This is a genomic window from Anaerocolumna jejuensis DSM 15929 (assembly GCF_900142215.1).
Classification (GTDB): Bacteria; Bacillota; Clostridia; order Lachnospirales; family Lachnospiraceae; genus Anaerocolumna; species Anaerocolumna jejuensis.
In genome coordinates this window covers 173,015-288,357 of the sequence record NZ_FRAC01000010.1, presented here as the reverse complement: position 1 = coordinate 288,357, position 115,343 = coordinate 173,015, and the positions used below count along the sequence as shown (strand labels likewise).

The window sequence follows — 115,343 nt, the reverse complement described above, 5'->3', positions numbered from 1 at the left end:
GGCGCACAGAGGCCACCCATAATATTACCGCAGTTTATGCATATCCAGAGCATTTCCGTATTCTTGCAAAACACCTGGTTATTTTGAATATCCTCTGCAAAGTTCTGAAAAATCACATCATGATTCAATTCAATATTGGCAACTCCGTCAAACAAGGCTGCTATCTCATTATACCCTTCTTCCCTTGCAACCTCTGCAAATGCTCTGTAGGTCCCATTTCCTTTCGCATCCTCTGCCGCGGATGCCTGGATGAGATTTTCAAGGGTATTCGGCAGAGTTCCTTCATTGAGAAGCCGAAGCCAAATGGTAGCATGTTCTCTTTCAAATCCTGAAATAATCTCAAAAACATTTCCTATCTGAATATAACCCTCCTGCTTCGCCCTGATACCATTAATCTGATATCTGGTGCCGCTCATCAGTTCGCCGTCAAAAGCCACCTGCAAATTTTGATAAGTCCTGCTATTTTTAAAGTCCATTCATGCTCCTTTGTTTCAAGTAAACTACTAAATAGTATGAAATCATAACAGCATTTATGTAAAAGGATAATTATTATTAATAAGAGAATATTTTTTTCTTAATAGGGAACAATGACTTTGAATATAAAAGAGGAAACAATCCAGAAAAGAGGTACTTATGTCACATATAGCCCCAGCGATAAAAAATAAATTTGAATCACTGCCGATCGAATTAAAGGATGCCATCCTGCGGCGCAATGTCACACTGAATAATATGCAGGACTTAATTAAAGTTTTGGAACAAATCGTAGCAGAAGGAGAAGGGGCCTGAACACCCTCTCCTTCTTCCATTTAGTTCACCTGTTCTCCCAAACCTATTAACATTTCAAGAGCCTCTTTTGCGTTATCGGTAATGTCTCTCTGATAGGCAATTTCATGCTCTACACTTCTGGAAACATCATTGGAAATATAGGCTGCTTCCAGTATTTTTTGGAATACTGTCTTAACATCACTGACCATATCATTTTGATTTTTTACAATTTCATAAATACTGTCCATTGCCTTGACTGTCTCTGTTACAAAGGTCTGTATGGAGGTAATGGTTTCTGATATTTCCTTGGAGGATTTTGCAGACTGTGCAGCAAGATTCCTGACTTCTCCCGCTACCACCGCAAAGCCCTTTCCCTGCTCCCCTGCTCTGGCAGCTTCAATGGAAGCATTCAGAGAGAGCATATTCGTCTTGTTTGAAATGCCTCCTATTACTTCTGCAAATCCCATAATCATATTTGAGAGGCTTTTCATCTGGTTGATATTGTTGGATGAATTCTCAACCACTTCATTAAGGGAATTTATTCTGCCTAACATGTCATCCACACATGTTATTCCTTCTTTTACAAGATTTAAAGAAGTATCAGAGCTGTTAATAGCATCAAAAGCATTTTTCTCAACCTTAAGCTGGGAAGTATCGAGATTTTCTACTATCTCACCTATACTTCTAATAAACTCCTCCTGCTTTGTCAGTAATTTTCCTATTTCCGTGCAATCCTTTGTACAATCCATGTTGTTTACCTCCATCCCTGTGTATGCTTTTGTGCCATTAACCAGACCCATGATCTTCACAGGCTTAAAATTTTTATTCCTTCTTGATTTGGATATCATAAGTCAATTCATGGCTTTTGAGATTAACTTTTGACACCCAAATCAACATTTCTTTAATTAAATAATCTGTTTAATTCCTTGATATTCTTGACACCAATCAGTTTCATACCTGATTTTTTGATATTGTCTGCGTTTGTCTTCGGCAGGATACAGGTATGAAATCCCATCTTCTCGGCTTCCATTACACGCTGTTCTGCCATGCCGACTCCGCGGATTTCCCCTGTTAGTCCTATCTCTCCGAAGCAGATAGTATGCTCATCCAGAGCCAGATTACGGTAGCTGGATAAAAGTGCCAGTACAATGGCCAAATCCAGAGCCGGCTCATTTATCTTCATACCTCCTGCCACATTAACATAGGCATCCATGCCGGACATCTGTATTCCAACCCTCTTTTCCAAAACAGCCATAAGGAGGTTTACCCTATTGTAATCCGTTCCCGCCGCTGTCCGTCTTGGCATATTAAAATTCGTCTGGCAGACAAGTGCCTGCACCTCCACCAGAATCGGCCTGGTACCTTCCATGGAGGCTGCAACCACTGAACCCGGCTCACCCTCCGGTTTGCCCTGAAGCATGAATTCAGAAGGATTTAAAACCTCCCTTAAGCCCTGGTCCTGCATTTCAAATACTCCAATTTCATTGGTAGAGCCAAAACGGTTCTTTACCGCCCGCAATATCCGGTAGGACGCCTTATCCTCCCCTTCAAAATAAAGTACCGTATCCACCATATGCTCCAGCACCCTGGGGCCTGCCACAACTCCTTCTTTTGTAACGTGGCCCACAATAAAGATTGATATATCCAGTCCCTTGGCCAAATGCATCAATACGCCGGTAGTCTCCCTTACCTGGCTTACACTTCCCGGTGCTGCTCCAATATCTTCTTTATACATTGTCTGGATGGAATCAATGACAACAATCTCCGGCTTGTTTTTACGGATAATTTCTTCAATATTATCCAGATTTGTCTCACTAAGCAGCAATAGATCTCCTCGAAAGACGCCAAGCCTGTCGGCACGCATTTTAATCTGCTGTAAGGATTCTTCTCCTGATATGTATAAGACTCTATGCATTTTATCGGTTAGTTCCCTGCATATCTGAAGTAACAGGGTCGATTTTCCTATTCCCGGATCACCGCCCACCAAAACCAGAGAGCCGATTACAATCCCTCCGCCTAATACTCTGTCCATTTCCTGCAGTCCGGTGGTAATCCTGTTGTTTTCGGTCGTATTTATCTTTGCCAAAGACTCTGGTTCCGTTAAAAAGGCCGTTCCTCTTCTCTTTTCCGATGCCTTCAAGGGCTTTTCTTCTACAAAAGTGTCCCAGGACTTACAGGCAGGACACTGCCCCATCCACTTTGAGGCTTCATATCCGCACTCTTTGCAGAAAAATACATTCTTTTGCTTTGCCATATTTTCCTCATTATGTTAATTTTATTCTTTTATAATTGTAATAAAGGAGAGGTATCCGCCTCTCCTTTTGTCTCTTCCGTATGCATTAGGTTCTGTGGAAGGTTGTTCCACAGTTTTGCTGTACTTTGTTTTTATAGCTTCATTATTTTGACCTCAGCCTGCTCACTGTTACCGAGTTCAACGCTGAAATTAAGCTTTCCGCCTAGATTTGTCTTCATCTTTCCCAAATTTGTATCGTCAATGAATATCTTATACTCTTTTTCAGCTTCCAATTCCAGTGTTATCTGAGAATCCTCAAAGCCTTCCACCTTAAAGCTGATTTCTCTTTCCGATATATCCAAGTCCGTTACAGAGGTTCCCGGCACTGATTCATAAACAATCATGCCATTCTTCTCAAGCTTTGTTATCTCCCTGAATGTCTTTACCTTATACAAATCTCCGTTGTGCTCGAAATCATTTACTTTCGATTTCTCACTTAATTCATAATTGCCGAAACTGATTGTCCCATTGCTTTCTTTTCGAATTAATTCTTTTACAACTGACATGTAAAATCCTCCCAATTGATAAATGATTGCTTTGTAATATAAAGACATATATGCTAATCATCTGGAAAAGGAGGGTAAGTGAAAATCAAAAAACAATTTTCACTTATGCTTTCAGCAGTATCACAAGCAATTCTGCCTGCGAAATGCATTAGGTGCCCTCCCTCGCCGTTCCATGAATCATCTTATGATTATGTCTCACATTATACTATATTTTCGTAGCAATTTCTACAGGATTATGCATAAGTTTTGAATTATTTTCTGGAAATTTTAATTTCTTTGTCGATTAATTCAATAAGTGCCGTATCTCCGCTTTTAATATTTCCATCCAGAATTTCTTCCGCCAGCTTATCTTCAATATTGCTTTGAATTGCCCTTCTTAGAGGTCTTGCTCCATAATTCTGGTCAAAGCCTTTATCTGCTATGTGTCCTATAATATCCTCCTTTATTTCAAGGGAAATATTCATCTGCTGCTTTGCCCTTTTCGTAATGGAGGAAAGCATAATGCTTACGATACTCTTGATATCTTCCTTGGTAAGTGAATGGAATACGATCATTTCATCTATTCTGTTGATGAACTCAGGCTTAAAGATTCGTTTTACCTCTTCCAGGACGCCATCCCTCATCTTCTTATAGTCTTCCTTCTCGTCACTTACGGAAGCAAAACCAAGCCTCTTGGGAGCTATAATGTTCTGAGCACCTGCATTGGAGGTCATTATGATAATAGTATTCTTAAAGCTTACCTTTCTGCCCTGAGCATCCGTAATGTGCCCGTCATCCAATACCTGCAACAGGATATTAAAGACATCCGGATGTGCTTTCTCCACCTCATCAAAAAGGATTACGGAATAGGGGTTCTGCCTTACCTTTTCACTGAGCTGGCCGCCTTCATCATAGCCTACATATCCCGGAGGGGAACCGATAAGCTTTGATACGCTGTGCTTCTCCATGTATTCGGACATATCTACTCTTATCATGGAGTTTTCACTGCCGAACATAGCTTCAGCCAAAGCCTTTGAAAGCTCTGTCTTACCTACGCCGGTAGGTCCCAGGAACAGGAAAGAACCAATTGGCCTTCCGGGGTCCTTTAGTCCCACACGTCCACGCCTGATAGCCTTTGACACGGCAGATACGGCATCTTCCTGACCGATTACACGCTCATGGAGTATCTTCTCCAGGTTTCTTAGACGCTCGGACTCTTCCTCTGCCAGCTTCTTAACAGGAATCTTGGTCCAGCTTGATATAATATCGGCAATTTCATTTTCTCCTACTACAAGAAGATTATCCTGCTTCTCTTTTTCGGATTTTACCTGAAGAGCATTCATTTTAAGGCTCATTTCTTCCTGCTGCCTCTTTAATTCGCCTGCCCTTTCATACTCTTCCTGTTTGATTGCCTGTTCTTTTTCCTCTTCCAGAGCCTGTATCTGTGCTTCCAGCTCTTTAATCTCCGGTGAAGTAATGTAAGTACTCAGTCTCACCTTGGAAGCAGCCTCATCCATCAGATCGATAGCCTTATCAGGAAGGTATCGGTCGTTGATGTAACGGCTCGACATCTTAACGGCAGCCTCCAGGGCATCATCGGTTATCTTAACCTTGTGATGTGCTTCGTAGCTGTCCCTTAAGCCCTTTAATATCAGAATGGCCTCTTCTTCGGAGGGCTCTTCTACCACTACCGGCTGGAATCTTCTCTCCAGAGCAGCATCCTTTTCAATATATTTGCGGTATTCTTCTCTGGTTGTTGCACCGATTAGCTGCAGTTCACCTCTTGCAAGGGAAGGCTTTAAAATATTGGAAGCATCAATGGCTCCCTCTGCTCCTCCGGCACCGATGATGGTATGAATTTCATCTATAAACAACAGCACATTGCCGTCATTCATTACCTCACTGATTACCTTCTTAATACGCTCTTCAAATTCACCTCTGTATTTGGAGCCTGCCACCATACCGGATAAATCCAGGGTCAATACTCTTTTATCCTTTATGACCTCCGGTATGTTGCCTTCCACGATCTTACTTGCAAGGCCTTCGGCAATAGCAGTCTTACCAACGCCGGGTTCACCTACAAGACAGGGGTTGTTTTTCGTTCTTCTGCTGAGTATCTGGATTACTCGCTGGATTTCCGATTCTCTTCCGATGACCGGGTCCAGCTTGCCCTCTTTTGCGTACTCTGTTAAATCCCTGCTGTACTGGTCCAGAGTGGGCGTATTGGATTTTGCTTTTGCTTTGCTTTTATTTGCTGAATATTCGTTTCTTGCAGTATTCATATCTGCACCGATTGCGGTAAGCAGATCCACATATAATTTCTGCAGGTTAATGCCTAAGGTATTTAATAATCTTACAGCAATACAATCGGATTCCTTAATCAGCGCAATCAAAATGTGCTCGGTACCTACTGCCTGGCTTTTTAACCTGACAGCCTCCTTAAAGCTCTGGTCCAGAATCCTCTTGGATCTTGGCGTGAATCCATCTACTTCTACTGCTTCCATGGTGGAGCTGGGAGCAATAAGCTGATTTACCAATTCCAATACTTTGTTGACATCTACGCCGTTCTTTTCCAAAACCCTGGCGGCAACTCCATCGGATTGTAAAAGGCCGATGAGAAGATGTTCTGTCCCCACATAGTTATGGGATAATTTATAAGCAACTTCCGTAGCATAATTTATTGCCCGTTTTGCTTCCTCTGTATATCTATCGTTCATACTGGCTCCTTTCGTGAATATCATATTTGATTCGGGTGTCATAAGTTAACCTCAATAAACATGATATTGACTTATGACACCCGAATCATATTTTCAATTTAAAACTAAAGAGAGCTGTTATGCCATATCAGGAAGCTTCTCCCTGATATAGTCTGCCCGGAACCTATCCCTTTGTGCACTGCCCATATTTTTATCCAGTATGCATTGCAAATTGCCGGGCTGGATTTCCATCATCAGCTCATGGACATTACATTCTTCTTTTAAGCTTAACAGCTCCAGATCAATTCCCAGCTTGACCTGTGACAGCAGGGTCATGGCATCCCCTGAGGACAACTGCTTCGCATATTTTAATACACCGAAGGAACGGTAGACCTTATCTTCGAACTCATCGTAGTTATGGGTCAGAATATACTCTCTGTACCTTCGTTCCTGCTTCATTACCTGTTCCACAATCCGGTTAAGGCTTTCTATTATTTCCCTCTCGGTACTGCCAAGGGTCTTCTGATTGGATATTTGATATAGATTTCCAACGCTTTTTGAAGCTTCTCCGTAAGTTCCTCTAAGTGCAATTCCATACTGGGACAGTTCTTCCGCCAGCTTTATGATCTTACCCGTTGCATTAAGTGCCGGTAAAAACATCATATAGGAAGCTCTGAGCCCCGTTCCTACATTGGTAGGGCAGGAGGTTAAGTAACCGTACTTTTCGTGAAAGGCATAATCAAAGAGCCCGCTTGCAATATCATCTGCCGCATTCGCCTCTGTAAAAGCCCCCATAATATTCATCCCGCCTGTAATGGATTGTATTCGAAGATGATCCTCTTCATTCAGCATAACACTGATTCTTTCATCTTCCGATAATATCAGTCCGGTGCTTTGCTCTCTGGCCAGCAAAAGAGGACTTATGATATGCCTCTCCACCATTGCCGTTTTTTCAGAATCCGAAAGAATATCCACATTACAGCTATAGTATTTCTTTTCCTTCCCGGCCTCCAAAGCAGGGGCTGCCGTCTTTAATTTCTCAACCAGCTCCACTGCCTGCTCCTTGCCAAGCTTTGCGGAAAAGGGAAAGGACTTTAAATTTCTTGCCAGCCGTATACGGCTGGAAATCACTACATCACTGTTTTTACCTGTCTCTTTATACCATTTAAGCATTACCGACTTCCTCCTTTTTCAGCTGGCGGATTCGATCCCTTAATCTGGCTGCTTCCTCGAATTCTTCTTTTTCAATGGCATCCTGTAATTTTATTGAAAGTTTATCTATTTCTGAAAGCTCTTTCACAAGCTTTTCTGTTCCTGTTTCAAAACCCTTTGGCTTTTTACCGGTATGGGTATCGGAACCCTGAATATTTCTCAGGCTCTTTTCCAAACCCTTTTGAAAACTTCCATAGCACTCTGCGCATCCAAAACGGCCTTCCTTTAAGAACTCCGAATAGGTCATCCCGCAATTTTTGCAAACAGGTTCCGTTTCAGCCTCTTCCGTCCCATGAATATTTCCTGCGGAGGCATAATTTCCAAGTATGGAAGACAACAGGCTTCCAAGTGTCATTTCCTGATTTAAAATACCTGAACCCATGGAAAAAGAGGTGTATTCCAATGCACATTCTTCGCAAAGATGCTGTTCTTTTTTCTCTCCGTTTATAATTTCCGTATAATAAACTTTGGCTTCATTTTTTTTGCACTTATCACACAACATAGCTACATCCTCCTGTCCGGATGTGATTTCGGTTACGGTTCTTACTTCTCTCTGTCAGCGGAACAGAAATCACAGAATATTTGATCTACAATTTCGTGGACTTCTTCACTGCTGATGTTCTTGCAAACTGCCTTGGCAAGAAGCACCCTCATCTCACCTGCCAGTTCTTCCATGGCTTTATATTTATCGGCACTTACCGCGATTACTGCACCCTTTCTGCGGTCCAGCTTTACATATCCCTGCTGTCTCAAAATAGTATATGCCTTATTTACAGTATGCATGTTAATGCCAATATCTTCTGCCAAATCACGAACAGAAGGCAGGTTATCTCCTTCCCTGAACTCAGCGTTGGCTATACCAAATATAATCTGATTACATAGCTGGACATAGAAAGCTTCATCACTATTAAAATCAATAGTCACTATCAAATTAACCACCTCCTGAAATGTTCGTTATATTTGTTATACGGTCAGTATAACAAATATTTATTGAAAGTCAAGTTTTTTTATTCGTCTTCCGAATTTTTATTTTTTAATACCATTCTGATTATTCCAATTGCCAGGGCGCTGCAGATTCCTGTTAAGACTGCTGCTGCTATCCCCAGGATCACTATCTGATTCTGATAGTGCTCTATATTTCTGGCATTCTTAGGAATTACTAATTTTTCACCTTCCTTTACTGATACCGGATTAAAGCGCTGAATGGTATTCTCTCTTCTGTCCAATTGGTAAAAGCCTTTCAGGCCACTCTTGTTTTCACCGTACAATAAAAGAAAATCACTGTCTAAATCCGAGGTATTTGTATATACTGTTATGGATGTACCATCCACTACCAAAGAGGTCTTTTCATAACCTTCCGGTACTGTGACATCCTCTCCCGGTGTAAGAAGCTGTAGATAGAAGCCTCCGGTAAGATAGTTATTCTCCGCTTCCTTTTTAAGCTGTAATTTACCGATTGCCGTTTTATCAAGGTTCTCACCTTCATCCTGTCCCGTGGTTTCATTTCCCGGTACTTCGCCTGCTTCTTCCTTCAATACGTCCAGCGTATAGGTCTTTGTCTTTCCTGACTGCGCCTCTACACTGATTTCTACTGTATTATGCCCTGTTTTGAAATCTTTATTTCCTGTTATGGAAACAGTAGCCTTAGCATCCTCCGGCAGAGCACTGATTACTAACTGGCTTACGTCGGAGCCTACGGTTACGGAGTAGCTCGCAGTTTTCTTGGCAAATTCCCTGGAAAGTGTTCCGGGATTCAGCTTAAGTTCTTTTAAATAGGCATTATCCGATGCGGATTTGTCTGATACCACTTCTATTTTTAATTGATTAAGGGAGACTGACATATTATCCCCAGTGTCAAAGGAATATACACTTGTCTCATCTGTAAGGGAAAGAGCTGTTTTCCCATAATTCAAGGCATGAAATTTTAACGCATATTTTCTTTGTTTGTCCCCCTGGGGTACACCAGTATCCGTTATCTTCACCAGACCTTCGCCTCCGGCTGCAACTTCACCGCTGTTTTCAAATTCCAGTACATCAGCATTATATGACAGATACCCTTCAAAATCTCCTATGAGGTCCTCGGAAGTCAAATAGATACTTACAATTACCGTATCTCCTTTTTCTACTGTTTTATTTTCTGATGTTATATCAATGTTGGCACTGGCGGCCTGGCATATTTTGCCTGGTAAGAAAAGGAAAGCAATAAGCAGTAACAGCTTTAGTGTAAATCTATACTTATTTTTCATGCATTCATCCGTTGAATATCCCAAGTTGTCCGGCTGGCTGGTCCGGGATACTGCCACTAATAAAAAATAAGTGAAAGAATCTGTTTGTGGCATCCTTCCATTTTAATATTTTCTTTCACTCTTCTCAAAATGATGCCGCTTTTTGGCATCACAAACAAGGATGGAAAAAGTCTGGAATGAGTACCCTCTGTGCTCATTTCAGAGTTCTTCTGTGTGAAGATTCTTTTCTTCACACATACTCCCATTGAATACCACAGACTGGTCTGCGGTACTTCCATAAACAAAAAAGTGTGAAAGTGCCTTACTTTCACACTTCCTGTCTCTATCAAGGTGTCACCATAGCCTCGCGAAAGACATTAATGACATAATTTCTGATATTTCCATTTTCCGCCATAACTGAGACAGTTACAGTATTTGCTCCTTCATTTAACATTATGCTTCCGGCGCCCGAAACAGTTGCTTTGGAACTGACGGCTGCAGCGGATACATTGATGGAGGACGCTGAATTCGGTACGATCAGGGAATACTGCTGGTCGGTCTTTAAGTCAAAAGTAGGTGATAAGGTATATCCATTTACGGCCAGTGATTTAAGCCAGTTATTAGGATTATAAGCCTTTGCTGGTACAGAGCAGGTTGAATCCGGCATGTTTGAATATACCGGTATTGAAAATACCAAGGGCATGGAATTCATACTGCTGTAGGCGGAATAGGTTTTTGCCGCTTCCGCATTCGGAGCTTCTATATTTGACATGTATTGATGGGAAAAGGTAGACGTGGAGCTCATATTAAATTTTTGTAAATAAAGTGTATCCTGTCCTCTCTTAATGTAGGTACTGCCGATGATGTACGCACCGCCGACAATAGCATCATAAGGACTGTCCCAGGGTATGCGGTACTGGCTGTTCAAGCTGCTTGAGGTTCCGCTCTTGGCATATTTCAGGCCATTAAGGACAGCTCCGCCGGAAGAGGTACTGTTATAAGCTCCGATATTAAAAAAGTTATACAAGCCTTCGTAGCCTGATACTTTGCCGCTTACGCTGTTGCTTAAGGAGGTCGTGCCCGTTACTACCTCCTGTTTGGAGCGGCTGGCAAGATGGTAAGGGCTTACGCCGGAATACTGTGCCGCATCCATAAAGGTCTCAGAATAGGACTTTGTCATAACGGTACCGTTATCATCGCTAAAGGTATAGCTGGTATTGTAAAGGGAAGTATTATAAAGGATGTTTTCCACTCCCGCCGCATTCTGGTATTGTCCGTTAAAGGCAAGGGTCTCAAACTGGAAAATACCCTTTTCTGTTAAAAAGTTTCTGGGGTCCATGTAATATTTCAGACCATCTGTAGATGGAGTGACCCAAGTAGAGCCATCAAAGGCCACAAAGGAATCTGATTCCCATTTGTAAGCACCGGTTCCAAAGGATAACCATTCAACACCTTTTCCTTTTGTAATCAGATTAACACCCAGGGAACTCTCTTTTGTAACTGCTGTCTGCCAGTCAATTCCTGTCCGGTATGCATTAAACACCCAGGTGGGATGTAACTGGTGAAGCTGCCTGAGTCCTGACTTGTAGCTTTCCGGAAATCCCTGGGCATTCATATAATTTTCGAAATCCGCATCACTCATGGCGGTTCCCTGCGTAGGCGTCGGTGTAACAGTACCTAAAAAATCCATCGGTGTATTATCCACGAAGCCACCGGTTCCCTTTGAAATATAGGCAGCCTGCACATATCCTCTTCCTTCCTTTCCTCCCTTTGTAAAGCTTACATAATACCAGGAGACAGAATTCTGAACTGCCGAATTCAGTATTATAACCTTTTCGTTCATAGCAAGGGTAACTGGTGTATAGGCAGTGGTGAGCAGCAGGTCCTGGCTGCCGGTTATGTTATTATATACATACACGGAACCTGTAAATTGTACGATTCCTTCGGCTGTTGTCCCTGTTGTGGGAGTAGGGGTGGGTGTAGCCGTAGGTTTAAAGGTTGGTGTAGGCGTTTGCGTTGGAGCCTTGGTTGGCGTCGGCGTGGGAGTTGACGTGGGTTTTTTGGTCGGTGTCGGCGTTGGGGTCTGCGTTGGTGTTGGTGTGGGTTTCTTGGTCGGCGTAGGTGTTGGGGTCTGAGTCGGTTTCTTAGTCGGGGTCGGGGTGGGAGTTTGAGTCGGTTTCTTGGTTGGAGTCGGGGTGGGTGCAACGGTCTTTGCAAACACTACCTGGTCAGCCGGAATATAACCGGTGTATTTAATACTTCCCTTTTTATAAGTTACCTTAAACCATTTTTTTCCTGTTTTGTCCGTAGCTTCTGAAATGATAGAAACTCCTGCTTTAGATGCTGCTGATATTACCTTGTTTTTACTATCCTTTATGTATGCACTGCTGTCTGAAGGCAGTTTTCTTAACTTTACCGCTGAGGATGCCGTACCGTTCACATAAGAAGATGCAAGCTTTACATAATCACTGATAACATAACCGGTACTCGTTTTTTTATTTACAGTACAGGTTATCCTGTACCATTTCTGTGAAGCCTTCATTACTTCATTGATTATGGTAACTTTTTGATTCTTATTTAGAGTAAGAAGCTTTTTAGCAGTTGTTCCCGCTGTACTTCTTACATTGACATTGGATGCGGTTATAATGGCGCTGATTTTATAGGAAGAGGTATTAGAGGATTGACTGCTGTCTGTTGAAGGTGTTGGTGTTGGCTCAGTCGTAGGTGTTGGCGTTGATTTTGGTGTTGGTGTAGCTTTTGGTGTCGGTGTAGCTTTTGGTGTTGGCGTAGCTTTTGGTGTTGATGTAGCTTTTGGTGTTGGCGTAGCTTTTGGTGTCGGTGTAGCTTTTGGTGTTGGTGTTGGCGTTGGTGTAGGTGTAGAAGAATCCGTATCCTTCTTGACAAAGGTACCTAATATATATCCTTTTTCTTTTACACCGCCAAAGGTAAAGGAAATAAGATACCAGTCACCTACCTTCTTTAACAGAGTTACGGTTTCGCCCTGCTTCAGATAGGCATTGCTTTCCTTGACCTTTACCAAAGCATAGCTTGTACCCGGACCGGAGCGGATATTTAAGCTAGTGGCAGTAATGGTTCCTTTTGACTCGGCATAAACATTTAAATTATAGACCGGCGATAGCTGTATCATAAGGACTGCAAGGCATAACAACAGTCCCAGAAATCTTTTGTGATTATACTTTTTCATCATAGTTCCCTTTCTTTTTCCTCCATCAGCATTTTCCACATTCTCCCTAATTGTCCATAATTGTACATAATACTTATGGCACTTCTGTGACATTGTCAAAATACTCTTCTTTTAAATGAATATCGACATAAAAAAAGAAAAGGATTATTAGAGAACTTCATCCTTTTCTTTTATCAAAGCATCATTATAAGCAAAACGCTGCCTCTGTTTTATACTTCGTCAATTGCTTTTCCAATATCACTTCTTCTATACTTATTGGGGAATTTTACCCTTTCAACCGCCTCATAGGCATTTGCTCTGGCTTCCTTTAAATTATTGCCGATTGCTGTGATACCCAGAACACGCCCTCCGGCTGTTACAATTTTACCGTTTTCCTTATCGGTACCTGCATGAAATGCAAAGACACCTTCCTCTCCCTTCAGCTCTTCCAGTCCCTCAATGATAAATCCCTTTTCATAGGAAAGAGGATATCCTTCCGAAGCCAGTACGACACAGACTGCCGCATTATCTTCGAATTCCAGTTTGCTATCAGTAAGGTGCCCGTCAATACAGCTTTCAAAGACCTCAATAATATCATTTTTTAATCTTGGCAATACCACCTGTGCTTCCGGGTCTCCAAACCTGGCATTGTATTCAACGACTTTAGGGCCGTCCTTCGTCAGCATTAATCCGGTGAAGAGGATACCGGTAAAGCTCCTGCCCTCTTCTTTCATAGCTGCCATGGTAGGCTTATAAATATGTTCCATGCAGTAGCTGTTGATTTCTTCCGTATAAAAGGGACTGGGAGAAAAGGTTCCCATACCGCCCGTATTAAGGCCCTGGTCTCCGTCAAGAGCCCGCTTATGGTCCTGGGCACTTGTCATAACAGCAATGTCCGTTCCGTCACAAAAGGCAAGTATGGATACTTCCCTTCCCGTCATGAACTCTTCTATGACCAGCACATCACCGGAATGCCCAAACTGCTTGTCTTCCATGATAAGCTTAACTCCGTCTGCCGCTTCTTCCTTTGTATTGCAGATTAAAACACCTTTTCCAAAGGCCAGTCCATCGGCCTTTAACACCACGGGATAGGAGCAGGTCTCAAGATAAGTATACGCAGCTTCTGCTGAGCGAAAGGTCTCAAAGGCCGCCGTGGGAATATGGTATTTCTTCATTAAATCTTTGGAAAAGGCCTTGGAACCTTCTATTATTGCCGCATTCTTCTTAGGGCCGAATACTCTTAACCCTCTCTCAAGAAATACGTCTGTGATTCCCCCCACCAGGGGATCATCCGGTCCTACAACGGTCAAATCAATGCTTTCCTTCACTGCAAAATCCGCAAGCTTTTCAAATTCCATCACTCCGATGGGGACACAGACTGCATACTCTTCAATGCCGGCATTTCCCGGTGCACAGTAAAGAGCCGTTACTTTTTTGCTTTGTGCAATTTTATAAGCCAGAGCGTGTTCCCTGCCGCCGCCGCCAATTAACAATACTTTCATTTCCCGCACCTTAAGTCCTTTCTTTCACAGCCGTCCACTTTATATAATTCTGACACAGCCATTTTTTAAAACCACCTGGCTGTTGGCAATCAGATTAATGGCCTTAGGAAGAATATCCCACTCTGCTTCTTCCATCACCCTTTTTTGCAGTACTTCCGGCGTATCACCCTCAAGAACCTCTACTGCCTTTTGCAGTATGATTGGTCCCGTATCGGTTCCTTCATCCACAAAATGCACCGTCGCTCCGGTAAGCTTAACTCCCCGGTTCAGGGCCGCTTCGTGGACCTTTAGTCCGTAATAACCGCTGCCGCAAAAAGAAGGTATCAAGGAAGGGTGGACATTGATGATTCTTCCGGCATAGTGCTTTATAATCAATTCCGGTATTACAACAAGATATCCTGCCAGTACGATAAAATTCACTCCATACTCCTGGAGCTTTTCAAGGAGCGCCTGATGAAAGGCTTGCTTATCCTCATATTTCTTAGGTGATACAACCTCTGCATGTATATGGTTCTCTCTGGCCCGGGTCAAGGCATATACTCCGTCCTTATTGCTGATTACAACATTTATCCTGGCATTGGTTATTCTGCCGTCCCCTATACTGTCAATAATCGCCTGGAGATTGGTACCTCCGCCGGAAACCAGTATCCCTAAATTCAGCATACGGTTACTCCTTTATCCCCTTCTCTGACCTCACCAACGATATAGGGTGTCTCCCCAGCCTCTTTTAACAGGCTGAGAGCCTTATCGGTATCCTCTTTATCAACTGCTAGCAGCATTCCAATTCCCATGTTGTAGGTATTATACATTACCTTTTCTTCTATGGAACCATCCTTTGCAAGCATGGAGAAAATCGGAGGAATAGGATAACTGTCCTTCTTTATAAATGCATGTACCCCTGTCCTCAGCATTCTGGGAATATTCTCATAGAAACCACCGCCGGTTATGTGGGAGCAGGCTTTCACTTTAACATTGCCGTTCTTTAAAGCTGCCATTGCTTTCACATAGATGCGGGTAGGGGTCAAAAGAGCCTCGCCCAAGGTAGTACCAAGGCTGTCAAAATGGGTATTCAAAGCCTCCGTATTCATATTAAACACCCTTCTGACCAGAGAGTAGCCGTTACTGTGAATGCCGGAGGATGCAAGGCCAATCAGCACATCCCCTGCCTTTAACTCTTTACCGTCAATCATATTTTTACGGTCTACGATACCAACGGCAAAGCCTGCCAGGTCGTATTCATCCACGGGGTAAAAGCCTGGCATTTCCGCTGTCTCACCGCCGATTAAGGCAGCATTTGCTTCCTGACAGCCCTTTGCCACACCGCTTACTATGGAGGCAATTTTCTCCGGGTCATTTTTACCGCAGGCAATGTAATCCAGGAAAAATAAAGGCTCTCCGCCGGCACAGGCAATATCGTTCACACACATGGCAACACAGTCAATACCGATGGTATCATGCTTGTCCAGCAAAAAAGCAAGCTTTAATTTGGTTCCTACTCCGTCGGTACCGGATACCAAAGTAGGCTCTTCCATATTCATAAAGCTCTTTAAGGAAAATGCACCGGAAAAACCGCCTATTCCAGTTAATACTTCCTTTCTCATAGTTTTATCGATGTGCTCTTTCATCAGTTCCACTGCCTTATATCCAGCTTCAATGTCCACTCCGGCATTTTTATAATCCATAATTACCCTCCGTTCATACCTATAAGCTACTTATGGAGACCTTGCATCAGTCCCTTTTCAACTTCTGTTTCCTATTTCTTACTCTCTTTTAAATATTCCTGATATCCGATTTTGGCAAGCTTTTCGGATTTCGCTGCTACGGTTTCCTTTAAACCTGCCGCATAATCCTTGATACGGCCAAGGAGTTCCTCATCGGAGGCTGCCAGTATCTTGGCTGCCAGAATACCTGCATTTTGTGCCCCGTTTATGGCAACAGTCGCAACAGGGATACCTGCAGGCATCTGTACGATGGAGTAAAGAGAATCCACACCGCCAAGTGATTTTGTCATAATAGGCACACCGATAACGGGAAGGGAGAATATTGCTGCTGTCATACCTGGAAGATGTGCTGCTCCGCCGGCACCTGCTATGATAACCTTATATCCCTTCTCTTCCGCAGACTTGGCATAGTCATAAAATACATCCGGCATTCTGTGGGCAGATATTACCGTAATGTCATATTCTACCTTCAATACATCAAGTACCTCTGCTGCCTTGCTCATTACCTCCAAATCCGAATCACTTCCCATAACAATACCAACTTTTGCTGCCATGTTAAATCCTCTCTTTCTTGTTTTACTTATATTAACTAAGTTTCGTAGATCGCTGACTGGTTTATCTTTATTTTCTTTCTATATTTTATCATAGCCATTGGCTTTTGTCTTATGGTTTCCTGTTATTAATTTCTTATTGTATTTATTAACACAATTAATAGAAGAGTTTTATTATGAAGAAATATATATAAATAAAAAAACAAAACAGGTGCAAATAAATTCTGTTCACACCTGCTCTGCTTTTTTATTTATACTTATGCAATGGAAGCTGCCAAGGCACAATACTCATACTTATTAAATAGATAAACCTGCCTGTAATTTGAAATCAGCCTCTCATCTCTAATAATTTCTTCTTTAATTCCCCTTCTATACGGTTCAATTCCACTTCCGCCTCTTTTCTCTTCTGACGGCCTTCTGTCTGGATACGCATTACTTCATCCAGAGTAGAGATTAAAGACTCATTGGTATTACGAAGGGTTTCGATATCAACAATGCCTCTTTCCGATTCCTTGGCAGTCTCAATAGTAGCCATTTTAAGAGTCTCTGCATTTTTCCGAAGGAGCTCGTTTGTCATATCGGTTACTTCCCTTTGGGCTCTGGCAGCCTGTCCGGAATGAGCCACGCCCAGGGCAAGTACCATCTGGCCCTTCCACAGGGGAATGGTATTTACAAGGGTGGACTGTATCTTTTCCGTCATCAGGGTATCACTTCCCTGGACAAGACGAATCTGGGGTGCCATCTGGATAGAAATCATCCTGGTTAATTCCAGGTCATGAATCTTCTTTTCAAACCGGTTGATAATAGCAACAAGGTCATTGACAGCCTGTGCATCCTCTGGGAATCCGCTTTTATTGGATTTCTCAATTAATTTGGGTAATTCTTCGTTCTGTGCCTGTTCCAGCTTCCTTTTACCTGCCAGAATGTACATGGACAGCTCTTTAAAGTAGTTCTTATTCAGATCATACATTTTGTCCAGCATTGAGATATCCTTTAGCAGCTGAATCTGATGCTCCTCCAGTACTTTGCAGATTTTATTAATATTTACCTCGGCTTTATCATATTTAGCCTTCATGGCATTAATTTTATTGGAGCCTTTTTTAAAGAGTCCTAAAAAGCCTTTTTCTTCATTATCCGTGTCAAAGTTCTTTAATTCCAGTACCACGCCTGAAAGCATCTCTCCGATTTCTCCCAGGTCCTTGGTCTTTACATTATTCAATGCTGATTCCGAAAAGTCAGCAATCTTTTTCTGTGCTCCGGCGCCATATTGAAGTACCAGGCTTGATTTATTCAAATCAATCTTACTGGCGAAATCCTCTACCAGCTTTTTTTCATCCTGTGTAAGAGTGCTCTCATCAAACACCGCTGCTTCCTGCTTTTCTTCTGCCGCCTGCGGAAATGACTTTTCTGCGGCTGCCTCTTCAAAAGGCTCAAAGGTTAAGGTTGGTACTTCCTGATTCATCTGTTTTTCCTCCATTTATTCATTTGATGTAAAGTCCTTCTGTGTCAGGCCTTCCTGGGCAAGCAGGGTTTCCAGGACGGATATATCGCTGGATACGTCCATTGCCGTATCCACAAAAAGGCTGTCCAATAAATTCTCAAAGGCAAGATTGATGGTATTCAGCGTTTCTTCTATCTCCTTCTTTGCCGATGTAATATTATCACCCTGTATGGACTGCTTATCAAATTCCTTATATGCATTTACTAATTTTAATGTGGTAGGAAGGTAATATTCCATAAACTTCTGAATATCGTCAAGCTGGTCCGGATGCTGTTCTATATAGTTGAAAATCTTTCCGATCACATCCTCCAGCCTGTCTAATTTCTTGGATATCTCTTCACCGGGTATGGCATCGTTGGCTTCTCTTATCTGCCTTATGCAATTCCTTCCGGCTTCTATGGCTTGTCTTACTTCAGCAGAATTTGCAGCATTCTTCGGAGCCTCCTGCTGCTCTGTCTTTCCGGCGGTTTCAGCCGCTGCCTGCATCCGGGCATTCTTCTGCAGCTCCAGATATTGATTGTAGCTTTCCCTGTTAAGTATCAAACAGGTTTCCTGTTCGTCGATATGCCCTTCGGGAAACATACCAATGGAAATCATTTTTCGCAAATCCTTTAACACATATTTGGGGCTTTGTCCTACTCCCGAGGAAAGCTCCTTTATGGAAGAATAGGTCCGTCCTTGAATTAACCCGATATAACGGTTAAATCTCTGCAGACGCTTTCTTATATTGCTGCCCCTTGCTGCTAAATATCCGCTGAGTGCAAAGAAGGGTACCAGGCCAATGGCAATGGTTCCAAATAATCCCCATTTTCCCAGCAGCTGGCCAAGCATTGCTAAGGCTAAGGCTCCGACTCCAAATACGCCCATGCCGATGCTTCCGAATACCGTATACAGGATTCCGGATACCCTTCCCACCGGTTCACTGGGAAATGCATATTTCCGGATTACAGCATTTTTAACGGCAGATGCCTGTGTCTGATTACTTCTCTGCTGGTTATACGGCTGGGAAGAACCGCTGTTATACTGTCCTTCTCTTCCAAAGCTGCGGTTATTTTGAAAGTCTCTGTTTCCTGACTGGCTTCCATCTCTTTGATAGCTTCCATCTCTTTGATAGCTTCCATCTCTTTGATAGCTCCTGTCTCTCTGATAGCTCCTGTCTCTCTGATAGCTCCTGTCTCTTTGATGACTCCTGTCTCTCTGATAGCTCCTATCCCTTTGAGCTTCACCGCCGCTTTGATAGCCGCTGCCGCTTCTGTCATTATTCTGATTCCAGTTTTCGTTGGGACCGCCGGGATTATTCTGCCGGTATCTGCCATACCCGTTCCCCAGGGAACGGCGTACTTCATCCAGGGCTCCTCCTACCGTATTACTGATATCTCTATTCAATTGATGAAAGTCCATTGTATTTACCGCGCTTTGAACTATATCCCTGATTTCTTCACCCAAATCTGAGTAATTCCTTCTATCCATGGTAACCTCCGATGCAAATCCAATATGCTGCAAAAAAACCAGCACCGACTAAATTGGTACTATACTAGCCCTATTATATCGTATTCCTTTTAAATTAACAATTTAAATTATCATTAAAAACTACTATAAAAATATACATAAAATCTTATAAATAATGTAATTTCTTTTTTTTCATCAATAACAGTTATAATTATAAGCATATTTAAGCAAAAGAAAAGCCCTTGCCAGAAAGCCTATACAGGCCTTTGACAAGAGCTTACTTTGATTTAAATTAACAGTTTGGCATTAATTAAATGGATTTTCTGTTTTATACAGCATTGACTTTGGCTGGTTAAAGCCAATTTCTTCTACCTCTACACCCACATATTTAAATACTTCATACAAGGCCTTTCCAAAATGTCCGAAAGCTACGGCACCATGATGGGGATAATTTCCCTCGACTAATACATGGCGATAGAATCTTGCCATTTCCGGTATTGCAAAAATACCGATTCCACCAAAGGAACGAGTCGCAACCGGCAATACCTCTCCGTGTGCTATGTATCCACGAAGCTTTGCATCTGCCGTACTTTGAAGTCTAAAGAAAGTAATATCTCCCGGGACGATATCTCCCTCCAAAGTTCCCTGTGTAACTTCTTCCGGTAAATTTCTAGCCATAATCAGCTGATATTTCATGGAGCAGAAAGATAATTTTCCGGCTGCCGTATTTCCGCAATGAAATCCCATAAAAGTATCATTTAGCTTATAGTTGTAGCTGCCTTTGATTTCAGACTCATACATATCCTTTGGAACTGTGTTGTTTATATCAAGTAAGGTTACAGTATCTTCGGATACAACAGTACCTATGAATTCACTTAAGGCACCATAAATATCAACCTCACAGGATACCGGAATCCCCATTGCAGTCAATCGGCTGTTTACATAACAGGGTACAAATCCAAACTGTGTCTGGAAGGCCGGCCAGCATTTACCTGCGATTGCAACATATTCCCTGGAACCTTTATGTCCTTCTACCCAATCCAGTAATGTAAGTTCATATTGTGCAAGCTTGTGAAGAATCTCCGGCTTTTTATTTCCAGCTCCAAGCTCTTCCTCCATGCTCTTTACAACCTCCGGAATTCTTTTATCCTTTGCATGCTTATTAAATGCTTCAAATAAATCAAGCTCTGAATTTTCTTCAATTTCCACGCCAAGATTGTATAATTGTTTAATTGGTGCATTGCAGGCAAGAAAATCCTGGGGACGAGGTCCAAAGCTGATGATTTTCAAATTATTTAATCCGATGATTGCTCTTGCAATCGGAATAAATTCTTCCATCATCTCTGCCACATCTTTTGCATCGCCCACCGGATATTCCGGTATATAGGCCTTAATATTCCTGAGCTTCAGATTATAGCTTGCATTTAACATTCCGCAATAAGCATCACCACGGCCCTGTATTAAATTATCTCCTGTTTCTTCAGCGGCTGCAACGATCATAACCGGGCCATCAAAATATTTTGCCAGCAAGGTCTCCGGTGTTTCCGGTCCAAAGTTACCTAAATAAACCACCAATGCATTACAGGAAGCTTCTTTTAAATCAGCAAGGGCTTTTTTCATATCCACTTCGCTTTCTACTACGACCGGACATTCATAGATAACATTCTTCTTACTGAATTCTTCTACTACCGCTTTTCTTCTTCCCTCTGATAATGACATCGGAAAGCAATCACGGCTTACCGCTACAATCCCCAATTTTAATTCCGGCATATTCATCCTTTTTTCTCCTTTTCTGCTATAAAATCATTTAGTTTTTTCATTAAACTAATATACTTCTATTATAATTCGAAAGCCTATATTGGTCAAGATATATTCGTTTTAGTCCACAATAAATGCATGGAGGAAGGCTATGGAAACGGACGATGACCAAGGGGGTTGTTTGGGCGTTTTGTTACGCGAGAACCCTTATTCCACTAAAGCGGCAGAAAACGTGACTGGCAGGCAAAGCAATGCCAAACTCGCTGTAACAAATATGGCTGTGTTAGTTATCGAGCTCAAACAGTGGCATTGCTTTACCTAGTCATGTTTCCTGCCGCTTAAGTGTCATAAGGAACCTCTTGAGACAAAATGCCCAAACAACCCCCTTGGTCATCTGTGTATATCCATAATTGGGTCTTATATGTTTTCCGTGCCCAAAACCCTATAAGACCAAAACAATACAACAACCGTCCGAGGGTTTATTGCCAACCCCCAGATGGTTTCGGCTTACCTTTCATAATTTTCTATTGAGGAGTTCCCTAATGACACTTAAATGGCGGCAGCTGTTCCTAGGTAAAATTATACCACTGTCTGAGCTCACAGCTCCACAACGAAACAACCTTCCAGCGAGTTTGGTATAATTTCACCTGCCAGGAACAGCTGCCGGCATTTTAGTGGAATTCGGAACCCCGAACGAGAAAATTACGAAAAGTAAGCCAAAATCATCGTCCGTTCCCAATCCCCCCTTCCCCATTAGGCACTGTTTTCCACAACCATACAAAGGGAAACCTCCCTGATACCGTCGTATCCGTGTAAGTTGTCATAGATTTTTGTAAACGCAAAGAAACGGCGGCTCTGAAAATCAAAGCCGCCGTTTCTTTGGCACATGAAGATATGTCTGCTGTACGACGGCTTTTTTTCTTTTGCCGCTGTCCGGCAGACAGTAGAGTATTCAGTCTTACAGTTCATTAATTACATCAGTTACCGCCATATTATGAATCCGTTTTGAAGGAGCATAGATTGCAGCGATAGCCGTAATCGAAACAACCAAAAGCACAATAATGATATGCATAATAGGAATACTCCAAGTAGCGTAGTTAAAATAAGCAGTAATAAGATTGTCGTATAGTAACTTGTTAATGAACAGACCAACTACAACTCCGACAATACAACCTGATATAGAATAGGTAAACGCTTCAGCGGCTATCATTTTGGTAATCTGATGTTCATTCATACCAACCGCGCGCATGACTCCATATTGCTTTATTTTTGCGGATACGCTCATAGAAATACTGTTCATAATATTTAATACAGAAACCAAAGTTATAATTGTCAAAAATCCATATACAAAAAACGTAAATGCACTATATGTGTTCGTAGTCCGTTGGTCCCGTTTGTCAGTAAACTTGTACTTTTCACCTACGACATTATGGATGGCTTCAACATTTTTGTCCGTCGCATCTTTTGTCGTCTGTATAAGAATAATTGAATAGTCGGTTACGCCGGTAAGGCGAGTAAAAGTTTTCCCAGAAGTAATGAGTGTTATTTTCCCATTTGGAGCACCGTTATCACTAAATGGGTTACATTTTAACAGCCCTGCGATTTCTACTTCCTTATTGCCTACTTGTATTTTATCGCCTATTGCTAAAGGATTATCCTTGTCCCAGATTGTAAGTACGTAATTACTGTCCCCATACACTTTTGAAATATCGCTGCCTTTTCTCAGTTGCTTATCTTTTGTAAGACAGTCCAAATCATAATCATCGTAGGAAATCATATCAATCGTGTTTGTTTGAGAATTTACTTCTGCCGGAATATCAAAGCAGCTCCTTCGGCCAAAAACATGTTTTACACCTGACATACCACTTATTTTATCAAGCAGTACACTGTCTATGGAATTTGAACTGTTATTACTATCAATGTTGATATCAGGAGTATCCGAAAACTGGGGCATAATATAGCCGATAAACTCAATGAAGACTGAAAAGCTCAAAAACAGGATGATGCTAAGAGCAAATGAGCTTGTCATAAGTATTAAATTTTTCTTTGCCGATACTGCATGATGAATACCGAGGGCAGTTTCAATTTTTGAAAAACAGATATTCAACGCATGGGTTGCATTTTTTGTGTTTTCCGAATTGCCCGATATTGCCGTTACAGGCGATACCTTTGCAGCTCGTTTTGCCGGAGACCTGGCGGCAATGAGTACTGTAACAACTCCCACAATTATTCCGCTGATAATGCCAGTTGGACTGACTCCCCAAAGTGGTATACCGGAGAACCCTTCACTGACAAGAAGCCGTAGCACAGCACATAATCCCCATGTGACTACAATCCCAAGTATCACACCTATTGGAACCGCAAGTTTGCACCAATTAAGGGCTTCCAGTTTGACAAAACGGATAATCTGTTGTTTGCTCATTCCAATGCAGCGCATCATTCCGAAAAACTTTGTCCTTTGGGCAACATTACTGTTTATACTGCTTGAAATCATCAGCACCCCTGCAATCATGATAAGCACAAACAGCACAGCTGCTGTAGAATATAGAGTTCGCATCGATCTTCCACTAAGGTCCTGCTGCTTATTCAGTAATCTTGATGTCTCCATTCTAACACCCATATCTGCCATACTAAAAACGGCAGTTACCAAAAATACGGCAAATATAATACACAGAAGCGTCTTGTGGTTCTGCCGTCTGTGTACTTTTGCAGAAATCGGAATTAGGCTAAGATAGCTTTTCATTCACGGCACCTCCCTAAATCGGTCAGTATGCCATCGGACACTTGCAGTATCCGGTCTGCGGTCTGTGCGATACTTCGATTATGGGTAATCATAACAATGGTCTGCTGATACTTTCTTGCAGCTTCTTTTAGCAAAGTAATCACTTCACTGCTGTTTTGCGTGTCCAGATTACCTGTCGGCTCGTCGGCAAGAATAAGCGCCGGCCGCGTAATCAGCGCACGTCCGATTGCTACACGCTGTTGCTGTCCACCTGATAATTGACTGGGTAAATGGTGGCGGCGTTCTTTCAAATTAAGCACCGTAAGTAGTTCCTCTAGATACTTTTTATCGGGCTTTTGATAATCAAGCAATATGGGAAATATGATGTTTTGCTCAACATTCAATTCTGGAATCAGATTAAAACTCTGAAAAATAAATCCAACATTTCTGCGCCGAAAAATTGTCAGGCTGCTATCTTTCATGGAAAAAATATCTTTACCATCAATAAAAACCTTACCAGCAGTGGGCGTATCAAGCGCACCTACCATATTTAGGAGCGTACTCTTGCCGGAACCGGATTCTCCTACAATTGCGACAAAGTCACCTTTCGGAACGGAAAAGCTAACGTCTTTTAATGCGTGTACAGCAGCTTCACCGCTGCCATAGATTTTTGAAATTGATTTAACTTCCAATAAATTCATAGGTTATACACCTCTTTCTGTCTTGCTATTGAAAGGTTATCACGTAAATCCTACTGTTATATGACACTTACCCTACAATTTTGTAGGAATTAAAAAATTGATTATAAAAGTAGTGCCAAAACCTAATTCGCTGTCAACCTCGATTGTCCCGCTGTGTGCTTCAACAATTGCTTTTGCAAGCGGCAGCCCAAGTCCAATCCCTTGTATGTCTTTAGAAAAACGACTGCGATAAAATCTTTTGAAAATATGGTGTAAATCGTCTGGGTGAATACCGCTCCCGTTGTCTTTTATGATGACTTGAACTACAGACGCAAATTGTTTCCATTCAATATGAATTGCATTTCCTTTATGCGTATGTTCAAAGGCGTTTTTAACAATATTACTGATTGCTTCAATCAGCCAATTGCGGTCACACAATAAAGTAACATTTTCATCACCGGATAGAATTATCTTCTTTTCCTCTTGTTTGGCATGAAATGAAAAGTGTCTTTCTATACAGCCCATCATTTCAGATACATTTTCTTCGGCTTTCTCGATTACGATTGTTCCAGCGTCGAGTTTTGTAATTTTCAAGAGGTTTTGCACCAGTATTTCTATTCTGTCAAGTTCCTGCTCTGAAAGAACAGTAAACTCATTGAAGGTCGGTAAATTCTTTGCTTCTTCTTGGACAATACCATTATAGACATTAAGGGCAGCAAGCGGAGTTTTTAACTGGTGAGAAATATCGGAAATGGTATCTTTCAAAAATTTCTTTGCTTTCCCTTCATTTTCAGCGTGGGCGTTCAAAATAGAAACTAAGGAATTTACTTCATGAAAAAGTCTGTATAGCTCGCCCTCATCATCACATTCAATACGTGCATTTTGATTTCCGGAAATATATCCTTTAATTTGTGTTACTGCATTTTCCATGATTGCATTTTGTTCCTTGAAATATCTATAACCTATTGCCAATATGGAGATACTCATGCACAAGGAACATACCAATATACACAATGCTGAATTTTCAAATTTCAAACCTATAAAAGCAGTAGAAATCAAAGTAAATGCTACTATTAGCAGCACTACCAAACAAAAAAGTTTTTTGATTTTACTGTTTACCAGTATTTTCATCGTACACCCCAATCAACAGTATTCCATTTGTACCCCATACGCCGAACCGTCACTATTTTTTGAGGGTCGCCCGGATCGTCCTCGATTTTTGTACGCAGTCTGCGTATATATACGGTAAGTGTATTATTGTCTATATAGTTTTCATCGCAGTCCCATAGCTTGCTTAAAATCTGTTCTGCTGAAAGAACAATATCGGAATTTTCCATAAGTAGACGTAACAATTTATACTCACTTGCTGTTAAGTCAAGTTGTTCTCCATTTTTATATACCTCTCCTTTTAGCAGTTGTACTTTTATACCATTAGAATTTAATTCGGTATCAGCATGATTAAAGTTGTCACTTCTGCGAAGCAGCGCATTTATTCTTGATAGAAACACCGCCAGTTTGAACGGCTTTGTTATGTAATCGTCGCCGCCAATATCAAGTCCCATTATGATATCCGTTTCTTCATCAGCAGCAGTAAGAAAAATAATCGGTATCTTTGATGTTTTACGAATTTTTTTGCATAAATCATAACCGGAGCCATCGGGAAGCGACACGTCTAAAATCACCAAATCATACTTCTCATTTGTCCATAGTGCTTTTGCTTCAAGACTTGTACGAGCAACATCTATTTCATATCCTTGCTTTTTGATAGCAAAAGATAAACCACTAATTAAACTCAAATCATCTTCAACAAAAAAAATATGTTTCAATTTTCTCACCGTCCTTCATTTTTCTGCGTGTATGTCGTCTGTCAACGGGCTTCACCTTTCGTTTGCAAACAAAATCACCATAAATTATATACGGACAACCGAATAATATCAATATGCAGACACAATAAATATGATTTATATAACCATTTCTATTGCTTCTATCTCCCATATAAACTTATCACTTATAGTGATCATCCTTTTGCTAAGCTGGCAAATGCAGATAATTGAGAAGAAATACTGGAGTTATATTATTTTTCCAACTAAAACAAAGCCTGTAAGTCATGAAATCTCAGACTTACAGGCTTTCTCCCTGAATCCGGCTATTATTACAAGCACCGCTCTTCGCATTACTTGAATCTTATCGTTTTAAATATAAATTACTATATATTATGAAAAGGCCTCATTCAGCTTTTCTGTTCCCGCAAGAACAAATCTGCCATCTTTAATGATTACTGTCTCTTTGCCGTTCTTTTCAACTACCGTTATCTCAGCCAGTTCATCATAAGGAATCGTGATATCCGTATGGCAGTTAAAATAAGCCTTTTCAATCTCGGTCTTTCGAAGGATGGACACTTCATTATCCTTGGCTATAATCTTCTTGCCGTCCGGATTGAACAGCTCAAGCTCCTCACTCATCTTATAGCAGGTATCCCCTACTGCAAAGTGGGGTCCGGTCTTTTCCGCTATCAGGATGGGAAGCTTATCCCAGATACCGTATTTACCGGCCATGACATAGGCTGTGGTATTTGTGCCGATTGCAAATTCCCCGATAGGCAGCGTTTCCTGATTGTACAGGATATTTTCCTTCATATAGCTCTTATTCTCTTCTTCCCTGGAGAAATTGCCGCAGTTATACCCGGCAATCATACCATCCTTAAAGGTGATAGAAAGGTCTATATACTCCAATCCATTTAAAAATATCCTCGATACATGTAAGGTACCTTCCGTGCCGGTTAACCTGGGTGAAGTAAATACTTCACCTACGGGTATATTAACATCGGCCGTACAGTTCTCAAAAATGGTCTCTTTCTCCGGATTCTGTAATTCAGGGAGCATGACCTTTAAATCCGTGCGGTTCTTTCCGGTGCCTTTTACCCTGACATATTCTCCCCTGTCCAGGCAATCGATGATATTTTGCTGGATAGCCTTATAGGTGTCGTTATCCAGGGTATTGACCTTCACGGTTTCCCGGAAGATTTCCTCAAATCTGCTGCCTATCTCCGGAACAGGATATGCAATAATGGTAAAGCTGGTCTCATCCCCTTTGATATACTGATAATATACCATGTTGGAGTCCCGCTGAAAGGCTACCAAAAGCTTCTGCTGCCTCTTATCAAGCTTGACAGCTTCTGCCTTTACCCTGGGTATGAAGTTCTTTTCACCAAATATCTGTATGAGAGAAGGCCCTGCGTAGAGAGCAGCCTTGTCCCTGTATTTTTCAAAGGCACCTTTGTAGGACTGCAGCCTGCGTTCATGAAAAGCTTTATCCATATAAAGACCGATATCAAAGCGGTGGTCATAGTCATACTGGTAATTCGGCCCGCAGGAGTGGTAGCCAAGCCTTAATTGCTGTCTTTTATTATTGCTGTCTACCGCCATACGGTAGATTACCGGCTTAAGGCCCATTTGGGCGAAATTCCGGATGGCATATTTTACCATACGCTCAAAGCCGATATGATAGCGGATGTTTACAGTCTTTTTCCTTGTCAAATCTATATTTGCTGCCAGAAACCCTCTGCGGTAGCCATCCGTATAGGTAAATGCCATGGCCTTAATTTCTTCTTCCGGCAAATTATTTAAAAATTCAGCAATCCTTCTTTCATTTTCCCCGATGTATTCACCAAACTGGTAAAGGTATCTTAAATCCTTTAAGTCCCAGCCTTCTATGATATCTGCGGCAAAGGAAAGATCCTCATCAAGCAGCTCCCTGGTACGGTATTCTATGATATCACTGCAGTAATCCATATTGAAATCATAGATTGCCCTCTTTACATCCTTATAGGAATACTCGTCTTCCTCTTCCAGGTAATTATAAACCTCGATAAAGAGTTCTGCATAAATTGTTATGGAAAACAGCCTGTTTTCTGCCGCATATACTATCATTCCCCTGATTTCACTGTAAAGATAGCTTAAGAGTCTGCCGGTTTTCCCAAGCTTTTGTACCGCATAGGCTGGATTGGCATAGGACTCTTCGTAATTATCCGGTAATATATCCTCATAAAGCTCCCGGTTTAGAGCCGACAGCTCTTCCAAGGTCAAATCCTTTAACCTGTCTTCCTCTGCAAGAGCAAGAAAAGCTGCTGCTTTCTCAATAAAGGCAGCCGTTCTTATAAAATAATCCCTGTATACTTCCTTTACGGCGGCTTCCACTTTGATGCCCTTTATGCGCTCCAACGCCAATTCGTAACGTTCTCTGACGGAGTCATTTTCTTCCTTCATAAGTTCCCTGTACTTCATTTCTTAACCCCCTTCATCTTTTTGATAAAATATCAGATAAACAGTCCCATGATATAGAGTATAAATAAAATAATCGATAATATCCCATTTGCCACCATACCCGTAATGGGCGCGGTATAGTAAATTTCCTTTTCGGTACAGGCTTTCACACCCAGAATAAATCCCGTTACCGTAAGGGCAAAGAGAAGCATTCCTCCAGCCCCAAAAAGGATGGAGCCATTTCCTCTGTAGACCCCCGAAAGAATAAAAAGCACAAGAATACTTACAATACCGACACCACCTGTCACTGCCGATACTATGCCCTTTAAGGAATGGCTTCTTCCTGTAAATTTGTAGGTTTCTTTCCTTATCTTAAACATAATTCACCCCGTCAATTCCTTATCTTTTCCCTCGTCTAATTGATCTTAACAGCTTTCTGGCTAAAATGAAGCATACCCCGCCCAGGAAGCCTCCCAATGTATTCATCATAAGATCGTCCACATCAAATATTCCCACCTTAAAGATAAGCTGCAGCAGTTCAATGGTCAAGCTGAATTCAAGGCTTAAAAGGGTTATATTCAAAAGCTTTCTGTTATCCGGGCTAATAATAGGAAGCACAAAGCCAAAAGGTGCAAAAGCAAATATATTTCCAAAAATATTTACAATAAAGCCTTCCGGCCCAATGATATTTCTATATTCTATAAAACGCTTTACCTCTTTAAATGGCGTTAAATTATATCTATACTCACCGGAAATAATTGTTCTTCCGTAATGTTCACTAAAAAACAAGAAATATGCCAATAAAATCAGATATAACGCAAACAGTAAGCGGCTGACTGACATAATAAGTTTATTGCTGACATTTTTCACTAGCAAAGTCCTCCACTGCAGGTTTTTATACCTCAACTATTATAAAACAAAACCATAGGCTCGTAAAGGGGCTATGTAAAAAGAAAGCATGCCAGTTTGTAAAAAGGAAGTATGCTGCTTTATAAAAAGGAGGATTGAAATTACAAAAACCTCCGCAGTTACATGCGGAGGCTTTGTAATTATATTATTTTTGTCAGAAATGAATTTCAGTCCCTGACTCCTGTTTAATAATTAGGTGTTACTGACAAGGTATTCGGCACGTTGGATGCATTGCCTGAGCCGTCCGTAATGGAATTATTTGTTGTGGTAGTTAGTATAATTGGTACTCCCTTAATCGGCGTTGCATTTAAGAGAATAATAACCTTGTTATCTGTTATGGAGCAGCTGTAAACCATGTTTGAAGTATTGGTACCGCTCTGAATTGCCTGAAAGCTTGGATTGCCCTTAATATTTTCACTGAAGGTCAACGTAATCGTGTAGGGATAGCTATAGGATATTCCTGTGAAATTAGGTCCTGCATTCTCCATCAGGTATATCGTATTATTGTATTCCTTCATAGCAGTATAAGTATTATTATAACCTAAAATATTTCGAATGGTTATCGGGTAAATCGTAGAATAAGAAATACTTCCCTGTGCCAGAGTTAAGGTAATCGTAGCTCCTGCATTGCTGTTGTCCGATACTTCCGCCTTTATAACCGAAACACCCGGTATATAATAATTGCTTACATTCTGTGCCGATGCCATATCTACCTTATCAGCAAAGGTTACATACATAATACTTGGATTAACCGGTGACTGTGAAACTGCCTTCGGCGGTGCAAGAACGGAAGAAGCAGTAGCAGTCTTAGCTATCTGCACACTCTCATCTGCATTGGTATTATAATACTCATCCTTAACAAAAGCAGCAGGTATTGTTATGGTATACTGTCCTGCTTCACTAAACTGAGCGGAATTCAGAATAACCGTTACAAGATTGCCCTGGGCGGATGCCGTGTAGCCAATATTTCTGTTGCTGATAGTATCATTATTGGAAGTAAAAATCCTTGTTGCAACAAGATTTCCGGCCTGGGATACAAGGCTTACATCCTTGTTATAGGTCAGGTACAACAGGTAAGTATCCACACCATTATTGGTTTCCATCCTAAGCTCAGATTTATTGATGCTTGGTCTTGCACTGGAAATCGCAAAATCTACACTATAGCTTATTAAGTTGCGTGCGCTGGTATCGGAAGGATTTACATTATAAGCATCCCACATACCGATACTAACCTTCTGTATGCCGCTGAGAAGTGCTGCATTAGAGGACATGGTATAGTTAACCTTCGTCGGATCCTTTGCATCCACTGAACCGTTGGTAATGGTTTCTCCATTGCTTAGAATTACTGTTCCAGGCATACGGATATTCCTGCTGAAGGTAGCTGTTAAAGTATTGTAGCCTGTTCTCTGAAGATTTACCAAAGATGCCTGAGGTTTATAGGAAGTGTCTGTTCCTACTGTGACAGAAACATTGTAGCTTGTAGGATAATTGCCTGACATATCCTTGACACCCGACATAACTACGGTAAACTGCTTGTTCTTATCATAGTCAGAGATGGTGGACAAATCAATAATAAGTGACTTATAGTCCGTACTTGGCTTGTAGTTGGCTTTTCCTCTTAAAAGAGCAAGAGTTGCAGGAAGTGCCTGGGTTGACGTTGAGGTCGTATTCAGTCTGACATCCACAATATTTAAACCGGAGAAATCCATTGCTTCTGAGAAGTTAATGGAAGCCTTTAAGCCCGAATCATCTACGGTAAATCCGGTATAATAAGGTGCTCCTGAGTCTTTATAATTGATATCGGTATAATAGTTCTGAACTGCTATTCCGGTTGTGGAGGTAATTGCGGAAGATACATGGATATTATAAATTCCATTAAATACCTTCGTTGTATTTACCGTTAAGACCGTAGCATCTGAGGATAAGGTTCCTTTAAGGGTTCCCACAGCACTTGCAATATTGCCGCTGCTATCAGCCTTAGGTGTTATCTCCACTACATTGAGAAGCTTTTTATCCTTGTCAAATACCGTAGCAGCATCAACAGGACCGTCAAAGGTAATCGTAAGCGTAGTACTGTCTGTTACTACCGCAGTCTTTACTCTGGCTGACTTTGCTGCCACCTCTATATTGATATTGTCATAAACAGAACTGGCAGCTGCTCCTGCTGCCGTACGGGATGCTTTAGCGGTCAAAATAGCAAAGCCGGGCTTCAGACCGGTTACAACTCCATTCTCGTCCACTGTTGCAATCTCCGGACGGTTAATGCTGAAGGTAACTATATCACTGGTGTTGGCCGGTGTCAGGTCCACATTAAAGTCAAATTTTTCACCAACCTGCAATAAATGCCTGAAGTTATTGTCAGAGGTATCCGTTGCGTTATTAATCTCAATCTTCGTTGCAGGTATCTTAACCGTAACACTGCACGTTAAGGTTGTGGTCTTTTTGTTCTTATAGGTTATCTTAAGGTTTATTTTGGTTGTTCCCTTAGCTGCTGCTGTTACATAGCCTGCTGAATTCACAGTAGCAATCTTGCTATTGGACGAATACCATTTTTTTGTTTTCACTGTTGAATTATTCAGATTCTTAACAGTTAAGGTAAAGCCGGAACCAATTCCTACCAGAGATCTCTGCTTGGTAGACAAAGTCGGCGCAGCTGCTGCCTTTACCGTTATGGAACCCACCGAGGTAAGTAATGGCAATAGCAGTGCGGTCATTAAAAATACTGCCAGTACTTTTCTCATCCCATTTTTCATATCTAATCCTCCTGTTCTTGTTATAAACTGACTGCTTTTATTGTACATCATAATGGCTTATTTTGTCAAAACAATGTCAGAAAAATATTAGCTGTAATGCCCAAAAACAGGGCTGTCGTATTACAGGGAGGAGGATAATATTTCCTCCTCTCACTGCAAGGTACAACAGCCCCTTAAAAAGGAATTCCTATTGTCTTAATTCTATTCCCATATTGCTTAAATTCTTTAGTATTTTATTCATTACTTCCGTAATATCCTTTTCTTCCAGGGTTCTGTCCTTTGCCCGGAAGGTAATGGAGTATGCCATGGACTTATGTCCTTCTCTGATCTGGGCTCCTTCATAGATGTCGAAAAGCTCGCAGTTCTCTAAGATATTTCCGCTGCTCTTTCTGATGACAGCCTCTACTTCTCCTGCCAGGATTTCCTTGCTGACCAGCATGCTTAAGTCTCTGGTCACCGCAGGATATTTTGCAATACCTTCATACTTGGTATCAAAGGAAGCACGGGCTACGATTTCCGGCATATCAAGAACTCCTACATAGGCCTTTTCTCCGATATCATAGCCTTCCAATACATCCGGGTGAACCTCACCGAGATGGCCGATGATCTTTCCGCCGTAAACCATTTCCGCCTGCCTGCCGGGATGCAGGTAAGGCTTTAAATTATTCGGGTCATAGGTGACCCTGTCCTTTAAGCCTGCCTTTGCAAGAATTTCTTCCAGTACTCCCTTCAGTTCAAAGAAATCTCCGTCTCCGTAAAAGCCTAACACAAGCTGCACCCTTTCATCGGGAAGCTCTGTTAAAGGCAATGCCTTTGGCAGATAGGTGTTGCAGAGCTCATAAAGGCGTACATTCCTGTTTCTGCGGTTAAAATTCGTAGAAAGGGAAAGAAGCATACCATTTAAAGGCAGGGTTCTCATAATACTGTAGTCCTCACCGAGAGGATTGGCAATAACGATTGCCTGGCGTTTTTCATCCTCTTTGGAAAGCAGCAGCTTATCAAATACCTTGGGGCTTTCAAAGGAATAGCTCATAGCCTCTGAGAAGCCGCACTGCTCTGCCACATTTCTTGCCACATTTTCAATCCGAAGCTTAAAGGGAAGCTTTCCTGTGGTCGCTTCACCGTTGGGAAGGGTTGTGGGGATATTGTCATAGCCAAAAAATCTGGCAACCTCCTCATCCAGGTCTGCCTGTAAATTTACGTCCTGCCTCCAGCTTGGAACAATGACTTCATTGCTGGTTTCATCATAACCCAGATCAATCTTCCGGAAATAGGATAACATGGTTTCCTTTGAAATGTCCGTTCCAAGCACCTTATTGGTCCTGTTATAATCAAAGGGCACCCTGGTTTCCTTCCTGGTCACGGGATAAACGTCTACGGCTCCTCCTACCACTTCACCGGCTCCCAGCTCTTCTATGAGCTGGCAGGCCCTGTTAATGGCTTCCATAGCCGTATTTGGGTCCAGACCCTTCTCGAACTTGGCTGCCGCATCGGTACGAAGTCCAAGCTTTTTGCCGGATAAACGGATATTGGTGCCGTTAAAGCAGGCTGCTTCAAGGAGAAGTGTTGCTGCCTCATCGGTAATCTTGGAATTTTCACCGCCCATAATACCGGCAATTCCAACAGGCTTTTCACCGTCGCAGATCATAAGAATGGAGGAGTCAATCTTTCTTACCTGTCCGTCCAGGGTTGTAAATTCTTCTCCGTCCTTTCCTCTGCGGACTATAATCTCCCTGCCTGCAATCTGCCCCAAATCATAGGCATGCATGGGCTGAGCATATTCTTCCATAACATAGTTGGTTATATCCACAATATTATTGATAGGGCGGATACCGCAGGCGGCAAGCCTTCTTTGCATCCACTGGGGCGAGGGAGCAATCCTGATATTTTTTACTACTCTTGCCACGTATCTGGAGCAAAGGTCACTGTCTTCTATTGCTGCCTTGATATAATCGGAAGTCTTCTCACTGTTACCGGCTGCAGCAATCACAGGTGGTACAAATTCCTTATGAAAGGTAGCGGCTGCTTCTCTTGCAATTCCTAAAACACCAAAGCAGTCCACACGGTTGGAGGTTATTTCATATTCAAATACCACATCCCTAAGACCCAGGGCTTCTATGGCAGAAGAACCGATCCTGATGTCCTTGTAAGCTTCGCTGCTGCTGAAAATATAGATGCCGTTATCGGGAGCATCAGGGTACATTTCCTTACTGGAGCCCAATTCTTCGATAGAGCACATCATTCCGCAGGACTCCACTCCCCTTAGCTTTCCTTTCTTAATCTTAATGCCTCCGGGAGTTTTATTTCCGTCATGTCCTCCGGCAACCCTTCCGCCGTCCAGTACGACAGGAACAATATCACCTTCGGATACATTAGGAGCACCTGTTACGATCTGTACCATTTCTCCTTCTTCCGTAATCTGTACCTGGCATATGATTAATTTATCCGCATCGGGATGTTTTTCTATTTTTACTATTTTTCCCACTACAATTTTTTCCAGGTCCTTATCAAGCTCTTCATAGCCCTCTACCTTGGTACCGGTTAAGGTCATTCTATCGGTATATTCCTGGGGCATGACATCAAGCTCAGGGACATATGCTTTAATCCATGACAATGGCGTATTCACTCTAATTTCCTCCTATTAATCAAATTTTATTATTTACAGGACTAATGCTTCCTCTGCTGTCTTTTTCTTAAAACTGCTTTAAGAAACGGATATCATTTTCATACAAGAGTCTCATGTCATCTATCTCATATTTTAAAAGTGTAATACGCTCTAGCCCCACACCAAAGGCAAAGCCTGTGTATTCATTGGGATCAATTCCGCTCATTCTGAGAACATTCGGATGAACCATGCCACAGCCTAAGATTTCAATCCAGCCGCTGCCTTTGCAGAAACGGCAGCCCTTACCGCCGCATTTAAAGCAGGTAACATCCACCTCCGCACTGGGCTCTGTAAAAGGGAAATGATGGGGCCTGAATTTTACCTTTGTTCCTTCTCCAAAGAGCTGTTTTGCAAATTCAGCAAGGGTTCCCTTCAAATCTGCAAAGGTAATATTCTTATCTATTACAAGACCCTCTATCTGGTTAAAGCAGGGTGAATGGGTCGCATCCACCTCATCGGAGCGGAATACTCTTCCCGGCGCAATCATACGGATGGGAAGCTTTCCCTCTTCCATCATTCTTACCTGTACGGGGGAGGTCTGGGTTCTGAGAAGGATATTGCTGTTTACATAGAAGGTATCCTGTTCATCCTTGGCCGGGTGGTTGGCAGGAATATTTAAGGCTTCAAAGTTATAGTAATCATACTCTACTTCCGGCCCTTCCACTACCTCATAGCCCATACCAACAAAGATTCTCTCCACCTCTTCCAGCGCAATGCTATTTGGATGGCGGTGTCCCATAAGGGGTCTTTTGGCAGGAAGAGTAACGTCTATGGTCTCTCTCTTTATCTGCTCTTCCTTTAATTTCTTTACAAAGCCCTGCATTGCTTCCTCTAATTTTTCTTCTATTACCGTTCTTGCATCATTGACCATCTGACCAACCTTAGGTCTGTCTTCGGGAGCTACCTCCTTCATGGACTTTAAAATTTCTGTCAGCTCTCCCTTTTTGCCAAGGTAAGCTACCTTGATATCATTCAGGCTGTCAAGCTGCTCTGCCGACTTCATTTTCTCCAGTGCATCATTTACGATTGCCTTTAATTTCTCCTGCATATCTGTCTCCTTTCCTGCTTCCTTTTCTTTACACGGACGCAAAAAAACTCCGTCCCACAAGGGACGGAGTTATATCTTAATTTTAAGCTTCACTTAAAATAGGAACCTTCCGCGGTACCACCCTAATTCCGTTGTAAAATTACGAAGTAATGCAGTATCTGTAATTTACTTCACGGCTCTTAAGCGATGCGTAACGTGCATAAAACGTCATCCCCTACTAATGTTCAAGGACGCGGCTCCGGTGTGAATATCAATAATTATCTGAACTTAAGGAAGCTTTCAGCCGGTGACTTCCTCTCTCTGAAAGAAAATAACTATCTGGTCAGGACAGGCAAATATCATTATTTTCCTGCTATCCTGTCACCTTCATAGCCTTTGCGTATATGTATAAACATTTTAGCACAATTATTTTTCTTGTCAAGGCCGATTCTAAATATTACCGCGGTAAACGTTATTATTCAACATTTCTTACTTTAAGTCTTTGGAAACGGACGATTGTTTCTGGTTCCGTTCAGGCATTTTCTCGTTCGGAGCCGCTAGCTCCTGTTCCAATTCCACTAAAATGCCAACCGTTATTCCTGGAAGGTTAAATTACACCAAACTCGCTTCACATTTACTGGTTATATTAATACTGTGCGCTCAAACACTGGTGTAATTTAACCTAGTCATAACGGCTGCCATTTAAGTGTCATATGGAACCCCTCAATAGAAAATGCCTGAACAGAACCAGAAACCATCTGTGTTTTGCCTAAAATTTCAGTGAACAGATGTGTAAGGATGAACTTATCCGGCAAACACATGAAACTAAATTTGGATATACACAGATGACCAAGGAGGTTGTTTTGGTGTTTTGTCTCAAGAGGTTCCTTATGACACTTAAGCGACAGGAAACGTGACTAGGTAAAGCAATGCCACTGTTTGAGCTTGATAACTAACACAGCCCTATTTGTTACAGCGAGTTTGGCATTACTTTGCCTGCCAGTCACGTTTTCTGCCGCTTTAGTGTCATAAGGGTTCTCGCGCAACAAAACACCAAAACAACCTCCTTGGTCATCGTCCGTTTCCATAAACTTCCTTCAAGCGTTAACAGTATGCATTTTACCTTCTCTAAATAGTTTTCCAGTATTACATATTTTAGCTGTTCAGCTCAAACTTTTCACCTGAGATTTCCAGATCCTTTTCCGCCTCATTTGGTATATAGTGCCGGAACACCTGAATAAATATGGTGGAAGTCAGGAAGCCGGTCAGACCGCCGCCGCATATCAGCAGAAGTCCAATCATAGGCGGAAAGAAAAAGCTAAGAATTACAATACTTCCTACAATAAATAATAAAATCATTGTCATAATAAAATGACGGTAGGACATTAAAAATGCATTCTTAAAATTATTCTTAATTGAGTTCTTAAATTTTGCCTGAACGGGGAATATATATAATGCTATAAACAGGCAGGGAACCAAAAAAATAATGCAGCCGCCCAGCATGATTTTCCCCATATATCCTTCTACGGATGAGGCAATCTGAAAATCAAGATAAAACAGGTAGCCGATTATTAAAAGTATCAGCCAGATGACAGTCGATTGCTTTAGATTCATTTTGAAGGAATGAAAAAAATTTCTGGTGATATAACCTTCTTTGGTACGGATGCGCTTCATGCAGGTGTAGTAAAGGGCAGTGGTAGAGGCACCCATGGTTATGACCGGCAGGCTGCACAGGAGCCATAAAAAATGCAGCAGCACCATGTCGGCAACAAAATTTAAAAAACGCATTAAGATACTGTCATATGAAAAAATACTCATGGCCAACTGCCCTCTTCCTGAAATGCCGGCTTATTTTAAGCTACCAAACGCCTTAAGACCGCTTCCCCACACGGCTTCTCCTGTTTCCTGGCACAGTGCGGTAAAGGTCATAACGTATTTCTTGCCGTCATCATCATACTGCATACATACTACGCCTTCATAGGTCTTGTCTTCTATCTGAAGGGTTATAGTATTATCTCCCGAGAACTCCCAGGTTCCTGTCGCTTCTCCGGTTATCTTCCCGTTACTCTTTAAGTTAATAAGAACAGATTCCTGCATTTCTTCCGAAATACTGCGGCCATGGTTAATAAATTTATATTCTCCTGCAACACTTTTTTCGGTATAGGCACCGATTGTTTCCCCCGTATATCGGTATGGTGTTATAACCGGCCAGCCGTCTTTATTGTAGAACATCTGATGGACTCTTACCTGATGCTGCTCTCCGCTGTTTTCAAAGCGGGTATGGTATATTATAAAATACTTTCCGGTTTCCTCCTGGTACAGGCAGGAATTATGCCCAGGGGACAGATATCCTTTTCGTTCCTCGCCCTCTTCCCCTTCCTTCCAGAGAAATTTATAATTGCCCATAAGCTTGGTTCCGTATTTCATGGCTGTAATATCGCTGAAGGTGGTGTTGTCAGGTCCTTTGCAGTCTACCATATCCTGTCCCATGGAATCCTTATAAGGACCATCGGGGTTTTTCGAACGGCTTACCCGTATATTATAGCCGCCGTCTGAATCCAGCCCTCCAAAGGATAAGAACAGATAATAGTAGTCCGTGTCTTTATTATATAGAATATAAGGGGCTTCAATTCTCAGATGATTGCCGCCCAGTAATTTCTTTCCATATCCGCTCTCTAAGGGCAGCCCTGTTACCGCTTCCATCTCCTTACTAAAAATCCCACCGGAGTAGGAGCCGTAAACCATCCACAACCGTCCATCCTTATCGTAAAAAACATTGGGATCTACGGTATTGGGGTCTATTGCCGGCTGGTATAAATTTCCGTCCTCATCCGGCTCTTTGCTGTCCATTCCTGATTTTAGAAGAATACCCACATTCTTATACGGCCCCGCCACCTTATCCGAAACAGCCATTCCGAGAGCCGACAAGGGCTTGCTTCCCTGGCAGTTACAATAATACATATGGTATTTTCCGTCCTGCAAACGAATTACATCCGGTGCCCAGAAGGTGGAGGTCTGTGCCCATTCAAAGGCTTCCTTCATTTCCGTAAATACATTGGGAATGACAGGATTGTTGTTCTTAACACCTGCATTTACCTGAACCCAGTTAATGAGATTCTTTGTTTCAGCCACTGCCAAGTGAGAGCCAAAGATATCATATTTGCCATCTTCGCCCTTTACAATTGCCGGATCATGCACCGACACTTCATTGAAAGTTATCTCTACCGGATTCGCCAGAGAGAGCTTACTATTTTCGCCGCACCCTGTAAGACTGCAGATTCCACCTATCCCCAATATAAAAAATAATACTCTTTTCCTCTTTTCCTTCACCTGTCCTCCTTTGCTGCCAGCAGGCAGCATTACATAGGAGAGTACTTGATGCGGACCTGAATATCCTGATTATAATTACCGAAGCTGCTTCCAAATATGGTCAGTCCGCCTACATTCTTAGCATCCTCTTTGACCATCAGTTTAAACCGTATAGTGCTGCTGTAATTGAATTCAAACTGATTAATATCCATTTCGGATATTTTCAGCCCGTCCATAAAGGTCCCTTTTTTGTTAATTTCAATCATTTTCAGCAGGCCATACTGGTTCCAGTTAGGGAACCACCAGTCAGGTGTAAAAATCCCCCTCACATCTCCATAATCTCCAGGACTTGTCCATGTTCCGATTTCAACATCATTCAGCAGAAAAGTGATATCCGAAGGCCAGTCGTTATTAATCCCCGGTGCTTCGCTGCTAAGTTCCATGGATAAGTTTATACGGTCGACCTTCTGTCCAACCGGCAGAAGGTTTGGTATGATATATTCAATATATCCTTTGGTAAACCATAAAATTTCCGCATTCACCCTGTCCGGATGAGCAAAATATCTCGAATCATCCTCTACTCCGATAAGGGCCTTACTGGTGGCTATTCCGCAGGTAGGGTAAATATTATAAATAGAATAATGCCCTATGGGTACATCCACCTTATAGACATTCTGATCCTTCTCCGAATCTTCCAGCTCCATTTCAATTAATATCTTATCAGCATCCACACGGCATATCTTTTGATTGCCATGTCCGCTGTGCTCTATCAGTACATTGACAACTCCGCTTTCTTCCAGCATTTTTATATGACTGGTCAAGGCGCCGCTGGTAATACCCAGACTGGAAGCCAATTCCTTCATATTCATTTCTTTATTTTCCAGGAGCAGTTTCACTATATTGATTCTTAATTCCGAGCCCAGTGCTTTAAATATGTTCAATCCGGCATCCAAATTTTTAATATGTATCATTGGCAGAACTCCTTTAACAATTTCAAAATTGGTTTAGATATTACTATATATTACATAACAATGCAGTAATATGCAATAGTATCTTTAGGTTTTCCTGAAATTGATATAGTATACTACCGGCATTAGCTTTCTTTCACTCCTTCAGGCCTGAAACCGCTAACGATTCAATAATATATCTCTGAAAAAAGAAAAACAGCAGAAGTGTCGGGATGATGGATATTACGGAAGCTGCCATAATAAGAGGGTAATCGCTTTGTACTGCATAGTAGGAATTAAAGGAACGGATAACTACCTGCAGTGTGAACCACTCATCATTCTGGATAAATATTGTGGGTGCCAGGAAATCGTTCCATATTCCCATAAACCATAAAATCAGCTGGGTCATTAAAGGACCCTTCATCAAAGGCAAAAATATGCTGTAGTACATTTTAAAATATCCGCATCCGTCAATCTTTGCGGCCTCAGCAATAGAAGTGGGGATACTGGTCAAATTCTGCCTCAGGAAAAAGATGATGCTTATATTTCCGAAAAGGCCGGGGATTATAAGCGGCAGCAGACTATTGGTCCACCCCATTCTTGTAAACATTACATACTGGGGAATCATGACTGCCGCAAAGGGAATCATCATGGTAGAAAGCAGTGCCAGAAAGGCAATATTTTTCCCCTTGAACTGCAGCTTGCTGAAAGAAAAAGCAGCCAGAGAGGAAGTAAATCCGCCAATCAGCAATACCGGCGCCTCTATGAGCATTGTGTTTCTCACGCCTCGAAAGAATGCGCCCTTTTGAAGCACCTGAGCATACTTGCCAAACTTCCAGGGCTTTGGGATAACAGAAAAATTTGCCGAAAGTATTTGGTTTTTTGTCATGAAGGAGCTTAATACCATATAAATCAACGGAAATACCATTGCAACCGCTCCAAACAGGAGTACAGCAAAAATAATGACATTAATAATCCTGCTTTTTTTTGATGTAATTGATGAACCGACATCATCTTTATTCGCCATTTATCTTTTCCTCCTTAATCAATGGTCTTTACCCATTTCTCCTGACCATTGAAATTAATTGCCGTCACAATAAATATCAGTAAGCACAGCAGCATTGCAATCGCAGAGCCATAACCCATCTGCCTTCCTTCAAAGGCTTTATCATAAAGATAATAAACTACCGTTGCAGCACTATAGTTCGTTCCGCCTTTGCTTACCATTACCACAACCTCGACGAACACCTGGAACCCGCCAATCAACCCCATTATGAGAAGGTAAAAGGTAACAGGAGATACCAGGGGTATGGTGATATGCCGGAACAGCTGGAAGCCGCTTCCTCCGTCAATCTTTGCCGCTTCATAGTAGGAGCCGGGAATGGACTGAAGGCCGGACAGATAAAGTATAATGGAGGTTCCTAATCCCTTCCAGACCATGAAAATGATCATAGCCACCTTGACCCAGCCTTCATCCCCCAGCCAGTTAGGACCATGCTTACCTGAAATTGCTTTAATTATGATATTCAAAAGGCCATAATCGTAATTAAAGACCCAAGCCCATAAAATAGCTACCGCAACCATAGAGGAAACAACCGGTACGTAATACATGGTTCGCAGAACTTTAATTCCAGGAATCTTACGATTCATACCTACCGCACAAATCAAAGAAAGCACCATCCCTATGGGAATACCCAGCATATAAATTACCGTATTAAGCAGGGACTTCCAGAATTTCGCATCGTGGAACAGGTCTATGTAATTTTGAAATCCAACAAAATTATCAAGCATATTGTTGGTCCCCGTCCAGGTCGTCAGGCTGGCAACAAACGCAAAACCAATCGGAAATGCCATAAAAATCAAGAATCCAATAAAAGGTGGTGCAATAAAAAGTCTCCCATACCTCTGTTCCTTCAGAGTGGCTGCCGTCATTTTTTTTCTGGCTTCTTTTCTTCTTCCGAACATCTTTACCTCCATTTAAAGAAATGGCTGACTGCCCGCAGCCAGCCATTCCTAATAAAGCGCAAGCTATCTGAACCTTATTTTACATTTGCCCATGCCTTGTCTAAGGATTCCTGCATTTTTGGCTGAACCTCAGCAAGATAATCCGCCACGCTTACACTGCCGTTTTTCACATTGGGAAAGCCTTCAAAGAACAAGCTCGACCACTCTGAATTTGGTGTATAGGTTGTTTCCATCATCTTACCTTTATAAGTATCTGTTCCGTTTAAGTAATTGAAGAAAACATTTATATTGGAAGGATATTTTACTGTACCGTCTTTTACCGCGCTGATAAAATCTTTTTGTGCATAGCTCTGAATATTGGGAAGCTGGATGGATTCTCCTCCTGTTGCTCCTGATAATTCCTTTTGTCCTTCAAGATTGGTCGTCAGGTAGGAAATCAATTTCAAGGCTGCCTCTTTATTCTTGCTCTTATCGGAAATGCAGAATCCTACCGTTCCGTTCCACGTTGTAGATACTCCTGTTGAAAGAGTAGGATATGCACAAAGGTCCCAGTTATAAGGGAAGGTTTCCTTATCCATAAAAGCTCCTACATCCCAGGTGCCGCAGGCATAAAATGCTTCCTGCCCTGCCAGCCACCTCTGGTATACTCCCAAAGAGGAATCCTGCTCTACCGTAGGTGTTACCTTATATTTTAATGTCAGATCCACATATTTCTGTACAGCATCTATGAACTCCGGCGTATTTACGGTCACCGTTTTGTAATCATCGCTAAGGAAACTTGCACCATTGGACCAGATAAACTGATGGAGCATGAAGCCATCCGCAAAGCCCGCACCCCATTGGTCCGTTTCTCCGTCTCCGTCCTTATCCTTTGTCAGTGCCTGACACACCTTGACAAATTCATCATATGTATAGGGCTTGTCAGGATTCGGATACTCTACCCCAGCTTCATCAAACAAATCCTTATTGTAAGCATAAGCAAAGGTCGATCCGTCCTTCGGAAGAGCATACAGACTTCCGCTTCCGGTAGTGGTGCCGTCATATTTATAAACATTCAGAACATTCTGATACATATCATCTGTTGAGATATTGTTATCCTTTAACATCTGATCCAGGGAAGCAACATATCCATTTTTCACGTAATCGACCACAGATTCCGGTCCTACATAAAAGACATCCGGCATATCTCCTGAAGCCATCATACCGGTCAGGGTAGTTGCATATTCATCCTGGGTAGTTACCTGAAAATCCACGTCCTTAACAGTATCTTTATTGGCCTCTTTGAATTCGTCAATCATCTTCTTATATACTGCTTTTTCATGATCCTGCATGTAGACAAAAACTGTCAGTTTTGCTTTGCCTCCTGCTGATTTGTCCCCATTAGATGAACAGCCTGTCATGGCAATGGAAGCCGTCATTATGATTGCCAGTCCCATAGCAATTACTTTTTTCAATCTCATTTTTCTCCTCCTTAAAAACCTTAATATCAACCCTTTTTACTATTATAGAATTAAGAACAATTCAACTATACCACCATCATTTACTATTTGCAATATTATTTTAGCTTTTTCTAATGTTTGCAGTCAATTTTATGCATTTTATTCAAATTCAAAGTTACTTCATTGTAAATATTGCACATATATTTTATAAGTAATTGTATTTGTTTACATTTTTCTAAACTCCAAAACATAGTTCTCCTGCTATTTGCTGCCAGCCGCATATTCAAAGCATGGAAAACCATTCTCATTCCATTTTACAGGCATTATCATCGTATGCCTGTTGGGATCATATAAAGGATTCCCCTCTATTTCCTCATATTGCCTGGCATGATAGATACAAAGGTCCATACTTCCGTCCTCTCCTTTAACAAAGGAATTATGTCCCGGTCCGTAAATTCCCTTATCTCTATTCGTCTGCAGAACCGGATAAGAAAGCTTTCTCCAATTGTTAGGGTCCAGTATTTCCCTTTCTTCATCAATGTACAGCATGCCCATGCAATAACAGGCACCGGTGGCGCTGGCAGAAAAGGTGAGAAAAAGCTTTCCGTCCTTCCGAATAACGGCAGGCCCCTCGTTCACCCAGTATTCAACCCTTTCCCATGGATAATCCGGCGTCGTAAGCAATACCTGAACGGTAGCAAGACGATTTGGAGAAGCCATTTTTGCAATATACAAATTGGATATCTGTTTGCCTACCCCCGTTTTCTCCGCCCATACATAATACCATTCCCCTCTGTGTTCAAATACCGTAGCATCCAGAGAAAATGCCTGAAAGGAAAACTCATCCTCCTCTGCCGCCTGCATCCTGCCAAGCTCTCTCCAGGGCCCTTTCATAGGATCTTCGCTGTCACAGACCAAAACATAGGGCCGGATTTTCCAGATATTCTCCGCTTCCCCAGCCGCATAATAAATATGCCATTTTCCCATAACATAATGCAATTCGGGCGCCCATATATGAACAGCCTGCGGCCCCTTATCATGCCTTCTCCACAGCACCTCTTCCTTTGCCTCTTTTAATCCCTCTATCGTATTGGAGCTGCGCAGAACAATTCTATCATATTCAGGAACAGAGCCTGTAAAATAATAGGTTCCTTCTCTGCTGCGGCAAATAAACGGGTCCGCCCTTTGCTCAATAAATGGTTTATTGTACTTTGTAATATTTACTTTTCTGTTCTCCATAATAACCTCCATGCTGCCAACGTGTATGAATTCTGCTTTTCAATAATTCATAGTAATCTCATTCCTGAATATCCAGTCCTTATTGGCTATCCGTAAATTCCCAGTAAAAAATCTCTTTGGTACCTAAGGAGGTATCACAAAAAACCACTCCCTTATTACACAATAGCATCCCGAATAATAAAATTCAATACATACTTTACATTTTCATTGATTAATATTGTTTTTTCTAAACATCATTAACTATTTCATTAGCGTTAATAACTACGAATGATTAAGCAAGAAAGCAAAATGGTACTATATAAGTTTTTAATATAATTTTTTAATATAAATTTGGAAAAATCTAATTGGAAAGTTTGGAGAGTGATTATTTGATAAAAAGAATACCTTAAATTAGATAATTTTAATATATTTTCAAATAGTAAACGCATTCATGTACAGTTCAGCCTTGCCCATCTATTCACGTAAATTTCAATCCAAAGCACAGATGGTTTCTGGTTCCGTTCAGGCATTTTCTATTGAAGGGTTCCTTATGACACTTAAATGGCAGCCGTTATGACTAGGCTAAATTACACCAGTGTCTGAGCTCACAGTGTTAATATAACCAATAATTGTGAAGCGAGTTTGGTGCAATTTAACCTTCCAGGAATAACAGCTGGCATTTTAGTGGAATTGGAACCGTGAATAGAAAATGCCTGAACGGAACCAGAAACCATCGTCCGTTTCCCAAGAACTAACTACAAAGAAGTCTGAATAGTAACGTATCGATAGATTACTCTACTTTCCTTTCCCGCCAAAAAGTGGTATAATATGTATCATTATTAAAAAAGCGTACTATTTCCTCCGGAATAGACATATAATAAAATGTATAGATAGCACCTTCTTTTGGGCAGCTAAACACGAGGTAACTGATGAATATTATAATATCCATTTATAAAATAATACGTGCTTTCGGACGGAAGGTGAAGGAGGATAATATAGCCGCTTTCTCAGCTCAGGCTGCTTTTTTTGTCATTATCTCTTTCTTTCCCTTCTTTATGTTATTTTTGACTTTGATACAGTATTTATCCATAGATCAGAAGGTATTCATCCATGCTATTGACCAGCTGTTTCCTGACAGCATCGATGAGATGGTGATTGGTGTGGTAAATGAAATATATACCGGGAATTCCGGTACAATTATCTCCGTAACGGCTGCTGTTTCCGCTCTTTGGGCAGCTTCCAAAGGAATTCTTGGTATCGTTAAGGGTCTCAATGCCGTTTATGGAATCAGAGAAAGCAGAAATAACTTCCTGCTCCGTATTATTTCCGCTTTTTATACATTGGCATTTTCCATTATCCTGATTGTCAGTCTTTTTATACTGGTATTCGGTAATCAGCTCTATAGCTGGATAATCATGAAGCTCCCCGTGCTTTCACATCTGGCCCTGGTCATTATCAGTATCCGCACGATAGCGGGTCTTTTAATCCTGACCTCGTTTTTCCTTATGGTTTACATGGTCATTCCCAACCGCACCACAAAATTATACAGGGAATTTCCCGGCGCTCTGATTGCTGCCGTAGGCTGGATGGGCTTTTCCTATCTGTATTCCTTTTATATTGACAATATGAGCAACTACTCCAGAACCTACGGAAGCCTTACCGCTATTGTACTGTTTATGCTGTGGTTTTACTTTATCATGCATATCCTCTTTATCGGAGGCGAAATCAATGTGGTATTATCCTCCGGTGATTTGGTCTATTATATGCGGTATCTCTTCCAGCACCGAAAAGAATTGGAAGAGAAAAAGAAGGCCACCGATCATATCTATATGCAGGAGCACCCAAAGAAAGAGGGTACCTCTGATAAGCTTATGAAAAAATAGCCTTCCTTCCCTTCTGCAGCTTAATAGATAAATCCAATATCCACATCGGTGTAGTAGTGTTTTAGAATGATGTCAAAGGTTTTTCCGGAGTCCGCCATTGCCTTCGCTCCGTTCTGGCTCATTCCTACTCCGTGGCCATAGCCTCCGCCCTTGACGGTAATACGATTTTCTCCCTTGTTAAAATAGATATAGGCACTGGGAAGCAGCTTCAATCCCGATACAGGGCTGCCATCCGCTCTTTTAATTTCTGAGGACAAGGGAGCTAAAAGGCTTCGTATATTGTATTCATTCTGCACGGATACGGTTGCTTTCGTGCCGATAAGGTACAGCTTTGAAACAATGCCGCTCTTTTCCCTGGCGGCTACTATTATATTCTTTAACTCTCCGATGGAATTAATAGCCTTACTCTCAAAAACCGGCTTATTCTCAACACTTCCCCCTGTTAAGGTAAGAATAAAGGATGGGTTTGCCGCATAACGGCTTCCTAAGCTTTGATTGATTGCCTGGGTAAGCTCCTTCTTTGTCATGGTCACACTCCAGCGGTACCAGGGGAATTCACTGTCATAGGTGCTGTAATCCGGTTTATCAAAAAAGCTTCTGAAAGCTGTTTCCGTGGAATAATCAACGGTATCGGGATGAAAGGAAGAAGCATAAACAGCCTTTTGGTCCACCAGGTCATACACTGCCTGGGCTTTTCCTGCGAGATAAGGAGCTGATGCATCTCCCGCCCATACGTCATTTATGGAAGCAGTATAGCCCCAGGAGGTGGAGAAATAATAGGCATTTATTACTTTACCCTGATATTTTAAGACTTTTCCGTAGGTGTCTTTTACTGCCAGAATCGACTGCTCGTTCTCCGGCAGATTATTATATACCTGATAGCTGACGCTGTCATCCACATGGGCTCCATATTCGCTTAAGCCGCTTGCCATCAGCTGGTTGTAGGCATAGCTTCTGGCACAGACAGCCTGTGCTTTTAAAGCTTCCATGTTATAAGAAGTGGGCATTTCACTTGGAACTACCGCATAGAGATATTCCTCCAAGGACAGCTCATTGACTATGGTAAGTCCTTCGTCTTCCCTGGCAACCTCTATTGCCCCCCGGTATTTCGGATTTGCTCCTGAACGATTTACGGAAAGAAGAGTTATCTTTCCGCTTCCTCCCTTGGTTTCTAACCGGATTCTGCCCTTCTTAAATAAGCTGTTATTGGGATTTATGGTGACTTTATCTCCCGCCTTATGCTCCTTCACTTTTTTACCTGCCGTTACGGTAAAAGCCTTATTGGCTGTCAATACCACCTTATCGTGAAAGAGGCCCCTGTAATTATCCGTCTTGATCAGCACCCTTATATTTTCCGCCTTGATAGGTGCTTTTATCAGAGCTGCCGCAATCTTACCCTTTGCCACCACAAAATCCGTGGTGCTGTAACCCACCAGAATACTGTTGGTCACTTCCATGGAAAGCTCGTCATATACCTTATAAATACGGTAATTATCCTCTAAGGTCACTTTTCCGTAGCCCTGTATCTCAATGGTATTTTTCCCGGCAGAGAGCACCTTCCCGCTGATAGTATCAGGCTTCATGATAATCTTTATAATCTTTTTATCCTTCACGGTTATATCGCAGACCGTTTTTCCTATCGCCTGGGACAAGGGGTACTCTGTTTTAAATTCCTTGGTTATGCCATTTATAAAGGCCTTCACGGAGGAACCCTTTCCCTGTATGATCCAAAGATTTGAAAGAAGTGTTTCCCCGGCGGAAGCCTCCTTGATATAGACAATTTCCTTTCCCTTAACCAGGGCGGTAACACTGGTATCGGTATAGGCATCTGCCTTAAAAGGATGGGGTTCTGCTTTTTCCTTAGCCTCTAATTTGCCGTCCTTGTAAAATTCCTCATAGCTGTTGGTATCCTTATAGGAAAAATCCCCCTGGTCAGTAACCGCAATGCCTTTTCCCTCTTCTTCTCTGCTTGTCAATATGTACAAATCCTGTTCGGTAACAGGCCGGGAATCCTTTGGCAGACTATTTACCAAGGCATTGTAGAAATCCAGGAATAATGCCGTAGGCATACCTTTGTCCTCTTCTTCCGTAAGCAGGGAAAAGGAAAGCTTATCCGTTATGTCCTTCTCTTTTAAATCCAATGCCTTAGCAATAAGTTCAAGATAGGAACGTGCCTTTCCATAGGTGAGTTTATCTGCCGCCTTCTTCCCGCCGGTAAGCTTATCCCCGTCAATTCCAAGATAGGAGAGAAGCCTTACCGCCTCTTCGCCCTTCATGGTCTCTCCCTTTCCTGCCGGCTCATCTATCTGAATCCGTTTATCATCTGAATCCCGGAATCCATCTCCTGATTTCTTGATTACACTGACTGCAAATATAATAATCAAGGCTGTTACACATATGCCTAACAGCCACAGCTTTTTTTTCATGTCTTACCCCATTCCTGTGTTGGTATTGCTTGTCTCGCTCCAGGCAAGCTTGTATTACATTATATACAGGTTGGACAGGATTATGTCAAACTCTTGCCGGATTTTAAGCAGCAGTAACATTGTATATCAGGATTACCTGCTTAACAATAGTACATTCGGGAACTTAATAATTACAGCTATATTGGGTAAAAATAATTTGATAAAGTTATTCGGCAAAGAGTCTAAGAAATAAAAAGGAAGCTTAACGACTGGCATATTTGTGGCTCTGTGCCCGCAGATTGCAGACGCGGGCATGTCTATACAATCAGGAGGATTTAAATGAAAGATACTGCTTACACTAAAAATGACATCGTCCATGTAAGCTTTGAAATTGGGCTTTTTCTAAAGGGTATTTATGGGTTTCTGGAAATCCTTGGCGGAGTCCTGCTGCTATTCTTAAACCCACACAGGCTGAATCTGTTAACGCATTTTTTAACGAAGCATGAGCTGTCGGAAGACCCCAGGGATATTGTGGCAACCTATCTGATATCCTTAAGCAGCAGCTTTTCCATCAGCACTCAGCATTTTGCCGTATTTTACTTGATATCACATGGGGTTATAAAATGTTTCCTGATTTTCCTGTTATGGCGCAGAAAACTATTTGCATACCCGCTGACTATTATTTCCCTCCTTCTGTTTATTGCTTACCAGATATACCGTTATACCCTGACCCGTTCCGGTTTCCTGATATTCCTTACTCTTTTTGATATTATCATGATCGTATTAACCTTTTTGGAATATAAAAGGATAAATAGTGCCTCTAATGCACAATAAAAAGAAAGGCCCCGATATTACTGCGAACCACCTCATTATCAGTGTGCAGTAATATCAGAGCCTTTTTATCCTTTCCAGCCTTCTTTATTCGCCGAAAACTGCCCGGTAATCCTTCTGGAATTTCTCAATTCCCTGGTCTGTTAAGGGATGCTTTGTGCAGACTTCGATGACACTGTAAGGAACCGTAGCAATGTCGGCACCTGCCAGGGCACAATCGGTAATATGAATGGGATTTCTTACGCTTGCAGCAATAATTTCTGTCTTTATTTCATAAATACAGAATATCTCCGCTATTGTTTTAATCAGGTCTATACCTGGGGTCGAGATATCATCCAGTCTGCCAAGAAAAGGCGAAACATAGGTGGCTCCCGCTCTTGCAGCCAGTAAAGCCTGATTTGCTGAAAAGATAAGCGTAACATTTGTCTTAATGCCTTCGGCGGAAAGAACCTTTACAGCCTTTAAGCCTTCCACCGTCATAGGAATTTTTACAATCATGTTAGGATGGATTTTAGCAATTTCTCTTCCTTCTGCTATCATACCCTTGGCATCAACGGTAGTAGCCTTTACTTCCCCGCTGATAGGTCCGTCTACGATAGAAGCAATTTCTTTAATTACTTCCACAAAGTCTCTGCCTTCTTTGGCAATGAGGGAGGGATTTGTAGTTACACCACAGATAACTCCCATTTCCTCTGCTTTCCTGACCTCATCCACATTTGCCGTATCGATAAAAAATTTCATTTTTGACTCCTATCTGCGTGCTTTGGCACGCGTGCAAAATCAGGGGAAGTAAAATGTAGATTTTACTCCTCTCTGCTATAAATAATCTGCAGCAGCTCTCTCAAGGGCAAGTCCCCTGACATAGCGCTTCATGAATTCTTCAAAGCCGGCCACATCCTTCTCCTCCGGCGCAATCGTTGTGCCGCTCATTCCCGCAAATACCCTGTCTGAAAGGTATTCCTCCAGGCTCTCACCAGCACCCCGGCGAAGCATAAAAGAAGCTAAAAGAGCAATTCCCCAGGCACCGCCTTCACCGGCCGTTTCTTCCATAACAGATACCGGCACATTGATGGCGGCGGCCATGATGCTCTGGCCCACATCCTTTGTCTTAAAGAGACCTCCGTGGCCCAGCATTTTGTCCAGCCGGACACCTTCCTGTTTCAGCAGGATATCCAGGCCAATCTTAAGTGCTCCAAGGGCCGTGTAGAGATTGACTCTCATGAAATTGGCAAGATTAAAGCTACTTTCAGGTGTACGAACAAAAAGGGGCCGTCCTTCTTCCACATGGGTAATGTGCTCACTTGACAGACAGCCGTAGGCCAGCAGTCCGCCGCAATCCGCATCTCCCTTCAGTGCCTGCCGGTAAAGGGTTCCGTAAAGCTTATCCGTATCCACCCCGGCTCCGATGATTCGTGCAAATTCATCAAAGAGGCCGACCCAGGCATTCAGGTCCGATGTGCAGTTATTGGAATGTGCCATGGCAACCAGGCTGCCCGTCGGTGTGGTAACAATATCCAGCTCAGGGTAGACCTTGGATAATTTCTTCTCAAGCACTATCATTGCAAATACGGAGGTTCCTGCGGACACATTGCCGGTACGCTGTGCCACACTGTTCGTAGCAGCCATGCCGGTGCCTGCGTCCCCTTCCGGCGGGCAGAAAGGAATTCCTTCCATAAGCTCTCCGCTTACGTCTAAAAGCCTTGCCCCTTCCTTTGTCAATGTCCCGGCCCTTTCACCGGCTACCATGACCCTTGGAAGGATGTCCTTCAGCTTCCAGGAAAATTCCTTTTCGGAAACCAGGCCGTCAAACTGTTCCACCATGGTCTGGTTATAATTTTTGATATCGGCATCAATGGGGAACATACCGGAGGCTTCCCCGATACCGACAACTTTCTCTCCTGTCAGCTTCCAATGAATATAACCTGCCAGGGTCGTCATGTAAGAGATATCTGCCACATGGTCCTCTCCCTTTAAGATTGCCTGATAAAGATGGGCAATGCTCCACCTCTGGGGAACCGGATACTGGAAGACCTCTGTCAGCTTCCTGGACGCTTCTTCCGTAATAGTGTTCCGCCAGGTACGGAAGGGTACCAAAAGCTTTTCATCCCTGTCAAAAACCATATAGCCATGCATCATGGCACTAAAGCCGATTGCTCCGACTCTTTTTAACGCCACACCGTATTTTTCCTTCACATCCCGAGCCATTTTCTGATAGCTGTCCTGAAGGCCCTTCCAGACCTCCTCCAGACTGTAGGTCCAGATATGATTCACATAGCTGTTCTCCCATTCATGGCTCCCGGAAGCAATTGCCAGGTGATCCTCACTGATTAAAACCGCTTTGATTCTGGTAGATCCAAGTTCAATACCTAGGACTGTATTTCCCTTTTCAACAGCCTCTCTTATATCCTTCTCGCTGAGACTCATTTCCCTGCCTCCCTTTCATTTTGCTTAAGGTATGCCTGATAACTGCTTGTGCCGGGCGGTCAGAACGGTACAAGGAATTTCAGACACGCCCAGGCCAAACCCCATGGCATGTATTATTTTTCGTTTTCGCTTTGACCATAGTACGCATTGGCACCATGCTTGCGCAGATAATGCTTATCTGCAATTTCCTGGGGCGCCGGTTTCACCTGTACATTAATCAGCTCCGTATAGCAAGCCATCTTAGCGACTTCCTCCAGCACCACGGCATTATGAACTGCCTCGAAAGCATCCTTGCCCCAGGTAAAAGGTCCATGATTCGTACAGAGAATTCCCGGCATGCTCAACGGGCCGATATTTCCCTCCGTCAGGGTCTCAATGATTACCAGGCCGGTATTCCTTTCATACTCCTCTTTAATTTCCTGTTCCGTCAGCCTTCTTGCACAGGGGATAGGTCCATAGAAGTAATCCGCATGAGTCGTGCCATAAAGGGGGATACTTCTTCCGGCCTGTGCCCAGGAGGTCGCCCAGGTGGAATGGGTATGGACAATACCTCCAAGCTCCGGATACTTCCTGTATAATTCAATATGGGTAGCCGTATCGGAAGAGGGCTTGTATCTGCCCTCCACACGATTTCCTTCCAAATCCACAACTACCATATCTTCCGCTTTCATCGTTTCGTAATCCACGCCGCTGGGCTTGATCACCATATGTCCGCTTGCACGGTCAATGGCACTTACATTGCCCCAGGTATAGGTTACAAGGCCTCTCTTTGGCAACTCCATATTGGCCTGATATACTATTTCTTTTAATTGTTCCAGCATTTGGCTCCTCCGTATAATGTCTGACACTTTTAGCGGTATACCACAGAATTCCACTTTAATTCATTTTTGAAATTCCGGATGGTAGTATCCCTGTCAATAAATACAGTTTCAATTCCCATTGCGGCAGCCCAATCCCCCAGCTGCTCCGAAGTCAGGTCATAGGAAAATGCCGTATGATGAGCACCACCTGCCAATATCCAGGCTTCTGCACCGGTTGCCAGGCTCGGCTCCGGTCTCCAGAAAGCGGAGGCTACCGGAAGCTTCGGCATAGGGGTATCCTGGGGCAGGCATTCCACATCATTTACAATGAGACGGAATCTGTTACCCAGATCAATTAAGGAAGCAGCAACTCCCTTGCCCGGTTTCGAGGTAAATACCAGACGGGCCGGGTCCTCCCTGTTGCCCATGGAAAGGGGATTCACCTTGATGCCGATTCTTCCGCTTGCAATGGAGGGGCAGACCTCGAGCATATGGGCCTGAAGGATGCCTTCCTTACCCGGTGCCAGATTATAGGTATAGTCCTCCATAAAGGAAGTACCCTTCGCTCCTTTGACATCCTGTGTCATCAGCTTCATGAGGCGTACCATGGCAGCAGTCTTCCAGTCACCTTCTCCGCCAAAACCATAGCCCTTTGCCATCAGCCTCTGAATAGCCAGTCCCGGCAATTGCTTTAAGCCTGACAGCATTTCAAAGTTTGTTACGATTGCCTGATAATTTTTTTCTTCCAGAAATCTTTCAAAGCCAATCTCGATTCCTGCCTGAACAGCCACATGTTCCCTGAATTCCTTTTCATCCCTGCCATCCGTAATAATGTCATAGGCAGCATAATATTCCTCTACCAGGGCGTTGATATCACCGGCTGAAACCTGCTGGACATATTCCGCAATGTCCGTAATATTATAGGAGTCAATTTCCCATCCGAATTTAATGTGGGCTTCTACCTTGTCACCCTCGGTAACTGCCACATTTCTCATATTGTCGCCCACGCGCAGTACCCTCAGATGACTGCTTTCAATAACACCGATTGCCGTAAGCATCCACCCTGCAATACGTTCCTGGACTGCCTTATCCTCCCAGAAGCCAACAATTACCTTGCGTTCGATTCCCATACGGCTTACGATATGACCGAATTCCCTGTCACCATGAGCCGACTGGTTGGTATTCATAAAATCCATGTCAATGGTATTATAGGGTATGTCACGGTTAAACTGGGTATGGAGATGGAGCAGCGGCTTTCTGTACTCCTGCAGCCCCAATATCCATGACTTTGCCGGTGAAAAGGTATGCATCCAGGTAATAACACCGGCACAGTTCTCATCCGCATTGGCATCATTGAATAATTTTCTTATGGATGCATTGTCAATTAAAGTAGGCTTTAGAACCACCTCAAAGGGCAGATTCCCGGACTTGTTCAGTCCTTCTACGATAATTTGGGTATGTTCCGCTACTACTGCCAGGCATTCGTCACCGTACAGTGCCTGTGAACCCGTTGCAAACCAGAATTGATATTTCTTTTTCTCCAACATATAGTAAACCTCCTTTAATCAGCTGTCTTGCTCTGTTTTTATATATTCCTATTATAAAAAAACAGCAGGCTTCAAACAATTGCGCAATCCTACCGTTTCCATTTAAAAGTTACCTATTCCGACCGGCATTCCTGCTGCCGGAGGCAGACACGGCAAACGCATGAGACCAACTAATTGATATGCACAGACAACCTCCTTGGTCATCGTCTGCTTCCATAAACTTCCTTCATGCATTTACCGTGCAGAGTCAGACTGCTGCTCCTGCATCCTTTGATAACTTTAGTATGCTGTTTTTTTTATGATTTTATAATTGATTCGGGTGTCATAAGTCAAACTCAGCTTTCATTATGTATATTGGGGGTATAAAAATGCAGCGAAGCGACTTTCACGGAGCTGAGCGTATTTTTATACCCCAAATATAATTCCTTAAATATAACCTTGACTTAGGACACCCGAGTCATAATTTTCTTGTCTTTGCCGGAGTCATTTTGTACTTCTCTACAAAAATCTTATAGAAATATCCTTTATTTTGGTACCCTACCTGTTCCGCTACCTCTTCCACACTGATGTCGGTCGACCTTAAGAGCCGGTATGCCTGTTTCAGCCTGACCTCCTGAAGGTATTCCAGGTATGTCCCGCCGGTTTTTTCCTTAAACAGCCGGTTGAAATAATCCTCATTAAAATGAAACCTGTCCGCCAGATCCTTTACGGTAATCTGCCGGTAATTTACACTGATATAGTCGGTGACCTCCTCGAAAATCAGCCATTTCATTTTTTTCCGCTCATCATTAGAAAGATTAAATTCATATTTGCTGCTGATGTGATGCATGATACGCATAATGACCCCCTTGCAGATATAGGCGGCTGCCACATCGTTCGTACTTAATTCCGTCACCAGCTGAAGGAGATGGGGCTCCAGCGCTTCATCCTCCTGGCTCTTGGGCTTAAAGTGGAGGTACTGCTGAATATCCTTCTGTTTCATCAGAGAGGTCTGAAGAAAGTTAAGGATTCTCTCTTCGCCGATGTTTCGCACCATGACCTCGTCAAATATCTCATTTGCCAGCCCGATGAACAGGATAATGCTCTCATCCTCCTCCAGAAAATCCTGGTGGGGGCAGTTCTTATCAATCAGGCAGAGCTCCCCCTTCTTAAAGCAAATATCCTTTCCCATAATCCGCTGGTGGAATCTACCCTCTACGATATAGGCTAATTCAATGTAATCATGAGTGTGCAGCTGGGTCCTGACCTGGGGAGTGAAATCACACTGATAGACAAACTCCTGCCTGTAAGGCTTCATGGTCGCAGACAAATGCCCTCCCTTTTCTATATGCCATAGCAGGACAAAGGCTTTTCCCCTTTCCTCCTCCGGAAAGCTCTTCACATCAATCTGATTGATGGAATATTCCGGGCACATGACACGGCGGCCCATATTCATATCAAGGCCAGGGTACTCTCCTGCTTTTCTGGTTATATCGATACAATATTCCTTTAATAGCATAATCCCCTCCCTTTCTACATCCTGCCGTCAGCAGCAGCTTCCTTCTGGGTCCGTTTTTTTCTGTATTCCCTGGGCTGGCAGCCGCACAGTGCCTTAAATTCCCGGTTAAAGGTCCGTGGATTGTCATATCCGCACATAAGGCCGATCGTCAGGATATCGTGGTCGCTTCCCTGAAGCAGCAGCTTAGCGTTATCTATTCTGAGAGTATTGATATAATCACTGAAGCTTGTATGGAGCTTTTCGCTGAATACCCGTGATATGCTGTACCGGCTCACTCCCAGCTGCCTTGACAGGGTATCAAGGCTTACCTGTTCCGTGTAATTTTCGGACAGGTAGGTAACAAGCTGGGCGGTAAGCCCCGGAGAACTGCTGTCCCTGTTCTTTACCAGCTCCATTTCCGGAAGGGTCCTGGAAAGGATAAGCTGAATAAAGGCACTGACCACCGGTATATCCTCCTGCTGGTCCGGCCTGGTCATGAGCAGAGAATTGACTGCATAGCTGACATCCGGATGCACCCTGTCTCCTGTCAGAAATGGCACCGCTGGATGATTGGCCATAATGGCAGGCAGAAAGTCTCCTCCCATCCTTGCAGGGCAAAGTATGAGGATTCCCCTGCTGCTCCCTGTTTCCTTCCCCGTATCGTAGCTGTGGATTCTGTTTGGAAAGGCAATGCTGATGTCTCCTGCTGTCAGGACCCTGCTGTCATTTCCTACGGTCACCCGTATTGCTCCCTTCTGCACTAGAAATAATTCCAGTCCCGTATGCAGATGGGCCGGAAAAGAAAAATCATCCATCACATTGAACAGAAACCTTTCCGAATTGTTTTCATATATAATCTTCATCTTACCCCCATAGTTTCCGCCAGACTACTTGCTACATTGCCCAAATAGTGAGTTTAATATCCAACATATTTTCAAACTAACCGCCATGCCTTCCCTACACACCGCAAAATTCCTTGCGATACTTCTTAAAGAGAAATTTGAAAAATACTTTGCATTTTTCAATTAATTCCCCCCCTGCTGGCAACCCACCGGAAATAAATTTGAGACATCTTTTATCCCATATCATTCTCTTCTGATACCTTACAGGAGGACCCGCAATAATTGTCTTATATTATCCCTCCGTTGGCAAGTATTATATCATATCGGATGCTATAATACTATTAGTTTCAAGCAGAGAATTTATTATTTATTTCTGAAAGGAAGGTTATTTATGAAATACACAATGGCCATAATCGGCTTTGGCGGTATGGGAAGCTGGCATGCAGAAAATGTCCTATCCCATATAGACGGCATCACTGTAAAAGGCGTCTATGACATTCAAAAAAGTGCACAGGATAAAGCCCTGTCACATGGACTTTATGTTTACGGCAGTCTGGAAGAGCTTCTTGAGGACAGGGAAATAGACCTGGTCACCATTGCAACTCCCAATGATTCTCATAAGGACTATGCAATCGCTCTTTTAAAAGCCGGAAAAAATGTTATCTGTGAAAAACCTGTAACGATGAATGTCTCCCAGCTGGAGGAAATCATGGAGACTGCTGAAAAAAGCGGAAAAATCTTCTCAATTCACCAGAACCGCAGATGGGATAAGGATTTTGTCATAATCAAAACTCTTTTAGACCAGGGGGAGCTTGGCAGGCCTTATTTCATTGAAAGCCGTGTCCAGGGCTCCAGGCGGGCAATGTATGGCTGGCGCGGGCATAAGACCAACGGCGGCGGCATGGTATTGGACTGGGGTGTCCATTTACTGGACCAGCTTCTAAACCTTATAGATTCACCGGTGGTATCCGTTGATGCCCACCTTTTCAGCCTATATTCCGACGAGGTGGATGATAATATCAAGATATTCCTCCGCTTTGAAAACAAGGTCTCCGCACTATGTGAGATGTCCACCAACTGCCTGATCAATCATCCCCGCTGGCATATATCCTGTACCGACGGCACCGCCGTTATCGAGGATTGGAGCTGCAAGGGCAAGATCGTTAAGCTGAAGGCCGATTCCCAGATGTCCTGGTCGGAAGATATCGTATATACGGAAGCCGGCCCTACCCGTACCATGGCACCAAGGCCGGAATATACCACAAATATCCTCGAATTGCCCGAGGTGCAGACGGACTGGAGCGATTATTACAAGAACATTGTCAATGTCATGGAAGGAAAAGCAGAATTAATCGTAAAACCTCAGCAGGCACTGAGAGTCATGAAGGTCATAGAGAAGGTATTTGAATCCGAGGAAACCGGAGCAGGCGTAAGCTGCCATATCTGAAATAAAAATTATATGCCGCAGGAAGCGGCGGAAGGAGAGGAAATCATGAAAAAAGCGCTGATATTTCAGGGAGGCTGGGACGGACATGAGCCCGTACAGACCTCCAGACGGTTCGCAGGCCTCCTGCAGAAACATGATTATGAGGTCCGCATTGAAGACAATCTGGATTGCCTTGCCGATGCAGATAAGTTAAAGGAGCTGGATTTGATAGTATCCTGCTGGACTATGGGGGAAATCGACCATCAATATGTAGTAAATCTGTCCGAGGCCCTTGGTATCGGAGTAGGGCTTGCAGGCTGCCACGGCGGCATGTGCGATTCCTTCCGTCAAAATACGGAGTGGCAGTTCATAACCGGCGGCCAGTGGATCAGCCACCCGGGAGGTGACGGCATTGAATATACCGTAAACATCTGCCACGGCTCCAGCCCCATCACCGAAGGGATTGCAGATTTTCCCGTATGCAGCGAGCACTATTACCTCCATGTGGACCCGGCTATCGAAGTTCTGGCAACCACACGATTTCCATCCGTTAACTATTATCACATCTCCAACAAGCCGGTGGATATGCCGGTGGCCTGGACGAAATACTGGGGGAACGGAAGGGTATTTTATACCTCCCTCGGACACCATGATGATGTATTTGACCGTTCACCGGAAGCCCAGCTCATTATGGAGCGCGGCATGCTCTGGGCCGGAGAGGGCAAGCAATATGCCCTGGACCACAAGCTTACAACAGAACGTTTTATCAATTCCGCAAAAATGTATTAGAGGAGGAACCTGTTATGATAAAAATCGGAATGGTAGGAGTCGGCGATATCAGCGGCATCTACTTAAAAAACCTTACTCAGCTGTTTAAAGAGGTTGAGCTTGTTGCCCTTTGCGACCTGGTGAAGGAAAAAGCGGAAAAGGCAAGTGCTGAATACCACATCCCCAAAATCTATGATACCATGCACGAATTATTTGCCGATGAGGAGATTGATATCGTGCTGAACCTGACCCGCCCTTATGAGCATTTTCTTGTTTCCAGTGAAGCGCTAAAGGCCGGCAAGCATGTCTATTCTGAAAAACCACTGGCTGCCACTCTTGAAGAAGGCCTTGAGCTGGTAAAGCTGGCGAAGGAAAACAACCTCTTTTTGGGAGGAGCACCGGATACTTTTCTGGGAGCCGGAATCCAGACCTGCAGAAGGCTTATTGACAGCGGCTTTATCGGAAGGCCCATCGGCGCGGCCGCCTTTATGATATGCCGCGGCCATGAAAGCTGGCATCCGGATCCTGAATTCTATTACAAACACGGCGGCGGACCTATGATGGACATGGGACCTTATTATCTGACAGCATTGACAAACCTTCTGGGCGGAATCCATTCCGTAACCGGCGTTGCAAGAACCTCCTTTGAACAGCGCGTTATAACCAGCAAGCCAAAGGCGGGAGAAGTCATTCAGGTCGAGGTTCCTACCTATACTACCGGCATCCTGGAATTTGACAGCGGTGCAGTCGGAACCCTCTTTACTACCTTTGATGTCCATTCAAACAGCCAGGCCAGATTCGAAATATACGGCTCTGAAGGAACTCTTCTGGTACCGGACCCCAATACCTTCGGAGGCCCCATTTATCTTCTGCGACAGGAAGAAAAGGAATACAGGGAGCTCCCTCTTATGTTTGACTATGGGGAAAACAGCCGGGGCCTGGGTCTTGCCGACATGGCAAAGGCCATTGAAACCGGCCGTACTCCAAGAGCCGGTTACCCTCAGACACTTCATGTACTGGAGGCCATGTCAGCCTTTGAAACCAGCAGCAGGAACCGTGCCGCAGTGAATCTGGTTTCAAAATTCGAAAGGGAAAAGCCTATGGAAGCCTATCCTGTGACAGGCATGCTTCTCTGATTAAAACAACGGGCTGCTGTCTTTCCCTATCGGTTCGTTAATTCGTTAATTAAAGTCTATGGCATAATAAAAAACAGAATATAAATAATTAAAAACCATGCATAAGTGAACTGTCTACTTGACGGGAAGCAGTTCAAGCTTTGGATGTGAATCCCTGACATGCATGGTTTTTATTTATTAAAATTTATTCATGTTTCGAAATATCATGTTTTTTGTACTTTTGTATATTTCATTTTGGTTACTTCAGCATCTTGACCCATCTTATGCATGCATTCTATTTATTTCTTCATCTCAAATTCTGCATAAAAGGTCTGTCCGTTGATATTTTTAACCAGGCGGTAGCTGCCTGCCTTCAGGGAAGGCTTAAGACGGCTTAAATCCACTGTAAATTCCTGCTCCGTTCCTGGTGCTGCCGAATAGGCGATTTCAATAAATGCCATATCGGCGATACCCGGTACCACCTTCCAGTCCCCTCCCTTTAATTTTTCAATGCTGTAATCGGCGCCATAGAAGATATCCTCGCTGCCGTTGTTTTTAATCAATGCCTTCAGCTCTTTGGTCCCCACCGGCAGGGAGGCTTTTGTTAAGGTAAAATCCAGCGAAGCACTTACTCCGGTATCTTCATTGGAACCGGCTCCGGCAGAGGGCTCTGTTACCGGCATGGTATCCCAGAAGTTTTGAAAAGCCTGGTCATCCACTTTAAAGAAGCCGGCCTGAGAATCGTACACATAACCGCCTTTAAACAAACGCAGGGTCGTTATCAGCTTATCTTTTGTTTTGATATCCACAAATTTCTGGCTGTCAAATTCCGTATTTTCCGTCATCATATCCGTGTTGTCCCCAATGGGAACAGCTGTGTACAGGCTGTCTAAGAAAGCCTCCAGGGCATCTCCGGCCTTTCCGTCCTGCACTTCCTTCATGCCGTTATTCCAGCTGGTGTAGCTCTCCCACTGATAAGAAGCAACATTGCCCTTTAAGTTCAACAGCTTAAAATAATCTTCACCGCTCATTATTGTCATACCTCCGAAACTGTCATACAGCTCACAGCTGACTCCGCCGTCCTGGTACTCATTATAGACCATTAATCTGTGGCTGCTGTCATATCCCTTTATAGTATATACCTTTCCTTCCCCAATGGTTGATGCAAATTCCTTTTCATAATCCTTCTGGCTGCTCCATTCATCGATACTGCCTTTGGTTTTTCCCAGATAATCACCTCTTAAGGCTAAAACCTCATCATTCTTCAAAGCCCCGCTCTCCGAAGCTTCAAAGGCTGTACTGCTTTGTATATATATATGTCCCTTGTAAACAAAGAGGGGACGCATCCTGACGGCGGCACCGGAATTATTGGCTTCCGGAATTTCAACAGTTGGAATAGTAATTCCTTTTGCCTCCTTTACTCCCGTATCCAGACTGCCTTCCACCTTAAAAGTATTGTTCCCTTTTTCCGGGAGCTCGTTTCCCGGCAATTGAAGAACCATGGCACCTGCTGTAACAAGAATAACCAAACCGGCGGCAGTTACTGCCAGTCTTCTGTAAACAGCGGTGTTCTTTCCTGTACTCCCCATTCTTGCTTCTTTCATTTTCATAGCTGTTCTATCCTTAAAATCTTCTGATATTTTCAGTTCATTCATTGCTTTCACATAATCATCTTTATTCATATTCAAAACCTCCGGTCAATTCCGATTTCAGCAGGTTACGTCCTCTTGACAGCCAGGTTCCTATGGTTGCCGGCTTTTTATGCAATATTTCCGCTATTTCATTGATAGAGTACTCCTCGTAATAATATAAATGAATGACATTCCGGTATTTGGGAGGCAGCTTTAGAACAGTGATAAGTACTTCACTTTCCTCTTCCTGCATATAGCTGATATCCTCTTCCAGGGGAACCCTCCGTTTACTCCAGGAGGATTTTAAATGATTTTTACAGTTATTTATGGTAACCCGTATAAGCCAGGCTTTCTCATGCTCTTCACTGTCAAAGCCGCTGCCCTTCCGAATCAGGCTCACAAAGGCATCCTGTGCTATATCTTCCGCATCTGCCATATTTTTCACATAGGTAAAGGCAATCTTAATTAACATTTTTGAGTATTTATCTAAAACATGCTGTATAAATTCATCGGTACCAAATGAATTCTCCATCCCTTCAACTCCTTTCACTTATAATACAATTGACGGCTTCAATATTTTTCATATAATTAAAATTTATTTATTATTTTAATTCGGGTGTCAGTAGGTCATGTTTATTGAATGTATATTTGGGGTATAAAAATACACTCAGCTCCGTGAAAGTCGCTTCGTTGCATTTTTATACCCCAAATATACATCGGAAAGCTGAGATTAGCTTTTGAACCCAAGTTAAGTATACATAGATAAAAGCTGGCTGAGATTATCCTGTACCTCATATTGTTATCCTGAGAGATACAAGAATAATCTTATTCTATTTTTCCACTGCAAGCAATGGCACTATACAGTAAAACTCACTAATTTAAAATAATTAAGAACACTGACAGGTATATGTCAGCTTTCCTGCTTTACAATGGTATCAAAACAAATGGAGGTTTTACATGACTATCAGACATATATACGGAAACCTGTATGAAGCGGATTACGAAAGCAGTACCCACTCGAAACAGGTAATCTATTTCATTACGGAGAATAACCGGGTTTTATTGATTGATACAGGCTATGAAGCGGAAATGGAACAATTGAAGGCTTATTTTTATGAAAAATCCTTGATTATTGATAAAGTTATTATTACCCATTATCATGAAGACCATTTTTCAGGGCTTAAAGCTTTAAAAAAATCTGTAAATAACATTACTGTGCTTGGTTCAAGTGAATTTAAAAGAACACTTGCGATTGAATATCCCGATGATTTTCTTCATGACAGTGATATTTACCCTTCGGTATTTTGTGACAACTATGAATTTCGTTATGGCGGACATAACATCCGGTTTGAGAAAGCACCTGGGCATTCCTATTGCAGCGTACATACAATAATTGATGACAGCTACGTGCATGTAGGCGACAATTTACTCTTTGATACGATGAATAAGGCAATGCTGCCCTTACCCTACATGAGCATCAATGAACACATAAGAACCCTTGAGCAGCTAAAAGGGCATTTGGACAAGTATTTTCTGGGGTCTCATTTTTCTTTTGAAATAAATAAACTAAAAAATAGGGAGACAGAAATAGACGGAAGGATTGCTTACCTTAAATTAATACCTGAATGCAATAGCAATGTGGAATATGACAGCATTAAGGACCTTTTCCCCATCGAATTTAATCCACGCTGGCATAATCTGATACTGGGTTTTTGTGAGGAGCAGAGGGCACAGATGTAACAGCGTCTATTTCATTAGATGGATATACCGGAACCTATAGGGATAAAAGGGTTCGTACAGGCGTAACAGAGCCTGTTTCATTCGTACAGGACATACCAGAATAAATTAGGGAGAATACGAAATGCAAATAAGAAAAGTTAAAAACAGAGGTATTTTATTTACCTTCTCTGATACAGGGTGGGATTTCAATATTTACTTCATAAAAGGAAGACGCTATAATTACATTATTGATACCGGATTAGGCTCCGATACCATAAAGCCTGTTATGGAATATGTGAAAGAAACAGGTAAAGAGACGATTGTAATAATCACCCATCATCACTGGGACCATATTTGGGGCAATTCCGCATTTAACGGTTGTTTGCTGATATCCCATAAATTATGCCGGGAACAGATTATAGCAAATTGGGATAGTATGCTTGCAAAAAATCATTCTTATTGCCGCGGCGAAGTTAAAATGCATCTTCCTGATCTGGTATTTGAGAATGAACTGTATTTTGCGGAAGACAAAATCAAATTATTCCATTCACCTGGTCATACACCAGATTCTATCAGTATTATGGATGAAGAGGATGCTGTATTAATGCTTGGTGACAATATAGGTGATACTGTGGAGGACATTATTCCAAGTATTTATTGTGAAAAAGATATTTATATAGATACCATTAAAAGTTATCTTAAACTGGATTTCGATACCTGCATTTCCGGGCATAATACCGTATTGGCAAAAGACGCCCTGGAAACTGTATTACACAGGATGCAGACTGACAACTCCCATCCTTCTTAAACTGAGAGGTCATAAACACGTGAAGAAGTTAGAACGCATGACTGCCATAATATATCTGCTCCATGAAAAGGGTAAACTTACTGCCAGGGATATTGCCGGGCATCTGGAGGTAAGTGAACGAACCGTCTACAGAGATATTGATGCCCTCAGCCAGATAAAAGTTCCTGTCATGGCCTGTGAAGGGCGGCAGGGAGGCTACGAAATAGACCCGGGATATTTTCTGCCTTCCATCCGGTTGTCCGAGGATGAAATAATAAATTTCATGCTATTGCTAAAACTGGGTAAGGAAATAAAAATCCCCCAGCTCTATGGGAGCTATGACATGCTGCGAATGAAACTGTTAAATGCCGTTACAAAAGACAGCAGGCTAAAAATAAAAAGATTTCTGGATAAATTTGAGGTTTGTATTAACCGGATTAATCCGGAAGGATATATTGGAAATATTCTGGAAACCCTTATACAAAGTCTGGAGGAGGAGAAACGGATAAAAATCTGGTACTATACTCCCCTTAAAAATACGGTTACGGAAAGAACCGTATCACCTTACCGTTTTATCTTTGATGAAGGCGGCTGGTATGTGACCGGCTACTGTCATCTTCGGGAAGGTAAGAGGACCTTTCGGCTTGACCGGATTCAAAGGATAGAACTCCTTGAGAATACCTGCAGTTATCCGGCTGACTGGGAAGCAGATGAAAATACAAATCGAGCTGCTCAGCACTATCAACTGCAGGTTGACCGATGCTTCTATGAGGTCATAAAACATAATGATTATATGGAGAACCGGCAGATTCTAAAGGACGGTGATTTACTGCTGGTCGATATATACACGGAATCCGAAGATTCCATCCTGGAACTTGCACTGAAAAATCCCACGACAGTTAAAATTATAGAGCCTGAAAGCTTATATGAACGTATAAAAGAAATAGTTGAAAGCTTAGGACAGCTTTACAATTAAATTTCAACTCTTCTGTAAGGCCTGTACCTTACAGATAGCGGCCTCTTTTTGAAAGATAACTCTCAACCTCATTGTATATACCGGTCTGGTTGGAGTATTTAACAAAATTTTTAATAGTTTTAAGCCATTCTATGGTTGAAGGTCTGGTAGAGTCCACTGCTTTTAATAAATCTTTGGTACTGACAGGTCTTTCTACCCCCGTTTTCAAGATTTCGGACAAAACATTTTCAGTTGCTGTTTCAACAACATTTTCCAAATCGGCGCCTGAATACAGCTCCGTCTTCTCCGCAATGGAATTGTAATCTATCTGCTTTTCCTGAGGCCGGTCTGCCATTTTCAATTCCAGAATTGCAATCCTTGCCTTTTTATCCGGCGGCGGAACAAATATCACCTTGTCGAATCTTCCCGGACGTTTAAAGGCGGGGTCCACATCCCAGGGCATATTCGTTGCCCCGATTATCAGCATATTCCGGGTATCGGAATCAATTCCTTCAATCTCGGTCAGCAGCTGATCAATGATTGGGCGCATATGCTCCGATGCCAGTTTCGACCGGTTAAAACCAATGGTATCTATCTCATCAAAGAACAGAACACAAGGTCTCATCGTTCGGGCTTTGGCAAATATATCTTTTACATTCTGGGAACTCACACCCAGGTAAGGATCCAGAATATCCGTAATATGAACTGCCAGAAAACCGGCTTGACATTCACCCGCCGTGGCTTTGGCTATGTAAGTCTTCCCGCAGCCCGGAGGTCCAAACATAAGAATTCCTCCGCCGCTTTTTTTCTTATATCTGCTGAACAATCCCTGACTGCTAAAGGGTTTAATAATCTTCATCCGAATAACGTCTTTCAGGTCTTCATAACCACCTACGTTATCAAAAGTGACAGGGCTCCTCTTTTGTGCAGCTGCAAAACTGTCTTCTCTGCTTTTGCCGCCTTCGACCACACTCAGCCTTATGATCTTATCGTCTCCGGTGCCATAGTTAACACCGGAATCATCCGATTCATAGTCTTCATCCGAATCATAATCTTCATTCAAATCATCTGATTCGCAGCCTTCATCCGAATTATCCGATTCGTAATCTTCTTCCAAATCATCATACTCCTCAGAAGCGTCCTCTAAAATACTTTCGTATTCTCCCTGGTTCCCTGTATTTTTTTCTACTGCCCTATTTTCAGTATTTTTTTCATTGCCAGGGATTTTATCGTGACTTCCATTATTCAAGCTCTCTTTGCTTATTGCTTCTTTCTTATCTGTAAGTCTTGCAAGCTGTTCATAGATCTGCGTCTTAAATTCCTGACCGCAATAATTCAGTGCCTGGGAAAATGCATATAAGGCTTCGCTCTCATTACCTGTTTCCACATATTCTGCTCCCAGCAGGTACCAGGCAAGCCCGTTTTCCGGATTATTTTCAAGCATGCTCCGCATGATTTCAATTTTTTCCATCGTGATACCCCATTAAAGTAATATAATCAATGCAACTACAATAACTGCTAACAATACCACAGGCACCACAACAAATATTTCGGTATCCTTTGTAATCCCGGAGTATTTAAATATTATCCATTTTGCCTTCAAAGTAACCTTAAATATGGCAATCTGTTTTGATATACTTCGTTTTATTTTTCTTTTCCAATAATAAAAAAAACGAGGTTTACGGGTAATCGTATCTAGCATTTTCAAAATAAATTTATTGGTAGGATCCAGCTGGAAAGCCTGCCTGAAATTCTCTTCTGCCGCTTTATAATCATGTTTATGGTAATCCAGTAAGCCTGCTTTCAAAAATCGGTCACTTTCATCCGTAGAAACAGAAAAATAATCTTCGATGACCTTGGATTTTATTCCATAACTGTCATCCATATCCAGATAATAATAAAATTTATACTGCAGGGCTCCTAAATTAACCGGGTCAATTTCCAGCGCTTTGTTTATTAACGGAAGAGCCTCACTGCTCTTACCGGTAAGCATCTTCAAATAGCCATAGAAAGCAATGTAATCCGGATTCTGAGGCTCCAGCTCCAAGGCTGCCAGGAGAAGTCTTTCAGCTTCCTTATACTCATCCTTCTGCACTAAAATCATACTTAGCAGATGATAACATTCTGCTCTGTTAAAACCATTGTCAACAGCGGATTTACAGCAAGCAATTGCATTGTCATACTCCTCTGATTTATAAAGACAATAAGCCGTCAGGTATAACAGATAGGCATCATTAGGCAGCTCCTGCATAGCTTCTGACAGTCTGTCAAGGGCCTGGCTGTACCGGCCCATTTCGATATAATTTCGGATTATCAGCAAAGCTTTATCATAAGTAAAAAAATCCATGGATTATGATATCAGTTTATTTGCTTTTTTTATGTATCGGCCCGCGGGATACAGGCTCAGATATTGCTCTACGGCTTTACTGCTTCCGCTCTTTTTATGCAGAAGTTCACACACTTCCCATATATTGTCCTCAGTCATATTATTGTCTTCACCATTGTTTTTGGCTTCGATATAATTCTCTAAGGCTTTCTCATAATTACCCAGGAAGAACTCAGCAACACCTATCTGTCCTATACATTCACCTTTGCTCTGGGGATATTTTATTATGATGCTTTCATAAGCTCTTTTACTGCCTTCATAATCCTGATTCAGCATCAATCCCGCAGCTGCATTAATCTCTAGAGATACATCATCCTGTTTCACATTCTTAAGCATTTCTTCTCTGATTTTTTTAGCCTGTTCAAAATCAGGCTTTCCTTCACTGCCAACGAAGGAATGTGCACTGTTTTCATCTACATTAAGAGTTTTTTTCTCATCTTCCTTCTCATCATCCGAACTGCCGAGAACATATAACCCTGCTAAAATTAAAACCACTAAACTTACTATTCCTGTTACCATATTCCCATTAAAAAAAGAATAGGCAGCAAATGCACCTATAGCCAATAAAATCACTACTGACACCGTTTTTTTCATTTCACTTTCATCCTCCGTAAGGTTGTTAATGTTTTAACACCATATTATAGTAATCCTATTATATCTAATTATTCACCAAATTCAAACTATTTTTTTATTACTTAATAGGTTGCATTTTCATTACTTTATTGGTTATGCTTTCTTTACTTTAATGGTTATGTTTTATTGCTTTATCGGTTACATTCTATTACTTTATCGGCTATATTCCATTGCTTTATCAGTTACGTTCTATTACTTTATTGGTTACATTTCATTACTTTATTTATTACATCTTATTACTCTCATGCTATACCTTATTACTTCATAGGCTGTGTTCTGATTATCCTTCTTCCACTTTAAACTTCTTAACTTCTATGACCAGGGTCTGCGTATTCCGATTCAGCTCTTCTGCCGCTGTGTTCAGGGTCTCTACCGAAGCCTGCTGTTCATTTGACGTCAAGTTGACCGTATTAACAGACGCCGCTATTTCTTCCAATACAGCTGATATGCTTTCAATGGCTCCCAGTGCACTCTGCTTTGCCTCTCCCATATTTTCCACATTCCGGGTAATAGCGCTTAAATATACCATCAGGCTTTCCACACTATTGTTTATATTTTCATAGGAATTTATTGTGTTCTTTACGGCATCCCCCTGCAGCTTTACTACATTCTCTGCTTTTCTCGCTGTTTTAGCCGCTTTTCTGGTATCTTTCTGTATATTTTCAATGATTCGATTTATCTCATTTACGGATTCCTGAGATTGTTCTGCCAGATTTCTGATTTCACTGGCTACAACAGCAAAGCCTTTTCCGTATTCACCTGCTCTTGCTGCTTCAATCGACGCATTCAGAGAAAGCAGGTTTGTCTGGCTGGCTATCTCATGGATGACGTTTATTATCCTGCTGATAGATAATGATTTTTGCTCCAGCGCTTCTATCTCATGGATGATATCCGTCGTAGTCTCTATCGTAGTCTGTGTCTGACTGTTCAGATTCGCAGTAACTATGGAGCCTTCCCGGATGCTCTGCTTGGTCTGATCAGCTATCTGCCCTATTTCTCTGGTATTATCACTTACCAGAATAATTTTTTGCGACAGATTATCCATTTGCACCAGGCACTCCTGTGCATCCTTTGCCTGCTGTGAGATGCCCTGGTCAATCTCATCCATTGCAGCAGTAATATTCGTTGTGGATTTTAAGAACGCCTCCGAGGTTGCAGATATATTTTCCGCAGAACGAAAGACTTCCCTGCTCATACCCTTTACGTGACGGATTAGATTTTTCATATTTGAAAATGTATTTTGCGTTTCCTCAATCAATGTATGGAATTCATCTCTGCGCCGGGATTGGAATTGAACCGTCAAATCACCTTTTGCAGCTTCCTTCAGCCTTACAATTATATCTTTGATTGTCGTATCTATCCCCTGTGATATAAAAATTGCTATAATAGCGGCAAATATAATTGCAATTGCCGCAATAAGTACTGTTACTGTCCGAATATTATCAGCCTGGCTGGTGATTATGTCCTTCGGAATTAAAGCACAGACCATCGCTTTCGTCTCCCCTACTTGAGAATACAGGAACAGATAGGTTTTCCCTTTGTACTTAACATACAGGGAATCCTCCGTTTTCTTCGAGGAAACTGCTTTCTTATAAAAATCCTGCCCAGCGAAGATATCTGCTGCGTTGCTCTTATTGTCTCCTTCTTTCTTTCTGCCTTCCCCCGCCATAATTTCCTTCCCGTCAGAAGTAACTACCGCTATATAATCGGATTTGTTAAAATCTAATCCGTCCAGTATTTTGTTTACCGTATTTGCATTCACATCAATAACCAGCATTGCCTGAGCATTCGGCAGACTTCTAATTAAACGCAGGGAATACTCTTCCGAATTTGTTTTCAGCTTTTCGTCCAGATACTTATCCGCACCGGCCCAGACATTTTTCATCCTGTTTTCTTTCAGGTCTGCTCCCAGTTCCGTCTGTGTGAATCCTCCGTATAAGCCGCTGTCATAGCTGCCCTTAGTTGAAATGGATTTTACCTTATCTGAAAGGATGTAAATATTTCCTATAAACTCATCGGAAGCCTGCTTTGCGGACAGAATGCTTCCTATGTATTTATACGCAGCATTATATTCTGACTTATCGTTGGCGTATAAATTACAAAAGAATTTTGATATCGTATTGTCATTTGCATATTGGAGACTGGTCGCTTCAATAGAGGACAATCCGAAGCGCAGATATTTGCCGGTCATACTGATAGTCTGCAAAGATGATTTCTCGTAGTTTTTCACAATCCCCTCGGAGGCCACTCTGTAAGAGACCACTCCTAAAAGGATAATAAAAGCTATGGGAACCAAATATGATGCAGCCAGCTTGAAACGTATCGTCTTACTATTTTTTATAACCCCTTTTTTATGAGCATCTAAAGCTTTGAAACCAGAGGTATCAATATCACTCCTTTTTTTTCGTTTCATTTCATTTTTTCCGGAATGACTCAATTCTCTCATAACCTTCCGATTAGAAAACAGCTTATTTATACCTTCTCTAATTTTCATCTTTCGTACTCCTCCAACCGTTTTTAAATCTGTATCACGAAAGGATTCTGCCTTTCGTGATACTGTATTCTGTTACGGTTTTCCTTTTCCTCTCATCCTTTGGTAATTTTCTTTTTCTTTAATTGTAAAACGTTTACTGAATAGGCAGGTGCATGATAAATAAAGTGACTGGAAGCACCGAGAAGCCTCAGCTCAATATCCTGCACTTTTTCCGGATGCTCTATTGTATTCTCATCATGCTTTTCTCCTGTCAGAATACCGGCAAGGTAATTGCTTTGAACCTCACAGTCCAGATTGATTGTGATATCATCCGGCTCAGGTGCTATATTAACGATTTTAACAATCACTTCATCCTCTGTATCACAGACAACGGAGGCCATAGCAGGAAATTGAGGAACCTCTGCTTTCTGTATCAGTTCATCATTTACATAAAGGCTCATTTCCCTGCCTGTCACGGTATATCTGAACTTATTATAGGTACCCATTATAAGCTTCACCGGTACTTCTGCCGCCAGGGGAACTGAATTCTGATAATCCATAAAAGTACTCCTGCCGTCCTTTATTCTCCACTGAAAAGGACGTACAATGCCGGCATTCCACTCCCTGGGGGGGTGGGTTTCATCATTCATATATACTTCTTTGGGAATGCGGGAGCTATATACTCCAATTCCAATTTCCCGGCCTTCCTCCGCAAAAATTTCAATTTCAAAAGTACCTTTAACGGCTGTCTCATTATCACCTAATACCACCAGCACTTCGTCCAGTTTAACCCCCATTTTTGCACTTTCTGCTTTCTGTTCTTCATCGGGCTCTGAGATTATAAACTCCTCTTCTGACGCCGCTTCATGTCCCATTACCTCATGAACTGCCCGCACCGTTTTGCCGTCCCAGGCTGCTTTCCGGTAGCGTACTCCGGCAGGTCCTAATAAGGAGGGCATTCCCGAAACCGGACGGTAAAGAACACCTGTTGTATCCTTAGAGGCAACAACATGATTCCCCCTGCTGCCTCCCAATAGTTTCCACGCATAGTAGGTAGGAATACAGTAACTTTGTAAATTATCAAAAATAATCAGATTGGGATACCATGCATAATAATGATAGTTATCCAACAAAGGGGCATAGGATGCAAGGGTTACAACATCCTGATTCCGTTCCATCCCTATTAAGAACATAGCTTCACCCATGGCAGCATAAAGCTGTCCCACAGGGCCTCTTAGCACCGCAAGCTCTCCTACAAATATCTCCGGACCCTTCCTGTCATAATTGTCATAAAAATGAATATTTTCTGCAAAATATTCCACACTGTTATAAAAATGCTCATCCACGATATCGACCGGAAGCTCCTTCTCTTCTACATGGCTGTTTGCAACAAATTTGATAAAAGGATATCTTTCCTTTATGATGGAATAGCATTTTAAATATCTTTCCTCATAGTCAGGTCCCCAGTTCTCATTGCCAATCTCAACATAATTCATTTTAAAAGGCTGTGGATGCCCCATCAATGCACGTACTTTTCCCCACCTGCTCCCGGCCGGTCCTACTGCATATTCAATTGCATCGAGAGTATCCTGAATCATTTCTTCCAGATCCTCTCCTTCCATCAGCACACTGTTACGTGCCTGGCAAGTCATACCGCAGTTAAACACATAAAGAGGTTCCATGTCCAGATCTTCACATAACTGTAAATATTCATGATACCCTAATCCATTGGTAGTACGGTAATGCCACATCAGTAAGTGACTGGGTCTTTCCCAAACAGGGCCGATGGTATTATGAAAGCGCATAGCCGTAGAGGGTGTAAACCCTTCTACAATACAGCCCCCCGGAAAACGTAAAAATGTAGGGTGCATATTCTTAAGCTTCTCCACCAAATCTTTTCTTAGACCATGGCTGTTGTAGGTATCAACCGGCATCAACGAGGTAAATCCAAGTTTCAATTTTCCTCCCTTTTGACACCTTATTACAAATTTTGCATTTCCTGCGGTCTTTCCTGCGGTAAACTCATAATCATACCTCTGGTAACCCTTTCCGCATAAATTAATTTCTGTTCCGCACCATATCTCATTGTCTTTTTCTATCAGTAAATCCACCTTAACCGGCTCTTCTGCCTTGGCAAACATATAAAAATGATACTTCTCTCCTGCTTTCTGAGGAATACCGGTAAAACCGGTATTGTAAATGCAGCCCTGAGGTAAGAATGAGATTGCAAGTGCAGCGCACCGCTTTTCATTTAAAGTGTCCTCCCTATCCAGCTTCATTTCTGCATTCTCACTGTACCAAGCCGGTATAGGTGTATATTCTGTCTTATTTTCTCTGATCCATCTGGACAGTCCTTCCCCATGATTAAATTCATCCCTCCAGCCTGCCGGTGTTATAATTGCATAATCCTCCTGCTCGGTTTCACATTCCACGGGTGGAATGGAGTCCTCAAAGGATCTGTTACGCAGCATTTCAGGATAAAGCCCCCCGTCTCCTGCCCTGTTAATGTCTTCAAAAAAAATACCATACAGATTTTTTGCTGTAGGAAAGCGCTTCTCCGCTGTCTTAACCGTTATTGTACTCATGCTAATTATCCTCTCATTCTTATTTTTATTGCATATCAGACTGGCCGGCAGACCCACTTAACACATTTTTAATTCTTTAACACCATTACATATTCCTCTCCCCTGATTACTTCAAATTCCAGGAGGCCTCCGTCTGCCGCAAGAACCGGGATTGCCTCGCCCTGGTGGGTTATGAGGTAATCCTCCCTATTTCCATATTTGATTTTCACTTTGTCTTTCCGTTTCCTGCCGCTTTTCACAGTGCAGCTCTTAATAACGGCTTTTAGCAGCTGCCCGTTCTCCCACTCCAGATCCACTTCATAATTTCCTCTTGCCCGTATGCCTTTGATATAACCCTCAGACCATTGCTTCGGAAGTGCAGGCAGAATATTTAATATGCCCTGGGTACTCTGTAAAAGCATCTCGGTAATACCTGCCACTGCTCCAAAATTGCCATCAATCTGAAAGGGCGGATGTGCATCAAACATATTAGGATATGTTGATTTTGACAGTATTGTCTGAACATATTTATGTGCATTTTGTGCATCCTGCAGCCGGCTCCACATATTAATAATCCATGCGCAGCTCCAGCCCGTATGCCCCCCGCCGTGGGAAAGCCTCCTCTCCAGAGTTCTTCTTGCCGCTTCTGCCAGCTCCGGAGTAGACTCAACGGTAATTTCCCCTGCCGGATACAATGCAAAGAGCTGGGATATATGCCTGTGACCTATTTCCGTTTCTTCATACTCCTCCAGCCATTCCATTATGGTGCCGTTGCTTCCTACCTTAAGTCCGGGAATACGATGCAATATTTCCTTTAATTCAGAGGTAAATTTCCTGTCGGTTCCAAGTATACCTGCTGCCTCTATCGTGGATTGAAAGAGCTTGCGCAGGATTGCATTATCCATGGCAGTCCCCGCACTGATAGCCGTCTGGTAACCGTCCGGTGTTCTGTAGGTGTTCTCCGGTGACAGGCTTGGACAGGTTATAAATCTTCCCTGCCTGTCTTCCACCAGGAAATCTACAAAGAATTCACATGCTTCCTTCATGGTAGGATAGACTTTCGAAAGGAATCCGGTATCCATTGTAAACTCATACCTGTCCCATAAATGCAGGCAAAGCCAGGCCGCCCCCATAGGCCAGTAAGTAGCCGAAGGGCAATTGTCCTGAGGAGAGGCATCTCCCCATATATTGGTATTGTGGTGCGCCATAAAGCCCCGGCAGCCATACATATCCCTTGCCATCATACGTCCGCTTTCCTTTAGCTTTTCAATGAGCCGAAACAATGGCTCATGGCACTCTGAAAGATTACACTGTTCTGCTATCCAGTAATTCATTTCCGTATTAATATTTATGGTATAGCGGCTGCCCCAGGGTGCATGGGTCCTGTTATTCCATATCCCCTGCAGATTAGCCGGCAGTTCACTGTCTCTTCTGCTGCTTGCTATAAGCAAATACCGTCCGAATTGATAATATAGGGCAACCAGGGAATGATCCATATTCCCGTCAGCTGCTCTTGCCAGTCTTTCGTTTGTCGGCAAAAGCTCATAAAGTTTATCTTCACCAAGTGAAAAATCCATTCTCCGAAAGAGCTTTCCATATTCCTCAATATGCTCCTTCTTTATGGCTTCATAACCTTTTTTTTCTGCTTTTTGCAGGCATTCCAGGCAGGCTTTTTCAGGGTCCGCCGTATTATAGTCGGTGGCAGCCGTAAAAAACATCGTAAAGCTAGTGGCATTTTGCAGGATAATCTTTCCCTCTTTATATTCTCCCTTTCCTTCTTTACCCCAGCCCACAAAGACAGGCAGCAGCTTTAGCATTGCACAGTACCCTATGGAGTTCTCATCACCGCAGCGTCCTTTCATCACGATTGAAAAAGGAAGCCCGCCTTCCGAGATATTACAGTTGAGGGGTCTGCTTAAAGTGGCTTCCAGATTGATAGACAGGCTTTCATTTGACGTCATGGACATGGCAAATACATTATCTGCCGCACTTATAAGGCTTTCCCTTCTGTAACTAGCACCTCCTGCCGTATATCTTACCTTTGACACAGCAGCCTCCAAATCCAGCTCCCTCCGATAAGTATGTACTTTCCTGCTCTCACCATAGCCAAAGTTAAGAAGTATGTTTCCAAGGGTCTGATAGGAACCCTGCTCATTACCCACGTAAGCATCCTTCGCCAGCAGGTCCGCCTGTTTTAAGTCACCATCCAACAGGCATTTTTGCAGCTTCTTCATTATTTTCTTTACTTCCTGATCCGCCTCTACGGCGCGCCCGGCACTCCATACGGTTTCTTCATTTACCTGTATGTTCTCCTGAAAAGGGTCTCCGTAAACCATGGCTCCCAGCTTGCCATTGCCAAGAGGAAGGGCCTCTACCCATTCCAATGCCGGACTGTCGTACCATAGTTTCATTTTATCGCTATTATATTCTTTCATAGCAGCTCCCATTATTACCTCCGGTTTCATTGTTCCAAACGGGTATAGGTACAACTGAAGAGGAACCATGTATAAAAGAATGGAATTCCTTTTATACATGATTCCTGTATAAAGTGACCGTATTACACCCTTCTAAATGCAGTCCTTTACTTAATTTTAAGACTCTATTTCACTGCTGCAGCTCTTGCATCAATTACCTTCTGGTATTTTGCTTTATCAAATGCTACTAAATCCGACCAGCCAAGACCATTAAGCTGAGTCTTCATCTCTTCCCACATACTCTTGAACTTATCTTCGCTGCCTGCAAAGACCATCTTCCAGGAGGTATCGCATATTAACTGGGCACACTGGCTGCGCACTACGGCAATATCTGTGGTGTCACTTGGCAGAATGATATTTACATTAGGTACTGTGCCCAGCTGTCCGGTTTTCTCCAGATATTTAACCTGGTTTTCAGCACCATACTTTTGGCCCCATTCCTTTGTCATAGTTGTCTTGTTTGCTTCCAGATAGGAAGACCAATAATCCTTGCTATATGTTTCACCGGTATTCGGGTCGGTAGATACTGCCGCTAAAGGTGCCTGATTGATTTTGTTGTTGCCGTCATCAAATCCGCCGCCGCCCCATTCATCAGGAACAGTACGGTTCTCCATCAGACCATACAGGCCGTTTTCTGTCATTGTATATTTACCGTCATCACCCTTTGTATAGCTCCAGTCCGGAATACCGTCATGATTGTATTCAAGACCTTCGGGACTTGCTAACCAGTCTAAGAATTCAATGGCTCTTGCTTTATCGTTTCCTTTCATCTGGGAGCCGATGGCAAAGGCTCTTCCATCACCGTAATAGGAATCGGAAGGCTGATAGAAGGTCATATCCTCAACAGGTGCATAGATATAAGCATTTTTATCATTGGCACGGTCCGGTGTATTCCAGAAGCCCCTCTGCCAGTTGTACCAGAACAATAATACCTGCTTGTTTTTCATCTTTGTGCAGGCTGTATCCCAATTCTGGGTTCCGGAGTCAGGGTCAACTAAACCTCTTTTATTTGCCTCGAAGAAGAAATGCAGTATCTTATAATAGGCTCCGTCGTCCTCTGTAACTTCTTTCATATCTCCCTTGGTGCCAAGCATAATGGAGCCATTTACTTCATAGCCGTATGTCTTTGTTAGCTGGGTTGCAGTCTCCATTGTAATCTGGGTTCCGCCCTTATCCCAGTCTGCCCATAAAGAAAGAGCGTAGTTTGCATCACCGGCTTTATTGGCAGGATGAGCCTTTTGTATCTTTTCCAGAACATCCAGAAGGTCATCCATATTCTTCATCTCGGGAGAACCAAGTTCCGAATAATAATCCCAGGGAAGCATCGGGCTGATATATACGGTATCATCCGTATAAGTCGTAGGTGAAGTATTGGTTACCGAGCAGGGCACGCCATAAATCTTCCCCTCAGAATTACCCTCAAGCCCTGCATTATAGGTCTTATACTGGTCAAGATACTGTTTCAGATTTGTACTGTTATTCACTTCACCCGTAATATCTGCAATCAATCCTGCCTGAATACAATCCTGCAGCTTTGGATTATCCAGCAGAATGATATCACCAAGGTCTCCTGCAGAAGTACGTGTCTGGTAAAGAGCTTCCCCGTCTCCGGAAGCCTGAGGGGCGATAATATTCAATTCCAGATTGAATTTATCCTTTATTACCTTTCCAAACCATCCGCTCTGAATCCCCTGATAGTTAGCGGCAACGTCGTAAACCTCCAATGTCAGTGTGTCCGAATGATCGATAGCCGAAGGTGTATCCGAAGCACCATCCGTTGCCTTTGCTCCTTCAGTCGTCGGGCTGCCCGCTGCTTTATCATTTGTTTTTTTATCTGAGCATCCGCTCAGAACCAATGAAAGCATAAGAACCACAACTAACATTAATGAAACTGTTTTTCGTCTTCCCATAAATATCTCCTCCATTCAAATTTTATATAAAAAGATGTCTCACCATCCTTCTATATTAACCCTTTACAGCTCCAATCATGATACCCTTAACAAAATACCTTTGAAAAACCGGATATATTAATAAGATTGGCGCAACTACGATAATTGTTACCGTCATACGTATCGAGGTAGCTGTCTGAACAGTAGCCACTGTCTGTGCTACCATCGAGCTGCTCGATGAATTTACAAGCTGCTTTAAGGAGCTTGCCTGATTGATGTACTGATACAGAATAAACTGCAGACTGTACAGCTTGGTATCGGTCATAAGCAGCAAGGTGTCCTGAAAAGCATTCCACTGATTTACCGCTGCAAAAATAGCTACAGTTGCCATGATGGGCTTGATAACCGGTATGATAACCTTGAAAAACACCTTCATTGTCCCCGCCCCGTCAATTTCCGCAGCCTGCTCCAGCTCCTTTGGTATGGATTCCACAAAGGTCTTTGCGAGGATAATAAAAAACGGTGATACGATAGTCGGTAGAACATATCCCAGAAAGTTGTTCGTCAGATGCAGATTCCGCATGGTGATATACCAGGGAATGATACCGGCATTAAAGTACATTGTAATTAGTACGAAACGGTACCAGAACTTTCTGCCCCATAAACTCTCTCTGGTAAACATATAACCCATGAATGCTGTTGCGATAACTGTCAGAAATGTACCAATTACCGTTCTGCCTACAGATATGGTGGCAGCATTTAATAACCCGGGGATTTTAACTGCTTTTATGTAATTTTGTATATGCAGCTGTTTTGGCAGGAAAAGAATCAGTCCCCTCTGGCTCAGATCATTGGAACTTATGGTGTTAATAAATATATAATAAAACGGATAGATACAGATAAATGCAAATGCAGCAAAGAAAACATATGTCAGTATGCTGATTAAAATATCACTGGCACTGCGCCTATTGCGTATCCTGTTATTCTTACTTTTCATAACGATTCCTCCCATATTATAAGATGCTCTCGCCTCTTACCAGTTTTGACATCCCGTTTGCAACAAAAAGCAGTACAACACTGATAAAACTCTTCAAGATACTAAGTGCTGTAGAAATAGAATAACTGCCGCTTCCCATTGCCAAATTGAATACATATAAATCCAAAACCTGAATGGAATCTTTATTGAAAGCATTCTGGAATACATAATACTGTTCCATACCATTGGAAAGGAAATTTGCAATAGCTAACATGAGTAATACAAAATACGTAGGTAAGATACTTGGAATGGTAATGTAGCGGATTCTCTGCATTCTTGTGGCACCATCCACTTTGGCTGCTTCAAACAATTCTTCATCAATACCTGTAATCGCAGCTATATACATAATAGCGCCCCAGCCAAGGTTCTTCCAGGTAAGCCACAGCCACTGGGTCAGCCAGACATGCTCAGAGGACTGTAGAAACAAAATCGGTTTTGAAATAGCTCCGCTGGAAAGCAGCAGATGATTCACCATACCCGTACTGTTAAATATATTAAATGCAACAGAATATACCAGAACCCAGCTTATGAAATTGGGTACGGTCGTTACTGTCTGAACGAACTTTTTAAAAGGTTTACACTTAATTTCATTCAAAAATACCGCAAAAATCATTGGCAGCCATGAAGTTGCAATTGTAATTCCGCTCATGGCAAATGTATTTTTTATTACATTTAGAAGCTGCTTTGTTTTTACCGGATTAGCCACCATTGATTTAAACCATTTAAGCCCTACAAAATCATCCATGGTCATTGGTTTTGGCGGCCTGTAATCAAAGAAAGCATATACCCATCCATATAGCGGATAATAAGCAAAAACAGCGACCAGCACTATAAACGGCAATATATACAAAAACTCTTTGTAAGACCTAAGCTTTTTCTTATCTTGAAAAACTTTCATTCCATGCTCTCCTTTATTTCCGGTATCTTTTCGGCATCTTGTCATCATACCTTACTTAATCTGTCTCTTCTCATTCTGCCCGGTTAATTTCCTGTATCTTTCTACAACCTTCTGGGGTCTATTGAAATTATCTGATTTTCTATTAATTGAACCAGAGGACCGGGTATCCGCATTTCCGCATTTACTGTATTTCCATAAAAATCAGTCGGTACCATAGTTTTTGCTTTAACTGTCCTGATATCCTCTACGCTTTGAATATAAGTGCGTTTTTCCTTTAAATGAAAAGTTGACGGTGAGATGTCTTTCTGACGAATCTCCATTGTAAAGTGTTCCGTATCGATACTTATATCAAAATAACCCTCCTGCCCCTGGCTGTCAAAACCGTAAAACTGCCTCCAGGACTTTAAATCCAGACATTCGGCAGGTGCCGGATAAAGTATCCTCAAAAATCCTCCCGGCATATTTAAAAACAGGTTTCCTTCCGACTCATTATGCCTCGTGGGCATTTTGACCGCAGCCTCTTTGCAGTCATAAAAAATATTATTCCAGATTTTTGCCTCCCTGGAGGTACCGCCTCTGGAATCTCCGGCTATGCGGAAGGCAACTGCCTTGGCATAATACCCGGCACTGCGGCATTTTCCTATAAAGTTGTTTACGATATGTGTATAGTCCGTTCCTTCCCCATAAACAGCATAACCGTTTACCACACCGGATTCTTCCGTTTTGTACCAGCCCCCGGACCCCGGCTCTTCCTGTATTGCTCCAGGTTCAAAACGCCCTTGGATATTCCAGAAAATATTATTGTCAATCAGATTCACATCATCTCTGCTGCATTCAATAAAGATTGCTTCCCTTTGCTCAATCCCATCCAGAAATAAATTCTGGGTAATCCGGTTATTCTGATTGCCCACATCCATCCAAAGGTGGTCTGCCCGGTAGGTCCTGGTAAATATATTCCGGCGGAATATACTGTCCGTACAGTTATGTACCTTTATTCCTCCCGCCTCCCAGGATAATTCCATCTTCTGCCACCCGGTACCCTGTATCAGATTATCCTCAATGAGAAGATTTTCCGCAAAAAGTCCCGCAATTCCGCAGACACCTGCATCGTAAATCCTGCAGCGCCGGATAACCGAGGAGCCGATGACCTGCCCCGCTGTTACCGTGTGGTGCCAGCATTCATTTCCTATATCAATCCCCACTCCATTTGACCATTCCACCGTACAGTCCTCTATAATCCAATGGTGTCCCCGGAAGGCTGATATTGCTCCTCTCTGAGGTACGGGGGCCCCTGTTGCAGCATGGGCACAGGTCAGGCCCTTCACTTTGATATAGGATAAGAACGGGATTTCCGGAGCAAAGCACTGCTCACGGCAGGTGAGTTCAATCAGATGGTCTTTTGGATTTTCGTCCTCAAACAACCGGAAGTGCACGGTCTGCCCATTGGCTTCAATCCAGTAGGAACCCGGCTGACCTCCCAGCTGGTTGTAAAGTGATACCTGGCGCAGAGGCTTTCCGTCACAGAAAATCATTCCCCGTCGGTTCAGGTAGGTTGTCATATCTGTCTTATCGTATTCTATAAATAACCGGTCATGAAGGATATTAACAGCGCAAAAAGGGTTATAGCCCCGAAATTCCTCCGGATCAAGTTCTGTTTTCCACACCGTTACCGGAGCCCCTTCCTGTTTCGTCTCCGTTGTAAAGCGTGATAGATTCCATCCTTCACTCTTTTGGAATTCTTTTGCCGTAACAGAAGCCTTTATGACCACTTTTTCATTACCATAGGCTTCATAAGATATCATTTTGTCAATACCATCCCCGCCTCTTGCAGGATGCACACATTCCCGGTAAACCCCTCCATGGATTAAGACTCTGGTACCGGGCAGGGCCAGGGCTGCCGCGGCATTAATCGTTATAAAGGGATGTTCAGGGCTTCCGTCATTCTCATCGGACGCAGCGGCATGGCTGCAGTTAACATGAAGTTCCCTGTCATAAACCTGTTCTTTTTCCCATCTATTAAAAAAGTCACCATTGGGAAGCCTCAAAGTCATATCCTTATCCATTTTTTCCTCCCCTCACTATGATATATTTATCATAATCCGCACTTAGTATATTCAATAAACTAATTTTGAGTACCTGCCCTGCAATACCTGTGATACAGGATTACTTACCGGCCAGCCACTTATCCAGCTGCTTTTGCTTTTCTGTTATAATATTGCCCAGGCCGGCCGTATGCAGCTTATATTCAAATTCACTGACAGCAGTTTCCGGATCCAGGCTGCCGCATAATAATCCCGGCAAGTACTGGCTGATAACATTATTCACTGCCGTATATTCCGTTCTTACCGGACTGGAATCGAAGGTGAAATTCATAGCAGGCGACTTTCCGGCTTGTTTGTTTTGCTCCTTTTCCCAGATAACCGATTCCTTACTTGTCCCTGCCAGAGGATACATAAGAAAATAATTTCCAAGAGTCCCGCAGTTTAGCTGAGTATTATAAGGTACACCAAAGGCTGCTTTTCCATTTGGATAAGACACAAATCCGTCCTCATCCAGGATATAATCCCTTCCCTCAATTCCATAGATAATCAGATTAATAATATCCTTATCCGTAAAGGTCAGATTCAGAAACTTTAAAGCAGCCACCGGGTTTACCGAGGTAGCAGAAATCATCCAGGATAAGGAATTAATGGAATCCGTTGTGATATAGGCAGAGCCGATCTGCACTGCACCCAAAGACGGAACATTATTTTGTGCTTCTAATACTGCCGGAACATCGGCTGCCGGATAATTATAATTTGCTATATAGCAGAAGCCCTTATCAGATGCCATCAATTCCATTACCGTATTCGTAGTAGTTGCGGCATCCTTTAAAATCAGCCCGGCATTATACCATGTCCTTGCCAGTCTGCATAAATCGGCAAATTCCTTTGTACCATAATAATCAACGACTGTCATATCACCTCCCATTAAAACTCCCTTTGGGCTGGAAACACCGTCGGTAAGATAGTCAACTTCCGGAATACACAAATTCACTCCGGAATTTCCCTGCTGAACCGGTAGAAGAGGAGCCATATCCGGATAAGCCTTCTTTACCTTTTCCAAAATCTCTGTCAGACTATGAATACTTTTTACCTTTGACATATCAATTCCCAATTTACGGGCAATATCCCGCCTGTAGACTATCATGGGCGCCGCCGCATATGGCTTGTAGGTTGGAATTCCATACAGCTTTCCGTCTTTATAGCATACGGAAAGCAAATCCTCTCCTATAAGTTTTTTTGTTTCCGGAGTACACGCATCAATCATATTTGTCAAATCATAGGCCATATTACCGGATACAAAGGTATTGAAATCACCAATGGATTCAAAAATATCAATCTGTTCTCCATCCTGTAAAGCAAGACTGACATTGGAGGAATAATCAGCTGCCGCGATAGGTTTCAGTTCCACTTCCACACCAATTTTTTTTCTTGTAATTGCATTAATTGCCTCTTCTACCGAGTCCAGTGTTTTCTTTTCCGGTATCCCATCATAGGCTGTGTAGGCATATACAATTTTTTCATACTGCTTGGTGTAACTTTCCGTAATATCTGCAGAATTGCTCTTTCTGTCACTCATATTACTGCAGGAACTAAGTCCTGTAAGCAAAGCTGCCGCAATCAAAACTGCTGCTGATTTTGGTAATGCAAATCTCATAATTTCCTCCCTTTATGATAATTAAAGTATAGCAAGTTAACATTCCTGCGTCTTTTAAAAACAAGTCATATATTTTTGATTTTAAGCTATCTCCTTGAAAATGGCCATTTCTGTAATGCCTTTATCCCTGCGCTGCTCACCGATTCCATTTCCGGGAATAAATGGGGCTGTTGCAAAATGAAGCCCTGAGGAGTATAACCTGTCAAACAGTGCATTATGGCAAGTTATGCTCCCCAGAGCTTTATTTTGCAACAGCCCTTTTCTTTGAATTTAAAGCTTGACACTTCTTTCTCTATACCCGACTGCCTCCCCGCGTATCAGCCTCCTCTTTTCTGGATTTCTTATATTCCATAGGTGTTATACCTGTAAATTTTTTAAATATGGTCGAAAAATAAGAAAAATTTGCAAAGCCTACTAATTCAGCAATATCACTCACATTTTTGTCATCCTGTTTTAAAAGCTCTTTTGCCTTTTCAATCCGATACAGTATGATATAATCCTTTAAATTTATCCCGGTCTTCTTTTTATATGACTTTGCCAGATATTCCGGTGCCAGATAGAAATTTGCGGCTATCTCATTGCGTCCGATATCCTCTGCATAATGCTCCTGTATATAGTGATTGATTTTGTTCACAAGAGTGGCAGGCTTTGTGATTTCCTCCTCATACTGAAATGTTTTCTCCAGCAGATAATTCACCCAGCGGATCATATCAATGGCAGAGTCCAGGGCATGGTCGGCAATTTTTTTGGATAATTCATCATAAAACAATTTTGTTGCCTGTATTCCCTGCCTCATCAAATCTGCATATACTACCTGCATTATCTCCTGTTTCATCAGATAAAGGGTATACAAATTCAGTTTATTATAGGCGGTCAATTCATGGAAAAGCTGCTTTAAATAACGCAGGATTTCTGACTTGTCCTTTTTTTCCACCAAGGCATTGAATTTATCCAGATCGATAATCTGCGTATCCTTATTGACCTGAATTTCCACTTCATTTTCAAAAAAAATCTGCCCATGAAAGCTTACATAATATTGAAAGATTTTTTTTAAATTCCGGTTCGCCTCCGCAAGCTCGGCAATATTATAAGCTTTACTGATACAGCAGGTAAAGGTCATTTTGAAATATCCTCTGCAGGTATTCACCAGCTGCTCGCATTTTTCCCGAAGCTTATCAGGCTCTATTTCTTCACATATCGTAATGAAGCTCAGGACATCGTCTGAGTGGAATTTAACAACACTTTCATTTTCCACTTTTTCGCATAGAATCTCAGAATGAAAGTTTTCCAATATAAATTCTACCACACTTTTTCCGTAACGCTCCATATCTCCTTCCGTATCACTAAGCCTGGAATATATAAAGCAATACTTTTTAGCATTGCTGATTTCCAGATGTCTGCCGGTTATTTCCTTTTCAATCCGGGCTTCATCCAACAGTTCCCCTTCCAATACTTCTTTCCAGAATTCCTGCTTTACAAAGCGAAGGTTCTTTTCCATCCACTTTCCATAGATGCAGGTTTTTTCCAAGCTCTGTTTCTGCTTCCGCTTTTTTATAATTTTCTGCAGATTCAGCTCCATAATATCAATATCAAAGGGCTTCGTTATATAAGCCGCCGCTTCGTATTTGATTGCTTCCGCTGCGTACGAAAAGCTTTCATGGCATGTGAGAAACAGAAACTCACAATCGATATTTTCGCTTCTTGCCCATTTTAATAAATCGATGCCCGATTCCTGGGGCATCTCTATATCACTGATAATAATATCGATTGTATTCTCCAATAGTATTTTCCTGGCACCGGCTACATTATACGCGGACCATACTTCCTCTACGCCAAGTTTTTTCCCGTCTATGGAAGCTCTGATCACCTCTACCGTTGCCATATCATCATCTACAATTAATAAATTTATCATAGCCCTGCTTTCCGTATTATGTTATGCCAAGCATTTCATGCTTTGCCTTTTCCGGCACATAGATCCGGTTCCGGCAGCCGTGAGGTTCAATATTTTCCAGTATAAGGAGATCGTTTCTCTCATACATCAGCTCCATCATCCGCTTAAGGCTCCATAGCCCGATTCGGGTTCCCCGCTCATTGTTGTTATTCCTGATGCCATTCATATACTCAAGCACTTCCTCCGGATAGCCTTTTCCATCGTCCTCAATCTCTATCATTAGCATTTCTTCCTCTTTATACACCAGTTTTCGGATCTTAATGAGAACGGTCAGGGTTTCATCCAGGGAAACGGCATATTTATATTCATTCTCCACAAAGGTGTGTATCAGCATCTGAGGAATCTTCCATTCAGACAATTCCTGGGGCAGGTCAATCATATAAAAGATACATCCCGGGTATTTCAACTCCTGCATCTCAAAATAATTTTCCACATGCTTTACTTCTTCCTTCAGGGCCACTGTGTGAAAACCCGCCCGGAACATATACCTCACATTCTTAGACAGGGCATCAATAAATGTCTTTATCTGTACATTTTTATTCTGACTGCTAAGGCTTGAAATCGTTGTAAGGGCATTCAGGAAAAAATGCGGTTTTAATTGCAGGCGGATACTTTTCAGTTCCATATTCTGCAGCTCAATACGTTTTTCATAGGTCTGTATTTTAAGACCCAGAATTTCATCGATCATCTGGTTCGTGGTATCCTGCAGCATTTCAAATTCTTTCGCATTGAAATCTCCGTCAATCCGGTTATCATACTCGCCATTTTTAATCCGAACCATATCATTTGCTATTATCTGCATGGGTATGGCAACTTCTTTTCTGGTAAACTTTAATATAAAAAGCATGAACAGCACCGCTGTACTGACTATAAATCCGACAATTTTCATACTTGTGTGAATTTGCTTCAGTATGCTGTTTTTACTGGTATAGCAATAAATAATCAGCTGGGAATCGGCAACTTTTTTCATGGTTAAATAATAATTCTTTAAATTGATTTGACCGATGTCTCCTCCTACTTTAATATCACCGGTCACATTTCCCCATACCTTTCCGATATTTCCCGCATCATTTGCCAGAACAATAGAGCGGTTGCTGTTATCTTCGGAAAAGGTATTGTCCAATAAATTATTTGTCCTGATATAAATAGCAATGGCCCTGCGGCCGGTCAGGATTATTTTATACATATAGGTTTCATTTTCATAATTTAAAAAATTCCACTTATGATTCAAAATCTTAACATTTACGGTGGCCCTGCGTGTAAATTCCCGAAGATATGTTTTCCTGCCATAATCAAAGCCTGCTTCCACCGCATCCAGGCAGATATTATAATTACTGTCATATACGACGAGAACCCCTGAAATATCTTCCCGCGATGCCAGGTTCTGCATATAATTATGCAGAGAGATGGAAGCCAGTGTCCGTTCATTTTCATCCCTGCTTTTTAGCTTGGCGAGATATTCTCCCTGTGCGGTAATGCTTCTCAATATACTGTTCATTTCAGTCATGTTATTTGTAACTTCGTTGCTGTATATTTTTAATAATGTATCGGAGGACTCGCTGATTTCCTTTTTGAGGATGCCATAGGACGAAATCACAAAAACTCCAAGCACTACCAGAAGCAGTCCTGTAAGCAAAAATTGATATAGGAATATTTTATTTACAAAAGATTTCTTCTTCTGCATATATATCCTCTCTATTACTATTTTTGTATTCCGATTCATCCCTTAACAGATTTTAGCTTTCATATATTTTCATTGTCTCAAATGGGCAGTGTTATGTCAACAAACGCATTGACAGTATTTTCTGGTAAAAGTCTCTATGTTAACGGTATTTCTTTATAAAAAATAACCGATACTGCAGTCCTGTATGGATTTAACAATATCAGTTATTTTAAAATTTCAGGCATCCACCGGCTCGGCAGCTTTGACAGTCTCATAATGGAACTTCAGGAAATCGCTTATGCCGCCGGTTTCCTTTGTTGAATAATAGAACAGGCCAAACCGGCAGCCTGTAAAATGGTCCAGTTTAAAGGTCAGCTTATGAGAGCTTCCGATGGGAATCCATTTACCGGCCTTCTCATAGTAAAACTCTGCCTCATCCCGTTCCTCCCGATAGTCAGTCCTGCATTTCAGGGTTACCATTGGAGAGTCCACTGGAATTCTTTCATATTCCTTCTCCGGCAGAGTATGACCATAGTCCTCCGTCATGGAGGTTTCCGGTGATGATTTTCCCACCATGACCAGTGCATATTCCCCTTTGTCCCGGGTAAGGGCAACAGCACCATAACAGCCCTGCAAGGCGGTTATTCCGGCATAATCCCCATCCTTCAGCCCGCTTCCGTCCACCGTGACCCATGCCGCACTTTCCGGCTCACCGGTTCTTTGTGTCAAGGTATTATAGCTCTGTGTCAGATTCTCGCAGATTTTGCCTGAATGAAGCCGCAGGGCTTTCGGCCTCTCTGTAACGGACCACAGCTCCTTATGAGGATTGTGATTCCACTGCCAGACCTTTTTTAAATGGATTTTTCCATCCTCTGATGGCTTATAATCAAAATCATCCGATGCAGACAAAGGCTCATAGCGGTAATCCGGCCTGGTACTTGTTACCTCCAGCTGCAGCGGAACCCTTCCATTGATTCCAAGCACCGGGGCATGACCTTCCCAATACAGGGGAACCAGAACCGGAATACGCCCTACCGCACCTCTGTCCTGAAACAGAAGGGCATACCACTTTCCGTCCGGTGTATCCACTATTCCGCCCTGGGCCACACCGGAATGCCGGAATCCCATATCATCCTGCAGTATATCCCCTCCTGTAAATTCTCCCAGGAGAGAATCAGAAGAAAAACAGGCTTCCGTACGGAACCATTCCGTCCGCAGGCTGTGAATGAAAAAGGCATAGTACCTGCCATTGATCTTATAGAAGTGGGTGCCTTCATAGCCCAGGCTCGGATGGTCCTTGTCTTCCACGATAATACGCCTTATGCCGCCTTCCTTTGGCCCGGTCAGGTCGGATCTCAATTCTGTCAGCCAAATGGCACTATTTCCGGCTATTATGTACACTCTGTCATCCTCGTCAAAGAAAAGGGCGGCATCGTGGTAAAAACCTTCTATGTTCTGTTTTCTCCAAGGGCCTTCCACACTCTCCGACTGGAATAAATAAGTTTTATGCGTATCATTGGCAACAAAGCAGATATAAAAGGTTCCCTTATGATACCGCAGGGAGGCAGCCCACATTCCCTGCCCGTATATATTCTGCTCTCCTGCCAGCCTGTGCCCCGGTGTTTCCTCAAGGGTCTCATAGACATAGCCTGCTATCTCCCAGTTTACCAGGTCATAGGACCGTAAAATAACACAGCCGGGCATAAAGTACATGGTAGTGCTTACCATGTAATAAGTATCCTCTACACGTATCACGTCCACATCCGGGTAGTCCAGTCCCATTAACGGATTCTTAAACATCTCTGTTTCCTCCTTCTGTTACAGATATTGCCGCTGTTCCTTGCCGCAAACTTATTTTTGCCGCAGCTTTACTTTTCTCTATTCGAGGGTGCACCGTTCATACCGGCATTGAAAATTCTCAAAGAGTACCGGCTCCTTACAAGCTTTCCCCTCACCCTGGGCGTACAAGCCTATCATTACTCCTGTGAAGCCTTCGGCAACCTCTGTGGATACATATTTTGTCTTATTCGTTCCAAGGAATATGTCCTTTCCCTCAACCACTGCCTCAAACCGGTATTGACTGCTGTCACCGCTAATGGTCAGCTTTGCCGTTAAAGCCGGCTTGTCCTCCAGCTCAAAGGATTCCTGAAGGTATTTTATGTCACCGATGCATACCCTCTTCTGCAGCAGGAAGCCGCCGGATTCCAGCTTCTTAAGAGCCAGGTCATAATGGTGGAACTCATCCATTAAAATCGTAATTCCTCCCTCACCCTCCGTCACAGTCACCTCGCAGGTTATCTGAACCTTCATCTCCTTTTGGCGAATACCGATAAAAGTAGGTGAAGCTGTTTTTCCGAGAGTAACGGCAGTTCCCCTTAGCCGTAAGCTTCCATCCCCCATGGTGTAATTTTCCATCACCGGATTACGCAGCATACACCAGTCTTTTTTCCAATCCATGTTATGAAAGGTATACTCTGTCCTGTGCTCCTGTATAACTCCTTCAGGGATTCTGTCCGTTTCCACACTAAGCGGGGTCATTCCGTTCACCCCGGCGCTGAACCAGCCTTCCCTGTCAAAGGTAACGGGTACCATATAAACCTCACGGCCCAAATGATGATACATGGACCAGAAGCTTATCTGCCGGAAAGCCAGGTGGACCATCCACCAATTCCCCTTTTTATCCTCTATCAGGTCTCCATGTCCTACCCCCTGTATCAAATAACCGCCCTTATCCCTGTTGGTCAATACCGGATTCTTTTTATAGCCTTCAAAGGGACCGTAGGGAGAAGAGCCCCTGGCATATATCACCATATGCCCGTATTCCGTACCGCCCTCTGCTGCCATCAGGTAATAAAAATTATTCATCTTATACAAATGGGGTCCTTCCAGGAATCTTCCTCCCGTTCCCTGCCAGATGGAGCGGCTGGCTGTCAGCTTCCTGCCTGTTTCGATATCAATCTCACATTGTGTGATGCCTTCTATTCCGTCATCACTTACGCCATTGCTCATAAAATAAACCTTACCGTCTTCGAAATAGAGGGAGGGGTCAATTCCTCCCTGCTCTACCTTTACCGGCTCAGACCATTCCCCATAAATATCCTCCGTCCAGACATAAAAATTTCCCATTTTTATGTTGGTCGTAACCATATAGAACCGTCCTTCATGGTAGCGGATAGTGGGTGCATAAATGCCTCCCGAGGCGCCTTCTCCTGTTAATTCCAGCTGGCTCTTACGTGTCAGGCAGTATCCGATTTGGGTCCAATTGATTAAGTCCCTGCTTTCAAATAAAGGTACCCCGGGAAAATAATGAAAGGAACTGCACACTAAATAATAACTGTCCCCAGCCTTGCAAATGCTGGGATCGGGGTAAAAGCCACTGATTACCGGATTGCTGTATTTCATATCTGTTCTCCTTATTTTTCACTGTTTCACTGCTGCTTTTTTAATTAAAATACTATTGGGGTTCTGTAAAAAGGCCTTCTGCTTTATACATATTAAATAAACAGACAATAATTAATCCAAAGCCTTCTATTCATTTATAACATATATCGCAAGTAACTGCATCCCATTAATTGCTGCACACTAATCAAATATTGCTATTTCTTTACATGAATTTAGCTCTCATCTGACCATTATTCTTTTTAAAAAAGTATTTTTGCTGTAATATAAATAATCACAGCTTGTTTTATTATACAATTCATATAATTTTTCTGCCCGGTCTCTTGTTTTTCCCCTTATAAAAAAAGCAAATTTTGTGCAGCTGATTGTTTACATTTAAACCAATTAAAATTATAATAGAAACAGCTAACTATGGTTCGTAAGTAACTTGTTAAAAATGGAAGGCTGCTAAGCCGGTCCATACGAAACAGGAGGTATTTATGATTGAAAAATTAACGGGTACCAGGGAAACTGTTTTTCATCCGGACAATCTCCGCGTCCGGCTATATATGAATGTTGAATATGAGGATTACCCCCTTCACTGGCATACCGACACTGAAATCATCATGCCTGTCAATAATATCTATACGGTCATAATTGATAAGAAAAAATATGTCTTAAATCCTTTTGATATCATAATGATTCCTTCAGGTGAGATCCATGAGCTTTATGCCCCTCCCACCGGCAAACGGCTCATCATTCAGTGTGACAGTATTCTGCTGAACAGCTTTACTGGAATCGATTCAATCAGCAGCAGCTTTTATCCCTGCATTCTAAGCCGGACGGAGGATTCTTCCGCCCATCATCCGCAGCTGGTCCAGTTGTTGAATCAGGTCGCTGATGAGTATATGAACCGTCCTCCCCTGTATGAGACTTCTATATCCGCCATTTTAAATTATTTTTTTGTTATAATAGGCAGGAATTGCATTCAGCAGGATAAAGGCCCCCAAACCGTCATCAAGCAGAAACAGCATAAATACATTGATAAATTCCTCCATATCTGCCAGTATATCAATGACCATTGCACGGAGAACCTGACCAGTGACAGAATGGCTGAGCTGGCAGGCTTTAGCAAATATCATTTTTTAAGGCTGTTTGCCGACTTTGCCGGCGTGACTTATTACGACTATCTTATCAAGCGCCGTATCCTGTTTGCAGAAAACCTGCTGTCCGACCCTAACCTGGCAATCGTGGAGATTGCTATGAAAAGTGGTTTTAACAGCCTGTCAACGTTTAACCGTAATTTTAGAAATATAAAAAAATGTACTCCCAGTGAATACAGGAGCATGTACAATTCCAGGCATTTTGAGGAGCCCTCCGCAGAAACTTCTTACCAGGATGCTGCCAGGTAATGGGAGCCTGCGTTAAAAGCCCTTAACAGCATCTGATTCTTTCTTTCTGCCATGATACTGTTAAGGGCTTACCTATTCCTTGCAAATGGAAAACTGATATTTTACTTCTATAGGGCAGCCTTAAAGCTCCACCCCTGTCAAGGCTTCAAGATAAAAAGCACTTGGTTTGATACCTGTCAATGTACAGCTCCTGGAATCCGGCTGGGATGTGCCCACATATACCGTATATTTACCCGATGGCAGCTGTAAAATACCCTCTTCATCATACAGGCCGAAGGCTTCTGCCGGAAGGTGAAGTTGGATTTCCTGCTTTTCACCAGGTAATAAATGCACTTTCTGAAATGCTTTTAGCTGGGGGTTGGGGGTGCCGGATCTTTCCGCTTTTACATACACCTGAACGGCTTCTCCGCCTGCCATGTCCCCTGCATTCGTAATTCTGACAGATATTTGAACGCCCTCTTCCGTAACAGTATATGTATTAAAAGTGATGTTCTCAAGGAAGAAACGGGTATAGGACAGTCCGTAGCCAAATGGATACAGGGCTTCCTGCTTCATATAACGGTATGTACGGTCTTTCATGGCATAGTCGGTAAAATCCGGCAGTTCTTCCAGGGATTGATAAAAGGTTACCGGCAGCTTTCCTTCCGGTGAATACTCCCCGAATATGACTTCCGCAATGGCCCTTCCTCCCTGGGCTCCCGGATACCAGCCCTGTATGACAGCCGATACATGCTCCTGGGCCCATCCTAAAGCCATGGCACTTCCGCTTAATACCACCAGTATGACCGGCTTACCGCTTTCATAAGCAGCTTTCAGTATATCTTGCTGCAGACCCGGTAAGTTCAGATTTCTTTTATCTCCGCTGGAAAACTGGTTTCCAGCATCTCCTTCTTCCCCTTCCAGACCTGCATCCAGTCCCAGGCAGACAATAACAGCATCACTTTCCTTGCATACTCCTTTTACCTCCGCAAGCCTGTCATTGGCATTTCCCAGACTACTCATCCTGTCCTCATAGAGATGACAGCCCTCTGAATAGAATACTCTTGTATTTTCTCCCAGATAATCCTCCAGGCCTTCCAATAAAGTAATATACCGGGAAGCAGTACCCTCATAATTTCCTACCAGTGCTTTCCTGTTGTCGGCATTTGGACCGATAACCCCTACTGTTTTAATCTTTGCTTTCTCAAGAGGCAGGGTATGGTTTTCATTTTTCAACAGGACAAGGCATTCCCTGGCCGCCTTGAGATTCAGCTCCTTCATTTCCAGGGAATCCACCTGACTGTATTTAATATCCCTAAATGGCTGCTTCTCCTTTTCCTCAAACATTCCCAGCTTCATTCTTGTAGTAAACAGCCTGGTCACTGCCTGTGTGATTTCCTCTTCACTGACCAATCCCTTCTCCACTGCCTTTAACAGATGTACGAACAGGTTCCCGCAGTTGATATCGCAGCCCTGCTTCACCGCAAGTGCCACCGATTCCTCGGGCCCGGTTGTCACCTTGTGATTCTCATGAAAATCCTTAATGGCCCAGCAGTCGGATACCACATGTCCATCAAAGCCCCAGTCCTGCCGGAGTATTTTTTTCAGCAAAAGGCTGCTTCCGCAGCAGGGCTCACCATTGGTACGGTTATAAGCCCCCATGACCGCTTCCACCTTTCCTTCCGTAACGCAGGCTTTAAAAGCAGGCAGATAGGTCTCATACAAATCCTGAAGAGAAACCTCCGCATTAAATTCATGTCTTAAATCCTCCGGGCCCGAGTGGACAGCAAAATGCTTCGCACAGGCAGCAGTTTTCAGGAAATTTTCATCCTGCCCCTGTATTCCCCGTATAAAACGTACTCCAAGCCTCGAGGTAAGATAGGGGTCTTCTCCGTAGGTCTCATGTCCTCTTCCCCATCTGGGGTCTCTGAAAATATTCACATTGGGTGACCAAAGTGTCAGCCCCTTATAAATATCCGTATCACCGAACTCCTGCTGCATGGCAAATTTACCTCTTGCCTCGGTAGAGATAGCGTCCGCCACTTCCTCCAGCAGCTCCTCATCAAATGCTGCCGCTAAGCCGATTGCCTGTGGAAATACCGTAGCCACTCCGGCTCTTGCTACGCCATGAAGCCCTTCATTCCACCAATTATAGGCCTTTACCTTCAGTCTTTCAATTGCAGGAGCCTTGTGGAGCATCTGAAACACCTTCTCTTCCAGTGTCATCTGCTCCACCAGTTCTTTTGCTCTCCTTTTGAACTCTTCTGTTTTCTTTGTGTTATGAACCAATTCCGCCATTTCCATTCTCCATATCTTTTCATACGATTTCATTCCATTGTTTCCAGTACATAAATAAAGACAATATATGCTACAAATACTAATTTAGTTTATTTACTATTAAATATCTATTCATATATTTCTCATTTTAAATCAAATATTGCGAATTTGATTCCTTCATGAGCTTTGTACCGGATTCTGTTCTTTTTAATGGAGCGGAGGGCTTTTGACGTTTCCTTCCATTTATGATACTATTAAAAAATGAAAAGTAGTGTGAAAGCGGAAAGCACTTTCACACTCCATTATTTATGGCAGTACCGCAGACAAGTCTGCGGTATGCAATGGGGGGCAAGTGTGGACATGAACTTTGAGACTGGATTTTTTGGCTTTATCCATATAAATACAATAGCGGAAAATACCCTCTGCATTCAGGATTTAGGTTTGGAAAAGCGGCAAAACGAAAAATATTACTATAATAATAAAAACAGAGACTATGAGGGATACCTCTTTCAATACACGCTGGACGGATATGGTATTTACCGGACTTCGGACAGGGATTATAAGCTGACTAAGGATAAGGCCTTTCTTTTATCTTTTCCCGATGAAGGCAGCTACTTCCTTCCTGATGCCGAAGCCTCCGGTAATCATTGGACCTTTCTGTTCATACATTTTAAAGGCCCAGCCGTTAAACCTTTTTTTAACCGCATCCGGGAACTGGCCGGCCCTGTTATGAATCTGGACGCTCAAAATCCGTCCATTCTTCTTTTAAACGAACTTTTCCATACCTTGAAATCCGGAAAACAGCTGGAACCCTATGAAGACAGCGAATGGCTCTTCCGCTTTCTGGCAGCTCTCCTTCGCAGTATTGAATTCCCTCAGGACAAAAATCCCCCTTCCCTTGTGGACGCTGCCGCCTGTTGGATTCAATCCCGTTATGCCCTTCCTCAAAGCCTCGAAGATATGAGCCGTGAGCTTGGCGTTTCCTTATCTCACTTAAGCCGGCAGTTCCACAAGCAAAAAGGGGTGACTCTGATACAATATCTGACCCGCATCAGACTCGAACATGCCATGTCACTGCTTATAGACACAGATATTCCCATCCATAAAATATCGGAAAAGTGCGGTTTTGGCAGCAGAAATTACTTTTCAAAGGTATACAAGAAGGTTTTGCATATGACACCGGAAGAATACCGGAGACAGCATAGTGTCACAGAAAAGTCCCAAGGGACCTGAACCCTGTATATGTTATCTGCTGTATTCTTCCTCTTTTCCAATCCCCTTTTCAGACCTTCCTGTCACCGGTTTCTCAGCTTATACAGCCTGGCCCCATGAGCCGGCACTTCCGCTTCAAAAGGACCTTCGGTACCGCCAATGATATCATCGGTCCACAATTCCTCCAGCTCCTTATCTCCAAAGGTCATAATCTCTATTTCTGACGGACTTACCGATATTTTCAGGCTTTCGTCACTTATATTGAACAGTGCAAGATAAAAGGCATCCTCCTGTGTATCCTCAGAGAACCAGACAGCCTGCTCTCCCGTTCTCCTGATCTGCCTGGCACCCTGGGAACCGGAAAGTAAATGCAGTACTTTTTTGTTGGTAATCAGGCTCTTGGTCCAGTCATCCAGCTTTGTCAGTTCCGCTCCCAGCATCAGCGGTGAACGGAAAAGGCACCATAGGGTCATCATGGTCACCTGTTCCTCTTTCCGTAAATTGGTATACCTCTCCTGCCCAAAGCCTTTGCCCACATACCCTAAAGGCAGCATGTCACAATCCGGGTAGCAGCCTTCCGATACATGCTTCTGCCAAAGCTCACAGCGCTCGAACATATTCACCAGGTGTGGCCAGTTATCCCAGAAATCATCCGTAATGCGCCACATATTGGCATATTGTGAATAATACCAGGCCTGGTCAATCAATGCCGGTCCCGGGGAAAGGCTGAGCACTATGGGCCGTCCGCATTTCTGGATTGCCAGATGCAGCATCTCAATCTCTTTTTTGGCAGAGGGCATATCATAGCGGCAGATATCATCACATTTAATAAAATCCACTCCCCATTTGGCATAGAGCTCAAAAAGGGAATCATAGTAAGCCTGAGCACCTTCTCTTTCGGTCTCCACCCCGTACATATCCGGATTCCACCAGCAGATAGAGGACGGATTGGCAATTTCATCGGCACCTGCCGGAGTTCCCAGAACCTTTCCATGGGTATGAGCGGCTATTCTGGGAATGCCGCGCATTATGTGGATGCCAAATTTAAGGCCCAGGCTGTGCACATAGTCCGCCAGGGGCTGAAAGCCCTTTCCTCCTGCCGAAGACGGAAAACGTTCCAGGCAGGGCAGCAGTCTGGAATACTCATCAATTTCAACCTTTCCAAAGGGAAGATACTGATACAGCTCTCTTCTGGTTCCCGCCTCATAGGAATACCATTCAATATCAACTACCACATACTCCCATCCGTATTCCTTTAAGTGGGCGGACATGTACTCGGCATTTGCTCTGACCTGTTCTTCATTTACCGTGGTATCGTAATAATCATAGCTGTTCCACCCCATGGGAGGGGTAACTGCAAATTTGTTCTTATTCATACCTTACACCTAATATTACAGGCCACCCTGCAATACTGCCACAATTTAAACAGGTGAAACCTGCTACACCCGGTGAAAGAATCTGTATGTGGCATCCTTACTTTATAATTTTCTTTCACTCCTGTTTTTATTACCTTCCCCAGACAGAAAAAGCCAGAAGGCTTTTCCATATAGAAAATATTTGATGCAAATAAAATTTTATAATAGCCTATATAATTCATTATATTCATGTATTTCATCAACTTCAAGAATATAAATTTGATTATTACGGATAATTTTTTGATGTTATTTTCATACCACCCAGAACATCTATTCCCATCTTTCTGACAAGCTATTTTATCCAGTTGGACAAACCCGCACTGCCTTTTTCAAGTGTACAATTCCTATTTCCAGTACATATCATGCCCTGCTTGCGATATCACTCAAATTATAGCCTTGTGCAGAATTCCGCTGCACTCCTTACCCTTCCCAAAACAAAGCCGGCTGAAATTAAAGGCCCCATTATTCCATACCTGAAAATCATGGACGCCGTTCTTTATAATTACCTTATAGTAATTTCCAAGGTTATTGGCCGCCATATCATATAAGCAGGTATCTGCCCTTTGGAATCCCTCGCCGTATGCCACTCCATCCTGATCCCCGCAGGTAAGGTAGAGAAGCTCAAGAGAGTATCTTGACGATGCCAGAGCATTTCCCAGCAGCTTTCCCTCACTGGAGGTCGGTGCATTGGAAAATGCTCCTGCATAGGCAAATAAATCTGCCATTCCGGGAGCCTTCACAGTGGGAGCCAGCCCATTATTCCAGGGACTTTCCGTACCGGCATAACGCTCCGCATCACAGCGCCTTCCTCCCAGTACAAGATTCAGGACCTGCATGCCTCCCATGGACAGGCCTGCCACTCCGCGATGCTGCCGGTTATATGCAAGCTCTTCCGGTGAAGCCTTTCGAATATCCGAGTAAGTATGATACCTTGTCTCGATAAAAGGAATCAGGTCATATCTCAGCTCGTAGTCCAGATAATAAAAGCCCAGCATATTGGTTCCCTCCGGGTTAAAGCTGCTGTCCTCCCAATCCCAGGCACTCCTGCCCTCGGGGAACACAAGCAGCAGCGGCTCAAGGTCTCCCCTTGCAATGAGGTTATCAAAAATATTGCAGATAACATACCAGCCCTCCTCGTCCATGTTGCCATTTAACCATTCAGACCGGCTGCCCCCTACCCCATGAAGGAGATACAAAACATTGTATTTTACCTCACTGTCCTTCTCACAGTAGCCTGCAGGCAGATATATATTACACTTCTTTACTATCCTATCTCCGGCAATAACCTTCCGCCCTGCCTCTTCTGACGGTATTCCCTGACCGGTTACCAATTCTCTTGACCGGTTAATGTAATTGCTTACCGGATAAGCCGCCTCAACCACTGTTCCCTGCTGCTCCTCTAAAGCTGTCTTCTTATATTCCTCGGGAATTCTCATTAATTCATGCAATTTCATATAATATCCTTTCTGTTCCTAATTTAATATTTGATCCGGGCAGCAGAATGTCAAAAGGAGCATGCCGTGGCTGTATCTTCCTACGGCATGCTTACTTTTTTCCATAAACGGAACTGCGGTTTTATTCTTCCGCAAGTATCCTTTCTATTACCTTGCCCCTCTGATTAATTCAACCCGGAATCCCCTGTCTGCTTTTGGGTAGATGGGAGTTATCTCAAAATAACATACTCCATTGGAAGATAGTTTGATTTCAATATCTGCCCTTCCCTCCGTAACTTCAAGGCGCCTGGTTTTAACCCGGGGCAATGCACATTCCTTTATAACTTCCAGTTCCTCCCCGGAGGGATTAGCCGGTGTTCCCATATCCACCCAGGCCTTCAGAGGATTACAGGTTTCTTCGTCCACCAGCTTTTGTACCACCGCATAGCTTCCGTTTTCCAGCTCTGCCGAAAATTCCAGGGTCAGGGCAAAATCCCCTTGTTCCTCCGCTATATTCCAGCATACTCCCCTGATACCTCCCTTCCCGTCCTTTGTAATGACAGCATATTCATTTTTGAATATTGCAAAGTCACTCAGTTTCTTAAAAAATACAAAGCTCCAATAAGTTGGTTTTGGAATTCCACCGTTGGCCAGCAGTCCGAAACAACCGGAAAAAGGCGTAAAGGAAACTCCCTCTTCTTCAAAAACATCTCCAAAGGTCCAATAGGAATAAGAAGCACAAATATCTCCCATCTCACTTAATAAACGTGCCACATAGGCAGCATTTAAATTCGTATCATGTATGGGATTCAACGGAGTATAGGAGGTATTGAATTCTGTGATATGCATTTCCATTCCTTTATATTCCTTAAAGCTGTCAATGATACTGCGGCTGGTCCTGAGCTCCTCCATAAAGGCTTCCGGTGTTCTTAAACGCTGGTATTGATAGTGTCCGTCCTTTTCCGGCGCCTCTGTCCCATAGGCATGCCTTGTTACAAAATCAAGGGGAACCTGATTGACAGTGCAGAATTGCAGAAAGGAGCGCAGCCAGCGCTCGTCATCCACTCCGCAGATAGCCGGTCCGCCCACCCGGATTCTGCTGTCACAGCTCTTTACCGCTCTGCTTGTTACTTCGTATAATTTAAAATACTCCTTTTCATCGGCATCCTTCCAGAAACCGGGGAGGTTGGGCTCATTCCATACCTCAAAGGGCCAGGCGGCCACTTCTTCCCTCCCATAGCGTTCAATCCAATGCCCAATCACTGCCGATACCAGCTCCGCCCATTTGCCATAATCCTTAGGCGGCGTAACATTTCCCTTCCAGTAAAATACCGTCTGGTTCCCGGATGCCAGCTTTTCCGGCATAAAGCCCAATTCCACAAAGGGCTTAAGTCCCAGGGCCCTGTAATCATCAAAAACCAGGTCGATATAGGTAAAATTATATTCTGTCTTCTCTTCTCCCTCTTCCATATAGGTGTGATAAACAGCCATATCATCGCAGAACAGGCCATGACCTCTGATATGGGAAAAACCGATATCCTCCTGCACCTTTTTCAGCTGCTTGTGATATTCATGCCTTAATGCCAGATTCATCCGGCCGGTACCGATACAGTATGCGGCATTGTTGTGAAATTCTGCCCTGTCCGAGCAATTTAGCTTATACTTACGTTTTTCTGTCATTTGGTATCCTCCCATTCAGTTACCCATATTTTCCGTGTTTATAATGACCCTCTGCAACTGCCCATATGTATTTCTCTCCTTCTCCTGCTAATGACTGCCGGCTTCCTCATTCCTTTACACCGCCGATTGTCATACCCGTTACAAAATAACGCTGTAAAAAGGGGTACAATGCTACAATCGGAATACAGGTCAGAATGGTCGCTGCAGCTCTGACGGATTTTACGGTTACCTGTGCGGCAGAAGCCGAGCTGGCCGCTCTTGCGGTATCCGCATTCCCGCTGAGCTGGCTTACCGAAGACAGCAGTTTCATCAGTTCATATTGCAGAGTAGTCAGATTATCCGCCATTCTATTATAGAGCATCGTATCGAACCAGGAGTTCCACTGGCCTACTGCGATAAACAGTGCCACGGTTGCAAATACCGGCTTACACAACGGTACGATAATCTTCACAAATATCTTAAAATATCCCGCACCGTCAATCTGAGCGGATTCCTCCAGGCTGTCCGGCAGGCCGTTCATATAGGTACGGATTACCAGCATATTAAAGGCACTTACCATGCCCGGGATAATATAGACCCAAAAGCTGTTGGTAAAGCCCAGGGCTTTATTCAGCAGGAACCCCGGAATCAGGCCGCCGTTAACATACATTGTCAGTACATAAATGATATTGACCGGCTTCGCCAGAACGAAATCCCTACGGCTGACTACAAAGGCAAGCAGGGCCGTTACCGCAAGCTGTACAACAGTGCCCACGACAGTTCTGAGCACAGAAATATACAGTCCGGTCATCATGCTGTCCTTGTGGAGTACTGTACTATAGTTATTCAAGGTCCATTTACGCGGCAGGAGGTAAATACCGCCCCGTAAACTGTCCATTGCATCATTTAAGGATATTGCCAGGGTGTTGATAATCGGATATATGGTAATAACCACAAAGATCGCCAGAACCAGTCCGATAATCAGATAATAGATAAAGTCTTTCAGTTTAATTTTTTTACGCTTTCCGGCATTTAGCATTTTATTGGTACTCATTACCCACACCTCCCTAGAAAAGTCTCTCTTCTCCGGCTGCCTTCGCCGCAGTATTTGCCATTAGAATCAGGATAATGCTCACCACACTCTTAAAAATACCAGCCGCCGTACCAAGTGAATAGTTGCATTGACTTATACCAAACTTCAGTACATAGATATCAATTGTCTGTGACACACTTTGCACCAGACCATTTGACAGTAAATATTGTATCTCAAAACCGGCATTCAGAACGCCTCCAATATTAATCAACAGCAGGATAAAAATCGTCGGCTTAATGCCCGGTAACGTTATATTCAACATTTTACGAAGCCTGCCGGCTCCATCAATGGATGCCGCTTCGTACAAATCAGGGTTAATCGCCGTAATCGCGGCAAGATATATAATACTGTTCCAGCCAGTTTCTTTCCATACATTTGCAAAACCTACAATCCACCAGAAATATTCTTTATGGGTAAAGAAGTTGACCGGCTGCTTTAAGAGATGCAGGTTTATAAGAAAATCATTTATGATTCCATGATCTGTGGACAGTGCATCCTGTAAAATCCCGCATACGATTATCATTGACAAAAAGTGAGGGAGATAGGATACCGTCTGTACAAACTTTTTTGGGGCCTTATGTATTACTTCATTCAATAGCAGGGCAAATCCGATTGCAAAAGCAAAGCTCAGCACCAGATTGATTATGCCCATTGCAAGTGTATTCCGGATTGTCCTGATAAAATCCGGATTGTCCACAAAGAGAAACTTAAACCACTTCATTCCGACGAACTCAGAACCGAGAAAACCATTTTGGGGCTTATAATTCTGGAATGCCATTAACCACCCTACTATGGGTACATAATTAAATACAAGGACGTAGATTAAAAAAGGAATGGACAGGAAAATTAATTCCTTTTGTTTCACGATTCTTTTCCAGGTTATCTTATTCTTTTTTTCTTTTACCCTTTCTGCTTTTACATACTTTACTCCAGCCATAGATATTACCATACTTTCTTTTAATTTAAAGCAGGCGGCTGCGGCAAATCTTTGTCGAACCGCCTGCTGGAAGTGAACAACTCCGAAACAATTTAAGACTTATTTGCCGGCAGGTCTGACATCCTTTCCCGTAACCAGCTCAATTCTATGATAAACCGCTTCCTGAACCTCCTTCAGGAAATCTTCCGGCTTGGCTTTGTTGTACGCTTTCTGGTAGGTATCCCAGGCACTGTCAAAGTTACCGGCAATTACCACCTGAGGAAGCTGTTCTTTCTTTACCTGGTCCATCTTCTCCCATGCAAGCCCTCCGGGAGTTGCCGTTGTCATTTCACCTACAAAGGAATAAATCGGATACCAGGGCTCTTTCATACAATCTATTTCATTGTAGTCCAGCATGCCTACATAGGTTTTAGCGCCATAGGCAGTAAGGCATTCCTGTACCTCCGGTCTTAAACCTGCAAAAAACTCATTGGGCTGTGTATCCGGTGTAGCCGCATTCTTTCCGTCCGGATTCATACCGCCGTAATTCGGGAAATAGCTGTAGGTACAAAGATGAGAAGCCTTATACTCTGCATTTACGGCATTGTCCCTCATTTCCTGGGTTCTGGTGAAAAGTCCGTCGGAACCGACATTATAGTCCGCATCCTTAACACCCCAGCTGCGCAGAGTGGAGATTTCAGGATCTAACAAATCATTTACGAACTGAAGAGCGCCCTCTATATCCTTACAGCTCTTTGTAATGCTTAAACCGCCGGAAAGAACGGTGGATTCCCCTGTGGTATAGTACATTTCCTTCATACCCTTGTCGATGGTGATTCCAAGAGGCACATAGGTACAGCCCTCCAGCTTCTGGGACTTAATGGAATCCTCCGCTGTCTGGAAATCCCAATGCTGTTCTACCATACAAAGTACACGTCCGGAGGATACCTTCTCCAGGAACTGATCATGGTTCATGGTCATGAACTCAGGGTCGATTATTCCCTTATTATATTCCTCGTTCAGCTTCTTAAAGTATCTCTTGGCGGTATCTGTCGTATTGTAATCCGTTACCAGGTAGGTGGAGGGATCTACGATGCAGCGTCCGTTATTGGGCCATCCGTCCAGGAACTGGGGCGGATTCTCAAGGCAGAAATAATACCAGTCATAATCCAGAACTTCAAAAGGAATGACCGATGAGCCGTCTGCCATAGCAGGATTGGCCTTATAATAATCCTCCAACAGCTTGAAGAGTTCATCCAAGGTCTCGATTTTCGGATAGTTCGCCCACTTGAGAACTCTTGTCTGAATCCAGAAAGCCTCCCCGTTTTGCTGGGTATCCATTGCCTTTTGATTGATTTTACCGAACTGGGGAATGGAATAAATATGCCCATCCTTCTGCTTTAAGGAATTCCACTGCACATCGCTCCAGAAATTCTTAATGTTCGGGTATTTATCCAGATATTCATCAATTGCTACAAGTGCTCCTGCATCCTGGAGCTCCGGTGTCCAGTCAATAAAATCCGGATATTCGCCGCTGGCAATGAGCATGCCGACAGCCTCCTCGCCTGTCTGTCCGGTCAGCCACGTTTCTTTGCATTTTGCCCCAATTTTTTCTGCAATAATTTGTTGGATTTCATTGTCCTTATTAATCTCCGAGCCCTGCCTGTCAAAAAACGCCGTAAACTCTTTGATTTTCTTTGATGTGGCAGCATCCCCGCCTGACTCCTCTTTTGCCGCACCGCCTGTGGCGGAAACGTCCTTGCTTTCTTTGGAATTCTTTCCGCAGCCTGCGAACAGGAGCGATACCATGGCAATACACATCAGGACTGCAATAAACCGCTTTTTCATAATAATCCTCCAATTTTTATTTCACTTAAGTGATGCTTTATTTTAGCATTTTTGCACAATAAAAAACTCATACAAATTAAATGAAAAACTATTACGAAGTATATATGTATAAATTTTATTTTATTATTTTATTGTTTTTGTGTATTTTACCATGATTTTTCAAATCAATTCCCATGTGTATCATTTAAGCATTTTGGAAGCTTCAGAATTTCTCTTACGGAACCTTGCAGGTGTGACCCCGTAAATGCTTTCAAATTTGTTTATAAAATATTCCATATTCCGGTATCCGACCTTTTCGGCAATCTCATATACTTTATCATCCGTTCGCAAGAGCATCTGGGCCGCCTTTCGGAGCCGTACTCCGTTCATGTAGTCCTTAAAGCAGCAGCCATAGCATTTCTTAAAGATCTGCCCCAGATAGACACTGTTCAGGTAATACTTTTCTCCCAGGGATTTCAAGCTTAAATTCTCCGCGTAATTGGCTTCAATCTCCGCCTCAATCCGGTTCATGACCCCACGTGCTGAGGTCTGGCGGAGCTGCATCAGATAATCGGAATAAGCTTCCGCAAATTTCAGGAATTTCATCTCATTTATCCAGGGCAGCCCCGGCGCAAAGGCTGTTTCCTGGATATACAGCATGGCCTCTTCCTGATTGATATCCGTTTCTATCTCATAGGCAAGGCCCAGGAGGCGGTACATATAATACTGGATATTCAGCCCAATCAGCTCCGAATCCATACATTTGTCCATCATCCTCCGGTAAAGGCTCCCTGCATTCTCCCGGATAAAGGCTTTATCTCCGATTTCGATTCCGTGGATCAGGCTGTCCAGCTCCTTGCGGAAGTATTCCTCCTGGGTATTTTTTGCCTGGACCTTCCTTTTAGAGGCACGATGTACCGGTTCCTTCTCAAGCTTCTGATAGAAGCGGAAGAATCGTGTCATGGCTGCTTCCCGGTAGGAATAGGCGATGTCTTCTATTCCTCTGACCCGGCTTCCGGTACAGGCTGCGATTTCAAAGCCCATACGCTCCCTCAGCTCCTGCAATATCCAGCCAAGCCATTCTTCGTCCGTCATATTCCTCTCCCTGGCCATAAATTCACTGTAAATTATTCCGATATCATAGCATTCCCCATGCTTCGTAACATCAAAGATAACGTAGTCCGACAGCTTCTTTAGCAGCAGGCCAGCATAATTGTACAGCTTTCGTTGCTGCTCCCTTTTCTTTTCTTCCGAAAGGCCGGCAAATTTATCATCCATCATATAGATTTCAAGATGGATATACATCACCTCGCCGGTAAGCTTCAATCTTTCTTTCACGTAATTTAAGTTGATTTCATCATATCTGCCCCAGATCAAAGCCATAAGGTTCCGGTCCAGATAAGCTTTTTCACAAATGCTCTTATCCATTCTGTCCCCTGCTTCCTCCCGGATATCATTCCGTATTCTCCGCAAGACGCTTAACAGTTCCTCCTTTTGTATGGGTTTCAGGACATAATCGCTGCAGCCGCATAAAATGGCTGATTTGGCATACTGGAAATCATAGAATCCGCTTAGGAATACAAATTTTGCCTCCGTGATTCTTTTGGCTTTTGCATATTCTGCCAGCTCGATACCACTCATATCCGGCATCTTGATATCGGAAATAATTAGCTGGTACTCCTCTCCGGATAGTATTTCAATTGCCTCGTTCCCATTCTGAGCTTCCCCGGCAATGACATAGCCCTCCGCTTCCCAGTCAATCAGTGCCCCAAGCCCTTTTCGAATGAACGGTTCATCATCCACCAATAACACCTTAAGCAGTGCCTTTTTTTCTTCCTCCAAAGATAATTACCCCCTTTCGTAACAAATCCGCCTGTCACATTTCCCTGTCCCTTTCTTCCAAGGGTACCCTGATGATGATGCAGGTACCTTCTCCCGGTTCACTCTCAATGATAATCCTTGTGCCCTCTCCGCAGAATTTACGCAAGCGTATACAGGCATTTAACATCCCGAGACCTGCCGGTTTGCCTGCCGATTTCTGCAGTTCCCCAATTCCTGCTTCATTCAGCAGCTTTTCCAGCTCTTCCACCTGCTCCTTTTCCATTCCTATTCCCGTGTCCTCTATCTCCAGATACAGGCAGCCTTCCCTTTCATAGGCCGATACGAAGATAGAGCCGTAATGCCCCGGCCTGTCAAGACCATGGACACAGGAATTCTCCACAAAGGTTACCAGCACCAGGCTTGGAAGCTTAAAGGAATGGAATTTCTCTTCTATTTTAATCTTATAGCGGAAGTCTTCCCCATAGCGGTACTTCTGCAGTTCCAGATAGTCCCGCATAAACCCGGTTTCCTGTTCGATTGTGATATAATCCGAACCCCAGTCGGCGCTTTTTCTCATGAGCCTGGCAAGGCTTTCAATCATATGGGAGGTTTCCTCCTCCCCTTTTAATACGCTCCGCATCCGGATGCTTTCCAGTACATTGAATAAAAAATGAGGATTTATCTGGCTGGAAAGGGCCAGCAGCTCTGCCTGCTGTCTTGCCATTACCAGCTCCTGCTGCTCCAGCTTGCTTTTCAGCTCATTTTCAATAAACGCTTTCATCCGCAGGGTCATGTGATTATAATTTTCCAGCAGCTCTCCGATTTCATCCTTTCCCTCATTCGCTGCAATGAGTTCAAATTTTTCGTTTCTGACCTTTTCCAGGTATTCCCCCAGGAGCAGTATCCTTCTTGTAATGGAATTGCTGAAAAGTGCCAGCATAAAAGCCGGTATCAGCGCATCTGCCAGGAACAATACCAACATCAGCATTAAATTATGCTTGATATCCACCATAAAGTTGGATTTATAGCCTGTCACATAAACATCCCAGTCAATTCCGTATGCGGTAAAGGCACGGTGTGCCTGCACATTCTTTCCCTTTATAAGGGAAGCATTTAAAAAGCTGGTGTTCAGACCCTCGTCCTCCCTGTCATTGGTAAATATAATGCTGTTACCATGGCATACGTATACGGTGGTATTAAAGGCTGAGCTGTTGACTGCTTCGTTAATCTGGTTGTAATTCAAATCAAGCTTGACCAGCTTTTCCCTTTCCTTCAGGCCCAGATAATTAAGCTTTCGGATAACGGATATCATACGCTTTTTATTATTGATATTCCTGTTATTCTGAAAATAGGGATACACGAACAGATCCGTCCCGGCATTCTTAAACTTTTTATACCAGCCTTCCTTTTTTACCGAATCAATCCGGTAGTATTTTCCGCCGTTTATCATTGTGGAATTGTCGGAGTAGAAGGTGATGTCACTGACAAGATGCTTGGAGCTGGCATAAAATACATAGTTGCTGAAAACGGTACTGTACTTTTCATAATAATCCCCATCCGTCTCATATTGCCGGTCCAGAAAGTCACTGATGGAAGCACTGGTATACAAATCCACCGTTACATATACCGCACTTTCCAGCGATTTTGCAATATCGTGGCTGACGGAATCCGCTATGTTATTAATATTGGTCTTCCGCTCATTAACAGACATTCTCAAGCTGCTTCCAAGAATAATAACATTCGTTACAATAGTAGGAACAAGGACGCACAGGATATACACATAAAAGATCTTCTCCTTGATTCTTTTATTGTTCAGCAGCGCCAGCAAATTATTAAAAATGTTTTGAATCCATTTACTATTCCTTTGAAATATACCATTTCGTAAACCCTGCCTTCCCATAAGCTACCTCTTCGTTTTTAGATTTCTCTTCCTGCAGGCTGCTATTTCACCGTAGATATAACAGCCCTGTGGCATATCCTCTATCTCCATTTATTCACCATAGTGAATTACCCCTATTTAATTATATTTTGTTTTAAAGTAATGCACCTACCAATTATTGCTTACTTCTATTCATATAATGCTTTTAAGCAATACCCGGCCTGGTTAATCAGTACAGGCTAATTTTATTCATTCCCGTACTGGAACCGTCAGAGCAATGGTTATTTGGCGGCATACAAAAAAAGCCCCTGGTACTGGCTGCTGTTCTTCCTTGCTTTTCAAACATCGTAACCAGTAATATGGACTTTTTCTCCTTATTGCCAATAGATCATTGTATTATTTTTTCAATAAATAGTTAATACTACAGTAACTTTGGTTCCTTCACCCAGCCTGCTTTCATATATGATATTCCCACCTAATAATTCAAGTATTCTTTTAACAATCGATAAGCCTAATCCACTCCCCTGTTTTTTATGAGATTCTTCACACTGGTAAAATCGTTCAAAGATTTTGCTTTGTTTCTCTGGGCTGATCCCAATTCCATAATCACGAATACTTACACTTATTTCTGATTCCTTCTGAGAAAGCCCAATTTCAATAATAGAATTATTTTCCGAGTATTTCATTGCATTATCAAGGAGATTCATCCAGATCTGCATCAGGAGATTTTTTTCTGAAACAATCGTTACTGCCGGTAATTCCAGCACAAATTCAATGTTTTTCATCTGCCATTTCTCAGATAGCAAAATAACACATTTTCGGATTTGTTCATCCAGCCGGATTTCATCATTCTCAGATATAATTTCCTGGTGATCCAGCCTGGACATACGGAGCATATTTTCACATAAATCAGACAGCCGAACCGATTCCTGATGTACCAGTGAGAGATATTCCCGCTGATCTTCTTCTGACAGATTCCCATCCAATAGAATTTCAGAGAGCCCGGTAATAGCCGCTACTGGTGTCTTGACCTCATGAGAAACGTTACTCATGAAATCTTTCCTCATATAGTCCATTCCCTCCAGCTCAGAAACCATTTTATTTAAATTATTTACAAGTTCATCTAGTTCATTTTCGTAAGCATAGCCCTCTCGTTTCTTAACGGAATGTGGAATTCGAATTTTGAAATCTCCTTCTGAAATCTGCATGATGGCTTCACTTACGCGTGTAACAGGAGTCGTGATCTTCTTTGTCCGCACGAAGAGCGAAATTCCAGTCAGGCACACAGTCACACAGCATATTATGAGGCATATCCCGTACAGCAGAACTGGTGTAAGCGTCTGATGGTAAAAAATCTTCAGGCAGATACCCACCATAAATACTGCAATCAAACAACAGACGCACACCGTAACAATGACACTTTCCGCAAAATAATGCCTTAAGTCTTTTCTGTATTTTCTCTGACTTTTCTCCTTCTCCTGCTTCATAATTCCTCCGTGAAATATTCCTGATCAGTTAATCTTTGCTTTATATCCAAGCCCCCTGATTGTAATTAGCTCGAAATCAGGATAACCTTCAAATTTTCTTCTTAGTTTCTTAATATGTGAATCTACTGTTCGCTCATCAGCATCTGTATCCATGCCCCAGATTTCATCCATTAGTTCTAATCTTGTAAATATATGATTTGGATTACTTAACAATTTAAACAATAGATAAAATTCCTTCGGTGGAAGATTATATTCCTCTCCGGCTATCACTACCGTCAGTGCATCATAATCAAGGACTGCATGCCCCACTGCCAGGCGTCTTTCACTTGCGATCTGCGATCTTCTTAGCAATGCATGTGCCCTAAGTACAAGCTCCTTCATATTAAAAGGCTTAATAAGATAATCATCTGTTCCTGCCGCAAACCCTTTTTCCATATCTTCAATTTGATCCTTTGCTGTGACCATAAGGATTGGCAGTGTATAATTGGCATTTCGGATAGTATCTGTCAGCTCATATCCATTCATCCGTGGCATCATAATATCACAAACAATAAGGTCTATATGTTTTTCATCCATCACTTCAAGTGCCTGTTCACCGTCAAATGCCGTATGAACCGAAAACTGCTCCTGCTTCAGCTTAGCGCAGATCATTTTATTCAGCGTCTCATCATCCTCTACTACCAATATCGAAAACATCTGATTACCTCCTACAATAGTGCTTCCACAAGCTCCTTCTTTTCAAATAATACACAGCCACCTGCATGGTCCTCTATTAGAATATTTTGATTCTGAAGTTTCTGAAACAAATCGGAATGTATGGCCTCCCTTAGTGATGTTTCTATCACATTGATATCTGAATATGGCGAAAACGGACATGGTTCTGCTCCACCATGAGAATTAATATGGAAAAATCCTCGTCCGGCTGCCAAACATCCACCAGAAGTTTTCTCATCTCCTGGAAAGGAGATAAAAATCATCTCCGGATGCTGTTTTCTGATTTGACTGAGCCGTTTCTTTATCCATGCTCTTTCTTCGGCTCCTGGCGCAAGGTTCCTGGTATCCTCCGTTACCGGAACAAATTCCACATAGAAAACAACCTTTGCGCCTTTTTCTCCAAGGGTATGTATAAATTCATCGGTTGTTACCTCTTTCATATTTTCTGTGGTAAGTGTTATGGACGCACCGAAGGTAAGATGTCTTTCCTTTAAGGAATCCATCGCTGATATCACCTTTTGATACACCCCTCTTCCCCGCCTTTGATCTGTTTTTACCTGATGCCCCTCAATACTAATGACTGGTATCAGATTTCTGGATTGATCCAGCATTCTGTAATATTCTTCATCTATTATAGTTCCATTCGTAAATATCGGGAATATTATTTCAGGAATGGTTCCAGCTGCCTTAATTACATCTTTGCGAATCATCGGTTCACCACCAGCTAACAGTATAAATCCTATTCCAAGATCACTTGCTTCAAGAAAAATCTTCTCCCATTCTTCTCTTGTCAGCTGAGATACTGCCTCTGCATCACTACAAGTGTGATTTGATCTTGCATAGCATCCAGCACAATGAAGGTTACAACTGCTGGTGATACTTGCAATGAGAAATGGCGGTATATTTTCACTCTGTTCTTTTGCTTTTTGACGTTTTCTGGCTGCTTCCTTACTTGCAATTGCGTATTTTGCCATAAAAATGCTTTCCCGCGGATCCTTTAACGTTGCTCTGATTGCTCCCTTTACAATATTTTCTACGCCATTTGAAAGATACCTTTCTAAATCTAGTTTTTCATCCATCACTTATTCCTCCAGAAATTTCCTTGCGAAAATAGATACATCTTTCAAATCCTGCGCATCCGGCTTTCCCTTGTGTAAAAATTTAAATTCACCACGACAATAAAAATTATCTTCTGAAACACATATTTCTTTTTCTTTCAGCAGCCTTTGGATGCCAGGGTATGCACGTTCTGCCAGTGCAGAAGTTGAAAACACCACTATCTTCTTTACATATTTTGCATCCAGATTCTGAATAAAGTTCTTTATAACAGGATCAATACCTCCCCAATATACGGAACAACCAAGAAATAAGATATCTGCCTTGCTTTGAATACTATGATCCACTGTTTCTGCCTTACACCCTAACGTAGCTGCTATTTGCTCCGCCAGCTTCTTTGTGTTACCTGTTTTTGAACAGTAACGTACTGCATATTTTGCTTCTGACATCATTATCATACCTCTTCTTTCTTTATCTTTCTACCAATGTTTTAATGATTACCTCTATTGTTCCTATCATAGGTAGTAAAATATCAGACTAATATGACCTGAATATGACCAGGCAAAAAAACCAGGAGTATAAACTGTTTATCATTACACTCCTGGTCTTTAAAGCTTTATTTATCTATCAATTCATAGCATTATGCAATTCTGGGCTTTTATCGTAAAAACTGTGTTTTTTCCCTTCGCAATAAAATTAGAAAATAGGTTTTTTACCATCCGAAAGCCTGTCTGGTTTTTCAGGAAGTTTCGCATATACATAGCATCCTCTGATTGCAAAAAATAGTGTAATCAGCCCAACGATATAATACCAGGGATTATTTGCCACTGAAAAGAACTCAGGACTAATTAGTGCCCACATATTCCATGGATTAAATGACATAACAGCAACTAATATCAGGACAATATTTAACTGCCAGCAAGCTCCAATTCTGGTACCGCGCTTTTCCCAGAAAAGACCCGGTGCACAGCAAATAATTACCTGTGTAAAAATCCAGAATTTGAACATAGATTCATCTCCAAGTTCAACACGAAGAAGATTTAAACTTGCAAAAAAGATTACGCTCTGCATAATACAAGTGCAAATAGCCTGTTTTAAGGTCGCATTTTCTCCCCAGATTTCTACCCGTTCATAGGTAACTGAACGCCAGAGACAATAGATTTCGAAACCGACCCATACGATTTCGCCTATTATTCCAAGCAGGAAGAACCAGAAATGATCATATCTCAAATAAGCCGACAGGAACACCCATATTCCCATAAAATCAGCCGCACAGTAAAACGTATGCATCCATAACGGATAAGGTCCGCTCTTCTCCCGATCGACCAGAATAAAGGAATACACATAAACCAGAAATCCTAATATAAATGTAATCAGAACGGTTGTAAGTGTTAAGGCAAACTGTGGATTCTGCGTACTTAATGCGTATACAAAATCTTCCGGTGATACATCCGTCTTCGGATAACTTGAAAAGAGCTTTTCAAATAAATTCATACGACTTCTCCTCCAATCCCTTCAAATATTTTTCTTATTTTGTTGATTTATCTACATATGCGAATTATAATCTTTTTAGGAAATATTTCAATTACCAGATATTCATAATTTGAGAACTATTCCACACATATTATAAAATTTGAGGAAGAAAGCATGACTAAAAAAACAGATAGACGCGTAATCAGAACAAAAAAAAATATTCGTAATGCATTTATACAGCTAATTGGGCAGAAGGAATTAGAACAGGTTACAGTTACTGATATTGCCAATCTTGCTGATATCGACAGAAAAACATTTTATCTTCATTATGATACGGTATTAGATGTATACAAAGATCTGCTCAATGAACTCTCTGATGAACTCTTGCTCTTACTGAATAGCAGTAAGACCTTTGATTTTTCTGCATTTTTCAAAGGCCTTAATCAAATAATGGAAAAAGACATGTCCTTTTACAAAACAATTGCAGAAAAAGATTCCTATTCTTTTCTCATTAACGAATGTACTTCCTTATTAAATCAGAAACTGACACAAAAAATATTATCTGATTACGGCACTGTATCTATAAATCAGCAAATAAAGATAGAATATGCATCTTCAGGTATTATTGGTGTGTATATTAATTGGATCCGTTCTGACCAGAATATTCCCTTAAAACAACTTGTTGAAGTCCTAAGTGAGATGCTGAAATTGACACTGCCTTTTTATTCGTAGACCTCCAGCTTTCTTCATCTTTCTATTATTTTATCCGGAAGGATAAAACGGAGCAATTGTACGTAATATTTGGATATGGGAAGAAAAAGCATGGCGCTTAAAAGATTGAATATAGTGTGGGTATTGGCGACAAGGTGGCTGCTGTCCTGTCCCAGATGCCTTGTGGCCACCAGTACTGCACCGCAGAATTGAGGCAGCAGGAGAAAGGCGACGGCAACTCCCAAAACATTATACAGGGTATGTGCCAGCGCCACTCTCTTCCCCGCAGTTCCGGATTTGATACTGGCAATCTGTGCAATGATGCAGCTTCCTATATTATCTCCCAGGGTAAGGGCCACTGCGGAAGCAAAGGGCAGCAGCCCGTTATTGAACAGCAGAATTGTCATTCCCACCGTAGCGCTGCTGCTTTGCGCCAGCATGGTAAATACCAGGCCCGTAACCAGGCACAGAAATATATTTTCCGAATGGTCCTGCATCCACTGGGCAAGAAAGCTGTTATCCTTTAAAATCATGACACTTTTGCTCATAAGGTCCAGCCCCGAAAACATTAAACCGGCGCCGGCGATGACAGTACCGGCGGTTTTAAGCCTGGCAACGGTGCCAAAGCTCAAAATACAGCCGGCAATAAGTATGTACCAGGCATACTGGCTGATATGCAGGCTCATAAACTGTGCATTAAAGGTAGTGCCGATATTGGCTCCGTAAACAATGCTGACAGCTGCTTCCAGCTTCATAATGCCCGAATCCACCAGGCTGACCGTTAATATGGTAACAGCAGTGCTGCTTTGCACAAGGCCCGTAAGAAAGATGCCTGTAAAAAACGCCGTCCACCTGTTTTTGGAAAACAGGCTGATGGTCTTATTCAAAAGCTTTGAGTTGGCCCGCTCCAGGGTTCCTCCCATGGTACTGACACCCGTAATGATCAGCAGGGAACCGGTGATAAAATTCATTATTATGGTTATGACTTCCCGCATTCCGCTCTCCGGTAAGCTTATATTCTCTACCATACTATCCTGTTACCGGAAATAATATACCATTGTATATAGAGACAGACCGCTATTTCTTTTACCAAAAAATTATTTCAACAAAATAAACATTACCCTCCAAGGGTATCCCGCCTAAACAGCAACATTACAAGGCTCTTCAAGCAGCATCCTGCAACTGCAAAAAAAAGAGCCAAAAAGTCTTAAAAACACTGACTTTTTGGCTCTTGTAGGCTGATTACTTCGCACTAAAGGAATCTAAAACAGCCTTTACATTTCTTGCATCTGTCAGGAACAGCTCTGTTCCGTTGGTATTTACTATGTCATAGCTGTCATCATAGGGCTTGAATTGCACAACATAAGGTGTATCAGAGGTGTTAAGGTGGAACGTTAAGGTCAGGTCGGGTGTTTCGTTCTTGCCCTTATTCAGGTCAGCTGCCGGGATTTCTCTTCCGGTTTTCGGAGTAATCACTACGGAATAAATCTTCTTAAAGGCATCTTCCTCTGCTTTTTTACCATCCACCGTATAAGTTGCGGTTGTAACGTCCTTATCGTTTTCCTTCTTTGTCTCCCTCTTAATAGTAAGTGTATGAGTCGTACCTTCCGAGGCAATATCCACACTGTCAACATTTTCAATATTAATCAGGTTCGTGTATTTATAGGTATTGCTGTAAGCATCAATATTCACAAGCTTATCTACGGTTGATTTGCTCATAACATTTACCGCATTGGAATCCGGTGTCTTTACATAATAATCACCGTCATCATTGGCATTTCCGATTAAAAGGGTCAGGCTCTTGCTCACCTTGGCAGTCTTATCCGTACTCTTGCTGTCGGTGCTGTCCGTACTGCTCTTGCTGGTATCCGTGCTGCCGGTATCGGATTTCTGTTCCTCATAGTAGCCAATGGCTATGGTATAGGCCGGTTTATCCAGGCCATATTTGCTTAAATCAGCGGCCTTGTAATCCTCACAGGAGGAAAAGGACAAAGCCGTATAGTTGGCAAACAGGGTATTAAGGCTGTCAATGTCGGCTGCCACCGGAGTTGTGTAAGGCTTCTTTATAATATAGTCGCTGAAGCCTG

General features: G+C 42.7%; 89 protein-coding genes (2 of these 89 running past the window's edge). 13 read left to right on the top strand and 76 right to left on the bottom strand.

From position 1 onward, the window contains the following. Nucleotides 1-476 carry the 5' portion of a rubrerythrin family protein gene (locus BUB77_RS10850; RefSeq protein ID WP_073275677.1) on the bottom strand. Its footprint begins 64 nt before the window's first position, so only the first 476 of its 540 coding nucleotides appear in the window; it begins with the start codon at nt 474-476; its stop codon lies off the left edge, out of view. Between the two features lie 157 nt (nt 477-633). On the opposite strand from BUB77_RS10850, the gene BUB77_RS29885 reads away from it, so the two are divergent. Continuing rightward, nucleotides 634-786 carry a hypothetical protein gene (locus BUB77_RS29885; protein ID WP_170866633.1) on the top strand — a complete coding sequence of 51 codons (153 nt, stop codon included), beginning with the start codon at nt 634-636 and terminating at the stop codon, nt 784-786. A gap of 20 nt (nt 787-806) precedes the next feature. Here BUB77_RS29885 and BUB77_RS10845 read toward each other — a convergent pair whose 3' ends face one another. The 16 genes from BUB77_RS10845 to BUB77_RS10755 all read right to left on the bottom strand — a co-directional run bounded on the left by BUB77_RS10845 (nt 807) and on the right by BUB77_RS10755 (nt 21,360). After that, complete coding sequence (locus tag BUB77_RS10845) at nt 807-1,514, bottom strand: methyl-accepting chemotaxis protein (RefSeq protein ID WP_073275827.1); 708 nt, start codon at nt 1,512-1,514, stop codon at nt 807-809. Nucleotides 1,515-1,666: 152 nt separating this feature from the next. Further along, a complete protein-coding gene (gene radA / locus BUB77_RS10840; protein WP_073275675.1) occupies nt 1,667-3,019 on the bottom strand; it encodes a DNA repair protein RadA in 1,353 nt (450 codons plus the stop codon). A gap of 131 nt (nt 3,020-3,150) precedes the next feature. Beyond that, complete coding sequence (locus BUB77_RS10835) at nt 3,151-3,564, bottom strand: endosialidase (protein WP_073275673.1); 414 nt, start codon at nt 3,562-3,564, stop codon at nt 3,151-3,153. Between the two features lie 251 nt (nt 3,565-3,815). Then, nucleotides 3,816-6,260, bottom strand: a complete 2,445-nt coding sequence (locus BUB77_RS10830; protein WP_073275825.1) for an ATP-dependent Clp protease ATP-binding subunit — start codon at nt 6,258-6,260, stop codon at nt 3,816-3,818. 117 nt (nt 6,261-6,377) lie between these two features. Beyond that, nucleotides 6,378-7,412: a protein arginine kinase gene (locus BUB77_RS10825; protein ID WP_073275671.1), complete on the bottom strand. Its 1,035-nt coding sequence runs from the start codon at nt 7,410-7,412 to the stop codon at nt 6,378-6,380. Further along, on the bottom strand, nt 7,405-7,953 hold the full coding sequence (locus tag BUB77_RS10820) for a UvrB/UvrC motif-containing protein (protein WP_073275669.1): 549 nt from the start codon (nt 7,951-7,953) through the stop codon (nt 7,405-7,407). The genes BUB77_RS10825 and BUB77_RS10820 overlap by 8 nt, the downstream gene beginning before the upstream one ends. A 41-nt stretch (nt 7,954-7,994) precedes the next feature. Beyond that, a complete protein-coding gene (locus tag BUB77_RS10815) occupies nt 7,995-8,381 on the bottom strand; it encodes a GntR family transcriptional regulator (protein WP_073275667.1) in 387 nt (128 codons plus the stop codon). Nucleotides 8,382-8,458: 77 nt separating this feature from the next. Next, nucleotides 8,459-9,697, bottom strand: coding sequence for a cadherin-like beta sandwich domain-containing protein (locus tag BUB77_RS10810; protein ID WP_170866632.1), 1,239 nt, complete (start codon nt 9,695-9,697; stop codon nt 8,459-8,461). 325 nt (nt 9,698-10,022) lie between these two features. Beyond that, nucleotides 10,023-12,974: an SH3 domain-containing protein gene (locus BUB77_RS29880; RefSeq protein ID WP_084124106.1), complete on the bottom strand. Its 2,952-nt coding sequence runs from the start codon at nt 12,972-12,974 to the stop codon at nt 10,023-10,025. Between the two features lie 116 nt (nt 12,975-13,090). Then, nucleotides 13,091-14,362: a phosphoribosylamine--glycine ligase gene (gene purD, locus BUB77_RS10785; RefSeq protein WP_073275823.1), complete on the bottom strand. Its 1,272-nt coding sequence runs from the start codon at nt 14,360-14,362 to the stop codon at nt 13,091-13,093. A 39-nt stretch (nt 14,363-14,401) separates the two neighbouring features. Beyond that, nucleotides 14,402-15,025 (bottom strand): phosphoribosylglycinamide formyltransferase, encoded by a 624-nt coding sequence (gene purN / locus BUB77_RS10780; RefSeq protein WP_073275661.1) that lies wholly within the window; start codon nt 15,023-15,025, stop codon nt 14,402-14,404. Then, nucleotides 15,019-16,044 (bottom strand): phosphoribosylformylglycinamidine cyclo-ligase, encoded by a 1,026-nt coding sequence (gene purM / locus BUB77_RS10775; protein ID WP_073275659.1) that lies wholly within the window; start codon nt 16,042-16,044, stop codon nt 15,019-15,021. Before purM ends, purN begins: the two co-directional genes overlap by 7 nt. A gap of 71 nt (nt 16,045-16,115) precedes the next feature. Further along, a complete protein-coding gene (purE, locus tag BUB77_RS10770) occupies nt 16,116-16,637 on the bottom strand; it encodes a 5-(carboxyamino)imidazole ribonucleotide mutase (RefSeq protein ID WP_073275657.1) in 522 nt (173 codons plus the stop codon). A 325-nt stretch (nt 16,638-16,962) separates the two neighbouring features. Then, a complete protein-coding gene (locus tag BUB77_RS10765; protein WP_330392543.1) occupies nt 16,963-18,096 on the bottom strand; it encodes a toxic anion resistance protein in 1,134 nt (377 codons plus the stop codon). A 15-nt stretch (nt 18,097-18,111) separates the two neighbouring features. Then, entirely contained in the window at nt 18,112-19,605 is a 1,494-nt protein-coding gene (locus BUB77_RS10760) for a 5-bromo-4-chloroindolyl phosphate hydrolysis family protein (protein WP_073275653.1), read from the bottom strand. A gap of 285 nt (nt 19,606-19,890) precedes the next feature. After that, complete coding sequence (locus BUB77_RS10755) at nt 19,891-21,360, bottom strand: L-fucose/L-arabinose isomerase family protein (RefSeq protein ID WP_073275651.1); 1,470 nt, start codon at nt 21,358-21,360, stop codon at nt 19,891-19,893. A 133-nt stretch (nt 21,361-21,493) separates the two neighbouring features. On the opposite strand from BUB77_RS10755, the gene BUB77_RS29875 reads away from it, so the two are divergent. Further along, the gene (locus BUB77_RS29875) at nt 21,494-21,664 is read left to right on the top strand and encodes a hypothetical protein (RefSeq protein WP_170866631.1); all 171 of its coding nucleotides are present in this window, start codon (nt 21,494-21,496) and stop codon (nt 21,662-21,664) included. Nucleotides 21,665-22,095: 431 nt separating this feature from the next. Here the strand turns inward: BUB77_RS29875 and BUB77_RS29410 are convergent, their stop codons facing one another. From BUB77_RS29410 to BUB77_RS10665, 19 genes are all read right to left on the bottom strand, one after another. Beyond that, a complete protein-coding gene (locus BUB77_RS29410; protein WP_139241155.1) occupies nt 22,096-22,311 on the bottom strand; it encodes a hypothetical protein in 216 nt (71 codons plus the stop codon). Beyond that, entirely contained in the window at nt 22,301-24,085 is a 1,785-nt protein-coding gene (locus BUB77_RS10750; RefSeq protein WP_073275649.1) for an ABC transporter permease, read from the bottom strand. Before BUB77_RS10750 ends, BUB77_RS29410 begins: the two co-directional genes overlap by 11 nt. Beyond that, the gene (locus BUB77_RS10745; RefSeq protein WP_073275647.1) at nt 24,082-24,765 is read right to left on the bottom strand and encodes an ABC transporter ATP-binding protein; all 684 of its coding nucleotides are present in this window, start codon (nt 24,763-24,765) and stop codon (nt 24,082-24,084) included. The genes BUB77_RS10750 and BUB77_RS10745 overlap by 4 nt, the downstream gene beginning before the upstream one ends. 72 nt (nt 24,766-24,837) lie before the next feature. Continuing rightward, entirely contained in the window at nt 24,838-25,875 is a 1,038-nt protein-coding gene (locus BUB77_RS10740) for a sensor histidine kinase (protein WP_073275645.1), read from the bottom strand. Further along, nucleotides 25,872-26,570, bottom strand: a complete 699-nt coding sequence (locus tag BUB77_RS10735; RefSeq protein WP_073275821.1) for a response regulator transcription factor — start codon at nt 26,568-26,570, stop codon at nt 25,872-25,874. Before BUB77_RS10735 ends, BUB77_RS10740 begins: the two co-directional genes overlap by 4 nt. A gap of 387 nt (nt 26,571-26,957) precedes the next feature. Further along, nucleotides 26,958-29,027 (bottom strand): aminopeptidase, encoded by a 2,070-nt coding sequence (locus BUB77_RS10725; protein WP_073275641.1) that lies wholly within the window; start codon nt 29,025-29,027, stop codon nt 26,958-26,960. A gap of 32 nt (nt 29,028-29,059) precedes the next feature. Beyond that, nucleotides 29,060-29,386, bottom strand: a complete 327-nt coding sequence (locus BUB77_RS10720) for a DUF6142 family protein (protein ID WP_073275639.1) — start codon at nt 29,384-29,386, stop codon at nt 29,060-29,062. A gap of 19 nt (nt 29,387-29,405) precedes the next feature. Next, nucleotides 29,406-29,876 carry a VanZ family protein gene (locus BUB77_RS10715; RefSeq protein WP_330392541.1) on the bottom strand — a complete coding sequence of 157 codons (471 nt, stop codon included), beginning with the start codon at nt 29,874-29,876 and terminating at the stop codon, nt 29,406-29,408. 224 nt (nt 29,877-30,100) lie between these two features. Further along, nucleotides 30,101-32,668 carry an Ig-like domain-containing protein gene (locus tag BUB77_RS10710; RefSeq protein WP_073275637.1) on the bottom strand — a complete coding sequence of 856 codons (2,568 nt, stop codon included), beginning with the start codon at nt 32,666-32,668 and terminating at the stop codon, nt 30,101-30,103. Between the two features lie 187 nt (nt 32,669-32,855). Next, nucleotides 32,856-35,294, bottom strand: a complete 2,439-nt coding sequence (gene pheT / locus BUB77_RS10705; RefSeq protein WP_073275635.1) for a phenylalanine--tRNA ligase subunit beta — start codon at nt 35,292-35,294, stop codon at nt 32,856-32,858. Nucleotides 35,295-35,361: 67 nt separating this feature from the next. Continuing rightward, the gene (gene pheS / locus BUB77_RS10700) at nt 35,362-36,381 is read right to left on the bottom strand and encodes a phenylalanine--tRNA ligase subunit alpha (RefSeq protein ID WP_073275817.1); all 1,020 of its coding nucleotides are present in this window, start codon (nt 36,379-36,381) and stop codon (nt 35,362-35,364) included. A gap of 896 nt (nt 36,382-37,277) precedes the next feature. Beyond that, the gene (locus BUB77_RS29870) at nt 37,278-37,448 is read right to left on the bottom strand and encodes a hypothetical protein (RefSeq protein WP_170866630.1); all 171 of its coding nucleotides are present in this window, start codon (nt 37,446-37,448) and stop codon (nt 37,278-37,280) included. A gap of 67 nt (nt 37,449-37,515) precedes the next feature. Continuing rightward, nucleotides 37,516-38,178 (bottom strand): YesL family protein, encoded by a 663-nt coding sequence (locus BUB77_RS10695; RefSeq protein WP_073275633.1) that lies wholly within the window; start codon nt 38,176-38,178, stop codon nt 37,516-37,518. Nucleotides 38,179-38,208: 30 nt separating this feature from the next. Then, a complete protein-coding gene (locus BUB77_RS10690; protein ID WP_242962460.1) occupies nt 38,209-39,690 on the bottom strand; it encodes a glycoside hydrolase family 43 protein in 1,482 nt (493 codons plus the stop codon). A gap of 29 nt (nt 39,691-39,719) precedes the next feature. Continuing rightward, nucleotides 39,720-40,640 (bottom strand): ArsR/SmtB family transcription factor, encoded by a 921-nt coding sequence (locus BUB77_RS10685; protein WP_073275629.1) that lies wholly within the window; start codon nt 40,638-40,640, stop codon nt 39,720-39,722. A 133-nt stretch (nt 40,641-40,773) separates the two neighbouring features. After that, nucleotides 40,774-41,643 (bottom strand): carbohydrate ABC transporter permease, encoded by an 870-nt coding sequence (locus BUB77_RS10680; protein WP_073275627.1) that lies wholly within the window; start codon nt 41,641-41,643, stop codon nt 40,774-40,776. A gap of 14 nt (nt 41,644-41,657) precedes the next feature. After that, nucleotides 41,658-42,581 carry a carbohydrate ABC transporter permease gene (locus BUB77_RS10675; protein ID WP_084124102.1) on the bottom strand — a complete coding sequence of 308 codons (924 nt, stop codon included), beginning with the start codon at nt 42,579-42,581 and terminating at the stop codon, nt 41,658-41,660. A gap of 74 nt (nt 42,582-42,655) precedes the next feature. Further along, nucleotides 42,656-44,041 (bottom strand): ABC transporter substrate-binding protein, encoded by a 1,386-nt coding sequence (locus tag BUB77_RS10670; RefSeq protein ID WP_073275625.1) that lies wholly within the window; start codon nt 44,039-44,041, stop codon nt 42,656-42,658. 240 nt (nt 44,042-44,281) lie between these two features. Beyond that, nucleotides 44,282-45,259, bottom strand: coding sequence for a glycoside hydrolase family 43 protein (locus tag BUB77_RS10665; protein WP_073275623.1), 978 nt, complete (start codon nt 45,257-45,259; stop codon nt 44,282-44,284). 908 nt (nt 45,260-46,167) lie between these two features. Between BUB77_RS10665 and BUB77_RS10660 the strand changes: the two genes are divergently transcribed. Continuing rightward, nucleotides 46,168-47,121 carry a YihY/virulence factor BrkB family protein gene (locus BUB77_RS10660; protein ID WP_073275621.1) on the top strand — a complete coding sequence of 318 codons (954 nt, stop codon included), beginning with the start codon at nt 46,168-46,170 and terminating at the stop codon, nt 47,119-47,121. 20 nt (nt 47,122-47,141) lie between these two features. Here BUB77_RS10660 and BUB77_RS10655 read toward each other — a convergent pair whose 3' ends face one another. Continuing rightward, nucleotides 47,142-49,547, bottom strand: coding sequence for a SpoIID/LytB domain-containing protein (locus tag BUB77_RS10655; RefSeq protein ID WP_073275619.1), 2,406 nt, complete (start codon nt 49,545-49,547; stop codon nt 47,142-47,144). A 318-nt stretch (nt 49,548-49,865) separates the two neighbouring features. Here BUB77_RS10655 and BUB77_RS10650 point away from each other — a divergent pair, with 318 nt between their 5' ends. Beyond that, on the top strand, nt 49,866-50,360 hold the full coding sequence (locus tag BUB77_RS10650) for a DUF2127 domain-containing protein (protein ID WP_073275617.1): 495 nt from the start codon (nt 49,866-49,868) through the stop codon (nt 50,358-50,360). An 84-nt stretch (nt 50,361-50,444) separates the two neighbouring features. Here the strand turns inward: BUB77_RS10650 and fsa are convergent, their stop codons facing one another. From fsa to BUB77_RS10620, 6 genes are all read right to left on the bottom strand, one after another. Further along, nucleotides 50,445-51,098 carry a fructose-6-phosphate aldolase gene (gene fsa, locus BUB77_RS10645; protein ID WP_073275614.1) on the bottom strand — a complete coding sequence of 218 codons (654 nt, stop codon included), beginning with the start codon at nt 51,096-51,098 and terminating at the stop codon, nt 50,445-50,447. 75 nt (nt 51,099-51,173) lie between these two features. Further along, on the bottom strand, nt 51,174-52,781 hold the full coding sequence (locus BUB77_RS10640) for a xylulokinase (protein ID WP_073275612.1): 1,608 nt from the start codon (nt 52,779-52,781) through the stop codon (nt 51,174-51,176). 113 nt (nt 52,782-52,894) lie between these two features. Further along, nucleotides 52,895-53,602 (bottom strand): L-ribulose-5-phosphate 4-epimerase, encoded by a 708-nt coding sequence (locus BUB77_RS10635; protein WP_073275610.1) that lies wholly within the window; start codon nt 53,600-53,602, stop codon nt 52,895-52,897. A 29-nt stretch (nt 53,603-53,631) separates the two neighbouring features. Further along, nucleotides 53,632-55,128, bottom strand: a complete 1,497-nt coding sequence (gene araA, locus BUB77_RS10630) for an L-arabinose isomerase (RefSeq protein WP_073275608.1) — start codon at nt 55,126-55,128, stop codon at nt 53,632-53,634. Between the two features lie 457 nt (nt 55,129-55,585). Continuing rightward, nucleotides 55,586-56,626, bottom strand: a complete 1,041-nt coding sequence (locus BUB77_RS10625; RefSeq protein WP_073275606.1) for an AraC family transcriptional regulator — start codon at nt 56,624-56,626, stop codon at nt 55,586-55,588. 14 nt (nt 56,627-56,640) lie between these two features. Beyond that, nucleotides 56,641-57,468: a helix-turn-helix domain-containing protein gene (locus BUB77_RS10620; protein WP_073275604.1), complete on the bottom strand. Its 828-nt coding sequence runs from the start codon at nt 57,466-57,468 to the stop codon at nt 56,641-56,643. Nucleotides 57,469-57,838: 370 nt separating this feature from the next. On the opposite strand from BUB77_RS10620, the gene BUB77_RS10615 reads away from it, so the two are divergent. The 3 genes from BUB77_RS10615 to BUB77_RS10605 are packed head-to-tail and all read left to right on the top strand — an operon-like array spanning nt 57,839 to nt 60,777. Next, nucleotides 57,839-58,894: a Gfo/Idh/MocA family protein gene (locus BUB77_RS10615; protein WP_073275602.1), complete on the top strand. Its 1,056-nt coding sequence runs from the start codon at nt 57,839-57,841 to the stop codon at nt 58,892-58,894. A gap of 45 nt (nt 58,895-58,939) precedes the next feature. Further along, complete coding sequence (locus BUB77_RS10610; RefSeq protein WP_073275813.1) at nt 58,940-59,662, top strand: ThuA domain-containing protein; 723 nt, start codon at nt 58,940-58,942, stop codon at nt 59,660-59,662. A gap of 14 nt (nt 59,663-59,676) precedes the next feature. After that, entirely contained in the window at nt 59,677-60,777 is a 1,101-nt protein-coding gene (locus BUB77_RS10605) for a Gfo/Idh/MocA family protein (RefSeq protein WP_073275600.1), read from the top strand. A gap of 278 nt (nt 60,778-61,055) precedes the next feature. Here BUB77_RS10605 and BUB77_RS10600 read toward each other — a convergent pair whose 3' ends face one another. Together BUB77_RS10600 and BUB77_RS10595 are read right to left on the bottom strand one after the other, a co-directional pair. After that, nucleotides 61,056-62,438: an immunoglobulin-like domain-containing protein gene (locus BUB77_RS10600; protein ID WP_073275598.1), complete on the bottom strand. Its 1,383-nt coding sequence runs from the start codon at nt 62,436-62,438 to the stop codon at nt 61,056-61,058. Beyond that, a complete protein-coding gene (locus BUB77_RS10595) occupies nt 62,431-62,919 on the bottom strand; it encodes an RNA polymerase sigma factor (protein ID WP_073275596.1) in 489 nt (162 codons plus the stop codon). The genes BUB77_RS10600 and BUB77_RS10595 overlap by 8 nt, the downstream gene beginning before the upstream one ends. A 425-nt stretch (nt 62,920-63,344) precedes the next feature. Here BUB77_RS10595 and BUB77_RS10590 point away from each other — a divergent pair, with 425 nt between their 5' ends. The 3 genes from BUB77_RS10590 (at nt 63,345) to BUB77_RS10580 (ending at nt 65,869) form a co-directional block, all read left to right on the top strand. Continuing rightward, nucleotides 63,345-64,127, top strand: coding sequence for an MBL fold metallo-hydrolase (locus BUB77_RS10590; RefSeq protein ID WP_073275594.1), 783 nt, complete (start codon nt 63,345-63,347; stop codon nt 64,125-64,127). Between the two features lie 121 nt (nt 64,128-64,248). After that, complete coding sequence (locus tag BUB77_RS10585) at nt 64,249-64,914, top strand: MBL fold metallo-hydrolase (RefSeq protein WP_073275592.1); 666 nt, start codon at nt 64,249-64,251, stop codon at nt 64,912-64,914. A gap of 19 nt (nt 64,915-64,933) precedes the next feature. Then, the gene (locus BUB77_RS10580) at nt 64,934-65,869 is read left to right on the top strand and encodes a helix-turn-helix transcriptional regulator (protein WP_139241154.1); all 936 of its coding nucleotides are present in this window, start codon (nt 64,934-64,936) and stop codon (nt 65,867-65,869) included. Between the two features lie 28 nt (nt 65,870-65,897). On the opposite strand, the gene BUB77_RS10575 is transcribed toward BUB77_RS10580, so the two are convergent. The 15 genes from BUB77_RS10575 to BUB77_RS10505 all read right to left on the bottom strand — a co-directional run bounded on the left by BUB77_RS10575 (nt 65,898) and on the right by BUB77_RS10505 (nt 90,916). Continuing rightward, nucleotides 65,898-67,319 (bottom strand): ATP-binding protein, encoded by a 1,422-nt coding sequence (locus tag BUB77_RS10575; RefSeq protein ID WP_073275588.1) that lies wholly within the window; start codon nt 67,317-67,319, stop codon nt 65,898-65,900. Nucleotides 67,320-67,331: 12 nt separating this feature from the next. After that, nucleotides 67,332-68,195, bottom strand: a complete 864-nt coding sequence (locus BUB77_RS10570) for a tetratricopeptide repeat protein (protein WP_073275586.1) — start codon at nt 68,193-68,195, stop codon at nt 67,332-67,334. Between the two features lie 3 nt (nt 68,196-68,198). Next, the gene (locus BUB77_RS10565; protein WP_073275584.1) at nt 68,199-68,828 is read right to left on the bottom strand and encodes a tetratricopeptide repeat protein; all 630 of its coding nucleotides are present in this window, start codon (nt 68,826-68,828) and stop codon (nt 68,199-68,201) included. A 319-nt stretch (nt 68,829-69,147) separates the two neighbouring features. Further along, nucleotides 69,148-71,361 (bottom strand): methyl-accepting chemotaxis protein, encoded by a 2,214-nt coding sequence (locus tag BUB77_RS10560; protein ID WP_073275582.1) that lies wholly within the window; start codon nt 71,359-71,361, stop codon nt 69,148-69,150. Between the two features lie 92 nt (nt 71,362-71,453). Next, entirely contained in the window at nt 71,454-73,925 is a 2,472-nt protein-coding gene (locus BUB77_RS10555) for an alpha-L-arabinofuranosidase C-terminal domain-containing protein (protein WP_073275580.1), read from the bottom strand. Nucleotides 73,926-73,993: 68 nt separating this feature from the next. Next, entirely contained in the window at nt 73,994-76,339 is a 2,346-nt protein-coding gene (locus BUB77_RS10550) for a glycoside hydrolase family 95 protein (protein WP_084124126.1), read from the bottom strand. A 164-nt stretch (nt 76,340-76,503) separates the two neighbouring features. After that, complete coding sequence (locus BUB77_RS10545) at nt 76,504-78,288, bottom strand: type 2 periplasmic-binding domain-containing protein (protein WP_073275578.1); 1,785 nt, start codon at nt 78,286-78,288, stop codon at nt 76,504-76,506. 55 nt (nt 78,289-78,343) lie between these two features. Further along, nucleotides 78,344-79,264, bottom strand: coding sequence for a carbohydrate ABC transporter permease (locus BUB77_RS10540; protein ID WP_073275576.1), 921 nt, complete (start codon nt 79,262-79,264; stop codon nt 78,344-78,346). A 16-nt stretch (nt 79,265-79,280) separates the two neighbouring features. After that, on the bottom strand, nt 79,281-80,201 hold the full coding sequence (locus tag BUB77_RS10535) for an ABC transporter permease subunit (RefSeq protein ID WP_073275809.1): 921 nt from the start codon (nt 80,199-80,201) through the stop codon (nt 79,281-79,283). Nucleotides 80,202-80,302: 101 nt separating this feature from the next. Beyond that, nucleotides 80,303-82,264: a right-handed parallel beta-helix repeat-containing protein gene (locus BUB77_RS10530; RefSeq protein ID WP_242962459.1), complete on the bottom strand. Its 1,962-nt coding sequence runs from the start codon at nt 82,262-82,264 to the stop codon at nt 80,303-80,305. Between the two features lie 100 nt (nt 82,265-82,364). After that, entirely contained in the window at nt 82,365-83,900 is a 1,536-nt protein-coding gene (locus tag BUB77_RS10525; RefSeq protein WP_073275574.1) for an ABC transporter substrate-binding protein, read from the bottom strand. A gap of 292 nt (nt 83,901-84,192) precedes the next feature. Beyond that, nucleotides 84,193-85,812 carry a response regulator transcription factor gene (locus BUB77_RS10520; RefSeq protein WP_073275572.1) on the bottom strand — a complete coding sequence of 540 codons (1,620 nt, stop codon included), beginning with the start codon at nt 85,810-85,812 and terminating at the stop codon, nt 84,193-84,195. 16 nt (nt 85,813-85,828) lie between these two features. Next, nucleotides 85,829-87,535, bottom strand: a complete 1,707-nt coding sequence (locus BUB77_RS10515) for a sensor histidine kinase (RefSeq protein WP_073275570.1) — start codon at nt 87,533-87,535, stop codon at nt 85,829-85,831. Between the two features lie 216 nt (nt 87,536-87,751). After that, the gene (locus BUB77_RS10510; RefSeq protein WP_073275568.1) at nt 87,752-89,314 is read right to left on the bottom strand and encodes a glycoside hydrolase family 43 protein; all 1,563 of its coding nucleotides are present in this window, start codon (nt 89,312-89,314) and stop codon (nt 87,752-87,754) included. A 78-nt stretch (nt 89,315-89,392) separates the two neighbouring features. After that, the gene (locus BUB77_RS10505; RefSeq protein WP_073275566.1) at nt 89,393-90,916 is read right to left on the bottom strand and encodes a glycoside hydrolase family 43 protein; all 1,524 of its coding nucleotides are present in this window, start codon (nt 90,914-90,916) and stop codon (nt 89,393-89,395) included. Nucleotides 90,917-91,392: 476 nt separating this feature from the next. On the opposite strand from BUB77_RS10505, the gene BUB77_RS10500 reads away from it, so the two are divergent. Continuing rightward, complete coding sequence (locus BUB77_RS10500; RefSeq protein WP_073275563.1) at nt 91,393-92,304, top strand: AraC family transcriptional regulator; 912 nt, start codon at nt 91,393-91,395, stop codon at nt 92,302-92,304. 120 nt (nt 92,305-92,424) lie between these two features. On the opposite strand, the gene BUB77_RS10495 is transcribed toward BUB77_RS10500, so the two are convergent. Continuing rightward, nucleotides 92,425-94,581 (bottom strand): glycoside hydrolase family 3 C-terminal domain-containing protein, encoded by a 2,157-nt coding sequence (locus BUB77_RS10495; RefSeq protein WP_073275561.1) that lies wholly within the window; start codon nt 94,579-94,581, stop codon nt 92,425-92,427. A 339-nt stretch (nt 94,582-94,920) separates the two neighbouring features. On the opposite strand from BUB77_RS10495, the gene BUB77_RS10490 reads away from it, so the two are divergent. Further along, nucleotides 94,921-95,793 carry an AraC family transcriptional regulator gene (locus BUB77_RS10490; RefSeq protein ID WP_073275559.1) on the top strand — a complete coding sequence of 291 codons (873 nt, stop codon included), beginning with the start codon at nt 94,921-94,923 and terminating at the stop codon, nt 95,791-95,793. A gap of 62 nt (nt 95,794-95,855) precedes the next feature. On the opposite strand, the gene BUB77_RS10485 is transcribed toward BUB77_RS10490, so the two are convergent. The 13 genes from BUB77_RS10485 to BUB77_RS10420 all read right to left on the bottom strand — a co-directional run bounded on the left by BUB77_RS10485 (nt 95,856) and on the right by BUB77_RS10420 (nt 112,566). After that, complete coding sequence (locus BUB77_RS10485; protein WP_073275557.1) at nt 95,856-97,148, bottom strand: glycoside hydrolase family 27 protein; 1,293 nt, start codon at nt 97,146-97,148, stop codon at nt 95,856-95,858. A gap of 422 nt (nt 97,149-97,570) precedes the next feature. Next, nucleotides 97,571-98,641 carry an alpha/beta hydrolase gene (locus BUB77_RS10475; protein ID WP_073275553.1) on the bottom strand — a complete coding sequence of 357 codons (1,071 nt, stop codon included), beginning with the start codon at nt 98,639-98,641 and terminating at the stop codon, nt 97,571-97,573. Nucleotides 98,642-98,788: 147 nt separating this feature from the next. Next, a complete protein-coding gene (locus BUB77_RS10470; RefSeq protein ID WP_139241152.1) occupies nt 98,789-100,300 on the bottom strand; it encodes a GH39 family glycosyl hydrolase in 1,512 nt (503 codons plus the stop codon). Nucleotides 100,301-100,406: 106 nt separating this feature from the next. Beyond that, nucleotides 100,407-101,333, bottom strand: coding sequence for a carbohydrate ABC transporter permease (locus BUB77_RS10465; protein WP_139241151.1), 927 nt, complete (start codon nt 101,331-101,333; stop codon nt 100,407-100,409). A 13-nt stretch (nt 101,334-101,346) separates the two neighbouring features. Beyond that, nucleotides 101,347-102,309 (bottom strand): ABC transporter permease, encoded by a 963-nt coding sequence (locus tag BUB77_RS10460; RefSeq protein ID WP_073275805.1) that lies wholly within the window; start codon nt 102,307-102,309, stop codon nt 101,347-101,349. A 99-nt stretch (nt 102,310-102,408) separates the two neighbouring features. Next, nucleotides 102,409-104,136, bottom strand: a complete 1,728-nt coding sequence (locus BUB77_RS10455; RefSeq protein WP_242962457.1) for a type 2 periplasmic-binding domain-containing protein — start codon at nt 104,134-104,136, stop codon at nt 102,409-102,411. Between the two features lie 180 nt (nt 104,137-104,316). Next, nucleotides 104,317-105,957 carry a response regulator gene (locus tag BUB77_RS10450; protein ID WP_084124096.1) on the bottom strand — a complete coding sequence of 547 codons (1,641 nt, stop codon included), beginning with the start codon at nt 105,955-105,957 and terminating at the stop codon, nt 104,317-104,319. 34 nt (nt 105,958-105,991) lie between these two features. Beyond that, nucleotides 105,992-107,836 (bottom strand): sensor histidine kinase, encoded by a 1,845-nt coding sequence (locus BUB77_RS10445; RefSeq protein ID WP_073275547.1) that lies wholly within the window; start codon nt 107,834-107,836, stop codon nt 105,992-105,994. Nucleotides 107,837-108,219: 383 nt separating this feature from the next. Beyond that, nucleotides 108,220-109,302, bottom strand: a complete 1,083-nt coding sequence (locus tag BUB77_RS10440) for a sensor histidine kinase (RefSeq protein ID WP_073275545.1) — start codon at nt 109,300-109,302, stop codon at nt 108,220-108,222. 24 nt (nt 109,303-109,326) lie between these two features. Beyond that, entirely contained in the window at nt 109,327-109,998 is a 672-nt protein-coding gene (locus tag BUB77_RS10435; RefSeq protein ID WP_073275543.1) for a response regulator transcription factor, read from the bottom strand. An 11-nt stretch (nt 109,999-110,009) separates the two neighbouring features. Then, nucleotides 110,010-111,095 (bottom strand): radical SAM/SPASM domain-containing protein, encoded by a 1,086-nt coding sequence (locus BUB77_RS10430; RefSeq protein ID WP_073275541.1) that lies wholly within the window; start codon nt 111,093-111,095, stop codon nt 110,010-110,012. A gap of 3 nt (nt 111,096-111,098) precedes the next feature. Then, entirely contained in the window at nt 111,099-111,524 is a 426-nt protein-coding gene (locus BUB77_RS10425; protein ID WP_242962455.1) for a flavodoxin family protein, read from the bottom strand. Between the two features lie 244 nt (nt 111,525-111,768). Next, nucleotides 111,769-112,566 carry an ABC transporter permease gene (locus BUB77_RS10420; protein ID WP_073275540.1) on the bottom strand — a complete coding sequence of 266 codons (798 nt, stop codon included), beginning with the start codon at nt 112,564-112,566 and terminating at the stop codon, nt 111,769-111,771. Nucleotides 112,567-112,719: 153 nt separating this feature from the next. Here BUB77_RS10420 and BUB77_RS10415 point away from each other — a divergent pair, with 153 nt between their 5' ends. Then, nucleotides 112,720-113,277 (top strand): TetR/AcrR family transcriptional regulator, encoded by a 558-nt coding sequence (locus BUB77_RS10415; protein ID WP_073275539.1) that lies wholly within the window; start codon nt 112,720-112,722, stop codon nt 113,275-113,277. Between the two features lie 14 nt (nt 113,278-113,291). Here the strand turns inward: BUB77_RS10415 and BUB77_RS10410 are convergent, their stop codons facing one another. Together BUB77_RS10410 and BUB77_RS10405 are read right to left on the bottom strand one after the other, a co-directional pair. After that, the gene (locus BUB77_RS10410) at nt 113,292-114,284 is read right to left on the bottom strand and encodes a Na/Pi cotransporter family protein (RefSeq protein ID WP_084124094.1); all 993 of its coding nucleotides are present in this window, start codon (nt 114,282-114,284) and stop codon (nt 113,292-113,294) included. Between the two features lie 214 nt (nt 114,285-114,498). Next, nucleotides 114,499-115,343 carry the 3' portion of a DUF4340 domain-containing protein gene (locus tag BUB77_RS10405; protein WP_073275537.1) on the bottom strand. Its footprint extends 664 nt past the window's final position, so only the last 845 of its 1,509 coding nucleotides appear in the window; its start codon lies off the right edge, out of view; it ends in the stop codon at nt 114,499-114,501.

What these genes read in the sequence shown, in the direction of transcription:
- BUB77_RS29885 (WP_170866633.1), top strand. Translation starts at nt 634, where the DNA reads ATGTCACATATAGCCCCAGCGATAAAAAATAAATTTGAATCACTGCCG.
- BUB77_RS10845 (WP_073275827.1), bottom strand. Translation starts at nt 1,514, where the DNA reads ATGGATTGTACAAAGGATTGCACGGAAATAGGAAAATTACTGACAAAG.
- radA (WP_073275675.1), bottom strand. Translation starts at nt 3,019, where the DNA reads ATGGCAAAGCAAAAGAATGTATTTTTCTGCAAAGAGTGCGGATATGAA.
- BUB77_RS10835 (WP_073275673.1), bottom strand. Translation starts at nt 3,564, where the DNA reads ATGTCAGTTGTAAAAGAATTAATTCGAAAAGAAAGCAATGGGACAATC.
- BUB77_RS10830 (WP_073275825.1), bottom strand. Translation starts at nt 6,260, where the DNA reads ATGAACGATAGATATACAGAGGAAGCAAAACGGGCAATAAATTATGCT.
- BUB77_RS10825 (WP_073275671.1), bottom strand. Translation starts at nt 7,412, where the DNA reads ATGCTTAAATGGTATAAAGAGACAGGTAAAAACAGTGATGTAGTGATT.
- BUB77_RS10820 (WP_073275669.1), bottom strand. Translation starts at nt 7,953, where the DNA reads ATGTTGTGTGATAAGTGCAAAAAAAATGAAGCCAAAGTTTATTATACG.
- BUB77_RS10810 (WP_170866632.1), bottom strand. Translation starts at nt 9,697, where the DNA reads ATGAAAAATAAGTATAGATTTACACTAAAGCTGTTACTGCTTATTGCT.
- BUB77_RS29880 (WP_084124106.1), bottom strand. Translation starts at nt 12,974, where the DNA reads ATGTCACAGAAGTGCCATAAGTATTATGTACAATTATGGACAATTAGG.
- purD (WP_073275823.1), bottom strand. Translation starts at nt 14,362, where the DNA reads ATGAAAGTATTGTTAATTGGCGGCGGCGGCAGGGAACACGCTCTGGCT.
- purN (WP_073275661.1), bottom strand. Translation starts at nt 15,025, where the DNA reads ATGCTGAATTTAGGGATACTGGTTTCCGGCGGAGGTACCAATCTCCAG.
- purM (WP_073275659.1), bottom strand. Translation starts at nt 16,044, where the DNA reads ATGGATTATAAAAATGCCGGAGTGGACATTGAAGCTGGATATAAGGCA.
- purE (WP_073275657.1), bottom strand. Translation starts at nt 16,637, where the DNA reads ATGGCAGCAAAAGTTGGTATTGTTATGGGAAGTGATTCGGATTTGGAG.
- BUB77_RS10765 (WP_330392543.1), bottom strand. Translation starts at nt 18,096, where the DNA reads ATGAATCAGGAAGTACCAACCTTAACCTTTGAGCCTTTTGAAGAGGCA.
- BUB77_RS10760 (WP_073275653.1), bottom strand. Translation starts at nt 19,605, where the DNA reads ATGGATAGAAGGAATTACTCAGATTTGGGTGAAGAAATCAGGGATATA.
- BUB77_RS10755 (WP_073275651.1), bottom strand. Translation starts at nt 21,360, where the DNA reads ATGAATATGCCGGAATTAAAATTGGGGATTGTAGCGGTAAGCCGTGAT.
- BUB77_RS29875 (WP_170866631.1), top strand. Translation starts at nt 21,494, where the DNA reads ATGGAAACGGACGATGACCAAGGGGGTTGTTTGGGCGTTTTGTTACGC.
- BUB77_RS29410 (WP_139241155.1), bottom strand. Translation starts at nt 22,311, where the DNA reads ATGAACTGTAAGACTGAATACTCTACTGTCTGCCGGACAGCGGCAAAA.
- BUB77_RS10750 (WP_073275649.1), bottom strand. Translation starts at nt 24,085, where the DNA reads ATGAAAAGCTATCTTAGCCTAATTCCGATTTCTGCAAAAGTACACAGA.
- BUB77_RS10745 (WP_073275647.1), bottom strand. Translation starts at nt 24,765, where the DNA reads ATGAATTTATTGGAAGTTAAATCAATTTCAAAAATCTATGGCAGCGGT.
- BUB77_RS10740 (WP_073275645.1), bottom strand. Translation starts at nt 25,875, where the DNA reads ATGAAAATACTGGTAAACAGTAAAATCAAAAAACTTTTTTGTTTGGTA.
- BUB77_RS10725 (WP_073275641.1), bottom strand. Translation starts at nt 29,027, where the DNA reads ATGAAGTACAGGGAACTTATGAAGGAAGAAAATGACTCCGTCAGAGAA.
- BUB77_RS10720 (WP_073275639.1), bottom strand. Translation starts at nt 29,386, where the DNA reads ATGTTTAAGATAAGGAAAGAAACCTACAAATTTACAGGAAGAAGCCAT.
- BUB77_RS10710 (WP_073275637.1), bottom strand. Translation starts at nt 32,668, where the DNA reads ATGAAAAATGGGATGAGAAAAGTACTGGCAGTATTTTTAATGACCGCA.
- pheS (WP_073275817.1), bottom strand. Translation starts at nt 36,381, where the DNA reads ATGCAGGAGAAATTAAAGGCAATCGTAAATGATGCACTGGAGAAAATG.
- BUB77_RS29870 (WP_170866630.1), bottom strand. Translation starts at nt 37,448, where the DNA reads ATGGAAACGGACGATGACCAAGGAGGTTGTTTTGGTGTTTTGTTGCGC.
- BUB77_RS10695 (WP_073275633.1), bottom strand. Translation starts at nt 38,178, where the DNA reads ATGAGTATTTTTTCATATGACAGTATCTTAATGCGTTTTTTAAATTTT.
- BUB77_RS10685 (WP_073275629.1), bottom strand. Translation starts at nt 40,640, where the DNA reads ATGATACATATTAAAAATTTGGATGCCGGATTGAACATATTTAAAGCA.
- BUB77_RS10680 (WP_073275627.1), bottom strand. Translation starts at nt 41,643, where the DNA reads ATGGCGAATAAAGATGATGTCGGTTCATCAATTACATCAAAAAAAAGC.
- BUB77_RS10675 (WP_084124102.1), bottom strand. Translation starts at nt 42,581, where the DNA reads ATGTTCGGAAGAAGAAAAGAAGCCAGAAAAAAAATGACGGCAGCCACT.
- BUB77_RS10670 (WP_073275625.1), bottom strand. Translation starts at nt 44,041, where the DNA reads ATGAGATTGAAAAAAGTAATTGCTATGGGACTGGCAATCATAATGACG.
- BUB77_RS10665 (WP_073275623.1), bottom strand. Translation starts at nt 45,259, where the DNA reads ATGGAGAACAGAAAAGTAAATATTACAAAGTACAATAAACCATTTATT.
- BUB77_RS10660 (WP_073275621.1), top strand. Translation starts at nt 46,168, where the DNA reads ATGAATATTATAATATCCATTTATAAAATAATACGTGCTTTCGGACGG.
- BUB77_RS10655 (WP_073275619.1), bottom strand. Translation starts at nt 49,547, where the DNA reads ATGAAAAAAAAGCTGTGGCTGTTAGGCATATGTGTAACAGCCTTGATT.
- BUB77_RS10650 (WP_073275617.1), top strand. Translation starts at nt 49,866, where the DNA reads ATGAAAGATACTGCTTACACTAAAAATGACATCGTCCATGTAAGCTTT.
- fsa (WP_073275614.1), bottom strand. Translation starts at nt 51,098, where the DNA reads ATGAAATTTTTTATCGATACGGCAAATGTGGATGAGGTCAGGAAAGCA.
- BUB77_RS10640 (WP_073275612.1), bottom strand. Translation starts at nt 52,781, where the DNA reads ATGAGTCTCAGCGAGAAGGATATAAGAGAGGCTGTTGAAAAGGGAAAT.
- BUB77_RS10635 (WP_073275610.1), bottom strand. Translation starts at nt 53,602, where the DNA reads ATGCTGGAACAATTAAAAGAAATAGTATATCAGGCCAATATGGAGTTG.
- araA (WP_073275608.1), bottom strand. Translation starts at nt 55,128, where the DNA reads ATGTTGGAGAAAAAGAAATATCAATTCTGGTTTGCAACGGGTTCACAG.
- BUB77_RS10625 (WP_073275606.1), bottom strand. Translation starts at nt 56,626, where the DNA reads ATGCTATTAAAGGAATATTGTATCGATATAACCAGAAAAGCAGGAGAG.
- BUB77_RS10620 (WP_073275604.1), bottom strand. Translation starts at nt 57,468, where the DNA reads ATGAAGATTATATATGAAAACAATTCGGAAAGGTTTCTGTTCAATGTG.
- BUB77_RS10615 (WP_073275602.1), top strand. Translation starts at nt 57,839, where the DNA reads ATGAAATACACAATGGCCATAATCGGCTTTGGCGGTATGGGAAGCTGG.
- BUB77_RS10610 (WP_073275813.1), top strand. Translation starts at nt 58,940, where the DNA reads ATGAAAAAAGCGCTGATATTTCAGGGAGGCTGGGACGGACATGAGCCC.
- BUB77_RS10605 (WP_073275600.1), top strand. Translation starts at nt 59,677, where the DNA reads ATGATAAAAATCGGAATGGTAGGAGTCGGCGATATCAGCGGCATCTAC.
- BUB77_RS10600 (WP_073275598.1), bottom strand. Translation starts at nt 62,438, where the DNA reads ATGAATAAAGATGATTATGTGAAAGCAATGAATGAACTGAAAATATCA.
- BUB77_RS10595 (WP_073275596.1), bottom strand. Translation starts at nt 62,919, where the DNA reads ATGGAGAATTCATTTGGTACCGATGAATTTATACAGCATGTTTTAGAT.
- BUB77_RS10590 (WP_073275594.1), top strand. Translation starts at nt 63,345, where the DNA reads ATGACTATCAGACATATATACGGAAACCTGTATGAAGCGGATTACGAA.
- BUB77_RS10585 (WP_073275592.1), top strand. Translation starts at nt 64,249, where the DNA reads ATGCAAATAAGAAAAGTTAAAAACAGAGGTATTTTATTTACCTTCTCT.
- BUB77_RS10575 (WP_073275588.1), bottom strand. Translation starts at nt 67,319, where the DNA reads ATGGAAAAAATTGAAATCATGCGGAGCATGCTTGAAAATAATCCGGAA.
- BUB77_RS10570 (WP_073275586.1), bottom strand. Translation starts at nt 68,195, where the DNA reads ATGGATTTTTTTACTTATGATAAAGCTTTGCTGATAATCCGAAATTAT.
- BUB77_RS10565 (WP_073275584.1), bottom strand. Translation starts at nt 68,828, where the DNA reads ATGAAAAAAACGGTGTCAGTAGTGATTTTATTGGCTATAGGTGCATTT.
- BUB77_RS10560 (WP_073275582.1), bottom strand. Translation starts at nt 71,361, where the DNA reads ATGAAAATTAGAGAAGGTATAAATAAGCTGTTTTCTAATCGGAAGGTT.
- BUB77_RS10555 (WP_073275580.1), bottom strand. Translation starts at nt 73,925, where the DNA reads ATGAGTACAATAACGGTTAAGACAGCGGAGAAGCGCTTTCCTACAGCA.
- BUB77_RS10550 (WP_084124126.1), bottom strand. Translation starts at nt 76,339, where the DNA reads ATGAAAGAATATAATAGCGATAAAATGAAACTATGGTACGACAGTCCG.
- BUB77_RS10545 (WP_073275578.1), bottom strand. Translation starts at nt 78,288, where the DNA reads ATGGGAAGACGAAAAACAGTTTCATTAATGTTAGTTGTGGTTCTTATG.
- BUB77_RS10540 (WP_073275576.1), bottom strand. Translation starts at nt 79,264, where the DNA reads ATGAAAAGTAAGAATAACAGGATACGCAATAGGCGCAGTGCCAGTGAT.
- BUB77_RS10535 (WP_073275809.1), bottom strand. Translation starts at nt 80,201, where the DNA reads ATGAAAGTTTTTCAAGATAAGAAAAAGCTTAGGTCTTACAAAGAGTTT.
- BUB77_RS10530 (WP_242962459.1), bottom strand. Translation starts at nt 82,264, where the DNA reads ATGGATAAGGATATGACTTTGAGGCTTCCCAATGGTGACTTTTTTAAT.
- BUB77_RS10525 (WP_073275574.1), bottom strand. Translation starts at nt 83,900, where the DNA reads ATGAGATTTGCATTACCAAAATCAGCAGCAGTTTTGATTGCGGCAGCT.
- BUB77_RS10520 (WP_073275572.1), bottom strand. Translation starts at nt 85,812, where the DNA reads ATGATAAATTTATTAATTGTAGATGATGATATGGCAACGGTAGAGGTG.
- BUB77_RS10515 (WP_073275570.1), bottom strand. Translation starts at nt 87,535, where the DNA reads ATGCAGAAGAAGAAATCTTTTGTAAATAAAATATTCCTATATCAATTT.
- BUB77_RS10510 (WP_073275568.1), bottom strand. Translation starts at nt 89,314, where the DNA reads ATGTTTAAGAATCCGTTAATGGGACTGGACTACCCGGATGTGGACGTG.
- BUB77_RS10505 (WP_073275566.1), bottom strand. Translation starts at nt 90,916, where the DNA reads ATGAAATACAGCAATCCGGTAATCAGTGGCTTTTACCCCGATCCCAGC.
- BUB77_RS10500 (WP_073275563.1), top strand. Translation starts at nt 91,393, where the DNA reads ATGATTGAAAAATTAACGGGTACCAGGGAAACTGTTTTTCATCCGGAC.
- BUB77_RS10495 (WP_073275561.1), bottom strand. Translation starts at nt 94,581, where the DNA reads ATGGCGGAATTGGTTCATAACACAAAGAAAACAGAAGAGTTCAAAAGG.
- BUB77_RS10490 (WP_073275559.1), top strand. Translation starts at nt 94,921, where the DNA reads ATGAACTTTGAGACTGGATTTTTTGGCTTTATCCATATAAATACAATA.
- BUB77_RS10485 (WP_073275557.1), bottom strand. Translation starts at nt 97,148, where the DNA reads ATGAATAAGAACAAATTTGCAGTTACCCCTCCCATGGGGTGGAACAGC.
- BUB77_RS10475 (WP_073275553.1), bottom strand. Translation starts at nt 98,641, where the DNA reads ATGAAATTGCATGAATTAATGAGAATTCCCGAGGAATATAAGAAGACA.
- BUB77_RS10470 (WP_139241152.1), bottom strand. Translation starts at nt 100,300, where the DNA reads ATGACAGAAAAACGTAAGTATAAGCTAAATTGCTCGGACAGGGCAGAA.
- BUB77_RS10465 (WP_139241151.1), bottom strand. Translation starts at nt 101,333, where the DNA reads ATGAGTACCAATAAAATGCTAAATGCCGGAAAGCGTAAAAAAATTAAA.
- BUB77_RS10460 (WP_073275805.1), bottom strand. Translation starts at nt 102,309, where the DNA reads ATGGCTGGAGTAAAGTATGTAAAAGCAGAAAGGGTAAAAGAAAAAAAG.
- BUB77_RS10455 (WP_242962457.1), bottom strand. Translation starts at nt 104,136, where the DNA reads ATGAAAAAGCGGTTTATTGCAGTCCTGATGTGTATTGCCATGGTATCG.
- BUB77_RS10445 (WP_073275547.1), bottom strand. Translation starts at nt 107,836, where the DNA reads ATGGGAAGGCAGGGTTTACGAAATGGTATATTTCAAAGGAATAGTAAA.
- BUB77_RS10440 (WP_073275545.1), bottom strand. Translation starts at nt 109,302, where the DNA reads ATGAAGCAGGAGAAGGAGAAAAGTCAGAGAAAATACAGAAAAGACTTA.
- BUB77_RS10435 (WP_073275543.1), bottom strand. Translation starts at nt 109,998, where the DNA reads ATGTTTTCGATATTGGTAGTAGAGGATGATGAGACGCTGAATAAAATG.
- BUB77_RS10430 (WP_073275541.1), bottom strand. Translation starts at nt 111,095, where the DNA reads ATGGATGAAAAACTAGATTTAGAAAGGTATCTTTCAAATGGCGTAGAA.
- BUB77_RS10425 (WP_242962455.1), bottom strand. Translation starts at nt 111,524, where the DNA reads ATGATGTCAGAAGCAAAATATGCAGTACGTTACTGTTCAAAAACAGGT.
- BUB77_RS10420 (WP_073275540.1), bottom strand. Translation starts at nt 112,566, where the DNA reads ATGAATTTATTTGAAAAGCTCTTTTCAAGTTATCCGAAGACGGATGTA.
- BUB77_RS10415 (WP_073275539.1), top strand. Translation starts at nt 112,720, where the DNA reads ATGACTAAAAAAACAGATAGACGCGTAATCAGAACAAAAAAAAATATT.
- BUB77_RS10410 (WP_084124094.1), bottom strand. Translation starts at nt 114,284, where the DNA reads ATGGTAGAGAATATAAGCTTACCGGAGAGCGGAATGCGGGAAGTCATA.